We start from the raw sequence: 114,278 nt of genomic DNA on the forward strand, positions 1-114,278 counted from the left end.
GCCCTGGGCGAGGCGTGGGTGGCGGGAGCCGGGGTCGACTGGTCCGCCGTCGTCCCCACCGGACGCCGCGTGGAACTGCCGGCCTACGCCTTCCAACGTGAACGCTACTGGCCGCGCCCCGTGATGTCCGGTGACGTGTCCGCGGTGGGCCAACAGGGCCTGCACCACGCGATCCTGGGCGCGGCCGTCGTCCTGCCGAGCGGCGGTGCGGTGCTGACGGGGCGGTTGTCGCAGTCGTCGCACCCCTGGCTCCAGGACCACGCGGTGCGAGGCCAGGTACTGGTCCCCGGTACCGCGTTCGCGGAGCTGGCACTGCGCGCCGGTGACCAGATGGGCTGTGGGTTCCTGAGGGAACTGGTGCTGCGGACGCCGCTGGTGCTCTCCGCCCGGGCCGGTGTCGCGCTCCAGGTCGGCATCGGGGCGCCCGACGAATCCGGTGACCGCTCCATCGAGGTGTGCTCCCGCCCCTCCGACGACGCCGCATGGGTGTGCCACGCGACCGGACTGCTCGGCGAGTCCGGCGCGGACGCGCCCACGGAGTCGACGACGTGGCCGTCGCCCGGCTCACGTCCCGTGGACCTGGCCGGCTTCTACGACGGACTCGCGGAGGCCGGCTACGGCTACGGTCCGGCGTTCCAGGGCCTACGAGCCGTATGGCGCGACGGGGACACGGTCCTCGCCGAGGTGGAACTGCCCGAAGCGGTCGACGCCGCGGGTTTCGGCATCCATCCGGCGTTGCTGGACGCGGCCCTGCACGCCGTCGCGGTCACCGCCGACGCCGACTCCGGCACCCGACTCCCCTTCGCCTGGCACGGCGTCACACTCCACGCCACCGAGGCGACCGTACTCCGCGTCGCCCTCACCACCACCCCCGACGGCCTGAACGTACGAGCCACCGACCCCACCGGCGCACCCGTCGTCACCGTCGACGCCCTCGTACTGCGCGACATCACCCCCGACGCCCTGCGGCAGATCGGTGAACAGCGCGTGCGCGAGGCCCTGTTCGCCGTCGACTGGACCGTGCTGCCCGACCCCGACCCCGGCAACGCCCCGCCCGACCCCTCCGCATGGCTGCGCCTCGACCCCGACGGACCGGCCCCGGCACACGACACGCCGCCGCCCTCCGTCACCCTCCTCACCCTCCCCCGATCCGCGCCCGACGCGACCCTGTCGGCCGACACCGTCCACCTCACCACCCAGAACGTGCTCCGCACCGTCCAGAGCTGGCTCGCCGACGACCGGTACCTCGACACCCGTCTGGTGGTCGTCACCCGCGGGGCCGTCCCCGCCGTGCCCGGTCAGACGGTGACCGACCTCGCCGGGGCGGCGGTCTGGGGCCTGCTGCGCTCCGCCCAGTCCGAACACCCCGGCCGTATCCTCCTGCTGGACCGCGACCCCGCCGGCACCGACGGCGACATCTGGCCGAACTGGGCCGTCACCGACGACGAACCACAGGTCGCGATCCGCGACGGCCGGGCCCGCGCACCCCGCCTCGTCCGCCCGCCCGCCGACGCCGGTCTGCCCCTCCCCGCGGGACCCGCCGCCTGGCGACTGGACGTCACCGACGAGGGAACCCTCGACCACCTGGCCATGCTCCCCGCGCCCGACGCCGACGCCCCGCTGACCTCCGGCCAGGTGCGGGTGGCCGTACGCGCCGCCGGTGTCAACTTCCGCGACGTCCTGATCGCCCTCGGTATGTACCCGGACCGGGCGCAGATGGGCGCCGAGGCGGCCGGCGTCGTGACCGAGGTCGGCCCCGAGGTGCACGACCTCGCCGTGGGCGACCGGGTGTTCGGCTTCTTCACCGGCGGTATCGCCTCCCGCGCGGTCACCGACCGGCGACTGCTGGCCCCCGTGCCCAGCGGATGGACCTTCGCCCAGGCGGCCGCGGTACCGGTCGTGTTCGCCACCGCGTACTACGGGCTGGTGGACGTGGCCCGCGCCCGGCCGGGCGAGTCGGTGCTCGTGCACTCCGCCGCGGGCGGCGTCGGCATGGCAGCGGTACAACTCGGCCGCCACCTCGGCCTGGAGGTCTTCGGCACCGCCAAGCCCGGCAAGTGGGACACCCTGCGCGCCGCCGGCCTGGACGACGCGCACATCGCCTCCTCCCGGGACCTCGCGTTCGAGCAGCGTTTCCGCGCCGCGAGCGACGGCCGGGGCGTGGACGTGGTGCTGAACTCGCTCGCCGGCGAGTTCGTCGACGCGTCCCTGCGGCTCCTCGGCGACGGCGGCCGGTTCGCCGACCTGAGCCGCACCGACCTCCGCGACGCCGCACAGGTCGCGGCCGACCACCCGGGCGTGCGCTACCAGGCGTTCAACCCCGCCGAGGCCGGCGCAGACCGGATACGGGAGATCCTCGCCGAGGTCCTCGCCCTGTTCGACGCCGGCACACTGGACATGCTGCCGGTCACCGCCTGGGACGTACGGGACGCGGTGTCCGCCTTCCGGCACATCAGCCAGGCCCGGCACGTGGGCAAGAACGTGCTCACGGTCCCGAGGCCGCTCGACCCCGACGGCACGGTCCTCATCACCGGCGGCACCGGCACGCTCGGCGGTCTGCTCGCCCGGCACCTGGTCACCGCCCACGGGGCACGGAACATCCTGCTGCTCAGCCGCCGGGGCGCGGACGGCACCGACGCGACCGAACTCCTCGCCGACCTGCGTGCCGCGGGCGCCCGGGCGACGGTGGCGGCCTGCGACGCCGCCGACCGTAGCGCGCTGGCCGACGTACTGGCGGCGATACCGGACCGGCATCCGCTGACCGGAGTGATCCACGCGGCCGGCGTCCTCGACGACGGCGTCTTCGAGTCGATGACCCCCGAGCGGGTCGCGGCGGTGCTCCGCCCCAAGGTGGACGCCGCCGTCCACCTGCACGACCTCACCCTGGACACCGACCTCGCCCTGTTCGTGCTCTACTCCTCCGCCTCGGCCACTCTCGGCACCGGCGGCCAGGCCAACTACGCGGCCGCCAACAGCTTCCTCGACGGGCTCGCCGCCTACCGCCGCGCCCGCGGACTGCCCGCCCAGTCCCTCGGCTGGGGCCTCTGGCAGCAGGCCAGCACCATGACCGGCCACCTCCTCGGCGACGCCACCCCGACCGGGAGCCGGACGGGCTCCACCCTCGGCACCGAGCAGGGCCTGGCGCTGTTCGACGTCGCGGCCGCGACACACATCCCGCACCTGCTGCCCCTCCCCCTCGACCTCACCCGGAGCAGCGACGTCCCCGCCCTGCTGCGCGGCCTGATCCGCCCGGCCGGCCGACGCGCGGCCGGCCGGAACGAGGAAACCCACAACGCCCTCGCCACCCGGCTGCACGGACTCTCCGCCACCGACCGGCGCGACCTCCTCCTCGACCTCGTCCGAGGCAACGCGGCGACCGTGCTGGGCCACGCCCGGACCGACGCCGTCGGCGTCCGCCAGGCCTTCCGCGACCTCGGCTTCGACTCGCTCACCGCGGTCGAACTCCGCAACCGGCTGAACGCCGCGACCGGGCTCCGGCTCCCCGCCACCCTCGTCTTCGACCACCCGACGCCCACCGCGCTCGCCGAACACCTCGGCACCCGCCTGGGCGGCGAGCCCGCCCCCGTACCGGCGACGCCCCCGACGACCGCCGCCGCACCCGGCGAACCCATCGCGATCGTCGGCATGGCCTGCCGGCTGCCCGGCGGGGTCGCCTCGCCGGCCGATCTGTGGCCGCTGGTCAGCGAGGGCGTGGACGCGACCTCCGGCTTCCCGGCCGACCGGGGCTGGCCGCGGGACCTCGTCGGTGCCGAGGCGGCGCGCGGCGGGTTCCTGGACGAGGCCACGCACTTCGACGCCGCCCTCTTCGGGATCTCGCCGCGCGAGGCCCTCGCCATGGACCCGCAGCAACGGCTGCTGCTCGAAACCGCCTGGGAGGCGTTCGAGTCCGCCGGTATCGCGACCTCGGACGCGCACGGCTCCTCCACCGGCGTGTTCATCGGTGCCGCGCACGCGCAGTACGGCCACGGCATGCGCCTGACGGACAACGCGCTCGGGCATCTGATGACCGGCACCGCGACCAGCGTGGCGTCGGGCCGGCTGGCGTACACCTTCGGCCTCGAAGGACCGGCCGTCACCGTCGACACCGCGTGCTCCTCGTCGCTGGTGGCGCTCCACCTGGCCGTGCAGGCACTGCGCAACGGCGAGTGCGGGATGGCGCTTGCCGGCGGGGTGACCGTCCTCGCGACCCCGGGTGTGATCACCGAGTTCGACCGCCAGCGCGGTCTGGCCTCGGACGGACGCTGCAAGGCCTTCTCCGCCGGCGCGGACGGCACCGGGATGTCCGAGGGCGTCGGCCTGCTGCTGGTGGAGCGGTTGTCGGACGCGGAGCGGCTCGGCCACGAGGTCCTGGCCGTGGTGCGGGGGAGCGCGGTCAACCAGGACGGCGCGTCCAACGGTCTGACGGCACCGAACGGCCCCTCCCAGGAGCGGGTGATCCGCCAGGCGCTGGCGAACGCGCGGCTCGCGCCGTCGGACGTCGACGCCGTCGAGGCGCACGGCACCGGCACCAGGCTCGGCGACCCGATCGAGGCGCAGGCGCTGCTCGCCACGTACGGACAGGGCCGCGACGCGGACCGTCCGCTGTGGCTCGGTTCGGTGAAGTCCAACATCGGCCACACCCAGGCCGCCGCCGGCGTCGCGGGCGTCATCAAGATGGTGCTGGCGATGCGGAACGGGGTGCTGCCGCCGACTCTGCACGCGGACGAGCCCACCCCGCACGTCGACTGGTCGACTGGCGCGGTCGAACTGCTCACCGAGCCCCGCCCGTGGCCGCTGGCCGACCGGCCCCACCGGGCCGGTGTGTCGTCGTTCGGCATCAGCGGCACCAACGCCCACGTCATCCTGGAGGCCGCGGGACCCACGCCCTCCGACGCCACGCCCACGCCCATGCCGACGCCCGGCCCGGTCAGCTGGCTGGTCTCCGCGCACACCCCCGAGGGCCTGCGCGCCCAGGCGGCACGACTGGCGACCACCCTCGCCGCGTCGCCGGCCGGAGCGCACGACGTGGCCTGGTCGCTGGCCACCACCAGGACCGCGCTGGACCACCGCGCGGCGGTCGTCGGCGACGACCACGGCACGCTGGTGGCGGGGCTGACCGCGCTGGCCTCCGGCGACCCCGCCGCGCACGTGGTCTCGGGCGCGGTCGCCGAGGGGCGCACGGCGTTCCTCTTCACCGGCCAGGGAGCGCAACGGGCCGGCATGGGACGAGGGCTGTACCAGGCGTACCCGGTGTTCGCCGAGGCGTTCGACGCGGTCTGCGCGGAATTGGACCGACACCTGGAACGCCCGGTCCGCGACGTGGTCTTCGACGGGACCGACCTCGATCGGACGGTCTGGACGCAGGCCGGGCTGTTCGCGGTGGAGGTCGCGGTGTTCCGGCTGCTGGAGTCCTGGGGCGTGGTCCCCGACGTGTTGGTGGGCCACTCGGTCGGTGAGATCGCGGCCGCCCACTGCGCGGGCGTGTTCCCGCTCGCCGACGCGTGTGCGCTCGTCGCCGCACGGGGCCGGCTGATGCAGGCACTGCCCGCCGGCGGGGCGATGCTGGCGGTGCGGGCGACCGAGGCGGAGGTGGTCGAGGACGTACGGGGCCGGCTGGACGTCGCGGCGGTGAACGGACCGACGTCGGTGGTGGTCTCCGGTGACGCCGCGACCGTCGACGAGTTCGCCGCGAAGTGGTCGGGGGAGGGGCGCAGGACCAGCCGGCTCACGGTGTCGCACGCCTTCCACTCGACGCTGATGGAGCCCATGCTGGCGGACTTCGCCTCGGCCGCGGAGTCGGTGGCCTACTCCGAACCCCGTATCCCCCTGGTCGCCGCGACGGAGGGCGGGCAGCCGTCCACCCCCGAGTACTGGGTGCGCCAGGTACGCGGGACCGTCCGGTTCGCCGACGCCGTACGGGAGGCGACCGCACGCGGCGTCACCCGGTTCGTCGAGGTCGGCCCCGACGGGGTGCTCTGCGGAATGGCGCAGCAGAGCGCCGGCGACGCCGTGTTCGCGCCGGTACTGCGCCGTGACCGGGACGAGCACGAGACCGCCCTGGCCGCGCTCGGCCGGCTGTGGGCCGCCGGTGCGGAGGTCCACTGGCCGGCGGTGTTGCCGGCCGGGCGCAGGGTCGCCCTGCCGACGTACGCCTTCCAGCGGGAGCGGTACTGGCCGGAGCCGGCGGCGGCGGTCGACCCGGCCGCACCCGCCGACGCGGACGAGGCGCGGTTCTGGGAGGCCGTCGACCGCGAGGATCCGGCCGGTCTCGCCGACACCCTCGGCCTGCCCGACGCCACCACCCCCCTGGACGCCCTGGTCCCCGCACTCTCCCGGTGGCGGCGCTCCCGTCGGCAGGAGTCGGTGATCGGCTCGTGGCGCTACCGCGTCACCTGGACCCCGCTCCACCACCTCACCGGCACCACCGCCCCCCTGACCGGCACCTGGCTGGTCGCTGCCGCCCCGGCCGACGCCGAACCGGCCGCCCGCCTCGCCGAGGCACTGCGCGCCGCCGGAGCCGAGGTCGCCCCCCTGGACCGCGAGGCCGACCCACGGGGCGCCCACGCCTGTGCCACCGTCGCCGGAGTCGTCGCCCTGGCCCCGACGTCCGCCGTCGTCACCGAGTCGGTGGCGCTGCTGCGGCAGTTGCACGAGGCGGAGCTGGACGCGCCGGTGTGGATGCTCACCAGCGGGGCGGTGTCGATCGGCCGCTCCGATCCGCTGCGCGAGGTGGCCCAGGCGCAGGCCTGGGGACTGGGGCGGGTGGCGGCACTGGAACAGCCGCGCCGCTGGGGCGGTCTGATCGACCTCCCGGCCGACTTCGACGCCCGTGCCGCCCGCGTCCTGGTCTCCGTACTGGCCGGTGGCACGGGCGAGGACCAGGTCGCCGTACGGACCTCCGGCGCGTACGGCCGCCGCCTGGTCCGCGCCGCCGCCGGCGAACCGACCGGCACCCCGTACACGCCCTCCGGGACCGTCCTCATCACCGGCGGCACCGGAGCCCTCGGCAAGAGGGTGGCCCGCCGGCTGGCCGAACGAGGAGCACCGCGCCTGGTCCTGCTCGGACGTCGCGGCGCCGACACACCGGGCACCACCGAGCTGGTCGCCGAGCTGGCCGCGCACGGCTGCGGGGCGACCGTCGTCGCCTGTGACGTCACCGACCGGACGGCGCTGGCGGCCGTCCTGGACGCGATCCCCGAAGAGCACCCCCTGACCGGCATCGTGCACGCGGCCGGCGCCGCACAGGCCGTACCGCTCGCCGACACCGACGAGGCCGAGATCACCCGCGTCCTGGACGTCAAGGTGACGGGCGCGGCTCATCTCGACGAGCTGACCCGTGAGACGGACCTGGACCTGTTCGTGGTCTTCTCCTCGATCGCGGCCACCTGGGGCAGCGGCGGCCAGGGCGTCTACGCGGCCGCCAACGCCCACCTCGACGCGCTCGTCGAGCGGCGGCGGGCGCACGGACGCAGCGGCACCTCCGTGGCCTGGGGGCCGTGGGAGGGCGACGGGATGGCCACGCAGGGCGGAGCCGAGGAGTACCTGTACCGCCACGGCCTGGTCGCCATGGCACCGGACCTCGCCCTGCGCGCGCTGGAACGCGCGGTGGACCTCGACGAGAGCTGTGTGACCGTCGCCGACGTGGACTGGGAGCGGTTCGCGCCCGCCTTCACCTCCGGCCGGGACAGCGCTCTGCTCACCGGACTACCGGACGCGACAGAGGCGTTGGCACCGGCGACCGTCGCCGCCGACCGCGGCTCGACCTTCCGCGACGAGCTGGTCGCGGCACCCGAGAGCCGCCGCCACGGCATGCTGCTCGACCTGATCCGGGCCCGTGCGGCCGTCTCGCTCGGGCATGCCTCCGCGGAGGCGATCGAGCCGGACCGGTCCTTCCGCGACGCCGGTTTCGACTCGCTCACCGCCGTCGAGCTGCGCAACCTGCTCGGCGCGGACACCGGGCTGACCCTGCCCGCCACCCTGGTCTTCGACCACCCCAACCCCACCGCACTGGCCGAGCACCTCTCCGCCGGACTACTGGAGCCGACCGGCGCGGTCGCCGGCACCACCGCCGTCGGCGCCGCGGACGAACCGATCGCGATCGTCGGCATGAGCGCCCGCTATCCGGGCGGGGTGCGCGACGCCCAGCAGCTGTGGGACCTCGTCGCACACGGGGTCGACGGCACCGCCGAGTTCCCGGCCGACCGCGAGTGGCCGCGGGACGTCGTGGCCGGAGCGGCCGCACGGGGCGGATTCGTGGACGGGGCCACGGAGTTCGACGCCGGTCTGTTCGGGATCGGCCCGCGCGAGGCGCTCGCGATGGACCCCCAGCAGCGGCTGCTGCTCGAAGCCTCCTGGGAAGCGTTCGAGTCCGCCGGACTGAATCCGCGTTCACTGCGCGGCCGGCCGGTCGGCGTCTTCGCCGGCGCCTCCTCCTCCGGGTACGGGGGTCCGGGCGACGGCCTCGAAGGCGCCGGCGGGTATCTGCTGGCCGGCACCGCCAACAGCGTGATCTCCGGCCGGGTGGCGTACACCTTCGGCCTGGAGGGACCCGCGGTCACCGTCGACACCGCGTGCTCCTCGTCACTGGTGGCGCTGCACTGGGCGGCGCAGGCGCTGCGCAACGGGGAGTGCGAGCTGGCGCTGGCCGGCGGTGTGACGGTCATGGTGTCGCCCGCGGCGTTCGCCGAGTTCGACCGGCAGGACGGACTGGCCTCCGACGGGCGCTGCAAGTCGTTCGCGGGCGGCGCGGACGGCACCGGCTGGGGCGAGGGCGTGGGAGTCCTGGTACTGGAGCGCCTCTCCGACGCCCGCCGCAACGGCCACGACGTCCTCGCGGTGGTACGCGGCAGCGCGGTCAACCAGGACGGCGCGTCCAACGGCCTGACCGCACCCAACGGCCCCTCCCAGCAGCGCGTCATCCGCCAGGCGCTGGCCACCGCGGGCCTGGCTCCGGACGAGGTCGACGTCGTCGAGGCACACGGCACCGGAACCCGCCTGGGCGATCCCATCGAGGCACAGGCGCTGCTGGCGACCTACGGACAGGGCCGGGACGAGGACCGCCCGCTGTGGCTGGGCTCGGTCAAGTCCAACATCGGCCACACCCAGGCGGCCTCGGGCGTGGCGGGAGTGATCAAGATGGTCATGGCCATGCGACACGGCGTACTCCCCGCCACCCTCCACGTGGACGAGCCGACCCCGCACGTCGACTGGTCCGCCGGCGCGGTGCGGCTGCTCACCGAGGCCCGGCCCTGGACGGTCACCGACCGCCCGCGCCGGGCCGGGGTGTCGTCGTTCGGCATCAGCGGCACCAACGCGCACGTCCTGCTGGAGGGCGCACCGGCGCCCGACGACCAAGCGTCCCCACCCGCGCGTGCCCCACGCCCCCTGGGCTGGACGCTGTCCGCCAAGACCGCCGCCGGTCTGCGGGCCCAGGCCGCGCTCCTGCGCGGGCTGGTGGCCGACCCCCACGTCGACCCGTACGACGTGGCCTGGTCGCTGGCCACCACCCGGGCCGCCCTGGACCACCGGGCGGTGGTCGTCGGCACCGACCGGGACGAACTCCTCGCCGGGCTCGCCGCGCTCGCCGACGGCAGGACCGCCGCCCACACGGTGTCGGCGGAAGCGACGCGGGGGCGTACCGCGTTCCTGTTCACCGGCCAGGGCGCGCAGCGCGCGGGCATGGGACGTGGACTGTACGAGACGTTCCCGGTGTACGCGGACGCGTTCGACGCGGTCTGCGCCGAACTGGAACCGCACCTGGACCAGCCGGTGCGGGACGTGGTGTTCGACGGCACCGGCCTGGACCGGACGGTGTGGGCGCAGGCCGGACTGTTCGCCGTGGAGGTCGCGGCGTTCCGGCTGCTGGAGTCCTGGGGCGTGGTCCCGGACGTGCTGCTCGGCCACTCGGTCGGTGAGGTGGCCGCCGCGCACTGCGCCGGGGTGTTCTCGCTGCCGGACGCCTGCCGACTCGTAGCGGCACGCGGGCGGCTGATGCAGGCCTTGCCCGCCGGCGGCGCGATGCTCGCGGTGGAGGCGACCGAGGCCGAGGTCGTCGAAGCGATCGAGGGCCGGCTGGACGTCGCGGCGGTGAACGGCCCGTCGTCGGTGGTGGTGTCCGGCGCGGCCGGGACGGTCGAGGAGTTTGCCGCCCTCTGGCGCGACCAGGGACGTCGTACGCGCCGGCTGACCGTGTCGCACGCGTTCCACTCGGCGCTGATGGAACCGATGCTCGCCGAGTTCGCCGCCGTGCTGGAGAAGACGGACTTCGCCGAGCCCCGCGTCCCCGTCGTGTCCGACCTGACCGGTCGGCCCGCCGAACCCGGACTCCTGTCCAGCCCCGACTACTGGGTACGACAAGTTCGCGAGACGGTGCGGTTCGCCGACGGGGTCGAGCGGTTGCGGCTCGACGGCGTGACCCGCCTGGTGGAGCTGGGCCCGGACGGAGTGCTGTGCGGGATGGCCCGGCAGACCGACGCCGACGCCGTGTGCGTCCCGCTCCTGCGAGCCGACCGGGACGACACCGTCACCGCGCTGCTCGCCCTGGCCCGGCTGTGGACCGGCGGCGCGGACGCCGACTGGTCGACGACGGCACCCGGCGGCCGCCGGGTCGCCCTGCCCACCTACCCGTTCCAGCGCGACAGGTACTGGCCGCGCGCCGTCACCGCCGCCGCGCCACCGGCCGCCCGTACGACGGACTCCCGTTTCTGGGACGCGGTCGAGCACGAGGACATCGACGCCCTCGCCGACCTCCTGGACGACCCCCGCACCCTGGACCTGCTCGGCGCGGCGCTGCCGATGCTCTCCTCGTGGCGGCGACAGCGGCGCAAGGAGTCCGCGATCGACTCCTGGCGCTACCTCGCGACCTGGCGCCCGATCACCGACCTGTCCCCGACCCCGGTACTGACCGGACGCTGGCTGGTGGTCGTCCCGCAGTCCCAGCCGACCCCCGCGCCCGCCCAGGAGGTCTCCTCAGCGCTGGTCGGCGCCGGCGCCGAGGCCGTCCACCTCGTCCCCGCCGGCGCGGACCGGGCGGCCCTCGCCGTCCAGCTCGCCGAGGCCGGACCGGTGAGCGGGGTGGTCTCCCTCGCGGCCTGGGCGGACGACCGGACGCCTCGCACCGAGCCGTCCGCCGGCCTTCGACTGACCCTGTGCCTGCTCCAGGCGCTCGGCGACGCCGGAATCGACGCCCCCCTGTGGGCGTTGACCAGCGGCGCCGTCTCGGTCGGGCGGTCGGACGCGTCGCCCGCCGCGGTGCCGGCGCAGCTCTGGGGACTCGGCCGGGTGGCGGCACTGGAACAGCCCGACCGGTGGGGCGGCCTCCTCGACCTCCCGCCCGTGCTGGACGCCAGAGCCGGGGCACGCCTCGCCGCCGTCCTCGCCGGCGGGACCGGTGAGGACCAGGTGGCGGTACGCGCGGCCGGCGTGTACGGCCGTCGCCTGGTGCGCGCCGAGTCCGCCGGCAGCACCCCGTGGTCGCCGTCGCGGCCCGGCTCCGTGCTGGTGACCGGTGGCACCGGAGCGCTCGGCGCGGTGGTCGCCCGCTGGCTCGCCGACCGGGGCGTACCCCACGTGGTCCTCATGGGCCGACGCGGTCAGCGGGCTCCGGGAGTGGCCGAGCTGGTCGCCGAACTGGCCGACGCGGGGACCCGGGTCACGGTCGAGACCGGCGATGTCACCGACCGCGCTGCGTTGGCAGGCGCCCTGGAGCGGCTCCCGGCCACACACCCGCTGATCGGTGTGGTGCACGCCGCCGGGGTACTGGACGACGGCACGCTCGACGCGCTCACCCCGGAACGCTTCGAGACGGTACTGGCCGCCAAGGTGTCCGGACTGGTCGCCCTGGACGAGGCGACCCGGGGAGCGGAACCGGAGTTCTTCGTGGCCTTCTCCTCGCTCGCCGGAACGGTGGGCAGCGCCGGACAGGGCAACTACGCCGCCGCCAACGCCTTCGTCGACGCGTGGATGCACGGCCGCCGGGCCCGCGGGCTGCCCGGGGTCTCGGTCGCGTGGGGCCCCTGGGCGCAGGACGGTATGGCGGCCGACGACCAGGCGGTCGCCGACCGGCTGCGGCGCGGTGGCCTGTCGCCGCTGGACCCCGAACTGGCCGTCGCGGCGCTGGCGGGTGCCCTGGTCCCCGGCGACCAGGACCCGGTGATAGCCGACATCGACTGGCCGCTGTTCGCGGCCGGGCTGACCGGCGCGCGCCCCAGCGCCTTGCTGACCGAACTGCCCGAGGCGGCGTCCGCCCGTACCCCGGCCGCCGAGGCCGACCCGGCCACGGAGTTCCGGGCGGAGCTGACGGCGGCACCGGCGGCTCGGCGCGGCGCGCTGCTGCTGGCGGCGGTCCGCTCGTGGGCGGCGACGGTGCTGGGCCACGGCTCGGCGGAGGCGGTCGGTGCCGGCCAGGCGTTCCGGGACCTCGGCTTCGACTCGCTCGCCGCCGTCGAGTTCCGGAACCTGGCCGGCGTACGGACCGGGCTGCGGTTGCCCGCCTCCCTGGTCTTCGACCGGCCGACCCCGGCGGAGCTGGCGCGGTACCTCGGCGAGGAACTGTTCGGCGGCGAACCGGCGCCGACACCGGCCGTCGTCCCCGCGACCGCGACGGGAGCCGCCGCCGAGGCGGACGAGCCGTTGGCGCTGGTCGGCATGGCGTGCCGCCTGCCCGGCGGCGTCGGTTCCCCCGAGGACCTGTGGAAACTGCTCATCGGCGGGGTGGACGCCATGACGACGTTCCCCACCGACCGGGGCTGGGACCTCGCCGCGCTCCCCGGCCTCCCCGCGCTGCGCGGCGGATTCGTCGACGGCGCCGCGGAGTTCGACGCGGGCCTGTTCGGGATCAGCCCGCGCGAGGCGCTGGCGATGGACCCCCAGCAGCGGCTGCTCCTCGAGACGGTGTGGGAGACCTTCGAGTCCGCCGGAGTGGACCCGCGCGCGGTGCGCGGTCGCTCCGTCGGGATGTTCGTCGGCACCAACGGACAGGACTACCCGGTGGTGCTGGCCGCATCCGCCGACGAGGGCCTGGACGCCCACACGGCCACCGGCAACGCGGCGGCGGTGTTGTCCGGCCGGGTGTCCTACGCCTTCGGCCTGGAAGGGCCGGCGGTCACCGTCGACACGGCGTGCTCGTCGTCGCTGGTGGCGCTCCATCTGGCCGCACAGGCGCTGCGGCGCGGCGAGTGCGATCTGGCGCTCGCCGGTGGTGTGTCGGTGATGTCCACCGAGGCGGCGTTCACCGAGTTCGCCCGGCAGGGCGGCCTGGCGGACGACGGCCGCTGCAAGGCCTTCTCGGCCGACGCGGACGGCACGGGCTGGGGCGAGGGCGTCGGCGTACTGCTGGTGGAGCGGCTGGCGGACGCCCGCCGCAACGGGCACCAGGTCCTCGCGCTGGTACGGGGCAGCGCGGTCAACCAGGACGGCGCCTCCAACGGCCTGACCGCCCCCAACGGACCCTCCCAGCAGCGGGTCATCCGGCAGGCCCTGGCGGACGCGCGACTGTCGCCGTCGGAGGTCGACGCGGTCGAGGCACACGGGACCGGCACCAGGCTCGGCGACCCGATCGAGGCACAGGCGCTGCTGGCGACCTACGGCCAGGACCGGGACGCCGACCGGCCGCTGTGGCTCGGCTCGGTCAAGTCGAACCTGGGCCACACCCAGGCGGCCGCCGGTGTCGCGGGCGTGATCAAGATGGTGCTGGCGCTCCGGCACGGCACCCTGCCGCCCACCCTGCACGCCGATCAGCCCACCGAGCAGGTGGACTGGTCGGCCGGCGCGGTGGAGCTGCTGACCCGGGCCCGGCCGTGGCCCGAGGCGGACCGCCCGCGCCGGGCGGGCGTCTCCTCGTTCGGCATCAGCGGCACCAACGCCCACATCATCCTGGAGGCCGAACCCGTCCCGGCGGACGAGGCCGCCCCGAACGAGCGCCTGAGCGACGGGACGACACCGCCCTGGCTGGTGTCCGGCCGGTCCGCCACCGCGCTCGCCGCACAGGCGAGGAGGTTGCACGCGGCCCTGACCGCGCAGCCGGAGGCGGCCCCGGCGGACGTCGCCAGGTCCCTGCTGGCCCGGGCCGACCTCGAGCACCGCGCGGTGGTCATGGGCACCGGCCGCGACGACCTGCTCGCCGGCCTCGCCGCACTGGCCGACGGCGCACCGTCCGCCGACCTGATCTCGGAGACGACCGGCGAGGGCCGTACGGCGTTCCTGTTCACCGGGCAGGGTGCCCAACGGGCCGGCATGGGAAGGGAGCTGTACGAGGCCTTCCCGGCCTACGCCGACGCCTTCGACGCGGTCTGTGCCGAGCTGGACCTGAAGTACGAACGCCCCGTGCGGGACGTGGTGTTCGACGGCGACGGGCTCGACCGGACCGTATGGGCCCAAGCCGGCCTGTTCGCCGTCGAGGTGGCCGTCTTCCGGCTGCTGGAGTCCTTCGGCGTGGTCCCCGACGTCCTGCTCGGCCACTCGATCGGGGAGATCGCCGCCGCCCACTGCGCAGGCGTCCTCTCCCTGGAGGACGCCTGCGAACTGGTCGCGAAGCGCGGACAGTTGATGCAGGCACTGCCCGCCGGCGGCGCGATGCTCGCGGTCGAGGCGACCGAGGCCGAGATCCTCGACGCCGTACGGGGCCGACTGGACATCGCCGCGGTGAACGGCCCGTCGTCGCTCGTGGTCTCGGGTGCGGCCGAGGTGGTCGAGGAGTATGCCGCGAAGTGGTCGGCCGAGGGCCGCAGGACCAGTCGTCTCACGGTGTCGCACGCCTTCCACTCGGCCCTGATGGAACCGATGCTGGCCGAGTTCGCCGAGGTCGTGGAGGCGATGACGTTCGCCGAGCCCCGCATCCCCGTGATCCCCGCGATGGCCGGCGCGGAGCTGACCGCCCCCGACTACTGGGTGCGGCAGGTACGCGAGACCGTACGGTTCGCCGACGGAGTACGACAGCTGACCGAACAGGGCGTCACCCGCTTCATGGAACTCGGCCCGGACGGCGTGCTCTGCGCGATGACCCGCCGGTCCGGTGCGACCGGCGCCTTCGCCCCGGTCCTGCGGCGGGACCGAGACGAGGTGCGCACGGCGTGGGAGGCGCTCGGCCGGATCTGGGCGGTGGGCGTGGACGTCGACTGGGCGGCGGCGGTGCCCGCGCACGGCCGACGGATCGCACTGCCCACGTACGCGTTCCAGCGTGACCGGTACTGGCCGGAGCCGGCGACCTCGGCACCGGAACCGGCACCGGCCCAGGATGCGGTCGAGTCCCGGTTCTGGGCGGCGGTGGAGCGCGAGGACGTGACCGAGGTCGCGAGCGCCCTACGACTGGCCACCCGACCGGACGCGCTCGCGGAGGTGCTGCCGGCCCTGTCGTCCTGGCGACGGCAGGCACGGCAGCACGCGGCGGTGGACGGCTGGCGCTACCGGGTGGAGTGGACACCGGTCGCCCTGCCGGACGCCCCCCTGGACGGCACCTGGCTCCTGGTCACCGAGGCGGGCGACGAGGACGGCGGCGACGTCGGGGAAGCCCTCCGCGCGGCCGGCGCCCACGTCATCCCCCTGACGGTCGACGCGACCCGTCCCGACCGGCACGAGCTGGCCGCCCGGATCGGCACGGCGATGGCGGGCGACCTGCGCGGAGTCGTTCACCCGGCGGGCCACCGGGCCGGCCTGGCGGTGGCCCTCACCCTCGTCCAGGCCCTCGGCGACGCCGGGTGCGCCGCTCCGCTGTGGACCCTGACCCGTGGCGCCGTCGCGGTCGACGCGGCGGACCGGGTCACCCGGGCCGAGCACGCGGGGCTGTGGGGCTTCGGGCAGGCCGTGGCGCTGGAACACCCGCAGCGCTGGGGCGGCCTGGTCGATCTGTCCACGGACGGCGACCAGGACCTGACCCGGCTGGCCGCCGTACTGCGCGGGGACTCCCACGAGGACCAACTCGCCCTGCGCGACGGCCGGGTCCACGCCCGGCGCCTGGTCCGGGCCGACCGACCGGACCCCGCCACCACGTCCTGGACGCCGTCCCGACCGGGCACGGTCCTGGTCACCGGCGGCACCGGCGCACTCGGCGCCTCGGTCGCGCGGTGGCTCGCCGGACGCGGGGTGTCGCACCTGCTGCTCACCAGCCGTCGCGGTGCGCGGGCACCGGGAGCCGACGAACTGCTCGCCGAGCTGAGGGCCCTGGGCGCGGATGCCACGGTCGCCCCCTGCGACGTCGCCGACCGGGACGCGGTGGCGGAACTCCTCGCCGCCGTACCGGCCGACCGCCCCCTGCTCGGCGTGGTCCACGCCGCAGGCGTCGCCCGGTCCGGCCCGGTGGAGACCACCGGACTCGCGGACATCGCGGAGACCACCGACGGCAAGGTGCTCGGCGCGGCCCATCTGGACCAGCTCACCAGGGACGCCGATCTGGAGCTGTTCGTGCTCTTCTCCTCCATCGCCGCCACCTGGGGCAGCGGCGGCCAGGCGCTCTACGCGGCCGGCAACGCCTATCTGGACGCGCTCGCCCAGAGCCGCGCGGACCGGAAACTGGCCGCCGTCTCGGTGGCCTGGGGACCGTGGGCCGGCGCCGGCATGGCGGTGTCCGGAGAGGCGGAGGAGTTCCTGCGCCGCCGCGGCCTGACACCGCTCGACCCGGCCCTGGCGATCACCGCGCTGGCCCGGGCGGTCGACGGCGGCGAGACGAACGTGACCGTCGCCGATGTGGACTGGGCCCGGTTCACCCCGGCGTTCACCTCCGGCAGGCCGAGCCCGCTGCTGCGCGAACTGCCCGAGGCCGCCGACGCCGCAGCGCGGACCGGGGCACCCGCCGAGGAGGAGGCCGACACCGGGCTACGGGACCGACTCGCCACGCTGAGCACCGCTGAGCGGCTGGCCGAACTGACGGAGCTGATCAGAAGCGCGCTCGTCGTCGTACTCCGCTACGACGCGGACGAGCGGATCGACGGTGCCCGCCCCTTCCGGGACCTCGGGTTCGACTCGCTGACCGCCGTCGAGTTCCGTGACCTGCTGGCCCGCCAGTGCGGTACGCCGCTGCCGTCGACGATCGTCTTCGACCACCCGACGCCGGCCGCCCTCGCCGACCACCTGCACGACATGCTGCCCGGCGGCGATCCGGTCACCGACGTCGAGCCGCTCATCGGGGCACTGGACACCCTGGAGGCGGCGATGGCCGACTCGCCGCCGGACGGACTGTCCAGAGCACGGGTCACCGTCCGCCTGCAGGCGTTCCTCGACAAGTGGACCGCCGACCGGCCGGCCGCCGCGGACAGCGCCGCGACCGACCGCATCCAGGCCGCCGACGACGACGAGCTGATCAACCTGATCCGCGACCAGCTCGGAGACGGGGCACTCGACTGATCCGAGACAGGGCTGAGGAGCATTGGGCTCAGGAGCACCGGGCCCGGACGAGGGCCGCCGCCCGGGGCGGACGACGTGTACGTGTGCGCCTCGCTCCTCAGCCGCTTCGCGGCCGGTGCGCGGCGGACGGACGAGAACGCGGAGGTGCCGCGGGCACGGCGATGACATCCTCCGGGCCCGCGGGTCTACCCTTCCGGCAGCGATGGCCGGAGATCACCGAACGGAACGGGTAGCGCCATGACGCAGTTGCTGCGGGTCCAGAACTTCACCGTCTCGAGTGACGGATTCGGCGCGGGCGAGGGGCAGAGCCTGGAGCGACCCTTCGGCCATGCCGATCCGCTGAGCCTGATGAGCTGGGCCGGCACCACGGCCAGCTGGAAGATGCGGACGGAGCCGGGCGGCAGCCGCGGACTGGACGACTACTTCATCCGCGATCACGACCACCACGTCGGCGCCGAGATCATGGGTCGCAACAAGTTCGGCCCGCAGCGCGGCCCCTGGGAGAACGAGGAGTGGCAGGGCTGGTGGGGCGACGAGCCGCCGTTCCACACCCCGGTCTTCGTCATGACCCACTACGTCCGCCCCTCCTTCACCCTCTCGGACACCACCTTCCACTTCGTCGACGACGACCCCGCCGAGGTCCTGGCACGGGCGAAAGAGGCCGCCCAGGGCAAGGACGTCCGCCTCGGTGGCGGTGCCACGACCATCCGCGCCTTCCTGGAGGCGGGCCTGGTGGACACCCTGCACGTGGTGGTGGCTCCGACGGTCACGCTCGGCTCCGGAGCCCGCCTGTGGGAGTCCCCGCGCGAGCTGACCGACCGCTTCCACCTCGACGTGGTCCCCAGCCCCAGCGGGGTGGTGCACCACCTGTTCTGGCGGAAGTGACGGCGCGGGCTCCGGGTATCACCAGGGAAGAACGGGACCCGGGCCACGGCGGAGCCGCCCTCACGACCCACCCGCCTGCCGCTCTCGCCGGGGCGGGATCGCGCCCGGCGGCAGGCGGGGCCGGGTCACGCGACCGCCGTCCCCTCCAGCTCGACCAGCCGGCCAGGCACCGCCAGCCGCCTCACCTCGAGCATCGTGGTGGCCGGGGCCACCCGGCGGCTCCCAGCCGCGACGCCAGCACGCCGTAGTGCGGCATCAGCAGATCGACGTCGGTCGTGAAGACGCCCAGCCGGACCAGGTGCGCGAGGGACATGCCGGCCCGTCCGAGCACGGCCCTTCCACTGTCACATCGACTCCTGTCGCTCGATCGGGCATGCGTACGCCCTGCGGCGCGGTCGCCGCCGTCGTGGACGCCGCTGCTCCAGAGCCTGCCGACCATTCATGACACCGATCGTCATGTATTGGATAAGGTCCCCCCATGCGCGCCGACAGGCTGGTCTCCCTGGTGCTGCTGCTCCGTCAGCGCGGTCGGCTGACCGCGGACACGCTGGCCCGCGAGCTGGAGGTGTCCACCCGCACCGTGCTGCGTGACATCGAGGCGCTGTCCGCGGCCGGCGTCCCGGTCTACGCCGAACGCGGTCGGCACGGCGGGTTCGCGCTGTTGCCCGGCTTCCGGACCGAGCTCACCGGACTGAACCACGAAGAGGCCCTCGCCCTGCTGACCGCCGGGACCGCGCGCGGCGAGCAGGCCTTCGGTCTCGGCTCGGCGCTCGCCTCGGCGACGCGCAAGGTGGTCGACGCTCTGCCCGAGAGCCACCAGGCCGCCGTGAGCGACGCGGCCGCACGCATCCTCGTCGCACCGGAGACCGACCTCCTCTCACGCCGGACGCCCATGGAGGAGGTGCCCGGCAGCACGATGGCCGAGATCCGGCGCGCGGTCCTCACGGGCCGCAAACTGCGCCTCCACTACGCGGCCGTGGACCGGGCACCGCAGTGGCGCACGGTCGACCCGATCGGCCTGGTCACCGTGCGGGACCGGGGCTACCTGCTGGCCACGCGGTCCGGCGCGGACCGCACCTACCGGCTGTCCCGGATCCTGGCCGCCGAGGAGCTGCCCGAGCCGGCACAGCGACCGGACCGGGTCGATCTGGACCGGGTCTGGCGGGAACGCTGCGCGCGGTTCCTGTCCGGCGACCACATCGCCGTGCTGATGCGGCTGAACCCGGAGCGGAGGGAGGACCTGCTGAACACCGCCGTAGCGGTCCGCGCCGCGGACCCGGAACCGAGCCCCAGCCCGGAACCGAGCCCCAGCCCGGAACCGAGCCCGGAACCGGACGGCCGGCTGCGGCTCGAGGCGACCTTCCAGGACCTGCGGCATGCCGAGTGGGCGCTCTGGCAGCTCGGCTCGGACGCGGAGGCCCTGACCCCGGAGTCGCTGCGCACCTCCCTGCACCGCCGCGCCGCCGAGATGGCCACCCGTTACGGACCGGCATCCGGCGCTTGACGCCAGGCGCCGACCGGCGGCCGGCGCCTCAGGAGAACCGGTACCCGGTGAAGTCGGCGATGCGGACGTACCCGAGGCGCCGGTAGAGGGCGTTGCTGGTCGGGTTGTCGGGGTCGGTGAACAGGACGACGTCCGTCGCGCCCGCGGCCAGCGCGGCCCTGCTCACCGCGACCGTCACGGCCCCCGCGTAGCCGCGGCCCCTGCGGCGGGCCGGGGTGTAGACGGGGTCCACCCGGACCATGCCGCCGACGACCGAGGTCGCGGCCGCCATGGAGACCGGGGTGCCGTCCGGGTCCTCCCAGAAGGTGAAGTGCCGGTCGCCGAAGCGCGAGTCGTCCCAGGAGCCGGCGTCGATCAGGTCGATGGACCGTTGTTCCCCCACGGCGACGCAGAACTCGCGGCACCAGCCCACGACCTGCTCCCGGTCCTTCCCGCCGGCTGCGCGCCCCCGGCCCTCCGGGTGCGGCCGCGGCGGCGTGAGCGTGCCGAGGCGGTAGAGGTGCGTCCGCCAGAAGGGCACCGCGGAAGCGCCCGTGTGCCGCTGCCACGCGTCGGCGAAGGCACCGGCGGTGTCGTGGTCGGCGATGACGTCGGAAGGGCTGTGCCCGAGGGCGGCCAGGTGGGCGGCGAGGGCGTCGGCCTGCTCGCGGGAGAGGGGGGTGAGGCCCAGGCGACCGCGCGGAGTGCGATAGAAGACGGCGCGCACCGCGCAGTCCGACTCCAGCAGGCCGAAGACGGGAACTTCTCCGTCGTGGTCGGCCGCTGCGCGCGTGCGCAGTCTCTCGATGTCCGTCAGCGGGGTGTTGTGCAGTGCGGGGCGCGAGCGCAGGAAGCCGCCGGCCCGGGCGAGGAACGCGTCGACGTCCTGGGTGAGGTGCCAGTCATCCGAGATCATGCCTCATGCTCCCGGACGCCCCGCGGCCCGGGGAACACCTGCTCGGCATCCCCGGGCCGAAGGCCTCCACAGGGCAGCCACGGTGCGCGCCCCCCTCGATAAACTGCCGCCGGGCAGCGCACCGAGTTCAAGGAGACCCCGATGCCGGCACACGACCCGTCCGTCCGCGGCTCCGTCGGCGCGGCCGGGGCGGCGGGTGCGGGCGGGAGGGGCGGGGCCGGCGATACGCGTGACCCGGCCGCACCGGCGCCGGTACGCCAGGTGCTGTCCGACAGCGTGTACGAGGACATCAAGGCCCGGGTGATGGACCACGAGATCGCCCCGGGCGCGCGGGTCGGCATCGAGGCACTGGCCCGTACGCTCAACGTCTCACCGACGCCCGTGCGCGAGGCGCTGGCCCGGCTGGAGGCCGACGGCCTCGTCGTCAAGCGCTCCCTGTCCGGGTACCGGGCGACGGCCCTGCTGACCCGCCGGGGAGTGGAGGAGCTGTTCGAGATGCGGCTGCTCCTGGAACCGCGTGCCGCCGCGCTGGCCGCGCTGCACGCCGACGAAGGGCAACTGGACGCCCTGGAGGAGACGCTGGAGGCCATGCGGGCCCACCCCGGCCCCGGCGGGCCCTACGCGTCGTACCGCGATTTCGCCGCCCTCGACCAGCGCTTCCACGAGGTCGTCGCCGGGGCCGCGCGCCGGCCGCTGCTCGCGGACGCGGTGGAGCGACTCCACGCGCACCTGCACATCTTCCGCCTGAACAGCTCCCACGACGCGGGCGATCCGACCCCGGACGAGCACGAGCGGGTGGTGCGGGCGATCCTGCGCCGCCGGGCCGAACGCGCGGCCGAGGCCATGGCCGAACACCTCACCCGCAGTCTGGAGCGCCAGCTCGGTCGGCTGGAGGGATGACGGGCACGGCAGGGGCGGTTCCGGGTGTCGCCCGCCCGGCGGGCGCACCGTCCAGGCGGTACACGCGCGTCGCGGTGCCGGACCGCACCTCGGCCCGTCCGGCCGGGTCCAGCTCCGCAGCGAGGTCCCGTGCCGAGGCGACGACCTCGCCGTAACGTGCGGCGAGGGTGCACACCGGCCAGTCCGAGCCGAACATGACGCGTCGGGGGCCGAAGGCATCGAACACGGTGTCGGCGTACGGCTTGAGGTCGGCGACCGTCCACGACGCCCGGTCGGCCTCGGTCACCATGCCGGACAGCTTGCACACCGTGTTCGGCAGAGCGGCCAGTTCCCGCACCCGTCCCGCCCAGGGTTCCCGTGCCCCCGACGCGATCGGCGGCTTGCCGAGATGGTCCAGGACGAAGGTGAGACCGGGCACGGCGGCGGCCGCGCGGGTCGCCGCGGGCAACTGGTGCGGCCGCACCACCAGGTCGTAGACGAGTCCGGCGGCGGCGACGGCACGCAGGCCGCGCAGGACCTCCGGACGGGTCAGCCAGTCGGGGTCGGGCTCCCCCTGGACCTGGTGGCGGACGCCGCGCAGGAAGGCGCCCCCGGGCAGCGAGGCGAGCCGGGCCAGTTCCTCGGCGACACCGGGCGCCGTCAGATCGGTCCAGCCGACGACCGCCGCGATCAGCTCGCTGCCCGCGGCCAGGGCCAGCAACTCCGGTGTCTCCTCGGCCGCGTTCACCGTCTCCACCAGCACGGTGGCCGTCACCCCCGACGCCCGGGCCTCGGCCTCCAACTCCGCCGGCGCGAAGGACCGGCGGAGTGGCGCGAGCCCGGGGCCGTCCAGCCACGCCTGGTCGCGTACGGCGAGGTCCCAGAGGTGGTGGTGGGCGTCGACGACGTTCACACCCCGCCCCCTGTCGGCACCGGAACCCCGCCGCCCAGTAGCCCCTGGACGCGCAGACCGTCCCACAAGGCCCCTGGGACCGGCCCGCGGTACTGCGCGACGGCGTCCCGGACCTGGTCCGCGGAGCGCGCGCCGACGAGCACCGAGGCGACCGCGGGGTGCCCGAAGGGGAACCGCAGCGCGGCGCGACGCAGGGGCACGCCGTGCGCCTCGGTGGCCTCGCGCAGCCGCTCCGCCCGGCGCAGCACCTCACCGGGCGCCGGAGCGTAGTCGTACGTGGCCCCGGGGGCGGGGGCCGCCAGCAGCCCGGAGTTGAAGACGCCGCCGACGATCACACTCCGGCCCCTCGCGCCCGCGGCGGGCAGCAGCGTCTCCAGCGCACCCTGTTCGAGCAGGGTGTAGCGGCCGGCGCAGAGGACGGCGTCCACGTCCGTGTCCGTCAGGAAACGCGTCAGCATCCGGCTCTGGTTCATGCCCGCGCCGATCGCCCGGACCACGCCCTGCGACCGCAGCTCCTCCAGCGCCGGATAGGCCTCCCGGAACGCCTGCTCCTCGTGCCCGTCGGGGTCGTGGAGCAGGACCAGGTCCACGCGGTCCGTCCCGAGGCGGCTGAGACTGTCCTCCAGCGAGCGGCGTACACCGTCGCGGCTGAAGTCCCACCGCCGCCGGTGGGTGGCCGGCCCGGCGAAACCGTGCGCCAGGTCGTCGCCGCCTCCGTCGTACGGGTCGAGCACCCTGCCCACCTTGGTGGACAGGGTGTAGCTGTCCCGGTCCTTGGTGCCGAGGACCGCGCCCAGCCGGCGCTCCGACAGGCCGAGGCCGTAGTGGGGGGCGGTGTCGAAGTAGCGGACGCCCGCGTCCCAGGCGGCCTCCACGGCGGCCGCCGCCTCGTCGTCGCCCACCTCCTCGTACAGACCGGCGATCGCGGCGGCGCCGAAACCGAGTGCGGTGACGGGGACCTGGCCGCGGCCCAGGGTCCGAGCCGGCAGCGCGCCCGCCGCGGCACCCCCCGCCGTCACCGTCCCTCCGGGCGCATCCGCAGTCCCTGCATGCCGCCGTCCACGGCGAGGGATGTGCCCGTGACACCGGCCGCGGCCGGGCTCGCCAGGTACACGATCGCGGCGGCCACCTCGACGGCGGAGATCAGGCGGCCCACGGGCTGGCGGGCGTCGAGCGCGGCCCGCTCGGCGGCGGGGTCCGCCGCCCGTTCGAGGAGGCGACCCACCCACGGGGTGTCCACCGTCCCGGGGTTCACGCAGTTGACGCGGATGCCCTCGCGGACGTGGTCGGCCGCCATGGCGAGGGTGAGCGCCTGCACGGCGCCCTTGCTCGCGCTGTACAGGGCGCGCTGCGGGAGTCCGGCGGTGGCCGCGATCGAGCACGTGTTGACGACGGCCGCGTACGCGGAGGCGCGCAGGTGGGGCAGGGCGGCCCGGGTGGTCCGGACGATGCCGAGGACGTTGACGTCGAGGACCCGGTGCCACTCGGCGTCGTCGTTGTCCTCGACCGTGCCCGTGGCCCCGATGCCGGCGTTGTTGACCAGGATGTCGATGCCGCCGAGGGCGTCGGCAGCGGCGGTGACGGCGGCGCGTACGGAGGCGTCGTCGGACACGTCGGCGACGTAACCGCGCAGCGGCCCGCCGACCGGGGACGGGTCGAGGTCGAGCACGGCGACGTCGGCGCCGCGGGCGACCAGCAGGTCCGCGGTGGCCCGGCCGATGCCGGAGGCGCCGCCGGTCACCAGGGCCGTGCGGCCCGACAGTTCGCTCATGTGCGGAGGTCCTTCCCCTGACCGGCGAGGTCGGCGGCCCAGAAGGAGCCGTCGGGATAGCGGTACGTGCTGATCGTCTCCGGGCGCATCCGGGACGAGAAGCCGGGCATCGTGGGCGCCGTGTAGTGACCGTCGGAGACGACCGCGGGATCCTCGAAGTGCTCGTGCAGGTGGTCGACGTACTCGATGACCCGGTCGTCGGTCGTGCCGCTCAGGGCGACGAAGTCGAACATCGCCAGGTGGCGCACCAGTTCGCACAGGCCGACGCCGCCCGCGTGCGGGCAGACCGGGACGCCGAACGCGGCGGCGAGCAGCAGCACGGCCAGATTCTCGTTGACGCCGCCCACGCGTGCCGCGTCGATCTGCAGCACGTCGATCGCGTCGGCCTGCAGCAACTGCTTGAAGACGACGCGGTTGTGCACGTGTTCCCCGGTGGCGACCTTGACGGGTGCCACGCCCCGGCGTACGGCCGCGTGACCGAGGACGTCGTCGGGGCTGGTGGGCTCCTCGATCCAGTACGGATCGCTGTCGGCCAGCGCGTTGGTCCACTCGACGGCCTCGCCGATGTTCCACCGCTGGTTGGCGTCGACGGCGATGCGGACGTCCGGGCCGACCGCCGCGCGGGCCGCGCGCAGCCTGCGGACGTCGTCGGCGAGGTCGGCACCCACCTTGAGCTTGATCTGCGTGAAGCCGTCGGCGACGGCCTGCTTCGCCAGCCGCACGAGCTTCCGGTCGGAGTAGCCGAGCCAGCCGGGGGAGGTGGTGTACGCCGGGTACCCGCGGGAGAGCAACAGCGCTTCGCGGTCGGCGGCGCCCTCCTTGCCCGCGCGGAGCAGCGCGACGGCGTCCGCACGGCTGAGCGTGTCCTCGATGTAGCGGTAGTCCACCTGGTCGGCGAGCCATTCCGGTTCGGCGTCCGAGAGGAGCTTCCACACCGGTCGGCCGGCCCGTCTGGCCGCCAGGTCCCAGACGGCGTTGACGACGGCGCCGACGGCCATGTGCATCACGCCCTTCTCGGGGCCCAGCCAGCGCAGTTGGCTGTCACCGTTCAGGGCCCGGCTCACCACTGCGGGGTCGGCGCACACGGTGTCCACGGACAGACCGACGACGTGCTCGCGCAGCGCGGCGACGGCCGCCGTCTGCACCTCGTTGCCGCGTCCGATGGTGAACGCGAAGGCGTGTCCCTCCAGCGGGCCGCCCGGACCCGGAGCCGCGTCGGTACGCAGGACGACGTAGGCGGCTGAGTAGTCGGGGTCGGGGTTCATCGCGTCGGAGCCGTCGAATTCGCGTGAGGTGGGGAAGCGGATGTCGACGACCTCGACGTCCGTGATGCGCGGCGTGCGGTTGCTGTCCATCGCCCTCTTCACGCGTCCGGTCCGACGCCGACGGTCCCTCACCTCACCGCCGGGACGCCCCACCGGATCCCATAGGATTCAGTTGTCGTGATGCTCGGTCAGAGTCCGTCCCCACGTCAAGGCCCGTGCCAGGATCACCGCCTTCGAGCCCCGGGCGGACGCAGGATCATATAGGAACGCCGCATCCGACACGAGGCTCTGCACGGTGCCTACGAAGCCGCGTGGGCGGAGGGGACCGGGGTGCGCGCACCCTTCCCGGCAGGCGGGCGGCCAGGGCGACCGCGGTGCGGGCCGCGGGCAGGGTCATGATCCCGGCGACACTGGTCCGGCCGGCGAGGTAGGCGTCGAGACGGCGCCACGCCAGGGGCAGGCGGGTCAGGGCGGTGTGGATCACGCCGGGAGTGCGGGTGAAGAGGTCCGTCAACGCGCTGCTGGCGCGCATCCCGGCGCCGAGGACCACGTCGACACCAGGGAGCGCAGGTAGTCCCGCTTGGCGTCGCTGTCCGCGGTGGCCCAGACCTCCGCGCCGCAGATCCGCGCGAGGTTCACCGCGGCCAGATCGGTGCCGCCGCTCGCCGAGTGGATGAGCACCTTCTCGCCGGGCCGGAGCCGGGCCCGGTGCCGCAGGGCGTACCAGGCGGTCAGGCAGGCGCACGGCAGGGCGGCGGCGTCCCGCGTGCTCGTCCCGTCCGGTACCGGCAGGACGCACGCGGCGCGCACGGTCGCGTGCGACGACATGACGGCCGCCTGGGCACCGTCGACGCACATGGCGGCCACCCGGTCGCCCTCGCGCACCTCCCGGACGCCCTCTCCGACGGCGGTGACGACACCCGCACCGTCGAACGCGCTGACCTCGGGGCACTCCTCGCCGGCGGTGAAACGCTGGTACACGCCCATGGCCTGGAGCACGTTGGTGAAGTTGACGCCGGTGGCGTCGAGACGGACCTCCACCTCGCCCGGCCCGGGGCCGGCGGGGGTCTGGGCGACGAATTCGAAGGAGTCCAGGTCGCCGGGGCGCGCGAGGCGCAGTGCCACCCGGTCGTGTTCCCGGTCGGCGCTCGTCATCTCCCCCTGCCGACCGGCCGGTTGGACGGCCGTGCCGTGCCGTCCGCACTGCCGACGTCTCACGTTCCGTGACCGCCCCGTGACCGCCTCGTGCGAGGATGTGGCCCGTGACCGCTTCGTCCTCCCTGCCCGCCACCGATGGCGCGCCGCGCAGTCGCGGTCTGGGCCCCCGCACCGCTGCCGGGTTGGTGTTCGGGTCCTCGGCCGCCGTGCTCGTGGTCGAGATCGTCGCCCTGCGGCTGCTGGCTCCCTATCTCGGTCTCACCCTCGAGACCAGCACCATGGTGATCGGGATCGCCCTCACCGCGATCGCCCTCGGCTCCTGGCTCGGTGGGCGCCTCGCCGACCAGGTCGATCCACGTCGGCTCATGGGTCCCTGCCTCGGGCTCTCGGGCGTGGTCGTGGCCCTCACCCCCGCGGTGCTGCGCACCACCGCGGAATGGGCACCGGCGGCGCTGCTGCTGATCGCGTCGCTGACCATCCTCGTGCCGGGCGCCCTGCTGTCCGCGGTGACGCCGATCGTGACCAAGCTGCGCCTGACCAGCCTCGCGGAGACCGGAACGGTCGTCGGCCGGCTGTCCGGCGTCGGAACGGTCGGCGCCATCGTCGGCACCGTGCTGACCGGCTTCGTCCTCGTGTCGCGCTGGCCGGTCAGCGGCATTCTGATCGGTCTCGGAACCCTGCTGGTGCTCGGCTCGGCGCTGGTCGGGTGGCGCACCCGCGGGTGGAGCGGCACCCCCGCCCTGGCGCTCGTGGTCCTGGCCGGCGGCCTCGCCGCCGTCGTCGCGCCCGGCGGCTGCGACACGGAGACCAAGTACCACTGCGCGCGGGTCGTCGCCGATCCCGGCCGGGACGGCGGACGCACCCTTGTGCTGGACGGCGTGCGGCACTCCTACGTCGACCTCGACGATCCGACCTACCTGAAGTTCGCGTACGTGCGCGCCTTCGCCGCGGTGGTCGACGCCGCGTTCCCCGGGGAGGAGCCGCTCGTAGCCCACCACTTGGGCGGGGGTGGGCTCACCTTCCCCCGGTATCTCGCGGCCGAGCGGCCCGGAACGCGCAGCCTGGTGTCCGAGATCGACGGCGGGGTCGTGCGCGTCAACCGCGAGCTGCTCGGTGCGCAGCCGCAGGCCGGCATCGACGTGCGCACCGAGGACGGCAGGCTCGGCCTGCGGCGACTGGACACCGGCAGCCGTGACCTCGTCGTCGGGGACGCCTTCGGGGGCGTCAGTGTGCCGTGGCACCTCACCACGGTGGAGGCGATGACGGACGTCCGGCGGGTGCTCGACGAGGACGGTCTGTACGTCGCCAACCTGATCGACCACGGCGACATGGCCTTCGCCCGCGCCGAAGCGGCCACCTTGGACGCGACCTTCGACCACGTCGCCCTCGTGGGCGAACCGGCCGACATCGGCCTGGAGTCGACCGCCGCGTCCGACGGGGGCAACCTGGTGCTCCTCGCCTCCGGCCGGCCGCTCGACCCGCGCGCGGTGCGGGAGGCGCTGGACGCCCGGCGGACCGGGTGGAAGATCGTCACCGGCGGTGCCCTCAGCGCCTGGACCGGCGACGCCCGACCGCTCACCGACGACCACGCGCCTGTCGACCAGCTTCTCCAGCCCATCGGTTCGGGGGAGTGAGCGGCCGAGGGCGCCGAACCCGACAGCGCACGGGCCCCGGACCCCGTCGGCGTGCGGGGGCTCTCCCGGGCGCCACGGGTGTCCGATTGTCGCCCGTCCGCGGTAAATGCCTGGACTGCCGTCGTCGCGCGACGGGAGACTTCTGACTCCCAACCTCGGGAGTGTGATGGCGACAAAAGACACCCAAAGGCCGACGCCGGGCAGGAGCGCGGTGGTTCTCGCGCTGCGCCACTACGGCATGGAACTGCTGCGACAACGACGAACGGCCCTGCCCGCCCTGCTGCTTCCGGCCGTGGGGAACATCGGCATCCGCTACGTCGCCCCCCTGCTCGTCGCCAAACTGGCGGGCCAGGCCGCCGACGGCGGTATCACCCTCGCTTCGGCGCTGCCGTACGTCCTAGGGTTCGGTGCCGTGCTGCTGCTCGCCGAAGCCGTGTGGCGCATCGGGCAGCACTGCCTGAACCGCGTCGACGCCTGTGGCGCGGAACACCTGTACGTGCTCGGCATGGACGAACTCCTCGCCAAGGACGCGGCGTTCTTCCACGACAACTTCGCCGGCTCCCTGACGAAACGGGTGCTGAGCTTCGGCAGGCGCTTCGAGGACTTCGTCGACACCCTGACGTACCGGATCATCGGCAGCCTCGTGCCCCTGCTGTTCGGCGCCGTCGTGCTCTGGCACTACGAACCGCTGCTCGTCGTCGGCCTGCTCCTGATGATCGCACTGACGGTGGTGGCCGCCGCGCCGCTCATCCGCCGCCGGCAGGCCCTCGTCAACGAGCGCGAGGTGGCGGTCGCCCGGGTCTCCGGACACGTCGCCGACAGTCTCGTGAACATGGAGACCATCCGGGCGTTCGCGGCCGAGCGCCGGGAGGCCGACGAACACCGCAGCCGCGTCGCGGAATCGCGGCGCCTGACGCTGAAGTCGTGGGACTACGGCAACCTGCGCGTCGACACGCTGGTCGCCCCCATGTCCGTGCTGACGAACGTGCTGGGCCTCCTGGTGGCCATCGCCTTCGCCGGGTCGGGCCAGGGAGTGGAGGGGATCGTCGTCGCCTTCACCTACTACTCCAACGCGACCCAGATCATGTTCGAGTTCAACCAGATCTACCGGCGTCTGGAGAGTTCGATGACCGAGGCCGCGCAGTTCACCGAGCTGCTGCTGGCACCTCCCACCGTGCTGGACCCGGCCGACCCCGAACCCCTCTCACCGGGGGACGCCGGCATCCGCTTCGAGGCGGTGACCTTCGCGCACGCCGGAGCGAAACCGATCTTCCGGGGCCTGGACCTGGACGTTCCCGGCGGCGCACGGGTCGGGCTCGTCGGCAGGTCCGGTGGCGGCAAGACGACCCTCACCCGGCTCCTGCTGAGGATGGCGGACATCGACGCCGGCCGCATCCTGATCGGCGGCCAGGACATCAGCCGGCTCCGCCAGGCCGAGCTGCGCTCACTGATCGCCTACGTGCCGCAGGAACCGGCGATGTTCCACCGCACCCTGCGGGACAACATCGCCTTCGCCCGGCCCGGCGCCACCGACCGGGAGATCCACGCCGCCGCCGCGGCCGCGCACGTCACCGAATTCGCGGAGCAGCTCCCGGAGGGCTTCGCCACGCTGGTGGGGGAGCGCGGGGTGAAACTGTCCGGCGGCCAGCGCCAACGGGTCGCACTGGCCAGGGCACTGCTGCGGGACGCCCCGGTCCTGCTGCTCGACGAGGCGACCAGCGCGCTGGACTCGGAGAGCGAGCTCCTCGTCCAGGACGCTCTGTGGCGGCTGATGGAGGGACGTACGGCCCTCGTGGTCGCCCACCGGCTGAGCACCGTGGCCGGTATGGACCGGCTGGTCGTGCTCGACCACGGCAGCGTCGTGGAGCAGGGCACCCACGCGGAACTGCTCGCCTCGGCGGGTGCCTACGCCAAGCTGTGGCAGCACCAGTCGGGCGGCTTCCTCGGCGAGAGCGCCGACCCGGAACCGGACGAGGTCCCGCCCGTGGGCGCTGTCGTCGGCCTGCCGGCACCGCCCGGGCCGCCGCCCGGCACCGGCCGCCCCAGGGCACCCCGGGCCGGCTCCGGTCCCGGAGCGGTGTGACCGGACGGACCGCACCGGCACCGGGCAACTCCCGTCCACGCGGATGTGTTTGACGTTCACCCGGACAGGCATGAACCGGCCAGGACGGGCAACCAGATGGGAACCGGAAGAGCAAAGGAAACCAACCGCATCAGTTGGGGAGAAAAACGATGTCGTCCTACAGCCGAACGAGCGCGCACAAGACGAGCCGTACGAGCGGACTGGCCATCGCGGGACTGGTCTGCGGCATCGTCGGCCTGTTCCTGCTGCCGATCATCCTGGGCCCGCTGGCCATCATCTTCGGCGCCGTCGCGCTGCGTCAGACCGGCTCCATGATGGCGAAGTGGGCCATCGGCCTCGGAGTGGTCGACATCATCCTCATGATCGTCATGTTCACCGTGGCGGCCAACAACGGCGGTAGCTTCACCTGGAACGTGGGCTGACCCAGGCCCTTCCGGCCGCACCCACGCCCCGCACCCGCCCCGGTGCCGCCCGCCCGCCAGACCGACCTCGCCCGGCCCAGCGCCCGGCCCGGATCGGGAGACGGCGCGGGCGGGCCGGGGCGGACGCGTGTGCTGTGCGGGGGACTGTGATCCCGGGCCTCGTCCCGACCTCCGCTCCGGTACCCGCCGGCGGACTTGCGGGCGGCGGTGCGCGCGAGCACGGTGGAGAGATGGGTGGTAAGGACGGCCCCACGCTCATCTCGTCGGTCCAGCGAGCCTTCCGGCTCATGGAAGCCGTGGGTGCGCACGAGGGCGGCGTCCCGGCCAAGCAGCTGGCACGCGAGACCGGGCTGGCGCCGGCCACCACCTACCACCTCCTGCGCACGATGGTGCACGACGGCTACGTGCGCAAACTCGACGACGGCACGTTCGTCCTCGGCGAGAAACTGGGCGCGCTGCACGGAGGGAGCCGCGAGCAGGCGGCCCTCAGCAGGGTCCGTCCGACCCTCACGGAGCTGCGCGACGGACTGTCGGCCGCGGCCTACCTGACCTTCTACGAGGACGGTGAGATCCGGGTCGCGGAGATCGTGGACGGCCCGAAGGCCCCACGCGTGGACCTGTGGGTCGGCTTCGAGGACGCGGGACACGCCACGGCGCTGGGAAAGTGCGTGCTGCGCGACCTGGACGCGGAGGCCCGCGCCGACTACCTCTCCCGTCACGCGCTCAACGATCTCACCCCGCGCACCATCACCTACCGCGCGGAACTGCTCCGACGCCTCGACGCCGCCGCACAGGCGCCCGCCGTCACCGATGTCGAGGAGTACGCCCTCGGCACCGCGTGCGTGGCGGTGCCCGTCCGCCAGGGCGACACCATCGGCGCGCTCGGCATATCGGTGCGGGCCGGCCGCACCGACCGCCTCGAAGCCGCCGTGACGCGACTGGTCGCGACCGCGGAGCGCGTGTCCCGCGGACTCTCGCTCACCATCTGAAAACGGGGCCCTTGTGACCGGGCCCCCGTGACCCGTCTCCTGGAGGGAACGGATGCAGCCGGCGATGTGAGGGACAGATACGTGTGTGAGCAGGGCCTCGTAGGACCGTACGGATCGGTCGGATGCCGCGTGACGAACGGCTGGACCGTCGTCGACGCCAGTGGCGAGATCGACATCGCCTTCGCCCCCGTCGTGCGGGCCGCGGTGGTCCGGCTGCTGGCCGACGGCCATCGGCACTTCGTCCTGGACCTGTGCGGTGCCCCGTTCCTGGACTCGTCCGGGCTCGGCATGATCGTCGCGGTCACCAAGCACATCCGGGCCCGTCACGGCTCGCTGCGCATCGCCTGTGGCGACGAGCGGCTGCTGCGCGTCTTCTCCCTCGGCGGACTGCGCTCCGTCTACTCCTTCCACGACTCCGTGGACCGGGCCACCGCACAGCCCGCCGGAGCCGAGGAGCTCGCCGACTGGCCCCGCCCGCGTCACTGACCTCCGCGCCGTCCGCGCCACCGCGTCGAGCCCCCTCGGGCCGTGTGCGCGACGCGTGGGAAAAGAGGCGGGGATGACGTGCGGTGACAGGAGCCCGTGCGGGTAAGCGCTCGGAACCTGAGAGAGTAGGCGTATGGATATCGATCGCAGGAACAATGTCACGATCACCGGTAACCCCGAAGGGCGCACGGTGGTCCTGGCGCACGGGTTCGGCTGCGATCAGAACATGTGGCGGCTGACGGTGCCCGCACTGGCTCGCGACTACCGCGTGGTGCTCTTCGACTACGTGGGCTCGGGCCGCTCGGACCTGGCCGCGTTCTCCGAGGACCGCTACGGAACGCTGGACGGCTACGCCCGGGACGTGGTGGAGGTCTGCGAGGCGCTCGACCTGCGGGACGCCGTGTTCGTGGGGCACTCGGTGAGCGCGATGATCGGCGTACTGGCGGCCGCGATGGTGCCGGAGCGGATCGGGGCGCTGGTCATGGTCGCGCCGTCCCCCCGCTACGTGGACGACGAGGATTACCGGGGTGGCTTCAGCGCCGAGGACATCGACGAGCTGCTGGCGTCCCTGGAGTCGAACTATCTGGGCTGGTCGGCCGCCATGGCACCGGTGATCATGGGCAACGGGGACCGGCCCGAGCTGGGTGAGGAACTGAAGAACAGCTTCTGCGCCACCGACCCGGACATGGCTCGTGTCTTCGCCCGCACCACGTTCCTGTCGGACTCGCGGGACGACCTGAAGGCCGTGACGGTGCCGACGCTGGTGCTGGAGTGCACCCAGGACGCCATCGCTCCGCGCGAGGTCGGCGCCTTCGTCCACCAGGCGATCTCGGGCTCGGAGCTGGTCACCCTCGACGCCACCGGGCACTGCCCGCACCTGTCCGCCCCGGAGGCGACCAACGAGGCGATCGTCGAGTTCCTCGAGCGTCTCCAGTGATGTGCCGCACGGACCAGCAACCCGACCCGTACGACCCCGAGAACCCGGACGCGGCGGGTGCGGTGTTCGCGTCGTTGCTGGAGGACAGCGCCGAGGAGCTGTACGAGAGCGCGCCGTGCGGGTACCTGTCCACGCTGATGGACGGCGTCATCGCCAAGATCAACAGCACGCTGCTGGACTGGCTGGGACTGGAGCGGGAGCAGGTCGTGGGCCGGATGCGGTTCACGGACCTGCTGACCGTCGGCGGCAAGCTCTACCACGAGACGCACTTCGCGCCGCTGCTGCGTATGCAGGGGGAGATCAGCGGGGTGGCGCTGGAGCTGAAGCAGACCGGCGGCGGCCGCATACCCGTGTTCGTCTCCTCCGCCGTCAAGTACGGCAGCACCGGCGAGCCCCTGCTGATCCGCACCACCGTCTTCGACGCCCGGGACCGCCGGGCCTACGAGCAGGAGCTCCTGCGAGCCCGCAAGGCGGCGGAGGAGGCACACAAGGAGGCGGAGGCCGATCGCGCCCGGCTGCAGGACGCGCTCGCCGTGCTCCAGCAGTCGCTGCTGCCGGCCACCCTGCCGCCCGTACCCGGTGTGGAGGCGGCCGCGCACTACCGCACCGCCTCGCCCGACCGGCTCGGCGGTGACTTCTACGACCTCTTCCCCATCGACGGCAAACGCTTCGCCTTCTTCCTCGGCGACGTGTGCGGAAAGGGGCCCCAGGCGGCCGCGGTCACCTCCCTGACCCGCTACACCCTGCGCGCCGCCGCTGTGCACGACCCGGACCCCGTCTCCGCCCTGACGACGCTCAACCAGGTCCTGCACGAGCGTTACACCGGCGGTGACCCGCGCTACTGCACCGTCGTCTTCGGCGTCCTCGACCCCGATCCCGCCACCGGCCAGGTCAGCGTCCACATCGGCTCCGGAGGGCATCCCCCCGCCCTCGTCCTGCGTGCGGACGGGACGGCGGACTTCCTGCCCACCCCCGGCGGCCTCCTCGTGGGCGTCCTGCCGACCGCCACCTTCGTCACCGCCACGACCGTCCTCGGTCCCGGGGACTCCCTCGTCCTGTACACCGACGGTCTGACCGAGGCCCGCACCGGCGAGGACCGCAACAGCCTCTTCGGGGACGAGGCCCTGCTCGACTTCGCCGCCGGCCACGCCGGCGAGTCCCCGCAGGCCGTCCTGCACGCCCTGACCGGCCTGCTGGACGGTTTCGGCGACGGCCTCGACGACGACACCGCCCTCCTCACGCTGGGTGTCCCCGCCCCTGCCCCGCAGACCCGAGTCACCGAATGAGCCCCGTGAAGATCACCACCCGAGACGCCCCGGCCGGGCCCGTGCTGTCGATCTTCGGCGACCTCGACTACGCCACCGCCGGCCGGCTGCGTGAACTGCTCACCACGCTCACCCTCCGGCCGGGCCAGCTCCTCGTCCTGGATCTGGCCGGCATGGAGTTCTGCGACTCCAGCGGAATCACCGCCCTGATCGTCGCCCGCAACCACGCCCGGGCCGTCCGGGCCGACGTCGCCCTGGCCGCCGTCCCCGACCACACCCTCCGCGTGCTGCGCATGGTCGGCCTCGACCAGGTCTTCGGACTCCTTTCCGACAGCGACGCGGCCTCTCGGCACTGACCGGTCCGACACCCCGTAGCGCGGCCCGCTCCAGGCCTCTACTCTGGCGCCGTGACGACTCAGGTGATCGTTCTCAACGGTGGCTCCAGCTCGGGGAAGTCCGGGATCATCCGGTGCCTGCAGGCGGTCCTGCCGGATCCCTGGCTCGCCCTGGGAACGGACACGCTGGTCGAGGCGATGCCCGCGTCCATGCAAAGGTCGGACGGCGGGATCGAGTTCGCGGCGGACGGCTCGGTGCTCGTCGGTCCGGCCTTCCGGACCATGGAACGGGCATGGATCGAAGGCGTCGCAGCCATGGTCCGAGCCGGCGCCCGGGTCATCGTCGACGAGGTCTTCCTCGGCGGCGCGGACTCCCAGCGCCGGTGGCAGGACGCCCTGGGCGGACTGGGCGTGCTGTGGGTCGGTGTCCGGTGCGACGCCGCGGTGGCCGCGGGACGTGAGGTCGCACGAGGCGATCGGACCGTGGGCATGGCGGCCTCCCAGGCGGAAGCGGTCCACCGGGGCGTGAGCTACGACCTGGAAGTGGACACCACGCACACCGAGGCCATGGCGTGCGCGCGGACCATCGCCGCCCGGGTCGAGTGATCGACAGTCGGCGGCCCTGACGCAGGGTCCTGGGGCCCGGTGCGCACGAGGGCAGGCGCTCGGCACGAGTCCTGTGCCGAGCGCCTGCCCTCGTGCCGGTCCTGGCCGGTTCAGATGCCGCAGGTGGGCGCCGACCAGTACGGCGACGGGTCGAAGGCCACGTGGGTGTGGTCGTTGTGGCCGGGGTAGCCCGGGCCGAGGATCTCGGAGAAGCCGTGGGTCCTGGACTGCTGGGCGAGCCGGCACAGGGACGGCGAGCCGACCAGGTCGGCCGCGTCGCCGTACAGGTGACGGCTGGTGGCGGACCCGCCGACCGCGTTGTTGCACGCGCGGGAGCGGAAGCCGCTGGAGACGGTGAGGGGCACGTCGCCCAGGGCGTGCCGCATCGCCTCCAGCTTCCACATGGTCTTCAGCGCGTTCGCCTTGGCGGTGGCCGCGGAGACCGCGCCGCCGGACCAGTCGGAGTTGCACTTGTTGAGTTCGGCGTAGGTGAAGTGGACGGGTGTGCAGTCGGCGTCCTGCAGGGAGTAGATCTTGCTGAAGGTCGCGGATCCGGCGACCCCGTCCGCAGACAGGCCGTACGCGGCCTGGAACTTCTTCACCGCGGCGGCCGTCCGCGCGCCGTACTGGCCGTCGTAGGAGAGTCGTTCACCGGAGGTCACCCACCCGGCTACGCGGATCTGGAGCTGGGTCACGTCGCTGCCCGAGGACCCTTGGGAGAGGGTGCGGTTCCACGTGTAGCAGGAGTCGGCGTGCGCGGTGCCGGCGGTGGCGCCCACCCCGATCACCGCACCGGACGTGAGCATGACAAGAGAGAGAAGCAGGCGTGACACGCGTCTGATCATCCCGGCCTCCCGACCGTTGAGTCGACAACAACCGAAGCCCAGCGTGGGGCAACGAGCTACGCGCGTCAACGGCGCCGCCGGGAAAGGAGATCCCCGTCCCGGCGGCTGGCCGTGAACACCGCCGCCGACGGGTTCAGTAGTTGCGCCACTCGTCCAGGACGTACTCGAGGACCGCGGGGTCCATCAGCGTGCTCGGCCGTACGTCGGCGCGACGGCGGTCGACGGGGAACACGGTCGCCGCGCGCAGGACCGCGTCGTCCAGGTAGCGCAGCTTCGGGACGTCCGCGGCGAGCCTCAGCGGAGGGGGAGCGGTGCCGTCGGCGGCGAGCACGAAGCCCCAGTTGCCGAAGCTCGGCACGTCGACCTGGAACTCCGTCGTCGCGTACCCCGCCGCCTCGATCGTCTTCGCGATCGACCAGTACGTCTTCGGGGCGAAGAACGGCGACCCGCTCTGCACCATGACCTTGCCCTGCGGCTCCAGGACCCGGCCGAGCAGATGGTAGAACTCCACCGAGTACAGCTTCGCCAGCGACGCCGAGTCCGGGTCGGGGAAGTCGATGATCACCGAGTCGTACCGCTGCCGCGCGTCGCGCAGCCAGGTGAAGGCGTCGGCGTTGACCACCTCGACCCGCGGGTCCTCCAGTGCGTCGCCGTTCAGCTCGCGCAGGGGCTCGTAGGTCCGGGCCAACCGGGTCATGGCGGGGTCCAGTTCGACCAGGGTGACGTGCTCGACGTCGTCATAGCGCAGCACCTCGCGCAGCGCGAGCCCGTCACCCCCGCCCATGATCAGTACGTGGGAGCGGCGGCCCGACAACGCGGGGTGGACCAGCGACTCGTGGTACCGGTACTCGTCGACCGAGCTGAACTGGAGGTCGCCGTTGAGGAAGAGCCGCAGGTCGGGGTCGCCGGTGAAGGCGGTGGCGCGGGTGATCACGATGTCCTGGTACTGCGTGGTCTCGGAGTGCACGATGGGGTCGGCGTACATGTGCTGTCGCGCCGTGACCTCCAGGTCGTCCGCCAGCACGTACGCGGTGCCGAGCACGGCGAGCACCGCGGTGACGCCGGCCAGCAGGCAGGCCCGCACCGCGCGACGGGTCTCGCGCCGGAAGATGAACACCACGACGATGACGCCGGCGACGGCGTTGACCGCGCCGACCACCAGCGCGCCCTTCAGCTGGCCGAAGGTCGGGAGCAGGAGCAGGGGGAAGCACAGGCCGCCCACGAGGGCGCCGATGTAGTCGACGGCGAACATGTCGGCGACGGCGCTGCTCGCCTCCTGCCGGCGGATCCGCTGGAGCAGGGTCATCAGCAGCGGGATCTCGGCACCGATCAGCAGGCCGATCACCAGGGACACCAGGATCATCGCGGGCATGTAGAGCTGGAGCCAGGCGAAGGCCGCGTACAGCCCGAGGACGGACAGGCCGCCGATCAGGGCCAGGGCCCCCTCCAGCACGGCGAACGCGACGACGGCGTGGTCGCGGAACGGCTTCGCGGCCAGGGAGCCCAGGCCCATGGCGAAGACCATGACGGAGATGACCACGGAGGTCTGGAGCACCGAGTTGCCGATGAGGTAACTGCCCAGTGCGGTCAGGGCCAGTTCGTAGACGAGGCCGCAGGCCGCGCAGAGGAAGACGGCGAGCAGCAGGAGGAACCGAGCCCCCCGGGTCGGACGGCCGGCCGGGGGGCTCTGAGGCGTCGCGGTGTCGCGGTCGCCGAGGGCGGTGGAGCTCATGGGTGCGGTCCTAGGAGAGGGCCGCGCCGACCATGAAGGCGGTGCCCAGATACATGCCGGCCTGGACCCAGGCGGCGGGGTGCGGGCGGTCGTCGCCGTCCTCCAGGGCGACGGCGCCCATCTGACCCGGGGTGAGCATGCCGATCACGATGCCGACCAGCGTCATCACCAGGACGCCTGCCAGGCCGTAGAGGAGCGTGCTGAGCAGGCCCTGGCCCAGTCCCCTCTCCGACTCGCTCGCCCGGATGGCCTCCATGATGACCAGACCCACCGCGACGGACTGGCTGCCCAGCAGCACGGCCGCCCCGCGGTTGCGATCCCGCCACACCACGTGGAAGAGCTTGCCGGGGGTGACGAGGTCGAGGGCGACGAAGCCGACGGCCATCACGGCGAGGCCCACGACCCCGTAGAGCAGGGCCTGGCCGGCCGACTCGAATATCTCGGTCACTGGGTTGCCTTTCTGGGGGCGTTGTCAGGGTGGGGAGGCGCTGTCGCGCGCCGGTGTCACTTGCCTTCGCCGGGGCCGCCGCCGCGGTAACTCTGGCTGTTCGGGTTCGGCCAGTTGACGAGGTGCTGCTGGTGACGCCGGTAGCCGTTGCGGTAGTCCTCGATCTCGATGAGGCTGCCGCCCCGGTACGGCGAGACGGTCACCATGTCGTCGCCGTAGCGCAGGAAGCGCATGCCGCCCCCGGAGGACCGGTCGAGGGCCTTGCGGTGCTTGTGGATGGCGTCGGAGACCCGGGACGGGGAACTGTCCTTGTCGATCCACCGGGACCCGCTGACGGTGTAGGTGTCGCGGATCCAGGAGCGCGGGACGCCGTCGTCCCCGTCGCTCGAACAGGCCGAGAGCAGGAGCGCGACCAGCGTGGCCGCCACCGCTCCGCGGACGAGTCGGGCGCTGTTCATCGGGCCTCCAGCCGGGTGTGGGTCGATACGATGTGCCCGTCCTGCGGATAGGTGTGCCAGGTGCGCCACGCCAGTCCGGCAGGGGACGGCTCGGCGGACGCCTCGACGACCACCGCCGTCACCGCCTCGGGCGAACCGGGGAAGACTCCGCACAGGCTGTGCTCGGCGTCGGCGACCCGGTCGAGGATCCCCGCCACCCGCGTGCTGAACTCGACGGGGCCCAGGCGGGCGGTGGTGGCGCCGAAGCCGTAGGACCAGCCGGCCAGCTGCCGGGTGTGCCGGGCGGGCAGCCCCCGCACGGCCCGTGGCAGACAGGCCACCGTCTCCCGCACCGGCCCGGCGAAGACCTGGTGCGAGGCACCGAGCAGTCTCATGCGTACGGCCAGTCCCCCCACGAGCACCTCACGTTCGGCCAGCGCAGGCCGTTCGGTCAGGTCCAGTGAGAAGCAGAGCTGGTCCGCGGCCGTGTCCAGATAGGGAGCTTGCAGAGATACAGCGTGCACGCGGCGCGGCCCCCCGGTCCGATATTGCTATGAGCGGCGCTGAGTATGGCACATGAGGGCGAGGGGCCGGTCGGTGGGGCCCTCACGATGCGCGTCCGGCGGGCGCACCGCGCGCCCGGGGAGGGAGCAGGCCGCGCTGCCGCTCCGCCGTGCGCGCCGCCGGTGAGGCGTCCGGGCTTGCGTCCTCATTGCCGAGGGCCTGGCCACCCGCCGACTCCGTACAGGGGGTGGCCGGGCACTCGGCGGCGACGCCCGGTCCCGCGGTCCGCGCCGGCGTCGCGGGGGTCACCGTTGACCGGGTGGGTGACGCCGCGCCGGTGGCCGTCGGCCGCCCGAACCGCCCCTACTTCCCGGTCTCGCGGGAGAGCAGGTGCAGGGCGCGCAGCGTGGCCTCCAGGGCGAAGCGGTGGTCGGGGTCGGCGAGGCGGTCGCCCAGGAGGGCGTCCAGGTTCCGCAGGCGGTAGCGCACGGTCTGGGCGTGCACGCCCAGCATCTCGCCCACCTGCTCCGCCGGCGCGCGCGTCGAGACGTGCACGCGCAGGGTCTCCACGAGCCGGTCGCGGCGGCTGGCCGGCAGCTGCTCGATGGGGGCCAGTTCCGCGGCCGCGAGATGGGTGACGAGCGCCGGGTCCGACAGCAGCCACAGGGTCACCAGGTGGTCCTCGCAGCGGACCACGGGGGCGTCGGCCACCACACCCTCGTCGATCAGCTTGAGCACACGGCGGGCCCAGCGGACGGAGTCGGCCGCCTGGGCCAGCGGCACGGTCAGCCCCAGTACGGCGTGCGCGCCCGCCAGGGCGGCGTCGAGCATGGCCAGCCGCTCGGGGGTGAGGGCTCCGGGTATCAGCAGGTGCGGATGGGGGATGTCCAGGTCGAAGAGGACGTCGTCGGCCAGCCCGGCCTGCAGGTGCTCGGGGAGCGGCGGGCGCAGGGCGACCAGGGTGACGTCGGCGGGCAGCGGCCAGGCGGCCGCCTCGCAGAGCCCGGACAGGGCCTGCGGGAGCGGCGGTCCGGTGAGGATGAGGTGGAGGAGCCGTCTGCGCTGTGCCGGCACCTCGGACGAAGCCCGCGACTGTACCTCGACGTAGCCCTCGCGGGAGATCTGCTCCAGCTCCTCGACGTAGGCGAACAGAGCGTCGGCGAAGGCGAGTATCAGGGTGGGGGAGAGCCGGTACTGCTGGCCCACGGCCCTCGCCCGGCGCAGCGCGATGCGCGCGCCGAGCCGGTACGCCCCCTGGAGGGTGTCCAGTTCGCGGCCCTCGTACGCTTCCACGCGGCCGAACCTGCGCAGCAGTTCGTCGCGGAGCGCGGCGTTCTTGCCGGGATCGGCGACGCGGTCCACGAACGCGTACAGGGCCTGCTCGACGCCTTGGCGGATGGCGTCGGCGTTGGGGCCGTTGAGCAGCCGCCCGTACACCGGGTAGGCACGGGTGACCTCGGCGCCGATCTCCTTCATCAGGCCGGGTAACTCGGGCCGCATGAAGGCGGCGAACTCCTTGGGGAGCGGTTCTAGCGGTTCACCGACTTCCGGCGGCCGCGTGGTTGAAGGCATGAGTGCCGTCCCTTGCTCTCCGGTGCCCACGGTGCACCGGTCGTGTGCCCCGGTCCTTCACGAAGGAGGCACACGACCGGACTTGACGTGATGTGTGGCTGGGCTGCTGAAGCTAAATCAAGTTCGTTGGGACGTACACAGTCTGTGCACATTTAGGTGCGGTGGGACGCGGCGGGGCTCCCGGTACGGCTGGGAATCGCCGTCCCGCGGCCATTACTCGACGGCGGAGTGCCAGTTCCGCGAGAGGTGCTTGCCCGCGTCGGGGGCCACCGTGCCGGGGGCGTTCAGGCCGGCGAGGTGGGTCTGGGCGTTGTTGAGCGTCAGGCTGTTGTTCCCGGCGGCGGAGGGCAGCCCGGTCTTGGCGTTGACCGCGGCGTCGATCAGACCGAACAGGCCCAGCCCGCAGCCGCTGGCACCGGGCACGGCGAAGGAGCTGTCGTTCTGCGTGGCCCCGGTGAGGTTGATGCGGCTCATCTCGCCGTCCTCGGCGACCGTGCCGTCACCCCGGAAGAACGACATGCCGAACTCGGGGAACTGCCGGTTCTCCGGGCGCAGCACGATCGGCTTGGCCGCGGTGCCGATGTAGCACTTGCTGCCGAGGAACGGGTTCTCCAGGTGGATGCGGACCGGGATGGCGACGATCGGCTGGTCGGTCAGGATGCCGGCGGTCTGGTCGAAGTCGTAGGGGGCGCCCACGGACTCCACCGTCGCAGTGATCTTGTTGAGCGTGCTGTTGCTGAGCTGCTCGCAGATGGCCGTGATCGCGGGGATGTTGCTCGGGCACATCAGCCCCAGCAGTCCGCCGGGGACGGTCGCGGAGTCGGCGACCAGGGCACCGCCCGCGGGAGCCACCACGGTGCTGGTCCCGTCGGAGTTCTGGACGACGCCGATCTGGAGGTTGGTCCTGCCCGTGGTCACGGTGGTCTTGCCCAGCTTGATGGAGCCGCTCGGCGAGGTGGAGACCACACACTGCGGGGTGCGGGCCAGACCGTCGGCGGCCAGCATCGCCGGCGCGTCCACGGGGCAGCGGGTGAAGGGCGCCCACTCGCCGTTGGGCACGGCGGCCGCCGCCGCGGTCGCGGTGCCCATGGAGGCGAAGGCGCCGAGGGCGGTACCGAGGGCGGTGGCGGTGGTGGCGACTCTGGCGCCGAGGGAGAACCGCATGATGAGGCCTTCCGTGTCAGGGGATGGGAGGGTGCGGGCGGAGCCGCACGTGAAAGGGTGCGGACGGATCCGGGGACGGGGCGGTACGGCGCGAGGGCGGTCAGCGCTCGGCCACCGGGATCTCCAGGGGCTGCCGGTCGGGGGTGCACTCGTCCGGGTTGGGCTGCTCGGCCCAGACGTAACAGGCCTGCCCCTGGATCTGCTTGACGTAGTTGCCGGGGCCCGAGACGGAGGCCGTGAGCAGGCGGTCGAGGTTCTCGCCCCCCGCGGTGCCGCAGCCCGTGAAGGCCGGGATGGTGACCTCGCCGGTCAGCGGACCGCCGGAGAGCAGCAGGTAGCCGGTGGCGGGTTCGCCGGTGACCTGTTCACCCCGGCCGTGCAGGACCAGGTGGTCGCCGGGGAACTTCTCCGGGTCCGGTTCCGGCGAGACGAGGGACGTCCTCGTCCGGCACCCGGTCCCCACGTCCAGCGGGGTTCCGTTCACCTTCAGGGACGTCACACGCAGCACGACCGGTGCGCGGACGTAGGTGTCCGTGCTGGTGAAGAGGAAGTCGGTGGTGCCGTTCGAGTCGATGGTCATCGGACCCGTCTGCTCCAGCACCATCGTGGCGGTGGTCGGAGTGAAGTCGAAGGTCAGGAAGGTCGCCTGGAAGGGCGGGGTCTCCTTGCGCTGCTGGTAGTACAGGTCCGCGGTGGAGTGCTGCCTGATGTAGGCGCCGCTGAAGTCCGGGAAGAACTCGAACTCGGGCTCGCCCTGGGTGATGAGCGTGCAGAACGGCGGGACCAGCGCGGCGCCGTCGAGCTTGTTCACGTTCGAGTAGCCGGTGATGTAGGCGTTCAGGGACATCGGGCCGGCCGGGTGCTTGTCGTCGTACTTGCAGGGCGGTGCCTTCCGCTCGGCGGCGGCGCCGTCCGGCGCGGGCTCGGCGACCTTCGGGGCGCGTTCGCCCTGGCGCTCCGCCGGTTCGTCCGTCGGTTCTCCCGGCGTACCGGAGGCGGAGGGGGATCCGGAAGGCGATCCGCTGGGGGTGCCCGCGGGGCCTTCCTCGTCCGTGCCGACCTGGACGGTGGCCAGCCGTCCGCCGTCCGGGGCCTCGTCGGCGAGGGTGCAGTCGACGGTCACCGAGCCGGGATCGGTGGAGCCGCCGTCCGACGTGGTCAGGGCCAGGTCCAGGGCGAAGCCACCGGCGGTCATGGTCAGTTCGCCCGTCCCCTGGCCGGTCACCGAGGGCACGTCCCCCGTCGCGGTCAGCGTCAGCGGTCCGGTCGCGGTCAGTTGCGTCGGCTCCGTGCCGCCGCGCCACGTCGCCTCGGCGGTGGCCTCGCCCTGCGCCACGCCGACCGAGAGCCGGGTCGTGGCCCGTACGCCGGAAGCGCCCAGTGCCGTGAGGTCCGCCACCGCCGGCTCCGGCAGTTCGACGGTCGTGGTCACGTCCGAGGGCTCGATCGGCTCACCGGGCGCCACCCGCTCGGGGAAGGCCGCCGAGACCTCGACCGTCGCGGGCTGCTGCCCGGAGGGGAACAGGCACGTGTACGGCAACGCGGCATCAACCTCCTGCGTACCGGCCGCCCCCGCCGCCGCCGGCACGGTGGCCGCCAGGACGACGAACGCGGCGATCGCCGCGCTGCGGGCACGGCTGCGGACCGTCCGTCGGACGGCGGTACGGGGGCCTGTCATCTCTCACTCCGCTCGGGTCGTTCCACGGACCGGACGGCCGGTGGCGGCCGCGGCGTGCCGGCGGCCCGCACGTCCGGCCGGGGTCACCGGCCGGGCGGCGAGCCGCCCTCCTGCTTACGGGTTGGACCCGACGATCTTCGGGATGGTGCTGGTGCCCGTGACCTTGACCGCGTAGTTGCCCTTGAAGGTGGGCTTGGTGGCGGTGGTGACCACGGAGCCGCAACCGGAGGCCGAGGTGACGACCAGGTCGCCGCTGACACTCGCGACCGCGAGGATGCCGGTCGAGTTGGTGTAGGTGGCGGTGGCCTTGCCCTGCACGTTGAACACGCAGGCGCCGGCGGTGACCTTGGCCTTGACGTTGCCGACGTAGCCCTTGGTCACACCGGTGGCCGCGGTGTAGTCCTGGGCGACGACGGTCCAGGGCGTGGTCGCGACGGTCGTGACGTTGCCCAGGACGCTGGTGCACGGCGCCCCGCTGGTGCCGAAGTTGATGGCGTTGATGCTGGCCACGGTCGCGGGGTTGCCGGTGGCGCTCGCCATGGTGCCCGAGGCGCTGGACGTCGTACACGTCATCGGGATGTTGGCGGTCAGCACGATGTTCCCGCTGTTGGTCGCCGAGAAGTTGGCCGGCGACGGGGTGACGGTCCAGACCGTCGATGGGACGGCCGAGGCGGGGGCGACGGTCATGGCGAAGGCGGCGGCACCCGCGCCCGCCACGACGGCAATTCTTGACAGGGACTTCTTCATGACGTGGGGACTCCCTTGTGGATTGACCGGCAGAGAGGGATCTCGCCCGTACCTGTGGAGTGGGGACGGACGCGGTGCGGCCCGGAAATCATCGACCGCGAGCCACGACGTTACTTGCGGGAAACTTAGACGAACAATGGCGTCGGTCATGATTCTTTGGAGAACGGGAAATATCTGTTCCCCAAGTGAGCGGTCCGGAGCCCGGCATAGTCATCCGCTGCTAAGTAGGGCGCCCGCGCACGGTTCGCAGCCGGTCCGCTCCGGGGGAGGTGGGGGGCGGTCCACGGGCTCCGGCCGGCCTCGCCGTACTCATCGAGTGACAAGAAGAAGGCGCGTATTTGTCGCCGCGCTGACAAACGCGCGATGGGTCAACCGAATCCTTCGGGAAAGTCGGATCCTCCTCTTGCCCGCTCAGGTTACTCAGCCGTAGCGTGCCGGGCACGGCGCTGATCTCCTGGTGGGTGCCCCCCCATGCCGAGGAGGCGCGATGGATGTTTTCCGGCCTTGCCCTCCTTCAGGGGCGGACATCCGTCGGCAGGGCCGCGTGGAGCTCCTCCCTCCCGGAGCCACGCGACCCTGCCCCGCACCCGGCGGACAAAGCGCCGGACGCGACTTGTCCACGCAGTGACAAAAGGCGAGGAGGCCGGCGTCCCACCGGTTGTCAGCACACCGCGCAGCGACTCGGCGTGCGCTCCGCGGCACGCACCGCTCTCACCTGCTTTGGAGGTGATATGGGAATCGAAGTAGTGGTCGAGGGCCTCACCAAGTCCTTCGGCAGGCAGAAGATCTGGCAGGACGTGAGCCTCACCCTGCCGGCCGGAGAGGTGAGTGTCATGCTCGGTCCGTCCGGCACCGGAAAGACCGTGTTCCTCAAGTCGCTCATCGGACTGCTGAAACCGGAGCACGGCCGTGTCCTCATCGACGGCGTCGACATGGTGAACAGCCCGGAGCGCGATATCTACGAGACCCGCAAGAAATTCGGGCTCATGTTCCAGGACGGCGCCCTTTTCGGTTCCATGTCCCTCTTCGACAACATCGCCTTTCCGTTGCGCGAGCACACCCGGAAGAAAGAGGCGGAGATCCGCCGCATCGTCATGGAGCGGATCGAGGTCGTCGGTCTGCTGGGCGCCGAGGGCAAGTTGCCCGGAGAGATCAGCGGCGGCATGCGCAAGCGGGCCGGACTCGCCCGCGCGCTCGTGCTCGACCCGCAGATCATCCTGTGCGACGAACCCGACTCCGGACTCGACCCCGTCCGCACCGCCTACCTCTCCCAGCTCCTGATCGACCTGAACGCACAGATCGACGCGACGATGCTGATCGTCACCCACAACCTCGACATCGCCGCCACGGTCCCCGACAACATGGGCATGCTCTTCCGGCGCGAACTGGTCACCTTCGGCCCGCGCGAGGTGCTCCTCACCAGCGAGGAGCCGGTCGTGGCCCAGTTCCTGGCCGGCCGACGCGAGGGACCGATCGGGATGTCGGAGGAGAAGGACGCCGCCACCCTCGCCGCCGAGGCCGCCGGAGCGCGCGGCGCCGACGGCCCCCGGGAGATCACCCCCCAGCTGGAGCCGTCCCCCGGGCTCCCGCCGCGCCGCGCCGTCACCCGGCGCCGGGAGCGGGTGCTGGGCATGCTCGACAGGCTGCCGCCCGCCGCCCGCACCGCCATCGAACGCACCTACGCGACCCCCGCGGCCACCGCGACCGGCACACCCGGCGCCACCGCCCCGACGCTCCGGATGCCGGCCACCGGGAGCGGCGCATGATCACCGGCGCCCTGCGGCAGACCGGTCGGCTCTTCGCGCTCGCCGCCGAGGTGGCCCGGGCGATCTTCCGGCGGCCTTTCCAGTTCCGGGAGTTCGTGGAGCAGTTCTGGTTCATCGCCAGCGTCACGATCCTGCCCGCGGCCCTGGTCTCAATCCCCTTCGGCGCCGTGATCGCCCTCCAGGTCGGTTCGCTCACCCAGCAGCTCGGCGCCCAGTCCTTCACCGGCGGCGCCAGCGTACTGGCCGTCGTGCAGCAGGCCAGCCCCCTGATCGTGGCCCTGCTGATCGCGGGCGCGGCAGGCTCCGCCATCTGCGCCGACCTCGGCTCGCGCACCATCCGCGAGGAGCTGGACGCCATGGAGGTCATGGGCGTCTCGCCCGTGCAGCGCCTGGTGGTCCCCCGGGTCCTGGCCACCATGGGCGTCGCGGTCCTGCTCAACGGCCTGGTCTCCGTGGTCGGCATCCTCGGCGGCTACGTCTTCAACGTCTTCCTCCAGGACGGCACCCCCGGCGCCTACCTCTCCAGCTTCTCCGCCCTCGCCCAGCTTCCCGACCTGTACGTCAGCGAACTCAAGGCCCTGGTCTTCGGGTTCATCGCGGGCGTCGTCGCCGCCTACCGGGGCCTGAACCCGCGCGGCGGCCCCAAGGGCGTCGGCGACGCGGTCAACCAGTCCGTCGTCATCACCTTCCTGCTGCTGTTCTTCGTCAACATGGTGATGACGGGCGTCTACCTCCAACTCGTCCCGCCGAAGGGAGGCTGAGGTCCGTGGCCTCCCCGCTCGTCTGGCTCGACCGCTCCGGCGACCAACTCCTGTTCTACGTCCGCTCCCTGCTGTGGATCCCGCGGACCCTGCACCGCTACCTCAAGGAGGTGCAGCGGCTCCTCGCCGAGGTCGCCTTCGGCACCGGTGGCCTCGGGGTCGTCGGCGGCACCATCGGCGTGATGATCGCGATGACCCTGTTCACGGGCACCGTCGTCGGCCTCCAGGGCTACGCGGCCCTCGACCAGATCGGCACCGCTGCCTTCACCGGCTTCGTCTCCGCCTACTTCAACACCCGCGAGATCGCGCCGCTCGTCGCCGGACTCGCCCTGTCCGCGACCGTGGGCGCCGGCTTCACCGCCCAACTCGGCGCCATGCGCATCAACGAGGAGGTCGACGCCCTCGAGGGCATGGGCATCCGCTCCCTGCCCTACCTGGTCACCACCCGCATCATCGCCGGCGTCGTCGCCATCATCCCCCTGTACGCCATCGGGCTGGTCTCCTCCTACCTGGCCTCCCGGTATGTCACGGTCCTCTTCAACGGCCAGTCCCGGGGCACCTACGACCACTACTTCAACCTGTTCCTCTCACCCACGGACGTGCTGCTGTCCGTCCTGAAGGTGTTCATCTTCAGCGTGATGGTGATCGTCGCCCACTGCTACTACGGTTACCGCGCCACCGGCGGCCCGGCCGGCGTCGGCACGGCCGTCGGCCGGTCGGTGCGCAACGCCATCGTGCTGATCAGCGTCACCGACTTCTTCCTGTCGCTGGCCCTGTGGGGCGCCACCACGACCGTGAAGGTGGCGGGCTGAGATGACCGCTGTGAACACGGCACGGGGCGCGACCGCGCGCCGCCGCCTCGCGGGCGTGGTGTTCCTCGTGGTCCCCGCCCTGCTGGTGTGGCTCGCCATCGCCGTCTACCAGAAGAAGTTCACGGACTCCGACCCGGTGGTGGTGGAGGCCGCGAGCGTCGGCAACGAGATGCACCTGGGCGCCGAGGTCAAGCTGCGCGGCGTCGTCGTCGGCGAGGTCCGCGACATCGACGCCACCGACGACGGCGCCCGGCTCACCCTCGCCCTGCGACCCGGCGCCCTCGACGACATCCCGGCCGACGTACGCGCCCAGATGCTGCCCACCACCCTCTTCGGCGAGCGCTTCGTCGCCCTGGTGCCCCCCGCCGCGCCCTCCCCGCAGCCGCTGGCCGCCGGCGCCGTCATCCCGCAGGACCGCTCGGAGAGCGCCGTGGAACTCCAGCAGGTGCTGGACGACGTCCTGCCCATGCTCACCGCGGTCCAGCCGCAGAAGCTCTCGGCCACCCTCTCCGCCGTCTCCCAGGCACTCGAGGGACGCGGCGACCGGCTCGGGGAGACCCTCAGCCTCCTCGACTCCCATCTGCGGGAGTTCAATCCCCAACTGCCCACCCTCAACCGCGACCTGAAAGAGCTGGTGAAGGTCAGTCACGTGTACGCCGACTCCGCGCCCGACATCATCACGGCTCTCACCGACTTCACCACCACCAGCGGCACCCTGGCCGAGAAGGAGAGCGAGCTGGCCGGCACCCTCGGTGCCACCACCGGCACGGCCGAGGACGTCACCGCCTTCCTCCGGCAGAACCGGGACAACATCATCCGGCTCTCCGCGTCCTCCCGGCCGACCCTGGAACTCCTCGCCGAGTACTCCTCCGCCTTCCCCTGCACACTGCGCACCCTCGCCGACTTCGTACCGGCCATGGACAAGGCCCTCGGCAAGGGCACCGACCGGCCCGGCCTGCGGGTCGACGTCACCACCGTGACCTCCCGCGGCGCCTACCGGCCCGGCAGCGACACCCCCTCCTACGACGCCGGCGGCGGCCCCCGCTGCTACCCCGTGCCCTACCTGGGGGTCTCCGCGAAACCCGCGGCACAGGTGCCCGCGTCGGCGGGCCAGAACCTCGGCCCCGCCAACTCCCCGCAGGAGAACGACCTCGTGAACGAACTCCTCGCGCCCGCCACCGGCAAGGCCCCCGCGGACCTCCCCGAGTGGAGCAGCCTCCTGGCGGGCCCGGCGCTGCGCGGCACGGAGGTGACCCTGCGATGACGTCCGCCCGCTCCGCCCCCACCCGGCGCCGTCCACTGACCGGACCACTGCTGAAGTCCCTCGCCTTCCTCGTCGTCACCGCACTGGCCACGACCGTCCTCGGACTGAGCGTCTCCGGCACCGGCGTCGACGACGACAGCCTCTCCTACCGAGCGCTGTTCACCGACGCCACCGGCGTCACCGACGGCGACAGCGTGCGCATCTCGGGCGTCGAGGTCGGCGAGGTCACCGACGTCCGCGTCGTCGACCGGCGGACCGCCCAGGTCACCTTCAGCGTCCGCGACGACCGCACGCTGCCCCGCTCGACGACCGCCGCGGTGAAGTACCTCAACATGGTCGGGCAGCGCTACATCGCCCTCGGCCGGGGCAGCGGCGACCTCACTGGGACGCTGGACGCCGGCGACACGATCCCGCTGGACCGCACCGCCCCCGCGCTCGACCTGACCCTGCTGTTCAACGGGTTCAAGCCGCTCTTCGAGGGTCTGTCCCCGAAGGACGTCAACGAGCTGGCCGGCTCCATCGTCCAGGTCCTCCAGGGCGAGGGCGGCACCGTCGACAGCCTCATCCGGCACATCGGCTCCGTCAGCACGACGGTCGCCGCCAAGGACAAGGTCATCGGCGAGGTGGTGAAGAACCTCAACACTGTCCTGACCACCCTCAACGACCGCGAGGCCGACTTCGACGACCTCGTGGACACCCTCCAGAAGCTCGTCACCGGTTTCAACGGGGACCGCAAACCGCTCGGCAAGGCCGTCGCGGCCATGGGCGACCTGACCACCGTGACCGCCGACCTCCTCGAAGAGGGGCGGGCACCGCTCAAGCAGGACATCCGCGAACTGGGCCGGCTCTCCGGCAACCTCGGCGACGCCACCCCGCAGATCGAGAACTTCCTCGCCCGGACCCCCGCCAAGATGACCGCGCTCGGCCGCCTGTCCTCGTACGGCTCCTGGTTCAACCTCTACCTGTGCGAGGCGCGTGTGGGCCCCGTGACCACCTCCACCGGCGAGGACGCGCCGACCGGCATCGCGGTCACCGAAGCGAGGTGCGGCACATGAGCACCCTGACGCGCCCCGACCGCGGCGCCGGGAGCCGGGCCACACCCCGCCGCCCCCGAGCACCCCGCATGAAGCCGGTCAAGGACCGCAACCCCGTCACCGTGGCGATCGTCGGTCTGCTGCTGCTGGCGCTGCTCACCGTCTTCGCCTACAACGCCGACCGGCTCTCCCTGACCGGCGGCGGCACCACCTACACCGCCGACTTCACCGAGGCGGCCGGCCTCGACGACGGCGACGAGGTGCGCGTCGCCGGGGTCAAGGTCGGCGAGGTCACCTCCGTCGACCTCGACGGCGACCGGGTGAAGGTCACCTTCGAGGTCCAGGACGCCTGGATCGGCGACCGCACCACCGCGGCCATCGCCATCAAGACGCTGCTCGGCGACAAGTACCTGGCCCTCGACCCCCTCGGCTCCAGGCGGCAGGACCCCGGCGCCCGCATCCCACGGACCCGCACCACCTCCCCGTACGACGTCACCCAGGCGTTCCAGGACCTCAGCGGCACCGTCGACGCCATCGACACCCAGCGGCTCGCCGAGAGCTTCGAGACCATCTCCAAGACCTTCGAGAAGTCGCCGCCGCACGTCCGCAAGGCGGCCACCGGCCTGTCCGACCTGTCGAGGTCCGTGTCCAAGCGCGACCGTGAACTGTCCGAACTGCTCAAGGGCAGTGCCCGGTTCACCAAGACGCTGGAGACCAAGAAGTCGAGCTTCGAGACCCTCATCGAGGACGCGGGACCGCTCCTCGGTGAGCTGCGCGACCGCCGGGACGCCATCGACGCCCTCCTCGACGGCAGCCGCGACCTGGGCATCGAACTCGGCGGCCTGGTCGAGGACAACGACAAGCAACTGGAGCCCACCCTCAAGGCGCTCGGCCGGGTCACGACCGTCCTGGAGAAGAACGGCACGCAGCTGGACCGGACGCTCGCGCTGGTCGGCCCCTACTACCGCCTGGTCGGCAACACCCTGGGCAACGGCCACTGGTTCGACAGCTACCTCTGCGGGGTCGTGCCCCGCGACTACCTGCCCGCACAGTCCCAGCCCACGAACGGGTGCATGCCGCCGAAGCAGCAGGCGGCGGCCCCAGGGAGCGGTGAGCGATGAGCAGACGCAGAAGACTCCTGTCGGCCGCGATCGCCCTCGCCGTGGTCGCCGCCGGCCTGGCCACGGTCCGGGCCCTCGACGACGACGGCACCCGCGTCACCGCCTACTTCGACCGCGCCGTCGGCATCTACGCCGGCTCCGACCTGCGCATCCTCGGCGTCCGCGTCGGCGAGGTGGAGTCCGTGGAGCCCCAGGGCACCCGGGTGCGGGTCGAACTCGCCCTCGACGACGGCGTACAGGTCCCCGCCTCGGCCCGCGCCGTGGTCGTCGCACCCAGCGTCGTGGCCGACCGCTACGTGCAGCTCACCCCGGCCTACCGCTCCGGTCGCGCCCTCGCCGACGGCGCCGTGCTGCCCGCCTCCCGCAACCGCACCCCCGTCGAGATCGACCAGCTCTACGCGTCCCTCACCGACCTCAGCGAGGCCCTCGGGCCCGAGGGCGCCAACTCCTCCGGCGCCCTGTCCGAACTGCTGAGGACCGGCGCCGCCAACCTCGACGGCAACGGCGAGGCGATCGGCGACGGCATCGAGGAGTTCGGCAAGGCCGCCAAGACCCTCGACGGCTCCAGCGACGACCTGTTCGCCACCCTGGGCAGCCTGCAGACCTTCACCACCATGCTGAAGGACAAGGACACCGACGTGCGCACTGCCCAGGAGCGCCTGGACACGGTCGTGGGCTTCTTCGCCGACAACAAGGACGACCTGGCCGGCGCTCTGGAGGAACTCGGTACCGCCCTCGCCCAGGTGAAGACCTTCATCCAGGACAACCGGGGCGAGCTGAAGAAGAACGTCGACAAGCTCGTGCCGATCACCGAGACCCTCGTCAGGCGGCGCGCGTCCCTGGCCGAGGCCCTGGACGTCGCCCCGCTCGCCGCGGGCAACGTGGTGAACGCCTACGACACCGGCACCGGCATGCTCGACGGCCGCGCCAACCTCAACGAGATCAGCATGGGCGGCCCGCTGCTGCCCCTGCCGGTCACCGGAGGCGCGGCGAGCTCGGGGGAGGGGGCGCGATGAAGCGCGTCGTGGGACGCCGGGGCCGGGGGACCGACCCGGTGGATGCGCCGGGCGAGGACCAGGTGGAGACCGAACGGGCCGACCGCGTCGAGGTCCACGGCACGGTGAAGCGGGGAGCGCTCACGACCACCACGGCCGTCGGCGCCGGACTGGGCGGACTCCTCGCCCTCGGACTCGGCTTCGCCCTGGCCCTCGGCGCGTTCTCCGCCACGGCCCCGAGCTTCGGTGGCATCGAGGACCTGCCCCTGCCGGGCGGTGCCGACCTCGGCTCCCACCCGTACACCGTCAGCGCCGAACTCGGCGACGTCCTCAGCCTCGTGCCGCAGGCCGCGGTCAAGGTCAACGACGTCGCGGTCGGCCGGGTCACCGCCATCCGCCTCGACGGTGACGCCTGGACGGCCCGCGTCACCATGGAGATCAACGGAGACGTACGGTTGCCGGCCGACGCCACGGCCCGCCTCGAACAGTCCAGCCTGCTCGGTGAGAAGTACGTGCAGCTCAGCGCGCCCGGCACGTCGGCCGCCGCGGCCCGGCTCGCCGACGGCGCCGTCATCCCGCTGGCCCGCACCGGCCGCAACACCGAGGTCGAGGAGGTGTTCGGCGCGCTGTCCCTGCTCCTCAACGGGGGCGGCGTCAACCAGCTCAAGACCATCACCCAGGAGCTGAACAAGGCCCTCGGCGGCCGCGAGGGCGAGGTCCGCTCGATGCTCGAACGCGTCGAGAAGCTGGTGGGCAACCTCGACGACCACCGGGGAGACATCACCGACGCCCTGGACGCCGTCAACCGCCTGTCCTCCACCCTCGCCGGCCGCAAGGACGACGTGCGGACCGTCCTGACCGACCTCTCACCCGGGCTGAAGACCCTGCACGAACAGCGCGGCTCCCTGCTCACCATGCTGCGCTCCCTGGACACGCTCTCCGGGGTCGCCGTCTCCACCGTAGAAGCGAGCAAGGACGACATGGTCGCCGACCTCAAAGCCATCGCGCCCACCCTCAAGGCACTTGCCGACGCGGGCACCGACCTCCCCGACTCCCTGGAGGTGCTGCTGACGTACCCCTTCACCGACGAGGTGCTGAACGGGGTGAAGGGCGACTACCTCAACGTGTACCTGAACATGACGGCCGCCCCCGGCACCCGGATCATCCCGCCGCTCGTGCCCGGGAGCACGCCCTCCCCCTCGCCGACCTCCTCCGCCACCGCGCAGAGCGGACGGGACGGCGCGGCCGGGAAGGGCCCCCGGCGCGGGGCCGGTGAGGACGCCCGTACCGGAACCGGATCGGAGACCGGGGCCGGGGCCGGGAAGAGGCCCACCCCCTCGGCCCCGCTGCCCCTGCCCTCCGTCCCGACCCCGTCGGCGGGCGGAGGTGCCCAGGGATGATCACCCTCGCCGTCCGGCTGAAGAACCTCGCCTTCCTCGTCATCGCCGTCCTCGTCCTCGGCTTCGTGGGCATCCGGTACGCGGACCTCGGACGGTACGTCGGAGCCGCCGACTACTACACCGTGGACGTCGAACTGCCCCGCACCGGAGGACTGTTCACCCACTCCGACGTGACCTACCGGGGTGTCTCGGTGGGCCGGGTCGGGCCGATCGACCTCACCGCCGACGGCGTGGTCGCCCACCTGCGCATCAAGAAGTCCGCCCCCTCCATCCCCGCCGACACACGCGCCGTCGTGGCCGGGCTCTCCGCGGTCGGCGAGCAGTACATCGACCTGCGACCCGAGAGCGACTCGGGCCCCTACCTGGCGGACGGCACCCGCATCGAGCTGCCCGACACGGAGGTGCCCGCACCCGTCACCGACGTCCTCACCAGTGTCGACGCGCTCACCCGGTCGGTGCCGCTGGAGGACCTGCGCACGGTCGTCGACGAGTTCGGCAAGACCTTCGAGGGCCACGGCGACGACCTCCAGGCGCTGCTGGACAACGGCAGTGCCTTCGTCGAGGCCGCCGACCGGGCACTGCCCTCCACCACGCGCCTGCTCACCGACGGCGAGACCGTGCTGCGCACCCAGGCCGAAGAGGCGGAGGCGATCCGCGGCTTCGCCGACGGCGCGACGGAGCTGGCCCGCGCCCTCAAGGGCTCCGACGCGGACCTGCGGCGCCTGCTCACCGTCACCCCGGAAGCGGCGACCCAGGTCAGCGGACTCCTCAGGGACCTCGACCCCAGCCTCGGCGTCGTGCTCGCCAACCTCCTGACCACCTCGGAGGTGGCCGTCACCCGGCAGCGCGGCATCGAGGAGCTGCTCGTCAAGTACCCGGCGGCCGTCTCCGCCGGCGCCACCGCCGTCGACGGAGGAAAGATGAAGCTGGGCCTGGCCGTCACCTTCTTCAAGCCCCTGCCGTGCACCGCCGGATACGGCGGCACCCGCTACCGCAACGGCCTGGACCTGGGGACGGCCCCCGCCCTCAACACCGGCGCCTCCTGCACCGCCCCACCCGGCAGCGGCGTCAACGTGCGCGGTTCGGCCAACGCCCCCCGCGGCGGCCCGGTACCCGAACCCGCCAGGCCCGGCTCCCTGCCCTCCGGCAGCGCGAAACCGTCGGCGTCCACGGGCACGTCCGCCGCAGGGCCGCTGCCGGGCGCCCTCGCGCTGGCGGACGTGGGCGGAGCCGCGGCCCCGGACCTGGCCGGGCTGCTCGGAGCGGGCGGGGAGGACGGCCGGTGAGCCGGGCCCGGATCGCCGTCGGCGCGGCCCTGGCGCTGTCCCTGGCCTTCTGCGGCGCCGGCGCGTGGACCTACGCGCAGGCACGCGGCGACGACTCGCTCGCCTACGGTCGTGAACGCGACGAAGCGCTCGCCGACGGACGCGAGCGCCTCTCCGTCCTCCACACGCTGGACGCCTCCTCGCGGGAGCACGCCCAGGAGGGCATCCGGGCCTGGCGCACCGCCGCGACCGGCCCGCTGCGCGCCGAACTCGGGCGTACGAAGCCGGAGAAGGGTGCCTCGGCCCGGGGCACGGTCACGGAGGTGGCCCTCACGGCCCTCGACACGCGCGCCGGCACCGCCAAGCTCATCGCGACGGTGCGCGTCGAGGTCACGCCCGCCGGAGCCGCCCGGGCGAGCACGGACCGCAAACGCCTGGAAGCGGTCCTGGCCCGCACGGGGCCGGGCGAGTGGAAGGTCAAGGCACTGAGCGCGGTACCGCTCGCGCGGACGGCTGAGGAGGACGACGGCCGATGACACGGCTGCTGCACATCAGACGGGCGCGGGACTCCGCGGCCGGCGAGCCATCACCCCGCGGCGAGGCGGGCGCGGCCCCCGGGGAGGCGGGCGAGCGGTCCGACGACGACACGGTGGCCGAGCCGGACCGGGACGCCGAAGACGCCGAGGAGACCGGGGGCGGCACGGCCGCCGAGCGGGACGAGGACCCCGGGGCGTCGCCCACGGGACGCCGTAGCCCTCGGTGGGGCCGGCTCCGCAGGGCCGCACCCGCGGTGGGCGCATGCGCCCTCCTCCTCGCCGGCTGCGGCTTCTTCTACGGCGCGCACCAGCTCCGGTCCACCCCCTCGGCCGAGAACGCGGCGCTGACCGACACCGCGGCGAGCACGCGGGTGGCCGGAGACGTGGGCAACGCCCTCGCCCGCGTCTTCTCGTACACGCCGGACGGGGTCGAGGCGACCGAGCGATCCGCACGCACCGTCCTCGGCGGACGGGCGGCCCGGCAGTACGCCGACCTGATGCAACGGATCCGCGCCGACCTCGCCGAGCAGCGCGTCACCCTGAGCACCCAGCCCGTACGCACCGGAGTGATCGAACTCGACGCCGACCGGGCGCGGCTCCTGGTCTTCCTCGACCAGATCTCCCACCGCGGCAAGGACGGCACCACCTCCGCGGCGGCTCAACTCACGGTCACCGCGCGATGGGAGGAGGACCAGTGGCGGATCGTCGACATCAGGACCCACTGAGACCACAGCGGCGGAGGGGAGCACTCGTGCAGCGCGCGGCCGCATCACAGGACCGGCCCCGGGGGAGGTCCGTCACGGTCCTCGCCCTCGCCCTCACCCTGGTGGCGGGGGGCTTCGCGGCGTGGACGGGCTGGGACTGGTACGAGACGGCCCACGACGACACGACGGCCTATGCCGTGCAGCGCGACGAGGCGCTCGCGGCCGGGGAGCAGGCCGTGCAGAACCTGAACACCCTGGACCACCGCAGGCTGGACCAGGGACTGGACCTCTGGGAGTCCTCGACCACCGGAGACCTGCACGAACAACTGGTCGCCGGACGCGAGGAGTTCACCACCCAGGTGAAGGGCGCCAAGACGGTCACCACGGCACGGGTGCTGTCCGGCGCCCTGACCGAACTCGACGACCGCGCCGGCCGCGCCCGGGTCCTGGTGGCCCTTCGGGTGACGGTGAAGACGCCGGGCGACGCGAGCACCGACAAGGACAGCCGCATGCTCGGTGAACTGACCCGCACCGGTGGCGACTGGAAGCTCAGCGCCCTGGGTCAGGCCCCCGTCGGCGGTACACCGGCCGGCTGACCGGCCGGAGGAGAGGACGACCCACCATGCCGACGACCCGGCACCACCTGAACAACCTCCGCCGTCGCCAGGCCCGCGAGGCACTGCGCGCCCCGGGGGACGCGCAGCCCCAGGAGCGCGGGAACCCCCGGGCCCCGGCCGGCGCGGAATCCGTCGAGGGGCGCGGCCCCCTGCTCGACCGGCCCCGCCCGGCGCGTGCCGGCGCCTCCGTCACCACCGCCCGCAAGCCCTCGCCCGCTCGGAGCGGGGCCGCGGACTCACCGGACGCCCCGCGCGCATCGGATGCGCAGGACGCACCCGAAGCGAAGGACGCGCCGCCCCCGCGCCCGTCCGCCCCGCACCGCCACCGCACCGCGCTCCTCATCCTCTGCCTGCTGACGCTGGTCCTCGGCGGCTTCGCCGGCTGGGCGCACTCCCGGGCGGAGGCCCTCCGCGACACCGCGGCCGCCCGCAACACCGCCCTCTCCGACACCGCCCGCACCAGCGAGATCAAGGGGCAGTCGGCCAAGGCCGTCGCCGCGCTCTTCTCGTACGACCACGCCGAACCCGACGGCCTCGACAAGGCCGCGAAGGAATGGCTGACGGGCCGCGCCGTCACCCAGCACCGGGACCTGTTCGGCGACGTCCGCACCCAGGCCGACCGGCAGAAGGCGGTGATCACCACGACGGTCACCGACAGCGCGGTCGAGCGCATCGACGGCGACCGGGCCCGCGTCCTGGTCTACGCCGACCAGAGCAGCGTCAGCACCGCGGGCGGCAAGAAGGCCGAGGACGACGGCACCTACGCCGGGGCGATGTTCGCCGTCGACGTCCAGCGACGCGACGGTCGGTGGCTCGTCTCGGGCATCGACACCTTCGGCCGCTGAACCCCGTACGCGCCTCACCACCAGGGAGTGACAGACCATGCCCGAAACGCGCGACCGCCGCGTACCCGCCCGGACCCGGCAGGGTCTGCGGGCCACCGCCGCCGCCGTGACCGCGGTGGCGGCGCTGACCGCCTCTCAGGCCCCCGGGCTTCCCACGGAGGAGAGCGCCCGTCCGGCCTCCGAGGCCCGCTCCGCCGCCCCGGTCGCGGATCTCCCCCGCGCCGATCCCGCCCCGCCCGACGACGGTTCGTACCACACCGAACTGCCGCCGCTGGTCACCCCGAACGTCGCGCCGCGCGCCGGCCAGGCCGTCCGCACGCGTGCCGAGTCCGGCATACCGGGAACCGTGCTGCGCGCCTACCGCGCCGCGGAGAAGTCCGTCGGCCGGACGGACCCGGGCTGCGCGCTGCCCTGGGAACTGCTCGCCGCCATCGGCAAGGTGGAGTCCGGGCAGGCACGCGGCGGCGCGGTCGACCGGCACGGCACCACGCTCGGCCGGATCACCGGCCCGGCCCTCGACGGCCGCAACTTCGCCCTGATCCTGGACAGCGACGGCGGAGTCCACGACGGCGACACCGTGTACGACCGGGCGGTGGGGCCGATGCAGTTCCTGCCGTCGACGTGGGCGCGCTGGGGCGCGGACGGCAACGGCGACGGCCGCGACGACCCCAACAACATCTTCGACGCGGCCCTCGCCGCCGGGCACTACCTGTGCGCCGGGGACCGCGACCTGCGCCGGGCCGCCGACCTCGACCGGGCGGTCCTCAGCTACAACCACTCCCGTTCCTACCTCGAACTGGTCCGTCACTGGCTGGACTTCTACCGCGGGGGCGTGCACGCCGTCCCCGACGGCAAGGGTGTCGTCCCGCGGTCTCCCGGCGCCGGCGGCGACACTCCGGCGACGGAGCCGGTCGACAAGGGCGAGCGCGGGGGCGCCGGTGGCAAGGACGGACGCGGGGGCGCGGGCGAGGGCGGGGACGACATCATCATCGGCCCCGATCCCGGCGCTCCCGAGCCGTCCCCCTCCCGCTCCGATCCGCCCTCGTCCTCCCCGCGGCCGTCCCCGTCCGCGACGAAGCCCGCCCCCTCCCCGTCTCCCGACCCGTCCCCCACGGACTCCCCGTCACCGGACCCCTCGCCCACCCCGACCCCCACCGACTCACCCACCCCGACCCCCGACCCGTCCACCCCGCAGGACTGCCCCACGGACTCGGCGAGCCCCTCCCCGGACACCGGCGCCTCTCCCGGTCCGGACCCGGAGGCGCCCGGGCCGGAGCCGACCTGCCCGGCCTGAACGGGCCCGCACCCTCGGCGTGACGCACGCATCGCACGGCCCAACCGTGGAAGAAGGGCCGCATGACGTCACACGAGGAACAGCAGAATGTCGCCGACTTCTACGACTTCGAGAGTGCTCTGCCCGAGGAGGAGCGCAAGGTCCTGGCGAGGACGCGGGAGTTCATGCGCGACGAGGTCCGGCCCCTGGTGACCCAACACTGGGCCGACGGCACCTTCCCCAGGGAGCTGATCACCCGCTTCGGGGAGAGCGGGCTGGTCGGCCTGCCGTACGAGGGCTACGGCGAACCGGGACCGGCCGCCAGCCATCTGCTGACCGGGATGATGGCGATGGAGATGAGCCGCGTCGACGCGTCGGTGGCCACGTTCTTCGGCGTGCACAACGGACTGGCGATGTACTCCGTCCAGGCGGGCGGCGACGAGGAGCAGCGCGAGCGCTGGCTGCCCGGCATGGCCAGGATGGAGACCGTGGGGGCGTTCGCGCTGACGGAACCGCTCGACGGCTCCGACATCGCGGCCGGCATGCGCACCACCGCACGGCGTGAGGGCGACACGTGGGTGATCGACGGGGCCAAGCGCTGGATAGGCAACGCGACCTTCGCCGACCACGTCGTCGTCTGGGCCCGGGACGTCCAGGACGACCAGGTCAAGGGGTTCGTCGTCGGCCGCGGTGCGCCCGGGTTCACCGCGGAGCCCATCGCGCACAAGACGTCGCTGCGCATCGTGCAGAACGCGGACGTCACCCTGGCCGGCGTGCGGGTGCCGGAGGCCGACCGGCTGCAGCGCGTGTCGTCGTTCCGGGACGTCGCGGAGATCCTGCGGGCCACGCGCAGCGGGGTCGCGTGGCAGGCCCTGGGCGTCATGATCGGCGCTTACGAACTGGCCCTGCGCTACGCCGGCGAGCGGCAGCAGTTCGGCCGGCCGCTCGCCGGCTTCCAGCTGGTGCAGGACCTCCTGGTCAAGAGCCTGGGCAACATCACCTCCAGCTGGGGGATGCTGCTCCAGCTGGCCCGGATGCAGGACGCCGGCGTCTTCCGGGACGAGCACTCGTCGCTGGCCAAGGCACACGTCACCGCCCGCATGCGGGAGGTCGTGGCCTGGGCCCGGGAGATCTTCGGCGGCAACGGCATCGTCCTGGACCACGATGTCGCCCGCTTCTTCGCCGACGCGGAGGCCATCTACTCCTTCGAGGGCACCCGGGAGATGAACACCCTGATCGTCGGAAAGGCCATCACCGGGGAGAGCGCCTTCGTCTGACCTCCCCGAGGTGTTCAGGCGTTCAGGCGGGCCCCGGGCATTCGGCAGGACGTGCCGGGTACGCGCGTAGGGGTAACCACAAGTGTTCACGACGACCGGAAGAGATCATGACGGAGAAGCACGAGGACAAGACCCGGATCCGCTCCTGCATCGCCTGCGGCACGCCCGCCGGGGACGGCGAGCTCTGCGAGCACTGCGGCAGGGTCCTGGAACTCCCGGCCGAGACCGGGCTGACGGAGGACCGGGCAGCAGCGATCCGCCGGGACTTCGAGGGCCGCGGCAGGTAGCGAGCCGCGAGAGGGGGTACACGCCCGCCATGGCATCGAGGAACGATCACCGGGCAGCGTCGCCCCGTACGCGTCAGATCCGCCAGCTCCGCCGCATCAGGGCCTTCTACGCGGCGGGATTCGCCCTGTGGGCGGCATCGGCCGCCTGGACCGGACTGGAGTCTCCCGGGAGCCGGCAGATGTGGGTGGCCCTGCTCCTGCTGGGGGTCTTCACCGGCCTGCTGCTCACGGCCACCACCTGGGTCCGGCGCCTGGAGAGCGCCGCCCCGCGACGGCCCGCACACCATGCCGCCCCGCGTATGGCGGCGACCTCGCAGCACGGAACCCCCTGAGCGCTCTCAGGCACGGGCGGCCCAGACGGTGCGTTCGGTGCGCACCGCCAGGTCGCCGCGGCGCAGGAGACTGTGCGGACTGCCGGTGTCGAGGAGCTGGTCGAGCGCGGCGAGGTCCTCGGGGTGCAGCCCGGTGGCCGTGGCATGGCGGATGCGTCTCAGGCCCGCGAGGGCGTAGCGGCCGATGGCCTCGCTGCGGGAACCCGCCATGTCGATCGCGAGGGTGCGTCGGCCTTCGACCGTGAAGCCGGCGGCGGTCAGCAGCGGCCCCCAGTCGGCGCCGCGGTGGGGCGTGTGCTCGGCCTGGTGACGGTCGGTCAGGGCGTGGCAGCGGTCCTCCAGACCGGGTCGTCCCTCGGGGGCGTCCTCGGGCAGGAAGCGGGGGAAGCCGGCCAGCTCCACGACGGCGAACAGCCCGCCGGGCGCGAGCGCGTCACGGACGGTGCGCAGCGCCCGGTCGGGGTGGGACAGGTGGTGCAGGGAGGCCGACGCCCACACCAGGTCGGGGGAGCCGAGGTCGGGCCAGTCGGGGGCGTCGAGGTCGGCCTGCACGGTGCTCACGCGTTCGTCCAGACCGTTCTCGCGTGCCTTCGCCCTCAGGCGCTCAAGGAGCGCGGCCGAGGCGTCGACGGCGATGACGTGGGCGTCGGGGAAGCGTTCGAGGAGGGCGAAGGTGCCCGTGCCCGTGCCGCAGCCCAGATCGACGATCCGACGCGGACCGGTCCTTAGCGGCAGCCACGCGGTGAGGGAGCCGAGGTGCTCGGCGAGCACCTCGGCGTCCAGGTCGAGGATCTCGGCCAGGCCGTCCGTGTCGTGGTCGTGGTCGTGGTCGTGGTGCCCCTGCTGTGCGCTGTGGGGGAGCGGATGCGGGTGTGTTCGGTCCATGCCCGCCACCCTAGGAGCATCATGCGCACGCGGCATGACGTCTCCCGGTTTACGCAAGAAGACGGTCGTGCGCGCTGCCGTCCGCGCAAGAGGGTGCCGGGGCGCGGGTCCGCCCCCTCACCTCCCGGTGCCGCGCGGACTGCCGTCGCCGTCCTCGCGCTGGTGGCCGCGGCGCGCGTCGCGATCGAAGATGCCCAGGATGTCGCAGGGCCCGCCTTCGGAGCCGATCGCGTGCGGCATCATCGTGGGGAACTCGGCGGCCTGGTTGGCTTCGACGCGGTAGCGGCGCTGGCCCAGCATGAGGATCGCGGTGCCGGACAGGACGACGAGCCATTCGCGCCCCGGGTGTGCCCGCATGCGGGCCGGGCTCTGCGGGGGAGGCTCGGTCATGCGCTGGCGGACCACGCTCATGCCGGGATCTCCCTTCACGAGCCAGCGCATCGAGCCGCGGGCGCTGTCGATCACGGGGCTGGTGATCACGTCGTCGGCCGCGGTCTCCACGAGCTGGTCCAGCGTGGTGTCCAGGGCGCGGGCGATCGTGACCAGTTGGTCCAGTGCGAGGCGGCGCCGGCCGTTCTCGATGCGGCTCAACGAGGACTGGCTGAGCCGCGCGCGGGTGGCGAGTTCCTCGAGGGACCAGCCCTGCGCCAGGCGAAGCGCTCGGATCCGCTTGCGGACGAGGCCGTCCAGATCGTCATCTTCTTGCGTCACGGGCAACACTTTATGCGTGTACCGCATTGTCACCGGTAGCGGCACGGCTCGCACGACACCGGCCGCGCGCTCACGTCGCCCCCGTGCCGTCCTCGCTGTCAGCGGCCCGTGTCATGATGCGGACGCGTCCCAGGAGTGGGGCGCGTGCTGCTTGCCAGGGGGTTTGCGCATGGGTGCGGGTACCGAGCCGGACGGCTCGTCCAGGTCCGACGAGGAGTGGGAGCGGTTCCTCCGCGAGTCGGTGGAAGGGGTCGCCGACTCGCCCAAGGAGCCGTCGGCGCGGGCTCGCGACGTGGCGAAGCGGCTGCGTGCGGAACCCGGCCGCGAGGCGGAGGCCTGGCGCAGCCATTCGCCCGCGCGCCCCAAGCGGCGTACGGGCTGGTACGTGGGCGGGCTGCTGACCGCGCTGGTGCTGCTCGCCGTGGCGCTCGCGCCGGAACGGATGACGGACCTGGTGACCGGCGACGAGGACGCCGGCCCCCCGGCCTCGGCGAGCGGGACCGACCGCCCCACCGTGGACGAGCCCTTCCGCGGTTCCCCGGCCGCGAGTTGGGCGAGCGGAGCGGCGGGGATCAGCATGCCCGAGGCCAGGGCGGTCGGCTGGATGAGCGAGACCGAGGTCGAGCGCGCGCTCGCCCGCAGCCGGGACTTCCTCGTCCGGACCAGCCTGGACCGTGCGGTACTGCGGGGCGAGCGCCCCGCGAAGGCGATCGCACAGATCAACCCGCACCAGGAGGACGTGCAGGACCTCCTCGGGACCGCGTTCCGCAGCCCGAGCGAGGACAACGACCCCCTCCTGCTGTTCAGCCGCTTCCGGCCCTCCCACAGCCGCCTGGTCGGTGACGTCGTGAAGACCCGGGGCGGGCTCACCTACCGGGAGGGCGAGCGCGGCGCGCTCCAGGTGACCGCCGACGTCACTTTCGTCTATCCGGTCACCCGTGCCGACGGGGGCGGCGACGAGGTCGTGCGCACGATCGTGCGACGCGAACTGGTCCTCAACTGGGACGACCCCCGCAAGGTGATCACCGAGCCGGGCACGTTCTCGATCGTCTCGTACAAGTACGACATGACCAACGGTGGCTGCGGGACCCCCACGGGCTACTTCACCCCGCCCTTCGGCAAGGACCGCGCGGCGGACGTGATCGGCGCGGAGGTGGATCCGTACGACCGCAGCGCCCCGGTCGGACAGGACGCCTCCTCCGGAGACGAGTGCGCACGGGCGTCGCGGTCCTGACGGTCCTCGTTCACCGTCCGGCGAGCAAGCCGGACCCGTGCCCCCGGTCGGCCGCCCGCTGACCCGTAGGCGGGCCCCTTAAGGTCGGGGCATGACCTCAACCCTGGCCAACAGTGCTTTCGACTCGCTCCGTCTCGACGCCGTCTCCGACCAGGAGGCGCTGCGTCGTGTCTACGAGCTCCCCAGGGAGACGGCCTGGCGCAAGCAGATGGACGAACTCACCGAGCAGACCCGGAGGTTGATCGGCTGCTCCTCCCTGGTCCTGGTCGCCAGCACGGACGCCGAGGGCAACTGCGACGTCTCCCCGCGCGGCGGCCCCGCCGGGTTCGTCGCCGTCCTGGACGACCGGACGGTGGCGATACCGGACGCGACCGGCAACAAGCGTCTGGACACCCTGCACAACGTCATCGCCACCGGTCGGGCCGGGCTGCTGTTCGTCATTCCGGGGCGCACCACGACGCTCAGGGTCAACGGCCGGGCCTGCGTCTCCACCCGCCCGGAGCTGCTGTCGCAGCTGACCGCCGTGGGCAGGCCGCCGGCGAGTGCGCTGGTGCTGGGGATCGAGGAGGTCTACCCGCACTGCCCCAAGTCGCTCCTGCGCAGCGGCGCGTGGAAGCCGGAGCAGTGGCTGCCGGCGGACGCACAGCCGACCTCGGCCGAGGTGACGCTGGCCCAGCTGCGGATGCCGGAGCTGACGATCGCCGACATCGAGCGGGCGGAGGCGGACTCGCTGAAGTATCGCTACGAGTAGGGGAGTGGAGTCCCCGGCGACGGCCGCGGCAGGACGCGAACGGCGGCCCCCCGTGGCACCGCACGACGGCCAGGCTTCACTCACCAGGGTGAATCCCGGCCCGCCTTCGCTGTCCCGGCGCATGCCCGGCATGACATAAGGGGACGATCGCGGATGCGACCATTCCGTCGCCCGGACCCCAGGAGGTCACCGATGACGGATGTGGTGTTCAGGGCCGACTTCTCCAGTGACCGGCAATGGGTGGCCGGCCGCTCCTGGGCGTATCCCGACGGCGGCCCCGTCAATCCGGACGACGACAAGCTGGATCACCTGACATCCGACCCCGCCTACAGCCGCACCGGCCGCTTCCGTGCCACGCGGCGCCCGGACGGCTTGTGGGAGGCGGGACTGCTGACCACGGAGGAGAGCCCCGACGGCTTCATGGTCCGCACCGGCGACCTCCTGGAGACGACGGTCCGACTCCCCGTCGGCCTGGGCGCCTGGCCCGCGATCTGGACCTGGCGGGACGGTGGCAACGAGGTGGACGTCTTCGAGTACCACCCCGACAACCCCGACCTTCTCGAACTCACCAACCACGTACGCCGCGGGCAGGCCTACGTGCGCGACGAAGCCGTACGCCCCGGCGGCCGGATCGACATCGCCGTGCTGTTCGGCCGGAACAGCGTGGTCTGGTCGCTGAACGGGCGGCAGGTCCATTCCGACGGTCGCGGCGTCGGGAGCCGCTGGCACGCCAGTCTCATCGTGAACCTCTCCGTCTGCGCGGGCCGTTACCACCCGCCACCCGAGGACGGCGCCACCGAGTTGTTCTACGAGGTGGAGCGACTGGTGGTACGGCGACCGGTTGCCCGCGGCAAGGGGTGAACCCCGGCGCCGGAGACGGCCGGTGGCTGCCGAAGAGTCCGGGAGCCGCCAGTTCGGCCGACCGGTGACCACCGGCGATGTCGCTGCGCGCGCGTCGGCCAGGAGCTGAGCCGCTGGCAGAGACGACTTGTACCCTGCACTCATTCAACGATCGGACGATCACGGACACGGGCCGACGGGCATGCCACGGGCGTCCAGGACGGGAGCGGGGAGAATTCGATGAGTGACGCACATCCGATACGCAGCCGCCGACCGGGTCTCTCGGTCGGCGCGCGGATCACCGCGGCGGTCGTCCTCGCCGTGATCGGAGCCGTCGCCGCCTGGCTCCAGCACGAGGCTCCCGGCCGGAGTGCGGAGCCGCGTACGGAGTTCACCGCGAACAACCCGCCCGCCGGCCTGCCCACCGCGCTCACCACCGGCCAGCACCTCCGCTGGTCCCGCTGCACCTCGCCGCCGACCGCCCGCACGGGCTACGACTGCGCCACCATGAAGACCCCCCTCGACTACCGGAAACCTGAAGGCAGGACGATCGACGTCGCCCTGATCCGCCGCAAGGCCACCGGCCCGAACGCCCGGCGGATCGGCTCGCTCGTCCTCAACTTCGGCGGCCCCGGCGTGTCCGGAGTGAACGGACTGCCCGAGCACCTCAACCAGTACAAGCCCCTCCTCGACCGCTACGACCTGGTCTCCTTCGACCCGCGTGGCGTCGGCGCGACCATCCCCGTGCGCTGCGGGAAGACCGCGGACGACACGGCCTTCGCCGGGGCCGACGCCTGCGCCGAGCACTCGGGGGCGCTCCTCCCGTACCTCGGCACCTCGCACACCGCGCGCGACCTCGACCTGATGCGCTACCTCCTCGGCGACGAGCGGCTGCACTACTTCGGCGTCTCGTACGGAACGGCGCTCGGCGCGGCCTACGCCCACCTGTACCCCTCGCACGTCGGGCGGTTCGTCCTCGAAGCGCCCGTCGATCCGACCGAGGACCTCAGCGAGGAGCAGGTGTCGCAGGTCAAGGCGGTCCAGGCGGCGTTCGACCGGTTCGCCGCGCACTGCGCGGCCCGTGTCCGCCACTGCCCGACCGGCGACGGGCCCGAAGAGGCCGCACGACGCATGGCGCGCCTGGCCGACCGCCTGGAGAAGAAGCCCGCCCCCGCCGGCGACGGAAGCCACCTGGACGCCGACGACCTCGCGCACAGCGTCGGCGATCACCTCGTCCTGGGCACGGACGGCTGGCCACCGCTCGCCAAGGCCCTCACCGCGCTGATCGACCACAATGACGGCGGCCCGCTGAACGACGGCGCGGCCCACACCGGTTCCGCCGAGCGCACGGAGACCCCGCCCGACAGCAGCACCGCCGCCCAGACCGCCATCACCTGCGCGGACTCGAGCCTGCGCCCCGACTTCGAACGCCTCGACCGGGACGAGGCCCGCGTCAAGGCCGCCTCGCCCGTCTTCGGCGCGGCCTGGTCCACCGGCGTCTACCTCTGCTACGACTGGCCGTTCGACGGCGAGCGCCTCACACCCCAGGTGAACGCCGACGGCGCGGCCCCCATCCTGGTGGTCGGCGGCACCGGCGACCCGACCACCCCGTATCCCGGCGCCCGCCACATGGCCCGCGCCCTGGGCGACGGTGTCGGCGTGCTCCTGACGGCCGAGGAAGAGGGCCACGGCACATACCCGCAGAACCGCTGCGTCACGGAGGCCGTCGACACCTACCTCCGCACGGGCCGCACCCCGGCCGCGGGGACGGTGTGCCGGGGCAGCATGTCCTGAGACCCGCACGGACCCGCCGGACGGCCGCACGATGCGCTCGGGGGCTTTCCGCGACGGATCCGGTGCCGTGCGCGGCGCATGGCAAGGCCGCTCCCCGCCCACGACGAGCTTCAGCGCTTCGCTCACCGCACATGCCGCGACCGGGGTTCGTGGTGGCCCCACCGGTCCTTGCGGCCGCGGGCTCCGGACTTCTCGCGCTGCGGACCGTCCAACCCCTCCCCGTTGTAGAACCTTTGGCCGATCCTGGTGCGGTAGGCGTTGACCGCCTGGATCGGATGCCACCTCCGCGCGGAGGACGGCATCCGACCGGCTTGGCATGGGAACCAGCTACGTGCGCCGGGTCAGCAGACCGGCGTCGATGGCCTCAGCGACAAGGCCGGCGCCGCGGCTGTTCTGGTGGATGTGGTCGGTCGTGAGCACGAGACCTCGGCGCTGTGAGATCGTGTCGAGCTTGCGGCGGAGCACTGCGTGCTGGACGAGGACGCCGAGGGCCGCTGCGGGCGTCACCTCCCGGTAGGGAACCGGCGGTGGGTCCGCTTGGCGCAGTTCCTCCGTCTGGCGTTCGTGGAGCGGAAGGTAGACCACCTCGTGGGTGGCGGCGACTTCGGCGATCGTCCGGCTGTACGCCTGCGATGCCTGAGCCGCTGCCCCGTCGAGTTGTTGGCCGAGTACCGGTAGCGACAGCAGACCGATCGTCGCGTCGGTCTCCGCTCGCAGCCGTGCGACGACGGTCCCCAGGCACTGCTGGAACCATCCGGCTGACGGGCGACGGGGGAGCTGTTTGCGCTTCATGGCCTGCTCGACGGGGTAACCGACGAGGCTCGCTCGCGCGTCGTTGGTCCCGATCAACACGGTGATCACATCAGGCGGGTTCGTGACGACGGCGTCGAGGCGCTGCAAGAGGTTGTGGGCGAAGTCGCCGTTGACGCCGAAACGGGCAAGCTGCACGGCACCGGGAGGAAGACGTCGTCCGAGGAGATCCAGGTAGTCGACGCTGAACTGCGCTCGGGTGAGGCTGTCGCCGAGGCACGCGATGCGTATCGTCACGGCGCCTCCTCCCGGCCCGGCGTACCGACGCGGTCGGTCGGGCGGGTGTCGGTCCGCGGACGGTGGTCGGTGCCGAGGCTCGCGGTGATGGACAGGATGGACGTCGGCTCCTCCATGTCGACCACGTGCCATACCCCGGCCGGGTTGACGGTGGCCTCGCCCGGCCCCAGCAGAACGCGGTCGACCACCCCGTCCACGTCGCGGGTGACCGTCGCCGATCCGCTGAGGCACACGACCAGTTCGTCACCTGCGGGGTGGCTCTCCCAATGGTCGCCGAGGCCGTCGCCGTCGAAGATCATCACCATCCGGCCCTCGGCGCCGTCCGCCGCGACAGCGGCGCTGTAGGCCTGGAGCACCTCCGGGTCCCAGGCGAAGCCCTCGACGGGTTTAGCCCTCGAACCCAGTCCGAGGTGTACCGGGGTGGTCCGCAGGTCCATGGCGTTGCGTTCGTGGTCCACGAGTCTCATGTCGGCGATCGTCCACGACAGCGATCGGGCGGTCTTGAAGGAAAGGGAAGAGAAGCCGACGCGACGGGCAGACGCTTGGCGGCTACCCACCTCCGAGGAGGACCTCGCTGCGACGCCACGCCGTCGGTGATCGGTTCGTGAATTCGCGCCAGTCCCGGACGAGATGGGCCTGATCGGCGTAGCCGGAGGCGGTTGCCACCTCGGCCCACGGGAGGGGGTTCTGCACCGCCGCCAGCTCGTGCGCGTGCTCGAAGCGTAGGACTCGGGCGAAGGTCTTCGGCGACAGGCCCACCTCAGTGCGAAACCGCTCGGTGAGGTGACGACGGCTCCAGCCGAGTTCCGCGGCGACCGCACCAACCTGGACGCAACCCCGCGCCGCGACGAGCCGGTGCCATGCCTCGACCACCTCGGGACGTGCCCAGCGCACATGGTCGCCGCAGGCGCCACGGCCGACAGCTCGGAGGAGCAGAGCGTCCAGCGCGGTGAACCGCTCCCCCCATGCCGTCGCCGATCGCAGCCGATCGACCAGCTCTACGGCAAGCGCTCCGAGAAGCTCGTCGAGTGGGACCATTCGGTGAGCGAGTTCGGCGGACGGCATGCCGTAGATGGCCCGGGCCCCGAGCGGTGTCAGCGACACCTGAACACCTTGCTGGCGTCCGTCGTGGTGAATCGCGACGGACCGGCACATCAGACCACCGGCCACGCTGCCGTATCGGGTGACCGGTGACCCGTCGTCGACCCCCGCCGCCACTTCCAACGGACCTGACAGGCTGATCACCGCAGTGAGCGAGCGGCTCGGCGGGCCGCAGTGCACCCCTGTCGGGAGTCCGCGGAGGTCGAAGCCGAGATACGAGTCGACGTACTGCCGCAGGGCGGGCGCGGGACGCGCAGCGATCTCGGTGGCCGTGTGGTCCTCCATCTTCGCCAGTGTACGAGCCGCCCGACCCGCCGACATCGCCGTGGAATCGTCTGTCAGCGAGTGGCCCTCCGGACGGCCTCGGCCACGGCGACCTGAACCCCCGGCGCACGACCCGCTGCGGCTTCTTGCTCTCCTGGCGTTCTGCTCTCGCCGGTAGAATGCGGCGGTGCGTACGGTCGAGCTTCTGTTTGACGAGGCGGCGGAGCTGGCGGTCCGGGAGGCCTGGCGGCGGCTCGCGGAAGCGGGGCTGCCCAGTCAGGCGCGTCACCGTTCCCCGACCAACAGCCCGCACCTCACCCTGGCGGCCTGTCCGGAGCTGACCGCCCCGATCCGCTGGGAGCTGGCTCAGGTGGCCGCCTCCCTGCCGCTGCCGGTGCGGTTCACCGGAGTGGTCCGCTTCGAGCGGCCCACCTCGGTGCTGGCCTGGGCGCTGGACCTCGACTCCGTGCTGGAGAGTCTGCACCACCGGGTGTGGGAGGCGGTGGCCTCGGACAGTCCGCCCGGGACTCTGAGCCCGTTCCATGCCCCTGGGCGCTGGAGCCCGCACGTCACGCTCGGCCGCACCAGGCGGGCAGGTGCCTTCGCCGGCCGGCAGATCCCCGAACTGCTTCCGGCGCCGCCGCTGTCCGTCCGGCTCAGCACCCTGCGCAGCTACGACACGGTGACCGGTGCCCTGGAGGTGCTGGAGCCCCGTCCCTGAGACGTGCCCCGACGCCGGCCGAACGACGGGCCCGTCAAGCGGTCGTCGAGGACACCGCCGGCGCCCGCGCCGCCGGTACGGCCGCCCGCCCGGCGATCATCGCCGTGCCAGTTCCTCTGGAGCCGGCGGTCCCGATCCGCGGCGCGCGCCCGTGTACCGGCGGACCCACGGTTGGGGAGCTACGCGCCTGGACGCGCCGGGGTGGTGTCCGCGCCGTCAGGTGGGGGTCTTCGGCTGTTGGCGGGCGTTGTGGGTGTTGCGGAGTTCCTGGTTGATGCGCTGGGCTTCCTCGAGTTGGTCTTCGAGGATGATGATGCGGCAGGCGGCTTCGATGGCGGTGCCGGAGTCGACGAGCTCGCGGGCGCGGGCGGCGATGCGCAGTTGGTAGCGGGAGTACCGGCGGTGGCCGCCTTCGGAGCGCAGGGGGGTGATCAGGCGGTGCTCGCCGAGCGCGCGGAGGAAGGCGGGGGTGGTGCCGAGCATGTCGGCGGCCCGGCCCATGGTGTAGGCGGGGTAGTCGTCGTCATCGAGGGGGATGACGGGCTGGGGACTGCCAGAGGGCATAGGCCTCTTCTTTCTAGGGACGCGTCGAGGGGCCCGAGTGCCGTACTGGCACCCGGGCCCCGAGCTTTCAACACCATCTGCCGGCCATTATGGCCGACCTTCTGTGTCCGCAGGTCCGCCCGGAGGGGCGGGGCTGCGGGGATCGCGGATGCGTGACCGGGGACCACCTTCCATTCCGGGGTCTGCGGTACCCGGGCGGACTGCTTCCTCGCCCGGGCGATCCTGATGGCGCTCTGCTCCTTACCTCGTTGTACTGCCGGACTTACCTATATGGCTGTGCGGCCCCAGGGCCGCTCCTGCTTGCGTGGCAGTCGTCTCTGCCGCGCCCTTCGACTTCTGGGTACGCAGAAACACTAACTCTCCTCGGCGGCAATGTCTACTCTCGACGCTACAGATTTCCTCCAGGGGCTGTGGGTGCGAGTCTGCTCGTCCTGCGTTCGGGCGAGCGGCGCGCACGGTGGGATCCGGCCGGTGGGGGAGAGGGCTGGCCGCAGCCGTCGGGACGGGGGGGGGGGAACGGATCGACCCACCGCGCGGAGGCGCTGCCCGATGCGGAATACTTGATCGATGGGTACACGCGCTTTCCCGGCCGGCCGGCCGGTCACGATCCGGAGAGCCGTCGCGCGGGATGCCAAACGGTTGACGCGGCTCGTGCGCGGATCGGGTGCCTACGAGGGCCTGTACGCGTCCGCGGTCGCGGGCTACCGGGTCGGTCCCGACTACATCGAGGCCCACCGGGTCTTCGTGGCCTCCGATGCTGACGATCACGAGGACCGGGTGCTCGGGTTCTATTCGCTCGTCCTCGCTCCGCCCGAGCTCGACCTGCTGTTCGTCGCGGACGAAGCGCAGGGACGGGGTATGGGGCGGCTGCTCGTCGCGCACATGCGGTCCGAAGCCCGTGCTGCCGGAGTCGACCGGGTCAAGGTCGTGTCGCACGTTCCCGCCGAGGACTTCTACCACCGCGTCGGCGCGGTACGGACCGGCACCGTGTCCGCGAATCCGCCCGCCGTGCCGTGGGACCGTCCCGAGTTCGAGTTCCGCATCTGACTTCCGCGGTGGCCAGGTCATCACCGAGGGGCCGTCCGGGCAGCGGTCGGCCGCCGCCCCCTTCCTCCGCGCCGTCCTCACCCGCCCGAACGAAACACCGGACAGCCGTGGCGTCGCGCCGCCGCGGGCATCGAACCCAAGTGGACCTGAGCCAACCTGAGACAAGCGGACCGTCCGGGTTCTCCGAGGTTCCGCCGATGCCCTCAAGTCGCTCCGCCCAGGCGCCGAAGCGAGCCGCGTCGAGCGGTGCACCGGTTGCCGGGGTGCCCGGACCACCGGGCGCAACGCGGAGGCGCCCCGGCACTCGGCGAGCGGAGCGGCAGGCGGAGGGGTGATGTCCGTGGCCTGTCGTATCGTCCCGGCAAGAAGCGCCAGCCTCGGCCTCCTGGAGCCCCCGTGCCGCAGCCAGCTCGTCCGGTGAGCACCATCGTCGCCCCTCTGGCCTTCTCCGGAGTCGGCGACGCCCCACGCCTGGAGCGGCGCGGTGGGACGCGGCGGCTCGTGCAGCGCGGTGACACGGCGCTGGTCGTCCAGGACCTGGCGCCGTCGGCGGCGGCCGTCCGTTTACCGGCGCCCCGGCCGCGCCGGTACGGCTCCTGCGCGGTGTCGCCCGCGGGGGACCTGGCCGTCTTCGCCGGGCTCCACGCGCTCCGGGCCGTGGACCGGTCCGGGAAGGTGCGCTGGGAGGTGCGGCACCCTTGCTGGGCGGGCTGCGCGGGGCACGACGCGTTCGCCGATTACGCCGAGGAGCGTGACCATCGGTACGCCGGCAGCGGCTCGGCCGGGTTCTCCGCGGACGGATCGCTGGTGTGGGCCCACGTCCGCGGGTCCCTGGCCAACGACCGGGGCCGTGGAGCGGACGAGTGGCAGGTCATCGACCCCGAGGGCGGCACCGTACTGGCTCGCGCGGCGACGCACACGGCGGCCGTGGGCTCCGACCACGTTCCGCATCCGGACCCCCGTCAGATGGGTCTGACCATCGGGGAGGGCCAGGACGGTGCTCCGCTGCGCTGGGGGCGCTGGGACGGCCGCACCCTGGCCGTCGACACCTTCGGCGAGGCGGACCGGGTGCTGCTGGCGGTGAGTCCCACCGGGAAGCGCCTGCACACCGTGACCCACGACCAGGACGGGCCGGCACTGGCTCGTCGACGCGGCCCGCATGCGACTCACCGACCGGCTCGTCCACCCCTTCGAGGTGTCCGGCCTGCCGAGGGCCCTGGGCGACGGCACCTGGTACACCGTGTCGCCCGGCGACAACGCTCTGCACCTCTGGTCCCTGTGACCGTGCCGCGCACCCTCGCACACGTTCGGCGCCGTGCACGCCTTCTCGTGTCCGGCCGCGTACACCACTGAGTGACGTCCGATTCCGTATGTCCCGACGACCGGCGGTGAAGTGCCGCCCTCGTGACCGAAGGAGCCCCATGGCCAAGCTCATCTACTCGATGCTCACCTCGCTCGACGGGTACGCCGAGGCGGCGCAGGGAGACCTCGGCGCCGGAGCCGAGGACGAGGAGGTGCACACCTTCATCGGCGACCTCTTCCGCCCCGTCGGAACGTACCTGTACGGCCGGCGGATGTACGAGACGATGGTCTACTGGGAGACCGCCCACACCGAGCCCGACCAGCCGCCGCACATCCTGCAGTACGCCCGCGACTGGCAGGCCGCCGAGAAGATCGTGTACTCCACGACGCTCGACGCCGTGTCCAGCGCCAGAACCAGGATCGAGCGGACCTTCGACCCGGATGCGGTGCGCAGGCTCAAGGCGGAGGCGGAGCACGACCTCACCGTCGACGGCCCTCATCTCGCCTCCCAGGCGATCTCGGCCGGCCTGGTGGACGAGTACCACCTGTTCATCACCACGAGCGTGGTCGGCGGCGGCAAGCGCTTCTTCCCCGACGGAGTGCGCCTGGACCTCGAGCTGGTGCAGCAGCGCGCCTTCCCCAGCGGACTGATCTACGCGCACTACCGGACCCGCTGAGCCCGCCGGCCGGTGCCCGACCGACGACCGCACCTCCAGGTCCGGACCGCGGGCGAGCAGGCGGGACGACCGGACCGGTGCCGCATCGCCCGGACGGCGGTCAGCCGAAGTCGTCGGGGACGACGCGGAGTTTGTTCGCGATGCGGGCGAGGGCCTTCTGGTCGGTGGAGTTGAGTTCGTCGAGGACGACGCGGCGCACGGCGCGCAGGTGCGTGGGCGCCGCTCGGTGCACGATGTCGAAGCCGGCGGCGGTGAGTTCGGCGAGGGTGTAACGCCCGTCCTCCGGGTCGGGCGCCCGCACGATCCAGCCGCGCTGTTCACAGCGCTTGACGACGTTGGACAGGCGGGAGAGCGACCCGCTGGCGAGGAAGGCCAGCTCTCCCATCCGCAACGTGCGTTGCGGGGCCTCGGAGAGGTGGCTGAGCACGAGGTACTCGAACAGGGTGAGGCCGTGCTCCTGCCGCAGTGGCGATTCCAGCTTGCCGGGCAGCAGCAGCACGAGGGAGATCAACCCCGTCCACGCCGTCTTCTCCTGCTCGTCGAGCCATCGCGGCTCCTCGTCGTCCTCCTGCGGGCCCGTGCCGCCCATTGCTTCTCCCGTGTTGCTCATGAATCGTCCCGTCCCTCCGGCCGGCCGGGCCATGGGAATCACTTTACGCTTGAAGTCGTTGCGTGTTAAGTTCACTTCATGCGTGAACTCATTCGAGTGGGCGCGCACCCCTATGGATGGGAAGAGGAAGCACCATGGGCACCGTCACCTTCGGTATCACCCCGGGCTTCGGCGAGAAGCTGCACGCGGCCCTCGGCTACAGCGGGGCCGTCCGCGTCGGCGACCGGGTCGAGATCTCCGGCCAGGCCGGCGTGGACGACGACCTGGTCGTTCCCGACTCGCTGGAGGACGAGATCATCCAGGCGTTCGACAACGTGGAGCGCACGCTCGCCACGGTCGGCGCGACGTGGAAGGACGTCATCCACGTGAACTCGTACCACAAGGTCGCGCCGGGAGACGACGTCATCGGCGAGGACCACAACGCGGTCATGGCCGAGCAGTTCCGGCGTCGTCTCGGTGGCCGTGCGCCGATCTGGACCGAGACCGGCGTCACGGTCCTCGGCCTGGCCGCCATGCGCGTGGAGATCCGCGTCACCGCCATCGTCGGCAGCGGTGACTGAACGCCCACCACCGCCGACTCGCCACCCACCCCACCCGCCTGTGGAGGGCCCACCACGGGCGGGTGAATCAGGGCTCTGCTGCCCCGTGCCGCCCGCAGGAGGCGTGCCGGTGCTCCGCCGACGGCGGCCCGGCCGGCCCCGGTGCTCCTCTTCCGGAGGCACCGGGGCGGGAAGTCCGGCGGGGCGCGCGGAGTCAGTCGTCGTAGGACAGCCCGTGCCCGGCGGGGAAGAGGACCTCGCTCGGGTCGTCGGCCCGCTGGATGGGCACGGGCAGCTTGCCGCGCGGCGCGACCCGGCCGGCGATCACCCGGGCGGCCGCGCGCAGTTCGACCTCGGTCCAGCAGTAGGAGACCAGTGATGCCGGGACCTCGCCGAGGTGGGCGATGTCGTAGGGGTTGCGCACGGCGAGGTGGATGACGGGAACGCCGGTCGCGAGCAGCCGGGAGATCAGGAGGCGTTGGGTGCTGGTGGCGCCGACGTTGTCGGTGGTGACCACCACCGCGTCCCGTCCCCGTGCGGCCGCCACGGCCTCGTCGATCTTCGCCGTGTCGGGGGCCCGGCCGGTGGCGAGGTGGGTGGTGCTGTAGCCCAGTTCGTCGAAGGCCCCGGCCAGTTCGGGCACCGTGGTGCGGGTGGCGTCGGTCGGGAAGGCCGGGCTCGCGCCGACCACGAGCAGCTTGCGCTGCCTGCGGCGCAGCGGGAGCGCCTCGTCCTCGTTGACCAGCAGGGTGGTGGTGCGCTCGGCGATCCGGGCGGCGGCGAGGCGGTGCCCCCGGGCCCCGACGACCCGGTCGACCTCCTTCGCGGACACGTAGGGGCTGCCGCTGAGCAGTCCCACCTTGTCCTTCACCCGCAGGATGCGCAGGACGGACTCGTCGAGCCGGTCCTCGGTGATCTCTCCGCTGCGGACGGCGGCCAGGACGCCGTGGTAGGCGACGTCGATGTTCGGTGGGAACAGCAGCTGGTCGACGCCGGCCTTGAGGGCGAGGACGGGCACACGGTCGTCGCCGTACTTGGTGCGCACCCCCTGCATGTTGAGCGCGTCGGTGACGATGACGCCGTCGAAGCCCAGTTCGTCCCGCAGCACGCCCTGGAGGATGGCGGATGACAGGGTGGCCGGTTCGTTGCTGGGGTCGAGCGCGGGGACCTGGAGGTGCGCGGTCATGATCGAGTCGACGCCGGCGGCGATCGCGGCCTTGAAGGGCGGGGCGTCGATGCGGTCCCATTCCTCGCGGGTGTGGGTGATCACGGGCAGTCCGGTGTGGCTGTCCTCCCCGGTGTCCCCGTGGCCGGGGAAGTGCTTGGCGCAGGCGACGACGCCGGCCCGCTGGTAACCCGTCACCTGGGCCGCCACCATACGGCCGACCGCACGGGCGTCGGCGCCGAAGGAGCGGACGTTGATGATGGGGTTGGCCGGATTGACGTTGACGTCGGCGACCGGGGCGAAGTTTTGGTGGATGCCCAGGGCGGCGAGTTCGGTGCCCGAGATCAGTCCGGCGGTGCGCGCGTCGGAGAGCGAGCGGCCCGCGCCGAGCGCCATCGCCCCCGGCAGCTGCGTGGCGCCGCTGCCGATACGGACGTTGGCCCCGTGCTCCTGGTCGATGGAGATCAGGGACGGAACGGGGGTGGGCAGGGCGAGTGAGGCCCGCTGCACGCCGTTGGTCAGATCCGCGATCTGGCGGGGGTCCTGGATGTTGTTCGCCCAGCCGGAGAAGTAGATGACACCGCCGATGTGGTACTTGGCGATCAGCTCGGCCACGGTGCGGACGCCGAGTTCCCTGAGGTTGCGGTCCTGGTCGACCTGGCTGGGAGAAGTCGCCGACGTGCCGTAGAAGTACGGCACGAACAGCTGGCCGATCTTGGCCTCGACGCTCATCCTGGAGATGATCTTCTTGAGGCGGTGGTCGCGCCCGTGTGCGGCCGCGGGGGTGGCCGCAGTGCCCACGACACCCGCCGCGCTCGCGGCGACCAGGGTCGCGGAGGCGAGAACGGTTCGTCTGGACAGGCTTCGGTCCTGCATGCGGGCATGCTCCTTCCGGCCTTGCTCGTCAAGGGAGTCGAAGGAAACGCAAAGGACTTCCGAACAGCGGGAAACGTAGCCCGCAGGTCACGAGCCGGGCAAGAGGTCTAGACAAAATAGGTCTAGACAAAGCAGGCCCTCGTTCCGTGGGCGCGGGTGCCCCGACGACGCCGTGCGGGACTGCTCCGCGCCCCGGGGCTCCTCACTGGCGTGGGTACAACCTTCGGTGGCGCGCGGATGTCTCCTCGGTGAACGCAGCAAGGTCCGTGCCCTCACCGCTCTGTCCGACGGCGGGGAGATGCACACGGTCGCACGCCCCTTCTCCGTGGTGGGGGCCGCGGCGGGGACCGGTGCCTTCCGGCACTCGTACCGGTTTCCGCCACGGCGCCACGCCCGGACAGAGGGCTGCACATCGCGCCCGCGACACGGCCCGTCGGCAGTCGTGGGCAGTCCCGGAGACCAAGGAGACTTTTCCGTGCGTCACATCAGAGAACTGGCCGTCACGGCCACGGCACTCCTCACCCTCGGCGGCGGCGCGGTCGTCACGGCCCCCGCGGCCCAGGCCGCAGCCGCCGCCGTGCCCTTCCCGTCCATCGGCTGGCAGCAGCGCAACTGTGACTACGACGGCAACGGGTTCGACGACGTGCTCACCGGCGCCCCGGGCGCCACGGTGAACGGTGCCACGGGCGCCGGGTACGTCACGGTGCAGTACAGCTCGTCGAGCGGTCTCAGTACGACGAAGAAGAGCGTGCTCCACCAGGACGTCTCCGGCGTGCCCGGCGCCGCGGAGGCCGGCGACGGCTTCGGAGCGGCCGTCGCCTCGGGTGACCTGGACAACGACGGGTACGACGACGCCGTCGTCGCGGTCCCGGACGAAGATCTCACCGGTCTGCCCGACGCCGGCGGTGCCGTCGTCTTCTGGGGATCGCCGACCGGACTGCACGGCTCCGACAGCACCTGGCTGGAGAACGACGACCCGCGGGCGGGCGCCCGCTTCGGGCGGGCCGTCGAAGCCGCGCGCTACTTCGCCCCCGACCCGGCCGACCCGGATGCCGACCTACGGGACTCGATCGCCGTCCTGGAGAACGACGCCCTGCTCTTCTTCACGCACGCGCCCGGCCAGGACGCGCAGGGGCTGACGATGTCGGACCGCAGGATACGGGCGAGCGACGTCGCGCCGGGGGACACCGGATTCGAGTTCCGCAGCCTCAGCCACGGCAACTACAACGAGGACCCCTGGGCCGACCTGGCCGTCTCCGGCGTCACCACCGGGAAGCAACCGGGTGCCGGCACCGTGCGCGTACTGCACGGCGCGCCGGACGTCGGGGGCCTCGGCGACGGGGGGACGTTCCCGGGCGGTCCGGCTGTCGTCTCCGGGGACTGGGACGGCACGGGGCAGGACGACCTCGTCATCGGTGACACCGGTGCCGGCGCGCCGACGGGCGGCGGGATCACCCTCTATCTGGGCCGCGGTGACCTGTCGGGTCTCGAACCCGAGCCGGCGCAGTACTGGACCCAGGACTCCACCGGCGTGCCCGGCACCTCGGAGGCGGGCGACCAGTGGGGCGCCGAGCTGTCGGCCGGGGACACCGACGGCGACGGCCACCCGGACCTCGCCGTGGGTGCGCCGGGCGAGGACATCGGCAGCGTGCCCGACGCGGGTGCCGTGTGGGTGCTGCGGGGCGACCGGACCGGATTCAGCGACGTCGGGGTGAAGAGCTTCGACCAGCAACTCGCCGACATCCCCGGTACGGCGGAGAAGTCGGACCGCTGGGGCGGTCAGGTACGGCTGATCGACGCCAACAAGGACGGCCTCTTCGGGCTCCTGGCGGCGGCACCGGGCGAGAACACCGACGACGGCTTCGTATGGGTCGTACCCGCCTCGTCGTCGGGGCTGGTCGCCCACGGCACGTGGACCTACGACGGGGCGCGGCTCGGGGCGCCGACGGCGGACGCGCGCTTCGGCGCGGCGGTCGACGAGTAACTCCGCGAGGGAGGCCGCCCTCCCGGACGGTGGCGGCCTCCTCACTCCGGACGACGGTGTCGTGCGGGTGGTACGCCCTCGGGCCCTCCTGACCTCCGTCCCGGCGGTGCGCCGGCGGCAACCCGGGGTGCGCGGTCCCTTCTTGTGAACGGCTTGTGAGGGCGGCGACGGGCAGGTGTTCCTTCGCCGTCCCGTGGGACCCGGACGGTCCTTACGGCAGGAGGGTGTTGATGATGGCTGAGACGAGCCGTCCCGCCTCCGGCGGCCATTCCGGGCGTTCTTCCTCGAGTGGTGAGCCGGTGGGGGAGTTGGTGCAGCGTGCGTCGCAGCAGCTCACCGAGTTGGTGCGGGCGGAGATGCGGCTGGCGCAGGCGGAGATGAGGGAGAAGGGCAAGCGCTACGGCAAGGGCGGCGGCCTGTTCGGCGGGGCCGGTCTCGCCGGCTTCTTCACCCTGCAGGCGCTGATCGCCACGGCGATCGCCGCCCTCGCGGTACCGCTGCCGGTATGGGCGGCTGCCCTGATCGTTACCGCCGTTCTCGGCGCGGTCACGGGTGTGTTGGCGATGACGGGCAAGAAGGAAGTGAGCCGGGCCGCCCCGCCGGCACCCGAGCGGACCATCGACAGCGTGAAGGCCGACGTGGCCGAGATCAAGGAGAGTGCCAAGCGATGACCCAGCCGCCCCACGACGAACCCACCGCCCAGAGCCCGGAGGAACTGCGCGAGCAGGTCGAGCAGACCCGCCACCGACTGGGGGAGACGGTCGAGGCCCTGGCCGACAAGACCGACGTCAAGGCCCGCGTCCAGGAGAAGGCGGTGGCCGCGAAGGAGCAGGCGTCGGCGAAGGCCACGGAGCTGACCGGAGAGGTCAAGGCCAAGGCGGCCCAGGCCGTACAGCTGGCGCAGGAGAAGCTGCCCGAACCGGTCACGGCGAAGGCCGCGGCAGCGGCGGGGCAGGCCAAGGCCAAGGCGGGACAGGCCCGGCAGGCCTGGTACGACCAGGCTCCCGAACCCGTACGGAACAACCGCACGCCGCTCGTGGCGGCCGGAGCGGCACTCGTCGTCGCCTGCGTGCTGCTGCGCCGCAAGAAGAAGTAGCGAGAGAAGAAGTAGCGAGAAGGGAAGCCGAGCACGGGCGGCCCGGAGCCGAGGACGGCGGACACGCTCCGCCGTCCTCGGGCCGTCGTGCCCACGGCCGGCGAGGCGGCCTGCGACGCGTCGACGCGCCCTCCCCGCCGGTGCTCAAGCGTCACGGAGATCATGTGCGCCCGCGGGGACGCACAGGGCGGCTTGGCGTGCGTGACCGCATGTCGAAAGGCCGATGCCGCGTAGACGGCCAGGCGCTCTGCGCGCCGGACGATCCACACCTCGGGCCTGGGACGAACCGCCGCCGCAGCGCATCCGCGGACTCTCCCCACGTACCAGCATGTCGCTCCACCGTGCGGAGAGACTCTCGGGCGACCACGTCATCTTCCCCGGGGTCACCGACCTCGCGCTGCGGCGATACCGGGCGTTCCTGCAGCCCGTGGGCCGTCGGCCGCTCTATCCGCGGGACGCGCAGTGCCCGTGCCGAGGCTGCTCCCCCGACGACGTACGCCACGCCCGCGACGTGCTGGACGACATCATGCGGCAACGGCCCGTCCGGGCTCGCTCGGAGCTGAGCCGCCACGTGGCTCGCCTGGACTCCGTCCCCAGGACGCGTACCCTGCCGGACCCGTCCGCCCACTGCCGGCAGTGGCACCCGGAGCGGTGGTGGCGACGCCGGCTCTCCGGCGGAAGCGAGTCGGGGTGAGCGAGGGCCACCGTTTCCGTCCAGGCGGCCCCGCCCCCGGACGGCCGGCAGAGCGAGGCGGTGCCGTTCCGCGACAACCGGAGCTCGGCCGAGACGGCCTGGTACTGAGGCCCGGTGTTCCACACCTTCCGTCGGGGCCGCTAAGCCAGCAGCAGCGGCATGTCCCAGTCGGCCGGTGTGCCGCCCACCGCGTACGAGTCCAGGGCGAGCGCTACACCGGCGGCTCCGTCGAGGTAGCCGGAGACATCGGAGCCGAACGGCACCTTCGTCATCGTGAAACGCAGTCCGAAAGGCAGCGCCGGATCGAAGGCGGAGACGAGTTCGGCGGCGATGTCGTCGCGCAGTTCGGCCAGCCGGGGGTCCCGCCACGGTTCGTCGAGCCGGCCGAGCTGGTGCAGGGCACCGGCCCAACCGTGGCACAGCGCATGGTCGTCGATGCCCCAGGCCGACCGGGGAAGGACGAGCAGCCGGTCGATCGAGGCGCGGGCGAGGTCCGTGAGATCCGTACGGCCGAGCGCCCGTCCGGCCAGCTGCAGGGCACGGGAGACCCCCGGAGCCCCGTAGCACCAGGCCGGCCACTTGGCGCTTCCGTCATAGGCGGCAGGACCCCGCTGCCACTGGGCGAAGGAGAGGTAGCCGGGCCAGTACAGGCCGTACCGGTCGGCCACCGCCCAGGTCCGCAGCAGCTCCGCCGTCGCCTCCATCGCCTCCTGCTGCCCCGGCACCCGGAAACCTTCCTCCCAGGCCAGGGCCAGCAGGGCGAGCGGCCCGGCGACGCCGTGCGAGAGGCCCAGGTTGAGGTGGCCGCCGGGGAACGCCGCCTCGGAGCCGACCCGGGGCGCGTCCAGGGCCCACCACCGCGGCACGTGCGCGCCGCGGTGCTCCACGGTGCCGAGCGACAGCCGGACGAGGTAGTCGAGCACCGCCGTCAGCGGCGCCTCACAGCACTCCGCCCGGGCCAGCAGATAGCGGCCGACCCCGGTCAGACCGCGGACCACCTCATAGTGTCCGATCGTCGGCAGCGGCCGGTCCTCGACGGGCGGCAGTACGGCCCCCACGAGATCGCGCTGGTAGGTGTCGAAGCGCTGGAGCGCGGAGACGTAGCCTCCGGTGGTGCGGTGGGCGACCAGCACGGCGAACGCCAGGGCCCCCGGCCCCTTGAAGATCCCGCCCGCGGTGCCGGGACGGCTGGAGACGGCCCGGGTACCCGTCGTGAGGTACGCATGGGCGCGCGGCACCTGCCGTGCCGCGTCCCGGGCGGCTCCCGCGAACGCGAGCGCGAGCCCCGGGCTGCCGCTGCCGAGGGTGAGCTCGGCCCAGATCGGCTCGGCCACCCCGTCGTCCGCGGCGTGGGCGGGGATGCGGGTGGCCGCCATCGTGGCGGCGGGATCGGCGAGCCGGTCCAGGATCTCGGCGGAGACGGCGGCGGCACGTTCCCTGAGGTCATGGGTGGACCGGGGCTCCCGCAGGTCCTGGGTGGACCGGTCGATCGGGTGTCGCCGCGTCCCGCCGTCGGTGGTCCCGTCGGCCGTTTCCTCCCGTGCCCCGTTCACCGTGTCCTCCCGTGTCCCGCCACCGGTGCTCCCCTTCATCGGCCCCTCCCGCTCTCGAGCCGCCGGCGGCCGGCATGGGTGCGCACCGCGCCCCGCAGAACCGCGTACCCGCGAGCCTCGGCCGCCCGGTCGATGCCGAACACACGGTTGTGCCGCATGTGCAGCAGTGACAGCAGGGCCTCGTCGCGGTCCGCCTCCGGAGCGGACAGGATCTGCTGCCCGTACGCGCGCGGGTGGGGCGACTCGGACCACAATGCGCCGAAGGACGGCGTCCCGAGTGCCTCCGCAGCCGACGACACCGTGCTCCCCGGCCTGATCAGGCGGTCGGTGACGGCGCGGTGCCGCTGGTAGACCTCGTGCTCCGCGGTCTTCGTGAACATCCGGTCGACCCAGCCGCACCAGTCCCAGTCCCCTAGGGACTCCAGGAGAACCGCGTGGCCGAGCCCGGCGAGCACGGCGTCGGGGAGCGCCCGCGCGGTGCCCCGTAGCGCGCGCACCTGCACGAGCGCCGACAGGCTGTCCGTGCAGAAGAGACGCTCGGCCGCCGCTTGCAGGGCCTCACCCCCGTACCGGTCGCTCTCGGGCCGGTACGTGTCGAGGGTCAGCGTGCGCAGGGCCCCGCTCTCGACGAGGGCCCGTGACACACGGCTGATCGCGGGCAGCACCCGTCCGTACAGCGCCCCGGGATCGCCGTGGAAACGCAGCCGCAGGTGCGGCTCGGGATCCTGGTAGCGCAGGAAGAACCAGCGGTCGACCTCATCCTCGACCTCGGCGAGTACGGCAGGAAGATGGTCGGCGAGCAGGGCTTCCTGGGCCGACGGCTCCGCGTACCACTTGGCGAACAGCCAGTCCTCACCCGGAAGATGGACACGGGTGGGGGCGACCCGCGGGGCGGTCCGCGCCGGCTCGGCACTCTCCCGCACGGTAGGCGTGGAGGACCGCCGCGCCCCCGCGAGGGGGACCACGATCTCCGTGCTGTGCCCGCCGTTCCAGCCGAGCCCCGCACCGTCGGCCGTCAGATCCTCGTAGAGGACGAACTGGGGTTGCGCGGCGGTCAGTTCGGCGCGCAGCAGGCTCCGGTCCCAGCACTCGCGCAGATCGACGGGGTACATCTGGTCGTTGCGGGCGATCTGCAGCCGGTCCGGCACGGCAAGGCGCCGTCGCCACGCGTCGAGGCCCCGCTCCCACGCCTCGGCGTCCCGCGACCGGGCCGCGTCGCGCAGTCGGCGGCCCGGCAGCCAGCGCTTGGGCATCGCCACCACCCGCCCGTAGCGGATGCGCGGCAGATACGGCAGGGCGTCATGCCCTGCCCAGTCCCAGCCCGACCACACCCGCGGCCGCGCCGTCGCGATATCCATGAGGAACCGCGCCACCGGCGGAGCCTGTGTGTCCAGGGCCAGCATGTGCGGCAGCACCGGACGGACCGGACGGCCGCTCTGCGGGCACAGCAGCCGCAGTCCGTCCGAGCCGGCGGCGACGACCAGCGAGCGCCAGTCCAGACAGCGCGGGTCGTCCCGGTCGTCGGCGACGCCGACGGGGATGCGGTACGGCAGCAGCCGGGGCACCTGGACGATGTTGAGACCGCGCGGCTCGTGCGGCATCAACTCGACCTGGGCCGCGATCACCCCCTCGTCGGGGTCGGCCGTGTCGGCGGCCAGCCGCGCCAGTTCGTCGGTGAGGCCCGTCAACGCCGCGAAGCGGCCCGCGGTGGCGCCCGCCGTCCAGGCCCCGATGTGCGGGCTGCCGAGCAGGCGAAAGTCGCCGCGGTCCAGTGCGGCCGTGCTCTCGGAGAGCACCTGGAAGCAGAGTTCGAGGCTGCGCGGCGGCGTGGCGGCGGGATCGTGCCCGGCGACTTCGGCGAGGCGCCGCACGACGTCGTCGGTGAGCACCAGGTCACCGCCGGACAGGACGGCCTCCTGGAGCAGTTCGCCGATCAGGGCGCGCCGGGGACCGTCCGCCGCGTCGCCGGGGCCGCTGCGTGCGTACGCGGGCTCCGCACCGTACTCGGGGGGCAGACCCAGTCCGCGGTGCGGGTCGACCAGCTCGCCCAAGGGTACGGCGCAGGCGGTGCCGTAGCGCTCGATGAAGCGCTCGCGGTAGTCCCGCATGTACGCCAGCGTCGTCCACTCCGGAGTGATCGCCCAGATCGCGGCCGCGTACCCGCACACCTCCCGGCCGACCGCCTCCGGGACGACGAACTCGCCGGGTATGTGCAGGTCCACGTGCAGGGGCGGCCGGGCGTGCGCGTCGTCCCGCGTGCCGGGTACGTCGAGGCGGCGGACCTCGTCCAGGAGCTGCTGCCAGGAGTCGCCGCCCAGCCCCGGAGGGTCCTCCTGATGCCGTGCACACGCCGCGCGCACATCCCGCAGCGCCTGCGCGTCGCCGGGAAGCGCCGTCTCCAGGACCGCCTCGATGCCGTCGAGCAGGGCGGCGTCGATGCGGTGCGGGGTGATCGAGGTGAGCAGGAAGCCGTGTTGCAGGAGACCGGCCAGTTGACGGTCGAGCCGTTCGGCGTCCAGCGCCGGGAAGCGTTCCATGAGCGAGACCAGCAGATCGGCGTACGGCACCGGGGTCCGTGCTCCCTCGCGCACGGCGCCGACCAGTGCGTTGTCGCGCACGGACTGCTCCTGCCCGCCGGTGCGCAGGTACAGCCGTCCGTCCCGCAGGAAGCACAGGTCGTTGAGGACGACGTCCACGCGCCGGCGGACGGAGGGCTCGGCGAGCCAGGCCCGTACCCGGCGGCGCAGCCATGCCCCGTCGAGCCGGACCGCTACCTCGCCGGTACCCCGCTCCGCCTTGGCCGCGGAACCGAATCGTGCGGTACCGACACCCGCGAACAGGCCGAACGGCGTGGGGCGCGCCCCGGCACGGCGGGCGTACCGCGTCAGGGTCCGCGCGGCACTCAGGGTCCGCTTGCGGCCCAGTGCGGCGGCGCCCTCGTCACTGGTCAGACCGGCCAGGTTGTGGGCCAGCGAGCCGCTGGCGACCCGGACCGCCTGGCCGAGCAGGGGATCGGAGGCGAGCTGCCGCGCCCCCGACACCGGATCGGCGGCGTCGATCGTGGCCGCAGCCGTGCCACGCGGCCGACTCGCCATGCGGACGAGCACGGGTTCCCGTACCTCGAATACTGCGGATGCTCGGTGGACTTCGGACTCCGCCGCCACGTGTGTGCTCCTCGCCGTCGTACGGAAGAGCGGGGCGGATCCGGGACCGCCCCGCTCGGAAGAGCCCCGAGGGGGCCTCAGTCCGTCAGCAACAGACGGGGCAGCGCGTGCCGATCGCGTAGCTGCTCGGCGAGGTGAAGGTGCCCTGGCCGAACGACTCGGCCTGCTCCGGGAGGTCGGAGACGCGCAGGTCCAGGTCGAGGTCGAGCTCGGGGGCTTCGTTGGACAGGATGATCTCGGTACGCATGCTTCTCCCTTGGGTGGTGGGGTGCACGGACTCGAACGTCCGGGGCTCCGGTCGAGGCCCGGACATGCGCAACCATTGCTCACGCCACTGACAGTCGGTAGACGTAATCGAGCCATTGATCAAGGGGCGGGCCGTTGCCCGGGCGGGGTGCGGAACGGGCTCTCTCGTATGTGAAAACCGGAGGCACCGTGTGAAACACCCGGGTGCCGCGCGCTTCGGCCCAGGTCGGGGAGGGTGGTCAGCCCGTCACCGGTGCCCGTGCATCACCTGACCGGTCCATGCCGAGCCCGTGGAGGACACGAGCGTGACAGGGACGCTGCGGGGACCGCTTGCCCTGCGCTCGTGGCCGGATCCGTTCTGCCGTCGACCCGGTGCGATGGGCCGAGGGTGCCCGCGTGCGTCGAGCAGGAACACCGATTCACAGGTCACCGGTGCGTCGGCCGAACTGGTGAAAGCGCCACGCTCAAGGTCTACGAGGGTGCCCCGCACGGCCTGATGGGGGCCTTCAGGGAGCAGTTCGAGGCCGATCTGCTCGCCTTCCTGGCCGACTGACCGGCCGCTCCTCCGCTCGCCCTCCCGGCCGACCGGCCACCGCTCCGCCTGCTCGACCGACGTGCCCTTCCACGTCGCCGACGGCGGTCCGGGGGCGGGGTGTCACGGACACCCCGCCCCCGGGGCCCGTCCCACCTCCCGAAGGAGCCCTCATGCGCGCCCCCTCCGCGAAGCGGCTGCTGATCGGTCGGCGTGGCCCTCAACTCCGCCCCCTCCGAGGGCGTGACCATGCTCCCGTTCTCGCAGCTCAAGGCCGCCTTCCCGGTCCTGAGGAACCCCGCGAACCGGCACAAGGCCGTCGGCTGCACCTACGACCAGTGGCGCTACGCCTTCACCAACACCTTCCCCGAGGACCAGGCCCGCGCCCTCTACGAGCGCTACCGTGTCCCGCCTCCGGCCACGTCTTCTGGGACAGCGCCCTCACCAACGTCCACCCCGGCCACGGCGACACCCACGTGAACCAACACAACGCCGACCGAGCACCCCTGCTGTTCGTCGCAGGTGAGAACGACCACCTCATGCCGCCGAAGATCCAGCGGTCCAACGCCAAGCACCACACGGCGCCCGGCACCGTCACCGACTACGTCGAACTCCCCGGCCGGTCCCACCTCATGCCCGCCCAGCAGGGTTGGGAGGAGGTAGCCGCCCACGCCCTGGAGTGGGCCCTCGACCACACCGCCTGACGCCGGGGGAGGGGGCCCGGGGCCCTCAGCCGGACATCGCCACCGGGACGGTCCTGAAGATCGGGTCGAGTCGAGGAGAGCCTTCACTCCTCGGGACTGCGCAGGCCCACGCAGTCGAAGGCCCAGAAAATGTCGGAGTAGACGAACGAGCCCGTCATCCACGGCTCGTACGCGGACAACCGGGCGACCTGGAACGCGGCTTCGGGGATACGCAGCGACGGTGATCGGAAACCCACCGCGCCGGCGCCCTCGAAGCCGCGCGTGCCGTAGTACCCCGGTGAACCCTCCAGGAACACCAACGGCACGCCCGCACGATCGGCCGACTCAAGGGCATGCGCGACGAGCCGCGTCCCGATGCCCTGCCCCTGGAACTCCGGGACCACGCCCAGCGGTGACAGCGTCAGGACGTCCACGATCCGGCGCGGAGCGTCCAACCGGGCGGCGCTCAGCAGGACATGCCCGACCACCCGGCCGTCGACGACGGCGACGAAGGACAGGGGTGCCAAGGCAGCCTCCGCCACGCGGAGTGCGCCCACGAGCCCGGGAATCCGCTCGTCGCCACCGAAGGCGCGTGCCTGGACCTCACGCACATCGCGGTGATCGTCAGCGGTCTCTCGGCGGATCACCAACCCGGGAGCGACGGGAGCGACGGGAGCGATCCGAGGGCCCGCGGGCGCATCGTGTGACGTCATGGCCGCGAGGGTAGATCGCAGGGCCACTCGCGCGCGAGCCCATTTCGGTGGGGGTGTGCACGAAGGCGGTACTGCTCGCTCCGGCTCGTGGCCGAAGGACTCGGCCGACTTCGGGCAACCAATACGGTGGCCACGCCTCGATAGTCTGCTCACCGTGATCAAGTCATACGCGAGATCGAGTGATGCCGCAGTCGCGACAGCGGGGGCCCGGGCGGGTGCGGACGTGGTCCGCACCCTGTACGGGTGGCAACTCGACCGCATCGACAAGGGTGCGGGGGACTTCGCCACCGCCGCCGACGTGGAGGCCGAGAAGGCGATCCTCGGCGTCATCCGTGCGGCACGGCCCGGTGACGCGGTGCTCGGCGAGGAGGGCGGACAGCAGGGCGCCGCCGACGCCGGACGACAGTGGTTGGTCGACCCTCTGTGCGGCACGCTGAACTACGCCGTCGGCAACATGCTGGTGGCCGTCAACGTGGCGCTGCGCGACGGGGCTGCGGCCGTGGCCGATCCGTTCAGCGGCGAGGTGTTCTTCACCGACGGGGAGAGCGCCTGGGTGAGGCATGACGGGGCCGACGACGCGCCGCTGACGCCCACATCCGCCTCCCGACTGGTGGACGTCAACCTGGATCCGCCGTTCCCGAGCGCGCCGGGATTCCGGGCCGCTGATCTGCTGGCCCACCCCGGGTTCGTCGAAGGCTTCCGCCCGCGCGTCGTGTCCACGACGCTGGCGTTGGCCTGGGTGGCCGCCGGCAGGCGCGCCGCGTATGTCACCGATGGCGACGAGCTGTTCGGGAGCGTGCACTTCGCGGCCGGTATCGCCGTGTGCCGTGCTGCCGGCTGTGTCGTCACGGGTATCGACGGTGCCCCGATGGGTGAAGGAGTCCGTGGACTCGTGGTGGCCGCCGACGACGAGACCCATGAGCGGTTGATGTCGATGACGCGCAGCCGGAGATAGTGCTGTGACCGTTCAGGGACGAGGCGGGAAGCCGGCGATCTCCTCCGTTACGGCCTCGGGAACCATCGACGGCATGGGGCAGTGCGGTCGCGAGCCGGTCGAGAGCCGCCGGCATCGGCTGCCAGGTGTCCGCACCCCGCATGAGCAGCGTCGGGACGGTGACGGTGGACCAGCGCTCCAGTCCAGCGAGTCGGCGGCCATCGATGCGAGGTCGCCGTGCCAGCCGGGCGCTTCGTCGGCTCACTTCAGCGGCTCCTTCCCGGCTGCCTACGGCGTCGTCCCTCGTGGACGGCGTACGTTGCGCAGCGCTCAGAACCCGGTGGGCGGGCAGTTCCTCTCCACCGGCCCGCCTGCGCAGTCGACCGCGACCGGGTCCGGCCGGGGGGACACCCCGTGAGGGACGGCGGACTACGGGCTCCCTGAGTCCCGGCCGCCGATCCAGCGGTGGTAGGCGTCCGCGTCGACGTTGCTGCCGCACACGATGGTGACGACGTGTCGGCCGGCGAAGCGTTGGCGGTCCTCGAGGAGCGCCGCGATGCCGAGGGCGGCCGACGGCTCGACGACGAGTCCGGCGTGTAACAGGAGCATGCGCATGCCGGCGATGATCGACGCCTCCCGGACCAGGACGGCGTCGTCGGCGACCAGGAGGAGATCGTCGAGGACGGCCGGGATGGGTCGTCGGCCGGCGACGCCGTCGGCGATGGTGTCGGTCGTGTCCGTGGTGACGACACGTCGCCGGTGCCACGAGTGGGTCAGTGCCGGTGCTCCCCGTGGCTGGACGCAGATCACCTCGACCTCGGGTGCCAGTGCCTTCAGCACGTGGCCCACGCCGGTGGCCAGCGCCCCACCACCCAGAGCGATCAGGACGGCGTCGACCGACGGCGCGGCCTCCACCAGTTCCAGGCCGATGGTGGCCGCGCCCTCGCAGGTCTCGATGTCCAGGCTGTCCTCGACCAGGCGGATGCCCTCGGACCGTGCGAAGGTCGCCGCGCGGTCGCGGGCCGTCTCGTGGTCGCCGTCCACCAGTTCCAGTACGGCGCCCAGGGCGCGGATGCGATCGAGCTTGGCGCGGGTCGCGAAGCGGGAGGCCACGACGGTGACGTCGAGTCCCCGGCGGCGCCCTGACCAGGACAGCGCCTGGCCGAGGTTGCCCGCGCTCGCGCACACCACGGCACGCGGGCCGCTGTCGGCGAGCAGGCTCGCGACGACCTCGGTGCCGCGCCCCTTGAAGCTGCGGACCGGGTTCGCCGTTTCGAGCTTGATGCTCACCCTGCACCCGAGGTCGGGCTCCAGGGCCTCGCAGCGGTACAGCGGAGTGTCGAGGAAGACCGGGTCGATCGTCCGGCGGGCCGCCCGGATCCGGGCCGTGTCGAGACGCGTCTCCTGCACGACACGGCAGCGTAGCGGACCGGCGACCCCCCTCCTCGCGTCCGGACGTTCAGGTGCCTGTCGGGGAGGAGTACGGCTCAGGCGCCGTACACCCGGAGGTCGGCGACCTGCCCGGCCGGCCAGCCGGTGTTGGCGGTGAACACGAGCCGCACGTGACGGGCGGTGGCCCCGGCGGGCAGGGACAGCGTGGCGGTGTTTCCGCGGGACGGGTCGAAGGTGAGGGCCGTGGCACCCCGCAGAGAGCTGAAGGAGACACCGTCGGTACTGCCCTGGACGGCGACGGTCTGGGTGCGGGCGGCCCAGGCGGGGGACGGCGGGACGGTGAGGACGACACGGCCGACTCCGGTGGCGGCGCCCAGGTCGACCTGGAGCCACTGGGGGAAGGCGTGATTGGCGCTCTCCCAGTAGGTGTGCGGGTCGCCGTCCACGGCATGCGCCGAGCCGTAGGCCTGGGTGTGACTGCTCGCCGTGGTAGGCCGATGCCGTGCCAGGTCGGTGTTCGGTGAGTCACCGGCGGTGGTCGCGGTGACCCGGCCGGACGGCTCGGAGGCGAGACCGGCCGCGTCGAGTGCCTGCGCGTCGAAGGTGTAGGACGTCGAGGCGGTGAGCCCGGTCACCGTGAGGGTGGTGGCGTTCGCGCCGGCGGCGGCGACGGGGGTGGCGGTGTCGCCGGTGATCCGGCGGATGCGGTAGCCCGTCACGCCGACGTTGTCACCGGCGGCGATCCAGGCCAGGGTGACGGTCGTACCGGTCACGGCCGTGACCCGCAGGTTGCCGGGGGCGGTCGGGGGGAGGGTGTCGCCGCCCCCGACGACGGTGGTCGGGGTCGGCCGGACGGCGGTGAGGGGGATCTGGCCCTTGAGCATCCTGCCGCCGTCGCCGGTCAGGCGCAGGTAGTAGTCGGAGGAGCACGGGGTGCCGTCCTCGTCGAGGGCGAGGAGTCCGGATCCCGTCGGCACCCAGGCCTGGGACTCGGCGGTCTTGGCGATCTGGTTGCCCTCGTTGTACTCGTCGAACATCGAGATGTACACGCTCGGCACCCCCGCCCGCCCCATGTTGTAGAACTGCCGCCACATGAAGTCGCCGTGGGCGCGCTGCCGCTCCGTCACCCCGCCGGGCAGGACGCACGGCTGGTAGTCGATGCCGTGTGCCGTGCACTCGGCGAGGTCGGGGACGGTCGCGACGTTGTAGAAGTTGTCGGCGTCCGCGACGCTGCCGATGCGGCCCACCATCCACGGGGAGAGCATGTCGAAGGCGTGGTAGACCCCGGCGAAACCCGGCCGTGAGTCCCGGTCGCCCGTCCGCCACCAGGTGGGCACCCCGCCGATCACGTAACACCCCTGGGCCTTGAACCAGTTCACCACGTCCAGACACGGCTCCGGGGCGAATGGCCGCTGGTTGTCGTTGAACCCGAAGCCCCAGACGCACACCACCGGCTTCCCGTTCTGCCGGGCGTAGGCGGAGGAGGACGTGTGGGCGCGCATCTTGCCCGTCCAGTCGGCCTTGATGTCCGTCTGCATGGTCGTCCAGTCGGAGACGTCGTACATCACGTAGAACTTGACGCCGTGGGCCTCGGCCGCGTCGCGCACCTTGACCGCCATCGCGTCGCGGGTGGGGCCCTCGCCGCCGGTCGGGTTGAACCGCTGGAGGGCGGCGGTGTCGATGCCGTACTGCTTCATCCAGCGGAAGTGCACGTCGACGGTCGACTGGTCGTAGGAGGAGAACAGCGAGGCGGGCTGCCCGTTGCCGAGGGCGTTGAAGGCGGTGCGGTAGGTGGCCGGGTAGTCGCGGACGTCGGGCCAGGCGACGATGGCCTTGTTGGTGGCGGACGGTGCCTGGCTCCAGTGGTGCGACCAGTGCCACCAGCCGTTGATCGGAGCGCCGTCGCCGGCACAGGCGAACCAGCCCTGGTAGCCGACGGTCACCTTGCCGACCACGTCACCGGCCGGACTCGCCGCGGCGGGCCCGGCGACCGCCGGCCGGGTTAGCCCGACGGCCCCGGCGACCCCCGCCGCGGTCGCGGCCTGCAGCATCGCACGACGCGTGACAGCCATCTGATCTCCTCTGATCGGTCGCCGACGACGCAGCTGATCGGTCAGCCCATCGGTCATGTCAGCGATGACGGGGATGCTGCCGCCGAGCGTATTGACGTGAGCATGTAACCGCAAGGGTCAGTCATGCATCCGCAAAAAGACAAAGAAGCCACGCAATAATCATGGCTTCCGGCCTGGGGCGGGTCGGGCGCGTGGACGCGCTCGGCCCGTCACCTGGAGGTGGACGAAAAGGTCAGCGCTCTCCGGCGTGGTCCTGTGAGGCCTGGAGACCGGTGTTGTGCTCGTGGATCGGCCGCGGTGCCTCGTCCCGGTCCCGCCGGTCCAGCGCGCCGACCAGGTCGCGGTGGAGATCGTGCCGATGCGCGATGTACTCGCCCAGGGGCTGCTCGCTCGCGGGCAGCACCGTCAGCGTGTGGCTCTCGATCAGGCCGAGCAGATGGCTGCACAGCGAGCTGAGCAGTGCGTTCGGGCTGATCGCGGCGATGACGGCGTGCAGGCGCCAGTCGGCGTGGACGAAGGCCACGGGACCGGCGGCGCCCACGGTGTGCTCCATGACGGTGATGTGGCGGCGCAGTCCCGCGATGTCGGCGGGTGAGGCGTGCCAGAGGGCGTCCTCGATCAGGAGGGGGTCGAGGGCGTCGCGGATGCGGACGGTGTCGGCGACGTCGTTGGCCTGGGCGTCCAGCGCGGGAACGGAGTTGCCCAGGCGCACCATCGGGGACTGCTCGGCTGAACAGGCCGCCGCCCGGCCCGGGCCTCACGATGACCAGGCCGCGGGCCTGCAGGAGCCGCAGTGCTTCGTTGAGAATGTGGCGCGATTGTCGCCGTTGACCGTGCGGTCGGAGCCGTGTCACCTTCGGGCGTCGAAGGCTTTCCAGGGGAGGGACACACGGTGACGACAGGTAGCGGAAACAGCAGACGTCATGGCGCCAGGATCGCTGTCGCGGTCGCGGCTGTCCTGGTGGCGACGGCCGTGGCGGGACCGGCCGCGGCAGCCGCGGGCAGTGCGCCGGCCGGGGCACCGCTGAGCGCGCAGGCGACGGTGACGAGCGACCCGACGCCTGAGGAGCAGGAGCAGCTACGGGCCGTCGCGGGTGCCATCTGGACGCCCCAGCTGGCTGCTGGTTGGAACATGAACGCGGAGGTGGCCGGCGTGTTGTCCACCGCCACCGGCGAGATCCTCGAGTGCAGCGAGGCTTTCGCCCTCGTGCCGCGCCCGGCCGGCTTCGTGCCTGGACTCGGGTATCTGGTCAACTACTGGAAGAACCTGCGCGACTACTTCCTGGCCGTGAAGAGTGACCGGACCTACCGTGCGTGCGTGGTCACCGCCGCGGCCAATTACCGCTCAGCCATTGAAATGGCTTCCATGGGCATCTGACCCGCCCGGTCGGCACTCGCTGAAGGCCGGGCATCCAGCTCTCGAACACGCGCAGTAGGTTCCTCGTCACGGCCCGAGTCCGGCGGTTCGGCCGACGCACACCACACGGCACGGAAGCCGGACGCCGCGGAGCAGACTGCGGCGCTTCGCTTTCCCGACCCTGCTCGACGCTGCGATGCGTCGGGCAGGGATGGACGCGGCGGTCGTGCGGAGATCATTGAGCAGGATCAGCTCGGTGAGAGCCCGCGTGGCGGGTCAGTCGCGGGCCGGCCGGGGTTCCGGGTGGCCTCGGACCGGTTCAGCAGCCTTTTCGTGAACGAATTTTCGAGGAGGTGTGTGAACGTCGTGTCGCCGGGCACAAGGGCTATCGCACGAAGGTCCTGGCATTCGGAGCCGGCCGGGACCCCACACCTCAGGCCGCACTCGAACCGTTGTGAAGCTTGTACGCACACGCGTCAGAGTCGGAAATGACGATGGAGCTTTGAAATGATCATTCTTGGCCTTATTCTGCTGATCATCGGCCTGCTTGTCGGCATGGGACTGCTGACGACGATCGGTGGCATCCTCATTCTGGTGGGTGCCATCCTGTGGATCCTGGGTGCGACCGGTCGCGCGGTCGGTGGACGCAAGCACTTCTTCTAGAGTCGGGGCGCCTCACCGACTCGCCGCGACGAGTGACCGTCCAGAGCTCCCTCCGCGCCGGAGACTCGACTCGACACCGCGAGGAGCTTCTGGACCACTCGAGGCCGGGGACGAAGTGAGAGTTCGTCCACAGAGACAGATGGGAACGGCGTGGGCGCGGGCCCACGCCGCCCCTGTTTTGTCAGCCAGAGTGTGCCGTGCCCCGGGTCCTGCCCGTTGTCACGCGGCGCATGACCTGGCTGCGGACGGAGGTACCCGAGACTGCTCGTACCGCCCCGAGCCGCCCCCCTCGACCTCACCGTCCAGCTGGGGCTCCTGCTGCGGCCCCGAGGCCAGGCCGCCCGTGCCTCACGTTGTCCCTGGGCGCTTCGCCGACGACGCCGGCCACCCAGGCGGAGATCAGCCTGCGCCCGGTCCTGGTGTCACCGGCTGCGGGAAGGTGAACAGCTGTTGCGGCTCGCAGGCGGCCTTCACCTGCTGCGGCCCTCCTGCACGCACCCCGCCGCACCGCTGAGGACCACGTCGTCGTACGCCACGTCGATGCCCTGGGGTACGTCGTGTTCGGCACGGCGCACTGGTCGCACTACTGCGGCCGCTACAACGGGCCGGGACAGCGATGGGACAGCCCGCGCGGGGCCACGGTCACCCTCCACCCGCACCGCACGCTCCTCGCCTGACGGACCCCCGTGCCGTCGAGCGTCACCCCGCGATCGGCCGAGGAGGCCGCGACCGTCGGCCGGGACAGCCGCGACCGTCACGCGGGCCAAGAGTCCGCAGGACGGACGGCGGGGAGTCCCACCAGACGTTCATCGTGTGCAGCTACGGTCCGGCGGGCGACATCATCGGCCGGTCCCGGCGAACGTGGGAGAACCCGTCGGCGGCTGAGCGCCAACCGCTTGGAGAGCCCGCGCCGCCGCTCGGCCGGCATCCGGAGTCCGGCCGGCGTACGCGCGCCCTCGACTAGGTCAGAAGGGGCACAGAGGCAGCCGGCCGGGCGTGGGGTGTGGCGTGGGCTCCGTCGATCTGCGAAGCATGGGCATCGCCCTGCCGACTCGGCGGACGTGGAACGGCGAGCCCGGGGTACTCCATCCGCTCGGCCTTTCAATGAGGAGAGTGCCCCATGACGTTCAATCCGTTGGAGCAGCGGGGTATCCCGCTGGACCGCCAGCTGCGCAACTGGCGTGAGCTGAACGTGGACCCGATCGACCCGGACCACTGCGACCCGTACACCCGGTGCCGGATCATCACGATGAACGGCATCGAGGTGGAGGCGATCCTCTTCAGCCACCAGATCGCCCGGAACACGGTCGACCCGGAGGTCAAGCGGCAGCTGGCGCGGGTGCGCTACATCGAGGCGCAGCAGCAGAAGGTCGTGAACTGGCTGCTCCCCGGAGTCTCCTCGGTGCTGGAGACGACCATCGCCTACGAGCAGGTCGCCGTGGACCTGACGGCGTGGGTGGCACGGATGGAGCCGGACCCGTACCTGAAGCAGGCGTACCAGTTCGGGGTGCTGGAGGACTTCGACCACCTGTACCGGTACGCGAACCTGTACGAGATGATCGAGCACCGCAAGGCGGAGTCGATCGTCGACGGCCTGACCGAGGTCATGCCCGGCCGGCCCACCAGGTACCACCACCGCGATCCGGTCGACAACGTCCGCGACCCGTACGCCAAGGACCAGACGAACCCGCTGTCCAAGCTGCACGCCCTGACGATCATGTCGGCGGAGCAGCAGACCATGAACTTCTACATGAACACCGGCCCCACCTACATGGAGCCGATCGCCCGCCAGCTCTACCAGGAGATCGGGCTGATCGAGGAGGAGCACGTCACCCACTACGAGTCGCTCGTGGACCCGGGTGAGACGTGGTGGGAGCAGCTGGTCAACCACGAGTACAACGAGTGCTACCTGTACTACTCCTTCATGGAGCAGGAGAGCGACCCCAGGGTCAAGGCGATCTGGGAGCTGCACCTGAACATGGAGCTGGAGCACCTGCACGCCGCCTGCGACCTGATGCGCCGCCACGACGGCCGCGACCCCGCCTCCGTGCTGGCCCCCGAGCTGCCCAATGTGCTCACCTTCGAGCCGAACAAGGGGTACCTGCGGGAGCTGCTCGACACCCAGATGGACCTCACGACCCTGGGCGCGGGCTACGTGCGTGAGGCGCACGAGCGGTTCGAGCAGATGCAGGAGCAGATCCACGGCGGCGAGGCACCCCCCAGCGACCGGGTGATCCACGAGCACCAGGAGATGTTCGGGCGCGAGTACCGCGTCCAGAGCGAAGGCGAGCACCCCGACCCCGCGCAGCGCGAGAAGTAGGGAGGCCGTCATGTCCGAGCTGAAGACCCCGCACGCCGGGGACGACCTCTCCAAGGACGACGACGTCGTCTCCCTGCTGATGCGCCAGCACGGCGACATCCGCAACCTCTTCGACGAGGTCGAGGCCACCAAGGGCGAGGAACGCCGCGACGCCTTCCACCGTCTGGTGCGGCTGCTGGCCGTGCACGAGACCGCCGAGGAGGAGGTCGTCCACCCCTTCGCCCGCAAGGGCTTCCCCGGCGGCGAGCAGGTGGTGAAGGACCGGCTCGCCGAGGAGAAGGCGGCCAAGGAGACCTTGTCCGCGCTGGACGAGATGGACACCGACGACCCGAAGTTCATGCCCCAGCTGCTCAAGCTGCGCAAGGACGTGCAGGAGCACGCGCGGGCCGAGGAACGCTACGAGTTCACCCACATCCGCCGCAGCACCGACGCCGCCGGCCTCGCCACCATGGCCAAGGCGATCAAGGCCGCCGAGGCGATGGCGCCGACCCGGCCCCATCCAGGTGTCGAGTCCGCGGCCAAGAACATGGCACTGGGGCCGGTCGCCGCCCTCATGGACCGCACCAAGGACACCGTCCGCAAGGCCATGGGCAAGGACTGACTTCACCGGTGGGGCCGGGCGATTCCTCCCGGCCCCACCGGTGGAGCGCCTGAATCCCTGCCTGGACCGGCCAGAGCGGGCCGGCGACCGCGATGGGCCCGTAAGAGAGCCGGCATCGGGACGCGGTGCCGTTTCACTTCGGCGGTCACGGAAACCCGGAGCCGGCCAGAGGGCCGCCGGCGGGATGGAGACGGCCCGCCCGGCGAGCCACACCCACCCGCTCAGCCAGGCACCCGCGACGTAAGACATGTGCAAGCAGAGGACCGACGGTTGTGTCCGCGCCGTCATCCGCTCCCAACCCCGAGGGGCCACGTGATCATCAGGCGCATCGCCCACCGTGTCGCCGACCGGGTGGCCCGGTGGCGCTCGGCACCGGCCCTGCACCCCCACGGCGTGCTGTGCACGGGAACGCTGACCGTGACCGGCCGTCGGGACACCCCTTGGGGCGTGCCCTGGCTGGACCGCCCCGGCTCCTACACGGCGACGGTGCGCTGGTCCCGTGCGCTCGGGCTGCCCCGGCCGCTGCCGGACGCCCTGGGCCTGGCCGTACGGGTCGAGGACGCTGACAGCCTGGGCAACGCGATCGACCTGCTGTTCACCTCCAGCCGCCGCGGCCGACTCGGCCGCCACCTGCCGCTGCCGCGCCCGAACGCCCTGCAGGGCCCGTACTCCACCTTGCTGCCCTACCGGGTGGGGGAGCGCGAACGAGTGCTGGCGGCCTTCCCGGTCCCGGAGGTGCACGGCGCCTCCGGAAACACCCTGCCGACGCTGTGGCAGGAACTCGCCCGCTGCCCGGTCCGCTTCGACCTGCGCGCGGCCGCCCCCGACGAGCCGTGGACCACTTTCGCGTCGCTGTCCCTGGAAGCCGCGCACGCCGCCCCGGCCACCAGCACCGTGTCCTACGACCCGTACGCCCGCAGCCTGCCCGGCCTGCGGCCCACCGGACGACTGCGCCGTCTGCGCGACGCCGCCTATGCCGGCTCACGCCGGGGACGGGCCACCGGCCGGCACCGGCCGGAGCAACCTGGCCCAGACCCGCACAGGCGGTGACCCCGCCTCCGCCCACGTGCGGGGCGTGGGCAAATGGGGCCCTTGGCGGTGTCCGGTTGACCCCCGATGCAGGGCGCGGCGGTCAGCCCCGGCGTGACGAGGATCAGCGGCAGGCCGGTCACCTGCTGGCGCCCGGCTTCCGCAAGCGTCCCGCAGTCATGGCGCGCCCGAGCGGATGAAGGGCGAGATCGCGTGAGGCACGGCGAGCCCGGCGTGGTCTTCCCGCGGGGTGTCGGCGCCGGACAGCGCGACGGGCCACAGCCGAGCAGCCGGCCGCCGCGGCCATGCCCGCGAGGAGCACGGTGGTACGACGGGCAGCCGGGGAGGCAACGGGGGAAAGGTCCCGCAGCCGGTCGAAAACGCTCAGCGGAACACCACTCAGCGCGTTGCCCGGGGGCCGGCGTGACACCGCAGGATGGGGACGAGTGGGTGCGGTGGCCCGTACCGCTTCCCAGGCGGCACCGATGCTCCGCAGTCTGCGGTCACTGAACGCGTCTTTGAGACAGGGGAGGAGCTCGTCCTCCTCGTCACGGATGTCCTGCGAGATCAGTACGAACGCCTCCTCGATCCACCCGGCACGGCGGGGATCGCCCGGCGTCCGCTCGACGCGGGCGATCAGCTCGTTGATCGCCTGGTGCTCCTGCTCGACCTGTTCGGTCAGCTCTTCGCCGGCGGGGTGGACGCGCCGCAGGATCGGCCACAGCACGGTCTCCTCGGCGAAGGCGTGGCTGAACACCAGCTGCACGATGTCCAGCCACAAGGCGTCACGCTCCGTGCCGGCCATACCCCCGGACCGGTAGCGGTCCATCATGGCGTCGAGTTCCGCGTGATCACGGCGCTGGCGGCACAGAATGCTCCTCCGGCCCCCGAGCAATGCGGCGTCCTGCCCGGCGATGGAGACCGTCATGGCTCCTCTCCCTCCTCGGTGCCCGGTGCCTGGCCGCTCTCACAGGCGGGCTCGTCGCCGGTGACCCGTTCCAGCGGATGAGACATCTCGTGACCTGGACTGTTCATCACGGGCTCCTTCCCACACACACGCCGAGTGCCCACCCACGCGGCTGCTCACCGCCTGAGGGCTCCTCGACCGGCGGACACCGCCGCGGCCGGTGACCAAGCTGCGACATGAGCCGAGGAAGCGTGAGGCCACACGAATCCTGGAGTCCGAGGTGCTCACAAGCATGGCCACTCACAGCATGTGGGCCGTCAGACTCCGATCAAGGAGTAGGTGCCCGTACCGTCCTGCCTGCCGCTGGAGTACTGGCGTATGAACTCGCCGTCCGCGTATTGGTCGTGGCCCATCATGGAACCGGTGTACTTGTTCCGCACGCCGATCTTCGCACTGCCGGGTACGTCGCGGTAGATGTAGAAGCGCTGGAGGTCGGCCCATTGCCGTGGAAGATGATCACCAGTAGGTTCTTGTCACCGAAAGACTGATGAGGTGGGGGCGCTGGAGTGTTCACGCTGCCGGAGATCGCCGGTGATCCGTCACTTCTGACCCGCCGGCTGATGCGGATCGACGGTTCGGATGTGATCTTCCGGCCCCTGACACACGCCGACCCGGAGCTTCTCGCGAGCTTCCTGGCGGGCCTGTCGCCCGAATCGAGGAGGCTGAGTACCTTCGACGGATACGACCTCGCAACCGCTCAGGAGTTGTGTGACGCGATCGCGCGCTACGACAAGCTCAGGCTGGTGCTGGAGGAAGCACTGGCCGGACGGATCGTCGGCCTCCTCGAGTTGAGTCTCGATCTCCACCCGCACGACATCGCGCGCTTTCTCGAGGCCGATATCCAACTTTCAGCGACCGACTGCCGCTTCGGCCCTACTCTGGCCGACGACTACCAGGGGAAAGGTGTGGGGACGCAGATCTTTCCTCTCATCGCTGACGTTGCACGAGGTTTCGGCAAGAGACGGATCATTCTGCTGGGTGGTGTTCTCGCCGACAACGCACGCGCCATACGCTACTACCAGAAGAACGGCTTCCAGGCGGTCGGCTCCTTCACCGGGACAAACGGTGTGCGGTCGCTCGACATGATCCTTGACCTCGATCTGTCGGCTGGGCAGTAACAGCCGGTTCTACTCAGGAAGAACGACAGCACACCATCTCGGGGGCCAGGATCGCTGTCTCCGACCTACCGGAACGGCCCGTCATAAGTCCGTTGTGGTGCCGTCGCTGTCATCGCATGCTTCGGTGCGTGAAAACTCAAGACGACTTCACTGAGGCCGCCGTCACCTTGCCGGTCAGGGTGCGCGATCTGTTGCCCCAGGATCTTCCGGCGTGCACATGGTCGGGCTCGGGCACCCATCTGAGCCACGTGGAACGGGCCCTGGAGCGCGCTGGGGCGGGTGAGGTGGAATACCTGGCTGTCTGCACTCCTGCGGATCTGCCGGTGGCGATCGGCGGTATCGACTACCAAGTCGCCGAGGGAGCCGGAACCCTGTGGCAGCTCGCCGTACTGCCGGCGCTGCAGACTGCGGCCTGGGGACACTGCTCGTCCTAGCAGCCGAGCAACGGATCCGGGACCGCGGGCTGCGCAGGGCCGCACTCGCTGTAGAGGAGGACAACCCCCGGGCGCGCGCCTTGTATGAGCGCCTCGGCTATGTCGCATACGGCCGTGAGCCGGACGCCTGGGACGAGGAAGGACCCGACGGGTCGATCCGTCGCCACGAGACGATGTGCGTTCTCCTGCGCAAGAGCCTCTGAACCCGCCGCAGCGGCACTTCCTCAGCGGGGGCGGCGGCCGGGACGGCCCTCGGGCAGGCCGCGAGTGCACCAGTCGAAGCGCGCTGATCGCGGTGTCGTGGGCCCTACTTCCTGCCGCCGGCGGCCGTGTTCGAGCAGCCCCGACTGCGCATACCAGCAGCCCTGTTGCCTGCTTCCGGAGCGGTTGGCACGACGGTCCGGCTCATGAACGGCCCGGACAAGGCCGTTCGCCTCGTGGTGGGCCTGCTTTCCGCGCTGACTCTGCGGGGCACGGCGTCCACACGCCGGGTTCAGGGGCCCTCTCACACAGAATCCGGGCTCAGGGGCAGATGTAGACGCGGTTGCCCGGGGGGACGAGGTCGTCGGGACCCCCGTGGAACCAGTTGCTGTTGTCGTAGAGAAGCTTGTAGACGTTGATGCCGAAGCTTGCCGAGTACTGGGAGAAGGTGTCTCCGGGCCGCGAGGTGATCTGGCTGCAGGCCGCCGGCTGTGCGGTGACCTGAGGCGCCGCCCCTTCGGAGGCCTCAGCGGCGGCGCCGGTCAGAGCACCGAGCCCGATTCCTACGGCCACACCGACGGACGCGACGACTCGACGTGCACGCATGATCTTCCCCTCGCGACGGGCTGGGCAACACGGTCGCGGTCACGCTCGCACATCGCACAAGGCGAAGCAACGGTGACAACGGGCCATGGCGACCCTGCCTGTGACCGACCGGGGGTTGGCGGCTTTGGGCCTGACCGCCCGGCTCCGGGAGGGCCATAATGGCCAGTACATGACATTGGAGGCTGCTGTGGCTCGCACGCGTTCCTACCGCCTCGCGCACGTCACTGTCCACGCCGTCGTCCTCCTGGCCCTGCTCCTGGGCTGGACCACCGTCCTCGGTCCGGTGGCGGACGCCGCGCCGCGAGAGAGGCCGGCCGCGCTCGCGGTGCGCGGCGGCGACACCCTGTACAGCGCGGGCTCCCGGTGCACCGTCGGGTTCAACGCCCGTTCCGGATCCGCCGAGTACGCGCTGTTGTCGGGCCGGTGTGCGCAGACGGGCGGCACCTCCTGGTATGCCGACGCCGCCCTCACCGTCCCCGTCGGAGTCACCGCCGGAGGCAGCTTCCCCGGCAACGACTACGCGACCGTCCGGTACACCGGCACGGCGGTCGCCCGTCCGGGCGAGGTCTCCCTGGGCGCCGGGGCGGGCACCCGTGACATCACCGCCGCGGCCCAGCCCGTCGTCGGCCAGTCGGTCTGCCACGTCGGACGCACGACCGGCCTCCGCTGCGGGACCGTCCAGGCGGTCAACCTCACGGTGAACTACGGCGGAGGAAGCGTGAGCGGCCTCTTCCGGTCCAGTGCCTGCTCCGAACCAGGAGACGTGGGCGGCCCTGCCTTCTCCGGCACCACCGCGCTCGGCATCATCGTCGCCGGCAGCGGCAACTGCAGCTCGGGAGGCTTCACCTACTACCAGCCGGTGGTCGAGTGGCTGTCGGCGTACGGACTGAGCATCTACTGAGCGACGTCACCGAAGTGCGGAGCGCTGGACGAAGGTGGCCTCGTCCCCCTCCCGGGGGGCGCAGTCGACCGCCCCGCCTCTGCCGGGCCCGCCCATGGGCGGTACCACGCTGACCCTTGCAGAAGGCGGCGGTGGCGCCGCACCTGTCGCGGTCCGCCACCGCGGCCCGGCCCACGGCTCCTGCCTGGACGCGCTCAGGTGGAGGCGCGGACGACGGTGCCCACAACGAGCGTGGCCAGCATCTCCCGCAGGGCGGTCACGAAGTCCATCTGCAGCAGCACGGCACCGGCGCCCTGAGTCGTATGGTGACCCCGATCGCCGCACGCCTGCTTATGGGCTCGGCCGAGGGTGCGGCCTGGCCCTCCCTGTACGCGGCGACCAGCCCGTACGCTCGGACGGGCCAGTTCATCGGCCCCGCCGGACGGGACCAGACCTCCGGCACGCCCAAGCCCGCGAAGCTCCCCCCGGGCGCCGACGACCCCGCGGAGGGCAGGCGGCTGTGGACGGCGAGCGAACAGCTCACAGGTGCCCCCTTCGACCCCGAAGCCGAGGCCGCCCTCTAGGGTCCGTCAGCACGCCGGGTGATCTCGTCCGACCGTCCAGCAGCCTGGCGTTCGGGTCACGCGCAGCTGTGGGCACCGGGTTCTGAAAGAGCTCGGGCGCGAGGAAGGCGGCTCCGGGGGCCTTCGCGCAAGGGCCGCTCGAGGCTCCGCCCACGGCGGGGTGTCGTCCATCAGCGGCAGCAACTTCCGAGCAGGCGTCGCTTCCTCTGCCCGTACGGAGGGGGGCGACGCTCTCGATGACCGTTCGGCTCCGCCCGTCGGACGCTACCTGGCCTGGTCACGGCGAGCGGTGCCGAAACGGCGCTGATAGGCGGTCGGGGAGATGGACACCTCCCGCGCGAAGACACGGCGCATGCTCTCGTAGCTCGGGAAGCCGGCCAAGGACGCCGCCTGCGTCGCGGTGTGCCCCTGGTCGAGCAGTGACTTCGCGATGTCGAACCGGATCGACTCGACGTACCGGGCGGGCGTGGTGCCGAGCTCCTCCCGGAACAGCCTCGTGAGATGGCGGGTACTGACGCTGAGGTGCCCGGCCAGTTCGGCGAGGGAGTAGGCCCCGGAGGGTTCCGCCGTGACCAGGTCGACGACCCTGCGCAGGGCCGGCGACCGAGGCGGCGGGCCCTGCAGCGGAGCGGAGAACTGGGACTGGCCACCCGCCCGTTGCAGATAGACGACCAGGGATCGGGCCACCTCCCGGCTCACCTCGGGACCGTGGTCCTCCTCGACGAGGGCCAGCGCGAGGTCGATGCCCGCGGTGACACCCGCCGAGGTGTACGTCGTACCGTCACGCACGTAGATGGCGTCGGGTTCGACTCGGGCCTTGGGGTGCCGGGCGGCGAGTTCGCCCGCGAGCTTCCAGTGGGTGGTCGCCCGCTTGCCGTCGAGCAACCCCGACGCACCGAGGACGAAGGCACCGGAGCACACGGAGGCGACCCGGCCGGCACGGGCGGCCAGATCCTTGGCTGCCTCGGCGAGGTCGCGTGCGACAGGGGTGCGGGGATGGACGTCGCCGCCCGGCATCAGGAACGTGCCGGGGTCCGGCTCCGCGGCGGCGCTGCCGTCGACCGCGATCCGCATGCCGATCGAGGAGGCGATGCCGTCGCCCGTCGTCGAGACCAGCGAGATCCGGTAATCGGCACCGAGTGAATTCGCCTCCCCGAACACCTCGGCGGGTCCGGCGACGTCCAGCAGCTTGACGCCGTCGTAGACGAGGACCGCCACATGATGCGCGCCGGTACTCACCGGCCCATCCTGAGGTGACCGGATTCGGGTGGTTCGTAACCGGACCGGCGCAGCGCCGAGGGCCGCACGGTCGGCACCGTGGAGGCGGGACACACGGTCCACTCGTAGCACCTCGCATCGGAAAGCACGCACGTCATGACCGACATCATCGCAGGAGTGGAAGTACCCGAAACCCTCGGCTGCGGCCGAGGCCACCGACTTCCTGCGGGAGCGAACGAATCCCCTGATCTTCCACCACTCACGGCGGGTCCTTCTCTTCGGTTCCCTTCACACACATGCACTGGGTCTCCGACCCGATCCCGAATCGCTCTACATCTCGGCGACCACGCCGGCTCCGTGGTCCTCCTCGACCAGGGCGAGCGCCATGTGGATCCCCGCGGTCACGCCCGCCGATGTGCTGAGGTGCCGGTCTGCCAGTCCCTGCGGCCGGGGGCCGGGAACGACCAGCGTGTGCGCGTTCTCGGGCAGCTCCTCCAGGGAGGCGTCGACGCGGATGCGCAGTCCGCAGGACGTCACGACGTCGTGGCTGTTCGGGGAGACGACCCGTACGTCGTACCGGGGGCCGGAGCGGTTGGCCGCCGTGAGGACCTCGAGGGGCCCGGCCACGTGCAGGAGCTGCACCTGGTCGACGGCCACGATCACGACGACGCCGCCGCTGTCCGGACGCGCTACTCCGCCCACGGCGAGTCGAGGATGGTGCGCACGAAGTCTCCCCGCTGGAACCCGGGCACGTAGTGCTCGAGCACGTCGGCCTTGACGTTGCCGAAGGTGGTCTCGGGCCTCGGGCGAATGCCGTCGGTGAAGGCGGTCAGGATGCGCCGCTTGAAGTCGGGGCGGGGATGCAAGTCGACGACGTCCTGGCGGTCCCTGTCGGAGACGTCCGCGTACCCGATGCCGAGAACGTCGTACTCGACCCCCGCCGTGACCAGTGCGACCTCCGGTTCCATGAACTCGGGGATGCCGGGTGTGGTGTGGAGCGCGATCGCCGTCCACACCCGCCGCACGCTGTCCTCGGGCACGCCGTGCGACTGCAGGAAACGACGGGCCTCGTCGGCGCTGTCGACCTCGAACCGTCTCCCGCTGGAACGGAACTGCTCGTTCAGGCCGAGGTCGTGGAACATGGCTCCGATGTACAGAAGCTCCGGGTCGAAGCCGAGGTCCCGGTTGCGCCCCTGGAGGCTGCCGAAGAAGTACACGCGGCGGGAGTGGTGGTAGATGAGCTCGCTGGTGTTGTCACGGACCAGTTCCGTAGCTTCGCGCGCCAGCTTGGTGCCGGGCACGCGGATTCCGGCCGTGAGGGTCGTGTCCGCAGTCATGGCGTGTCACCTTTCGGAGTGGGGGATGCTGTGCCGGCCCTACCGGCGTCTCACCAGTGTTCGTCGCCGGGTAGCACACGCGCCATGTCCGGAGAGCCATGTGTCCCACGGATACGGACATCACCGCGGTCGATGGCTCTGGTGGGGTTCGGACAGGCCTGCTCGTCGCGGCGGGGTCGTGAGCCGATCACTACCACCGGCGATCGGAGATAGCCGATCGACAGCGTCTCAGGGGCAACGACTGCTACGTCGTCGCGACGGCGGTCCGCCAGGTGCTGCGACTCCAGTCCGCAGCCCTGCCCGCTCAGTCGACTGTCTTGATCACCCGGGCGGGCACTCCGGCGACTACGGTGTTGGCAGGAACATCACGAGTGACCACCGCGCCTGCCGCGACCACCGCACCGGTACCGATGGTGACTCCCTGCGTGACCACGGCAGCCGTCCCGATCCAGACGTCGTCCTCGATGACGATCGGGGCGAACGAGAGGTACTCGCGGCGTTCGGTCCGAGGTAGTGGATGGCCTCCGGTGATGAGACTGACCTTCGGGGCGATCATGACGCCGTTGCCGATCTGGATACCGCCCTTGTCCATGAAGGTGCATCCCTGGTTGACGAAGACGTTCTCCCCGAACGATGTGTTCAGTCCGTACTCGGTGAAGAACGGGGGATAGATCACGACCGACTCGGGCAGCGGGCCGCCGAACACAACTGCGAGTAGTTTCGTGCGTCCTTCGCTGTCGCTGAACGGAAGCCCGTTCAGTCGAGACGTCGCGTCGGTCACCTCCACGATCCGGTCTGCATGACGCCTGAACGCGGGCGTCTTGACGTACATGACTTGCTCTGTGCGAGTGGACATGTGCTGATCCCATCACCGCGCAGCGCGCTGAATCAAACAACTCCATGCCACGCATGCACAACCAGCAGTTGTGCATGCGGGCCGTAGGTTCCCGGCTGGAGAGGGAGGGACGGGTCTGCCGGCCACACAGCACATAGGTCTGGGCGTGCGTGTGTGACGATCGGGTCGTCGTCCGGGGCCCGCAGGTCTGTAGGTTCCGCAGGGGCGTGGGGGATCGCCCGGAGAGTCAAGGAGGGGCGCGGGGGATGGGCAGTGGGGAACACCGCGACTGCTGATCGGCAATGACGATGAGGCCGCGCTGGCGCGGCCCGCCGGCGGCCGGTGGGCAGGTCGGTGCTCAGGCCCCAGGAGTCGGTGCCGGCAGGCCGCCCGCAGCATCTCGGGTTCCGGCCGTGACGCGGACGGTCGGTACGCGCCTCAGCGGACCCGCTTGCTCTCCGCCGGTCCGAGGTACGTCTCCGGCAGGCCGCCCGTGTCGATCAGCAGCCGTTGTACGACCACCGTGGGATCCACCGCCCACAACTTCAGGCGGTGGGTGCCTGGACCCGCGAGCCGATGACGCGTCGCCGTGCGGTTGACGTTGTCGGAGGTGTTGCGCGCCCACTGCATGTTCATGGTCATGTCGTCGGAGCCCGTCGCGGTGACGATGTCGACCGTCCGGGGCGGTGCGTCGTCGAAGGAGACCGCGTAGCGCAGTCCGCCGCCCGTCGCCAGGGCCGGGTTGCGGGGGGACACCTCCGCCCAGACCGTGACCTCTCCGCCCGGCCCTGCGGTCAGCAGCGTCACCTCGTACTCCAGGCGGGCGGACGTGGCCCGCCCCGGGACCTGCGTCGGCGCCGTGACCGGCCACAGGGTCATACCCGACGTCGTACGGCCGATGCCGTCCAGGCGGCGCCAGGTGCCGACCGCGCGGTCGTGGTGTTCCGCGTCGACCGCCACGTAGCCGCCCGCTTCGACGAAGCCCCGCAGGCCTCGCCGGGACGGCACGCGTGCGGTGCAGCTCACGGTCACCGATGCGCCCGCGCCGGTGACCGTGAGGGTGGCCCGTGCCGCGTCCCGTGGGACGCGCGTGAAGTCGACTCGGGCCTCCAGCCGCACCTGTTGCCGTACCCGGCCCCGGGGCCGGTCCACCGTGAGCCAGGGGGCGGAGGTCTCCACCCGGTAGTCGAAGGGGACACTGCCCCGGTTGAAGATCTCCACATACTGCTGCGGGCGGGTCTGGTACGGACTGAACTCGGGCAGTTCCGCCTGTCTGCCGCCTGCCCCGCCCGGCCACCACAGGCCCGCGTCCTCCGCCCCGTCCACGCACACGCCCAAGACGGCCGCCGCGGGCACCTCGATGCGCCGCACCGCCGGGAACAGCACGTCCGGCAGGGCTACGTCGTCCTTCTCCGGCTGCTGCCAGGGGGCGTTGGGACCGTAGCGGTCCACGTCGCCGTAGCCGATGTGCGGCTGAGTCTGGAAACCCGCCCACTTCCCGTGCGCCACGCGCGAGTTGAAGTGGTCGGCCAGGGCGAGGTCCTGGGCCAGTCCGTCCTCCGCCCGCCGGGCCTGGTCGTTGGTCGCGGCCCGGCCCTGGGCGGCGTAGAGGAGGTTGGTGAACTCCGCCCTACGCAGGGCGTACAGGTTGGCGGTGGCCGCGACCTCGTAGCCGACCAGCTCGAACCATGCGTCCTGGAGCCGTGCGGGCAGGCTCCGCGCCACGCGGTCCGCCTTCTTCGCCAGGTCCTGCCACTCCTGGGTGACCCGCTCGAGCTCCCGGTGGGCGAAGTAGTAGGGCGTCTGCCGGTCGTCGTACACGACCTCGCCGTCGCGCACGGTGATACGCCGGTTGAGCAACTCCGGCTTGCGTCGGGCCTGGAGGCGGCCGTACGCCGAGAGGATCCCGGCCACCGTCTCGGCGGCACCCTCGCCGAAGTTCTGGCGGGCGTAGCGCCGCTCCCACTCCCGCAGCCGCTCCTGCGGCCAACGCTCCGGGTCCCAGGCGTAGGTGAGGAAGAACTCCGTGGGCAGCTCGTTGCCCTTGAGGTCCCCGACGTTGACCACCCACAGGCCGTGGTTGCCGTAGGCATGCGCCTGGTGGAGCTGGTCCCAGGTGTTGGTGAGGTTGGCGGTGTCGACCCACTTGTAGTTGCGGCCGACGCCTACGTAGTCGAAGTGGTAGTAGAGACCGTAGCCGCCGCCGCGGGGCGGCGCGGCGGGGTCGGGATGCTTGCGGATGTTGCCCCAGTTGTCGTCGGTGAGGACGACCGTGACGTCGTCGGGAGCGCGCAGCCCGCGGTCCCAGTAACGCTGGACCTCCTTGTAGAGGGTCCACACCTGAGGGGTTTCCTCGGCCGGCCGTCCGGTCACCGCCTCGATGATGCGGCGCTGCTCCGCGATGATCTCCCGCATCAGCTCGATGCCGTCGCCGTCGGGGAGGCTGGTGTCACCGTTGCCGCGCATGCCGAGGGTGACCACTCCCTCGAAGCCTTGGTCGACCATGCGCTGCACACCGGCCCGCCAGTACTTCCTGATCGCCTCGGCGTTGCGCACGTACGACCACTCGCCGGTGCCGCCGTAGGGGTCGTGGCCCTCGGTGACGATCGCGCCGGAGGCGTCGCGCACGGCGGGGGTGGCGTGCCGGTTCCACTCCTCGATACCGCGCATCATCGGCGCCTCGTGGGAGGTGCCCATGACGATGCCGTACTCCGCGGCGCGCCGGTGGTTGTCGGGGTCGTCCTCGGCGAAGGCCCGGCCCCAGACCGCTGGCCAGAGGTAGTTGGCCTTGAGGCGGAGCAGGAGTTCGAAGACCTTGGTGTAGAAGTCGGCGGTGAAGCCGCCCGGGTGGCCCTCGGCCTTGCCGGGGCCGAAGTACGTGGGAGCCCAGGTGCCGAGCGCCGGGTTCTCGTCGTTGATGAACACCCCCCGGTACTTCACGGCCGGGGTGCCCTGCGTGTGGCGGCCCGGGAGGATCCAGACGCGGTCGCGGCGGACCGGCGGTACGTCGTCCCACCAGTACCAGGGGGAGACACCCATGCCGTACGAGACGTCATAGGCGCCGAAGATCGTGCCGCGCGGGTCGCTGCCCGCGATGACCAGGGTCTGCTCGACCCCGGGCATCGGGTGGTCCACCACCGTCTGCAACGAGGTCTCCCAACGGCCGCGCACACCCGTGACGTCCAACTTCCCGGAGGTCACCAGGGAGTCGACGAGCCGGCTGCGACCGAGGGTGCCGACCAGCACGGCGAAGCGGGCGACCGTGGTGCCGGGACGCACCCCGGTGACGCGCGCGATGTCGGCGCGCAGGTCCGCTGCCGCCCGCACGACTCCCGGGTGGTCGTCGTCGCTCACCAGGACCGGGGCGCCGACCAGGGGGAATGCACCCGGGTGCGGGCGGTGGGCGGCGAGGGAGACGTACGCCCCCGGGTCCGTCGTCCGCAGGCCGGTCCCATCCCCGTCACCCGCCGCCGACGCGGACGGTGCCGGCAGCGCGACGGCCGACGAGACCGCGGGCAGCGCGGCCAGCCCGACCCCGAGGACAGCCCTGCGACTGACGTGCGCAGACATGACACACCCCTCTCACCTCTCATTTGAAAAGCGGCATGACAAATAGTGGGGGCCGTGACTACCGGGGAACAGGGGGCGAACAGTCCGAATAGTTTCGACCGCCCTGACGGCTCCGTGAGGTTCATGCGCTACTTGTGGCGATGACGGATCGCCGTTCGCACGGGTAGTCCCTGCCGTCGTCAGATGACGTGCCCAGCGGGGAGGCAAGGTGGCCGGCGTCAGAAAGGCCCGTGACATCAACCATTTGAGGCTCCAGTGCACGAGGAGGCGACCGGCTTCCTGACCCTGTGTCGGGTCGATGCAGCGGACGGAGAATTCGTCAAGTAACGGTCACCTTCGTACTGGTAACAAACGCCCACGGCGAGGCCTCCCGTTTTCGGCCCTCTCCAAGGGGCCAGGAGGCAAGGGGCGAGTGCGGGGTAGGCGGGTAGGTATGGATGGCACACGACTTCGATAGGGCGAGCAGAGTTCACAGGAGACCCGGGCCCGGGGAACGATGCGGATCTGGCGGTGGGCCAGGTGGGCGGCCCTGGTCCTCACGGCCAGTTGGGCGGTGAGCTGGATCGCCAATCTCGTACAGGGCGAGCAGGGCTGGGATCTGTGGTGGCCTCTGGCCAGTACCGTCATCTGGACCGCGCTGACCGTGCACGGCTTCAGGACGTACCGCCGGATCAGGACAAGGACTCTGCCGGCTCTTACCGGCCGCCCGTCTGCCTGATCATCTCAGCTGGCCGGCCCGTAGGCGCCCGGCACGGCAGGCACACTGCCGACGTGCGCACCCTCTGCTCGGTCTACCGGCCCCAGCCGCCACAGCGGCGGCGGGGAGAAGGCACTGATGAAGCTAGGCTGGAAGGTCCTCATCCCGCACCGGTCCCCGATGGGTGGACCCCTGCACGCGGCCCAGCGTGCCGCAGTCGTCGACTCGGCCCGCACCAGCGGTGGCCTGGTCCTCGAGGACGACTACGACGGGGAGTTCGCTACGACCGGGAGAGCGTCCTCGACCAGCTCACGCTCGCCGACTTCATCGCGTGCGGTCAGTACGACCGGCACGTCCGGCGCATGCGTCAGCGCTACCGGCGGCGCCGCGACCAGCTCGTTTCCGCCCTCGCCGAACGGCCCCACGCATCACGGTCACCGGTATCGCGGCTGGCCTGCACGCGGTGCTTCGGCAGCCGTCCGGCACGGAGGGCGTCCGTGGTCAAGGCCGCGGCCTGGCAGGGGATCGCGCTGGACGGCCTCTCCGAGTTCCGCCCTCCACGTGCCACCGTACCGACCGGTGACGGTCTGGTCATCGGCTGCGCCACGCCGGCGGAGCACGCCTACCGGGCGGCACTCGAAGCCTTGCTGAGGGCCCTGCCGCCCGCCGACGCCTGAGCCCTGTTCCAGGGGGAGGTTCGGGCACGACGGCAGGACGGCAGGACGGCAGGACGGCATTACGGCAGTGACCGAAGCGGGCTCGTGTCACTGCTGTGTCCGACACACCGGTTCGCTCCGACGGCGTACACCCGGTAGTCCGGCCCGACCCATCGGGTGACAGCGGCGGTGGCCGCGCGTGCCGACGGCCTCGGCACGCCGTCCGCGAGGTCGGCTTCGAAACGTGTGCACTGCACCGGTACTTGTCCGTTCGCCCCGTTGCCATCGTCGTCGCGTCCGGAAACGAGAGCCACCGCGGCTGCTTCCTTGAGCAGGCCGTAACCGCCGCCTATGACGCGTGCTGCTCACCGGCACCGAACTTCGGCGGTCCGATGCCTATCGCGCGACAGCGCGCAGGTGTACGTTCTCGGGCCGACGGGTTTTGGGAGCGCTCCCATCCGACTGTGTCCGCTTCGTACGAGGAGGAACGCATTGAAACGCATCTTGGCCCTTCTGGCGACCTGTGCGACGGCCGTCGGCCTCACCACGCTCGCCGGGCCCTCGGCGCAGGCGGCCACCGGCTGCAGGGTCGACTACACGATCACCAGTCAGTGGCAGGGCGGCTTCCAGGCCGGCGTGAAGATCACGAATCTCGGAGACCCCGTCAGCGGGTGGAACCTCCAGTTCGCCATGCCGGATGCCGGGCAGAAGGTCGTCCAGGGTTGGAACGCGACCTGGTCGCAGTCCGGCTCCACGGTCAGCGCCGCCGGTACCGGCTGGAACAGCACGCTGCCGACCGGCGCTTCGGCCGATCTGGGATTCGTGGGGTCTTTCACGGGGTCCAATCCGAAGCCCGCTTCCTTCACGCTCAACGGCGTCACCTGCACAGGGTCCGTCACCGATCCGCCGACGGACCCCCCGACCGACCCCCCTGCGGCCGGCACGCCGGTGGCCACGAACGGCCAACTGCGCGTCTGCGGCGTGAACCTGTGCAACCAGTACAACCGCCCCGTACAGCTGCGCGGTATGAGCACGCACGGCATCCAGTGGTTCGCCAAGTGCTACAACGGCGCCTCCCTGGACGCCCTCGCCGAGGACTGGAAGTCGGACCTGTTCCGCGTCGCCATGTACGTGCAGGAGCAGGGCTACGAGACCGACCCCGCAGGCTTCACCAGCCGGGTGAACGGCCTCGTCGACATGGCCGAGGCCCGCGGCATGTACGCGGTGATCGACTTCCACACGTTGACGCCGGGTGACCCGAACTACAACCTCGACCGTGCGAAGACGTTCTTCTCGTCCGTGGCCGCCCGCAACGCGGACAAGAAGAACGTGATCTACGAGATCGCCAACGAGCCCAACGGCGTGAGCTGGACGGCCATCAAGAACTACGCCGAGCAGGTCATTCCGGTCATTCGGGCCGCCGACCCGGACGCCGTCATCATCGTCGGTACCCGCGGCTGGTCCTCGCTGGGTGTCTCGGACGGGTCCAACGAGAGCGAGGTGGTCAACAACCCCGTGAACGCGACCAACATCATGTACGCGTTCCACTTCTATGCCGCGAGCCACAAGGACAACTACCGCGCGGCAGTGAGCCGAGCCGCCTCGCGACTGCCCCTGTTCGTGTCCGAGTTCGGAACGGTGAGCGCGACCGGCGGTGGTGCGATGGACCGGGCGAGCAGCATCGCGTGGCTGGACCTCCTCGACCAGCTGAAGATCAGCTACGCGAACTGGACGTACTCCGACGCCAACGAGGGCAGCGCGGCGTTCAAGCCGGGCACCTGCAACGGCAGCGACTACAGCAGCAGTGGTGTGCTGACCGAGTCCGGGGCGCTGATCAAGGGCCGCATCAGCACCGCTGACAACTTCCCGACCAGCTGATCCCCGACAGGGCTCCGGGTGCGCCCGCAGCCCTGTCGGTGTCTGGGAGCGCTCCCGGCGTCAGCGGAAACTTCGGGCTCCCGGCCGTCACCGGGCAGCCCAGCCGTCGATCGCCGGGAGTCCTTTCCGGGGGTGCGGTGGAAGTGTCGGCGCAGCGTGGTGGCGGTGCCCATCCGGCCATCCCGGTGACGGGGCAGGACGGCCCGGTGCCGCACGGCCGATGGCCCGGTCGGCCGCCTCCCAGCGAACGTGTGCTCCATCCGCCCCATGCTCCGCGGCGCGGCCCCGGTACGGAAGCGGTCCACTGCCCACTGGTTCGTTCCGGCCGACCTGACCGGTCATACTGGTCCAAAGAGGACCAAATGCCCGGGCGAGTTCGCGGAGGCGCAGCGGATGCAGCACCACGCCAGGAACGGTGCCGACCACACGGGAGACGCCGAGCAGGAGCCGGACACGTACGACGACGTGGAGCCGTACGACGAGGAGGTCGAGGAGCCGTACGCCGAGGAGGTCGAGGAGCCGCTCGACGAGGACGTGGAGGAGGCGGCGGCCGCGGTCCGGGAGGGCGGTGCGCCGTACGAGCGGAGTCCCGACGTCTTCCTGGACGTCCCCCAGCTCAAGGTCGACGAGATCGATCTCGAAGTGGAGGATCTGCGGGCCCGCGTCTCCCTCCAGGCCGAGGTACTCGACCTGCTCAAACTGAACGTGGGCGCCGACGTCGCGCTCGGCAAGGTCCATCTCGGCATCTCGGGGGTGGAGGCACAGGCCCAGCTGAGGGTTCGGTTGGACAACGTCGCACTGATCATCAACCGCGTCCTCACCACGCTCGACCGCAATCCGCAGATCCTGGAGGAGCTGGCCCGCGGTGCCGCATCCGCCGTACGGGACGTCGGAGAGGGCGCGGGATCGGCCGTTCAGGACATCGGAGAGGGCGTCGGCTCCGCGGTCGAGGACGCCGGCAGCGGCCTGGGGCAGGCCACCGGGGCTGTCGGACAAGGCGTCGGGGAGGCGATCGACGACGTCGGCGGGAGCGCGGGCGAAGCCGTCGGAGAGGCGGGCAGGGCAGCGAGCCGGGCCGTGGACGACGTCGGCGACGCGACCGGGGAGGTCGGCCGGGCCGTCGGGCGGACGGCCGAGCAGGCCGGCAGCAGTGCCGGGCGCACCGCGCAGCGCACCGACGAGGCGGTCGACCCGGGCGGCAGGAGCGTAGCCGACGCGGCGTCCGGAAGCGGGGAGAAGGTGCGCAGAACGACCTCTCGGGCGGGTGCGACCGCTGGGGCATCGGGCCGGACGGCAGCGCGGCGGACGGCCGGGCGGACCGGTGAGGGCTCCGCGAGCGGAGGCTCCGCCGTGCGGCGG

The 114,278-nt window shown here is 72.2% G+C and carries 94 protein-coding genes and 4 pseudogenes (1 of these 98 running past the window's edge); 59 read left to right on the forward strand and 39 right to left on the reverse strand.

What is annotated here, in order from left to right; all coding sequences use genetic code 11:
- The first annotated feature begins 18 nt into the window (after positions 1–18).
- Positions 19–17,334 carry a type I polyketide synthase gene (locus tag ACZ6EG_RS29040; RefSeq protein WP_469608917.1) on the forward strand — a complete coding sequence of 5,772 codons (17,316 nt, stop codon included), beginning with the start codon at positions 19–21 and terminating at the stop codon, positions 17,332–17,334.
- A gap of 237 nt (positions 17,335–17,571) precedes the next feature.
- Positions 17,572–18,219 carry a dihydrofolate reductase family protein gene (locus tag ACZ6EG_RS29045; protein WP_391971599.1) on the forward strand — a complete coding sequence of 216 codons (648 nt, stop codon included), beginning with the start codon at positions 17,572–17,574 and terminating at the stop codon, positions 18,217–18,219.
- A gap of 125 nt (positions 18,220–18,344) precedes the next feature.
- On the opposite strand, the pseudogene ACZ6EG_RS29050 reads toward ACZ6EG_RS29045, so the two are convergent.
- Positions 18,345–18,565, reverse strand: a pseudogene (locus ACZ6EG_RS29050) (RidA family protein); the annotation flags it as partial.
- A 132-nt stretch (positions 18,566–18,697) separates the two neighbouring features.
- Between ACZ6EG_RS29050 and ACZ6EG_RS29055 the strand changes: the two are divergent.
- A complete protein-coding gene (locus ACZ6EG_RS29055; RefSeq protein WP_469608922.1) occupies positions 18,698–19,723 on the forward strand; it encodes a helix-turn-helix transcriptional regulator in 1,026 nt (341 codons plus the stop codon).
- 28 nt (positions 19,724–19,751) lie between these two features.
- Here the strand turns inward: ACZ6EG_RS29055 and ACZ6EG_RS29060 are convergent, their stop codons facing one another.
- Complete coding sequence (locus ACZ6EG_RS29060; RefSeq protein WP_391971597.1) at positions 19,752–20,618, reverse strand: GNAT family N-acetyltransferase; 867 nt, start codon at positions 20,616–20,618, stop codon at positions 19,752–19,754.
- A 141-nt stretch (positions 20,619–20,759) separates the two neighbouring features.
- On the opposite strand from ACZ6EG_RS29060, the gene ACZ6EG_RS29065 reads away from it, so the two are divergent.
- The gene (locus tag ACZ6EG_RS29065) at positions 20,760–21,518 is read left to right on the forward strand and encodes a GntR family transcriptional regulator (protein ID WP_469608925.1); all 759 of its coding nucleotides are present in this window, start codon (positions 20,760–20,762) and stop codon (positions 21,516–21,518) included.
- On the opposite strand, the gene ACZ6EG_RS29070 is transcribed toward ACZ6EG_RS29065, so the two are convergent.
- From ACZ6EG_RS29070 to ACZ6EG_RS29090, 5 genes are all read right to left on the reverse strand, one after another.
- On the reverse strand, positions 21,475–22,410 hold the full coding sequence (locus tag ACZ6EG_RS29070) for an amidohydrolase family protein (RefSeq protein WP_469608928.1): 936 nt from the start codon (positions 22,408–22,410) through the stop codon (positions 21,475–21,477). The two genes, ACZ6EG_RS29065 and ACZ6EG_RS29070, sit on opposite strands and share 44 nt — an antisense overlap.
- Positions 22,407–23,399, reverse strand: coding sequence for an aldo/keto reductase (locus ACZ6EG_RS29075; RefSeq protein ID WP_391971610.1), 993 nt, complete (start codon positions 23,397–23,399; stop codon positions 22,407–22,409). The genes ACZ6EG_RS29070 and ACZ6EG_RS29075 overlap by 4 nt, the downstream gene beginning before the upstream one ends.
- A gap of 26 nt (positions 23,400–23,425) precedes the next feature.
- Positions 23,426–24,181 carry an SDR family NAD(P)-dependent oxidoreductase gene (locus ACZ6EG_RS29080; RefSeq protein WP_391971594.1) on the reverse strand — a complete coding sequence of 252 codons (756 nt, stop codon included), beginning with the start codon at positions 24,179–24,181 and terminating at the stop codon, positions 23,426–23,428.
- Entirely contained in the window at positions 24,178–25,536 is a 1,359-nt protein-coding gene (locus ACZ6EG_RS29085) for an enolase C-terminal domain-like protein (RefSeq protein WP_391971593.1), read from the reverse strand. The genes ACZ6EG_RS29080 and ACZ6EG_RS29085 overlap by 4 nt, the downstream gene beginning before the upstream one ends.
- Before the next feature lie 420 nt (positions 25,537–25,956).
- Positions 25,957–26,601, reverse strand: a complete 645-nt coding sequence (locus ACZ6EG_RS29090) for an alcohol dehydrogenase catalytic domain-containing protein (protein ID WP_469608932.1) — start codon at positions 26,599–26,601, stop codon at positions 25,957–25,959.
- 98 nt (positions 26,602–26,699) lie between these two features.
- Here ACZ6EG_RS29090 and ACZ6EG_RS29095 point away from each other — a divergent pair, with 98 nt between their 5' ends.
- The 9 genes from ACZ6EG_RS29095 (at position 26,700) to cpt (ending at position 35,361) form a co-directional block, all read left to right on the forward strand.
- Positions 26,700–28,238 carry a fused MFS/spermidine synthase gene (locus ACZ6EG_RS29095; protein ID WP_469608935.1) on the forward strand — a complete coding sequence of 513 codons (1,539 nt, stop codon included), beginning with the start codon at positions 26,700–26,702 and terminating at the stop codon, positions 28,236–28,238.
- A 166-nt stretch (positions 28,239–28,404) separates the two neighbouring features.
- Positions 28,405–30,321: an ABC transporter ATP-binding protein gene (locus ACZ6EG_RS29100; protein WP_391971590.1), complete on the forward strand. Its 1,917-nt coding sequence runs from the start codon at positions 28,405–28,407 to the stop codon at positions 30,319–30,321.
- A gap of 149 nt (positions 30,322–30,470) precedes the next feature.
- Positions 30,471–30,743 carry a DUF4190 domain-containing protein gene (locus ACZ6EG_RS29105; RefSeq protein ID WP_356610330.1) on the forward strand — a complete coding sequence of 91 codons (273 nt, stop codon included), beginning with the start codon at positions 30,471–30,473 and terminating at the stop codon, positions 30,741–30,743.
- Between the two features lie 230 nt (positions 30,744–30,973).
- On the forward strand, positions 30,974–31,732 hold the full coding sequence (locus tag ACZ6EG_RS29110; RefSeq protein WP_356610331.1) for an IclR family transcriptional regulator: 759 nt from the start codon (positions 30,974–30,976) through the stop codon (positions 31,730–31,732).
- Between the two features lie 129 nt (positions 31,733–31,861).
- On the forward strand, positions 31,862–32,218 hold the full coding sequence (locus ACZ6EG_RS29115) for an STAS domain-containing protein (RefSeq protein WP_391971589.1): 357 nt from the start codon (positions 31,862–31,864) through the stop codon (positions 32,216–32,218).
- Positions 32,219–32,351: 133 nt separating this feature from the next.
- Positions 32,352–33,155, forward strand: a complete 804-nt coding sequence (locus ACZ6EG_RS29120; RefSeq protein WP_391971588.1) for an alpha/beta fold hydrolase — start codon at positions 32,352–32,354, stop codon at positions 33,153–33,155.
- Complete coding sequence (locus ACZ6EG_RS29125) at positions 33,155–34,441, forward strand: PP2C family protein-serine/threonine phosphatase (RefSeq protein WP_391971587.1); 1,287 nt, start codon at positions 33,155–33,157, stop codon at positions 34,439–34,441. Before ACZ6EG_RS29120 ends, ACZ6EG_RS29125 begins: the two co-directional genes overlap by 1 nt.
- A complete protein-coding gene (locus ACZ6EG_RS29130) occupies positions 34,438–34,776 on the forward strand; it encodes an STAS domain-containing protein (RefSeq protein WP_391971586.1) in 339 nt (112 codons plus the stop codon). Before ACZ6EG_RS29125 ends, ACZ6EG_RS29130 begins: the two co-directional genes overlap by 4 nt.
- 51 nt (positions 34,777–34,827) lie before the next feature.
- Positions 34,828–35,361: a chloramphenicol phosphotransferase CPT gene (gene cpt, locus ACZ6EG_RS29135; protein WP_391971585.1), complete on the forward strand. Its 534-nt coding sequence runs from the start codon at positions 34,828–34,830 to the stop codon at positions 35,359–35,361.
- A gap of 110 nt (positions 35,362–35,471) precedes the next feature.
- Here cpt and ACZ6EG_RS29140 read toward each other — a convergent pair whose 3' ends face one another.
- From ACZ6EG_RS29140 to ACZ6EG_RS29180, 9 genes are all read right to left on the reverse strand, one after another.
- Complete coding sequence (locus ACZ6EG_RS29140; RefSeq protein ID WP_391971584.1) at positions 35,472–36,206, reverse strand: D-Ala-D-Ala carboxypeptidase family metallohydrolase; 735 nt, start codon at positions 36,204–36,206, stop codon at positions 35,472–35,474.
- Between the two features lie 133 nt (positions 36,207–36,339).
- A complete protein-coding gene (locus ACZ6EG_RS29145) occupies positions 36,340–37,938 on the reverse strand; it encodes a polyamine aminopropyltransferase (protein WP_391971583.1) in 1,599 nt (532 codons plus the stop codon).
- Between the two features lie 10 nt (positions 37,939–37,948).
- The gene (locus ACZ6EG_RS29150) at positions 37,949–38,386 is read right to left on the reverse strand and encodes a DUF350 domain-containing protein (protein WP_356610338.1); all 438 of its coding nucleotides are present in this window, start codon (positions 38,384–38,386) and stop codon (positions 37,949–37,951) included.
- A 56-nt stretch (positions 38,387–38,442) separates the two neighbouring features.
- Positions 38,443–38,844: a DUF4247 domain-containing protein gene (locus ACZ6EG_RS29155; RefSeq protein ID WP_383635649.1), complete on the reverse strand. Its 402-nt coding sequence runs from the start codon at positions 38,842–38,844 to the stop codon at positions 38,443–38,445.
- Complete coding sequence (locus tag ACZ6EG_RS29160) at positions 38,841–39,347, reverse strand: DUF2617 family protein (protein WP_391971582.1); 507 nt, start codon at positions 39,345–39,347, stop codon at positions 38,841–38,843. The genes ACZ6EG_RS29155 and ACZ6EG_RS29160 overlap by 4 nt, the downstream gene beginning before the upstream one ends.
- A gap of 343 nt (positions 39,348–39,690) precedes the next feature.
- A complete protein-coding gene (locus tag ACZ6EG_RS29165; protein WP_391971581.1) occupies positions 39,691–40,899 on the reverse strand; it encodes a PucR-like N-terminal domain-containing protein in 1,209 nt (402 codons plus the stop codon).
- Between the two features lie 213 nt (positions 40,900–41,112).
- Positions 41,113–42,063 carry a hypothetical protein gene (locus ACZ6EG_RS29170; RefSeq protein WP_356610342.1) on the reverse strand — a complete coding sequence of 317 codons (951 nt, stop codon included), beginning with the start codon at positions 42,061–42,063 and terminating at the stop codon, positions 41,113–41,115.
- Positions 42,064–42,163: 100 nt separating this feature from the next.
- The gene (locus ACZ6EG_RS29175) at positions 42,164–43,741 is read right to left on the reverse strand and encodes a DUF6801 domain-containing protein (RefSeq protein ID WP_469608946.1); all 1,578 of its coding nucleotides are present in this window, start codon (positions 43,739–43,741) and stop codon (positions 42,164–42,166) included.
- Between the two features lie 114 nt (positions 43,742–43,855).
- On the reverse strand, positions 43,856–44,488 hold the full coding sequence (locus ACZ6EG_RS29180; RefSeq protein ID WP_391971578.1) for a hypothetical protein: 633 nt from the start codon (positions 44,486–44,488) through the stop codon (positions 43,856–43,858).
- A gap of 731 nt (positions 44,489–45,219) precedes the next feature.
- Here ACZ6EG_RS29180 and ACZ6EG_RS29185 point away from each other — a divergent pair.
- From ACZ6EG_RS29185 to ACZ6EG_RS29265, 17 genes are all read left to right on the forward strand, one after another.
- Positions 45,220–46,254 (forward strand): ABC transporter ATP-binding protein, encoded by a 1,035-nt coding sequence (locus tag ACZ6EG_RS29185; protein ID WP_391971577.1) that lies wholly within the window; start codon positions 45,220–45,222, stop codon positions 46,252–46,254.
- The gene (locus tag ACZ6EG_RS29190; RefSeq protein WP_053141558.1) at positions 46,251–47,015 is read left to right on the forward strand and encodes an MlaE family ABC transporter permease; all 765 of its coding nucleotides are present in this window, start codon (positions 46,251–46,253) and stop codon (positions 47,013–47,015) included. The genes ACZ6EG_RS29185 and ACZ6EG_RS29190 overlap by 4 nt, the downstream gene beginning before the upstream one ends.
- Before the next feature lie 5 nt (positions 47,016–47,020).
- Positions 47,021–47,827 (forward strand): MlaE family ABC transporter permease, encoded by an 807-nt coding sequence (locus ACZ6EG_RS29195; protein ID WP_210963886.1) that lies wholly within the window; start codon positions 47,021–47,023, stop codon positions 47,825–47,827.
- A gap of 1 nt (position 47,828) precedes the next feature.
- Positions 47,829–49,091 carry an MCE family protein gene (locus ACZ6EG_RS29200; protein WP_469608952.1) on the forward strand — a complete coding sequence of 421 codons (1,263 nt, stop codon included), beginning with the start codon at positions 47,829–47,831 and terminating at the stop codon, positions 49,089–49,091.
- On the forward strand, positions 49,088–50,146 hold the full coding sequence (locus ACZ6EG_RS29205) for an MCE family protein (RefSeq protein WP_391971575.1): 1,059 nt from the start codon (positions 49,088–49,090) through the stop codon (positions 50,144–50,146). The genes ACZ6EG_RS29200 and ACZ6EG_RS29205 overlap by 4 nt, the downstream gene beginning before the upstream one ends.
- On the forward strand, positions 50,143–51,246 hold the full coding sequence (locus tag ACZ6EG_RS29210) for an MCE family protein (protein ID WP_469608955.1): 1,104 nt from the start codon (positions 50,143–50,145) through the stop codon (positions 51,244–51,246). Before ACZ6EG_RS29205 ends, ACZ6EG_RS29210 begins: the two co-directional genes overlap by 4 nt.
- Complete coding sequence (locus ACZ6EG_RS29215) at positions 51,243–52,262, forward strand: MCE family protein (protein ID WP_391971573.1); 1,020 nt, start codon at positions 51,243–51,245, stop codon at positions 52,260–52,262. Before ACZ6EG_RS29210 ends, ACZ6EG_RS29215 begins: the two co-directional genes overlap by 4 nt.
- Positions 52,263–52,366: 104 nt before the next feature.
- Entirely contained in the window at positions 52,367–53,641 is a 1,275-nt protein-coding gene (locus ACZ6EG_RS29220; RefSeq protein WP_469609159.1) for an MCE family protein, read from the forward strand.
- Entirely contained in the window at positions 53,638–54,927 is a 1,290-nt protein-coding gene (locus ACZ6EG_RS29225; protein WP_391971572.1) for an MCE family protein, read from the forward strand. Before ACZ6EG_RS29220 ends, ACZ6EG_RS29225 begins: the two co-directional genes overlap by 4 nt.
- Positions 54,924–55,442: a hypothetical protein gene (locus ACZ6EG_RS29230; RefSeq protein ID WP_391971571.1), complete on the forward strand. Its 519-nt coding sequence runs from the start codon at positions 54,924–54,926 to the stop codon at positions 55,440–55,442. Before ACZ6EG_RS29225 ends, ACZ6EG_RS29230 begins: the two co-directional genes overlap by 4 nt.
- Positions 55,439–56,167 carry a hypothetical protein gene (locus tag ACZ6EG_RS29235; RefSeq protein WP_469608960.1) on the forward strand — a complete coding sequence of 243 codons (729 nt, stop codon included), beginning with the start codon at positions 55,439–55,441 and terminating at the stop codon, positions 56,165–56,167. The genes ACZ6EG_RS29230 and ACZ6EG_RS29235 overlap by 4 nt, the downstream gene beginning before the upstream one ends.
- Before the next feature lie 26 nt (positions 56,168–56,193).
- Positions 56,194–56,742 (forward strand): nuclear transport factor 2 family protein, encoded by a 549-nt coding sequence (locus tag ACZ6EG_RS29240; protein WP_391971569.1) that lies wholly within the window; start codon positions 56,194–56,196, stop codon positions 56,740–56,742.
- Positions 56,743–56,768: 26 nt separating this feature from the next.
- On the forward strand, positions 56,769–57,608 hold the full coding sequence (locus ACZ6EG_RS29245; RefSeq protein WP_391971568.1) for a hypothetical protein: 840 nt from the start codon (positions 56,769–56,771) through the stop codon (positions 57,606–57,608).
- Between the two features lie 37 nt (positions 57,609–57,645).
- Complete coding sequence (locus ACZ6EG_RS29250; protein ID WP_469608964.1) at positions 57,646–58,902, forward strand: lytic transglycosylase domain-containing protein; 1,257 nt, start codon at positions 57,646–57,648, stop codon at positions 58,900–58,902.
- A gap of 62 nt (positions 58,903–58,964) precedes the next feature.
- A complete protein-coding gene (locus ACZ6EG_RS29255) occupies positions 58,965–60,158 on the forward strand; it encodes an acyl-CoA dehydrogenase family protein (protein WP_469608966.1) in 1,194 nt (397 codons plus the stop codon).
- A gap of 107 nt (positions 60,159–60,265) precedes the next feature.
- Complete coding sequence (locus ACZ6EG_RS29260; protein ID WP_469608969.1) at positions 60,266–60,445, forward strand: hypothetical protein; 180 nt, start codon at positions 60,266–60,268, stop codon at positions 60,443–60,445.
- A gap of 29 nt (positions 60,446–60,474) precedes the next feature.
- A complete protein-coding gene (locus tag ACZ6EG_RS29265) occupies positions 60,475–60,777 on the forward strand; it encodes a hypothetical protein (protein WP_469608972.1) in 303 nt (100 codons plus the stop codon).
- Positions 60,778–60,783: 6 nt separating this feature from the next.
- Here ACZ6EG_RS29265 and ACZ6EG_RS29270 read toward each other — a convergent pair whose 3' ends face one another.
- Together ACZ6EG_RS29270 and ACZ6EG_RS29275 are read right to left on the reverse strand one after the other, a co-directional pair.
- A complete protein-coding gene (locus ACZ6EG_RS29270; protein ID WP_469608975.1) occupies positions 60,784–61,662 on the reverse strand; it encodes a class I SAM-dependent methyltransferase in 879 nt (292 codons plus the stop codon).
- 117 nt (positions 61,663–61,779) lie between these two features.
- Positions 61,780–62,400 (reverse strand): helix-turn-helix domain-containing protein, encoded by a 621-nt coding sequence (locus tag ACZ6EG_RS29275; RefSeq protein WP_469609162.1) that lies wholly within the window; start codon positions 62,398–62,400, stop codon positions 61,780–61,782.
- 142 nt (positions 62,401–62,542) lie between these two features.
- Here ACZ6EG_RS29275 and ACZ6EG_RS29280 point away from each other — a divergent pair, with 142 nt between their 5' ends.
- The 4 genes from ACZ6EG_RS29280 to ACZ6EG_RS29295 all read left to right on the forward strand — a co-directional run bounded on the left by ACZ6EG_RS29280 (position 62,543) and on the right by ACZ6EG_RS29295 (position 66,992).
- Positions 62,543–63,607 carry a hypothetical protein gene (locus ACZ6EG_RS29280; protein ID WP_469608977.1) on the forward strand — a complete coding sequence of 355 codons (1,065 nt, stop codon included), beginning with the start codon at positions 62,543–62,545 and terminating at the stop codon, positions 63,605–63,607.
- 91 nt (positions 63,608–63,698) lie between these two features.
- On the forward strand, positions 63,699–64,358 hold the full coding sequence (locus ACZ6EG_RS29285) for an MSMEG_1061 family FMN-dependent PPOX-type flavoprotein (protein ID WP_391971560.1): 660 nt from the start codon (positions 63,699–63,701) through the stop codon (positions 64,356–64,358).
- A 192-nt stretch (positions 64,359–64,550) separates the two neighbouring features.
- Positions 64,551–65,219, forward strand: coding sequence for a beta-glucanase (locus ACZ6EG_RS29290; RefSeq protein ID WP_469608980.1), 669 nt, complete (start codon positions 64,551–64,553; stop codon positions 65,217–65,219).
- Between the two features lie 219 nt (positions 65,220–65,438).
- A complete protein-coding gene (locus ACZ6EG_RS29295; protein ID WP_391971558.1) occupies positions 65,439–66,992 on the forward strand; it encodes an alpha/beta hydrolase in 1,554 nt (517 codons plus the stop codon).
- Positions 66,993–67,319: 327 nt separating this feature from the next.
- Here the strand turns inward: ACZ6EG_RS29295 and ACZ6EG_RS29300 are convergent, their stop codons facing one another.
- From ACZ6EG_RS29300 to ACZ6EG_RS29310, 3 genes are all read right to left on the reverse strand, one after another.
- The gene (locus tag ACZ6EG_RS29300) at positions 67,320–68,039 is read right to left on the reverse strand and encodes an SGNH/GDSL hydrolase family protein (protein ID WP_391971557.1); all 720 of its coding nucleotides are present in this window, start codon (positions 68,037–68,039) and stop codon (positions 67,320–67,322) included.
- Positions 68,036–68,506, reverse strand: coding sequence for a cupin domain-containing protein (locus ACZ6EG_RS29305; protein WP_391971556.1), 471 nt, complete (start codon positions 68,504–68,506; stop codon positions 68,036–68,038). The genes ACZ6EG_RS29300 and ACZ6EG_RS29305 overlap by 4 nt, the downstream gene beginning before the upstream one ends.
- Before the next feature lie 82 nt (positions 68,507–68,588).
- Complete coding sequence (locus ACZ6EG_RS29310) at positions 68,589–69,425, reverse strand: AraC family transcriptional regulator (protein WP_391971555.1); 837 nt, start codon at positions 69,423–69,425, stop codon at positions 68,589–68,591.
- Positions 69,426–69,591: 166 nt separating this feature from the next.
- On the opposite strand from ACZ6EG_RS29310, the gene ACZ6EG_RS29315 reads away from it, so the two are divergent.
- The gene (locus ACZ6EG_RS29315) at positions 69,592–70,125 is read left to right on the forward strand and encodes a 2'-5' RNA ligase family protein (protein WP_391971554.1); all 534 of its coding nucleotides are present in this window, start codon (positions 69,592–69,594) and stop codon (positions 70,123–70,125) included.
- Positions 70,126–70,341: 216 nt separating this feature from the next.
- On the opposite strand, the gene ACZ6EG_RS29320 is transcribed toward ACZ6EG_RS29315, so the two are convergent.
- Positions 70,342–70,689: a MerR family transcriptional regulator gene (locus tag ACZ6EG_RS29320; RefSeq protein WP_391971553.1), complete on the reverse strand. Its 348-nt coding sequence runs from the start codon at positions 70,687–70,689 to the stop codon at positions 70,342–70,344.
- A 567-nt stretch (positions 70,690–71,256) separates the two neighbouring features.
- On the opposite strand from ACZ6EG_RS29320, the gene ACZ6EG_RS29325 reads away from it, so the two are divergent.
- The 3 genes from ACZ6EG_RS29325 to ACZ6EG_RS29335 all read left to right on the forward strand — a co-directional run bounded on the left by ACZ6EG_RS29325 (position 71,257) and on the right by ACZ6EG_RS29335 (position 73,715).
- Positions 71,257–71,736, forward strand: coding sequence for a GNAT family N-acetyltransferase (locus tag ACZ6EG_RS29325; protein ID WP_469608989.1), 480 nt, complete (start codon positions 71,257–71,259; stop codon positions 71,734–71,736).
- Positions 71,737–72,895: 1,159 nt separating this feature from the next.
- Positions 72,896–73,018 carry a hypothetical protein gene (locus ACZ6EG_RS29330; protein WP_469608991.1) on the forward strand — a complete coding sequence of 41 codons (123 nt, stop codon included), beginning with the start codon at positions 72,896–72,898 and terminating at the stop codon, positions 73,016–73,018.
- 139 nt (positions 73,019–73,157) lie between these two features.
- The gene (locus ACZ6EG_RS29335; protein ID WP_391971550.1) at positions 73,158–73,715 is read left to right on the forward strand and encodes a dihydrofolate reductase family protein; all 558 of its coding nucleotides are present in this window, start codon (positions 73,158–73,160) and stop codon (positions 73,713–73,715) included.
- Between the two features lie 100 nt (positions 73,716–73,815).
- Here the strand turns inward: ACZ6EG_RS29335 and ACZ6EG_RS29340 are convergent, their stop codons facing one another.
- On the reverse strand, positions 73,816–74,325 hold the full coding sequence (locus ACZ6EG_RS29340; RefSeq protein ID WP_391971549.1) for a MarR family winged helix-turn-helix transcriptional regulator: 510 nt from the start codon (positions 74,323–74,325) through the stop codon (positions 73,816–73,818).
- A gap of 134 nt (positions 74,326–74,459) precedes the next feature.
- Between ACZ6EG_RS29340 and ACZ6EG_RS29345 the strand changes: the two genes are divergently transcribed.
- Entirely contained in the window at positions 74,460–74,885 is a 426-nt protein-coding gene (locus ACZ6EG_RS29345; protein WP_469608994.1) for a Rid family hydrolase, read from the forward strand.
- A 193-nt stretch (positions 74,886–75,078) separates the two neighbouring features.
- On the opposite strand, the gene ACZ6EG_RS29350 is transcribed toward ACZ6EG_RS29345, so the two are convergent.
- The gene (locus ACZ6EG_RS29350) at positions 75,079–76,905 is read right to left on the reverse strand and encodes a glycoside hydrolase family 3 protein (protein ID WP_469608997.1); all 1,827 of its coding nucleotides are present in this window, start codon (positions 76,903–76,905) and stop codon (positions 75,079–75,081) included.
- A 475-nt stretch (positions 76,906–77,380) separates the two neighbouring features.
- On the opposite strand from ACZ6EG_RS29350, the gene ACZ6EG_RS29355 reads away from it, so the two are divergent.
- From ACZ6EG_RS29355 to ACZ6EG_RS29370, 4 genes are all read left to right on the forward strand, one after another.
- Positions 77,381–78,889 (forward strand): FG-GAP repeat protein, encoded by a 1,509-nt coding sequence (locus ACZ6EG_RS29355; protein WP_469609000.1) that lies wholly within the window; start codon positions 77,381–77,383, stop codon positions 78,887–78,889.
- A gap of 230 nt (positions 78,890–79,119) precedes the next feature.
- Positions 79,120–79,560: a phage holin family protein gene (locus ACZ6EG_RS29360; RefSeq protein ID WP_391971545.1), complete on the forward strand. Its 441-nt coding sequence runs from the start codon at positions 79,120–79,122 to the stop codon at positions 79,558–79,560.
- Positions 79,557–79,985 carry a DUF3618 domain-containing protein gene (locus ACZ6EG_RS29365; protein ID WP_391971544.1) on the forward strand — a complete coding sequence of 143 codons (429 nt, stop codon included), beginning with the start codon at positions 79,557–79,559 and terminating at the stop codon, positions 79,983–79,985. The genes ACZ6EG_RS29360 and ACZ6EG_RS29365 overlap by 4 nt, the downstream gene beginning before the upstream one ends.
- Positions 79,986–80,313: 328 nt before the next feature.
- Entirely contained in the window at positions 80,314–80,679 is a 366-nt protein-coding gene (locus tag ACZ6EG_RS29370; RefSeq protein WP_469609005.1) for a hypothetical protein, read from the forward strand.
- Positions 80,680–80,819: 140 nt separating this feature from the next.
- Here the strand turns inward: ACZ6EG_RS29370 and ACZ6EG_RS29375 are convergent, their stop codons facing one another.
- From ACZ6EG_RS29375 to lanA, 3 genes are all read right to left on the reverse strand, one after another.
- Complete coding sequence (locus ACZ6EG_RS29375) at positions 80,820–82,271, reverse strand: lanthionine synthetase C family protein (RefSeq protein WP_469609007.1); 1,452 nt, start codon at positions 82,269–82,271, stop codon at positions 80,820–80,822.
- Entirely contained in the window at positions 82,268–85,396 is a 3,129-nt protein-coding gene (locus ACZ6EG_RS29380) for a lantibiotic dehydratase (RefSeq protein WP_469609010.1), read from the reverse strand. Before ACZ6EG_RS29380 ends, ACZ6EG_RS29375 begins: the two co-directional genes overlap by 4 nt.
- An 85-nt stretch (positions 85,397–85,481) precedes the next feature.
- On the reverse strand, positions 85,482–85,643 hold the full coding sequence (gene lanA / locus ACZ6EG_RS29385; protein WP_391971540.1) for an SCO0268 family class II lanthipeptide: 162 nt from the start codon (positions 85,641–85,643) through the stop codon (positions 85,482–85,484).
- Between the two features lie 450 nt (positions 85,644–86,093).
- On the opposite strand from lanA, the pseudogene ACZ6EG_RS29390 reads away from it, so the two are divergent.
- The 3 genes and pseudogenes from ACZ6EG_RS29390 to ACZ6EG_RS29400 form a co-directional block, all read left to right on the forward strand.
- Positions 86,094–86,195: pseudogene (locus tag ACZ6EG_RS29390) on the forward strand (alpha/beta fold hydrolase); the annotation flags it as partial.
- Positions 86,196–86,387: 192 nt separating this feature from the next.
- Positions 86,388–86,654, forward strand: a complete 267-nt coding sequence (locus ACZ6EG_RS29395) for a hypothetical protein (protein WP_391971539.1) — start codon at positions 86,388–86,390, stop codon at positions 86,652–86,654.
- On the forward strand, positions 86,651–86,878 hold the full coding sequence (locus tag ACZ6EG_RS29400) for a hypothetical protein (protein WP_469609014.1): 228 nt from the start codon (positions 86,651–86,653) through the stop codon (positions 86,876–86,878). The genes ACZ6EG_RS29395 and ACZ6EG_RS29400 overlap by 4 nt, the downstream gene beginning before the upstream one ends.
- A gap of 83 nt (positions 86,879–86,961) precedes the next feature.
- Here ACZ6EG_RS29400 and ACZ6EG_RS29405 read toward each other — a convergent pair whose 3' ends face one another.
- Entirely contained in the window at positions 86,962–87,831 is an 870-nt protein-coding gene (locus tag ACZ6EG_RS29405; RefSeq protein ID WP_469609017.1) for a GNAT family N-acetyltransferase, read from the reverse strand.
- Here ACZ6EG_RS29405 and ACZ6EG_RS29410 point away from each other — a divergent pair.
- A complete protein-coding gene (locus tag ACZ6EG_RS29410) occupies positions 87,725–88,525 on the forward strand; it encodes an inositol monophosphatase family protein (protein WP_391971536.1) in 801 nt (266 codons plus the stop codon). The genes ACZ6EG_RS29405 and ACZ6EG_RS29410 overlap by 107 nt on opposite strands.
- A 408-nt stretch (positions 88,526–88,933) precedes the next feature.
- Here ACZ6EG_RS29410 and ACZ6EG_RS29415 read toward each other — a convergent pair whose 3' ends face one another.
- From ACZ6EG_RS29415 to ACZ6EG_RS29425, 3 genes are all read right to left on the reverse strand, one after another.
- A complete protein-coding gene (locus ACZ6EG_RS29415) occupies positions 88,934–89,914 on the reverse strand; it encodes a threonine ammonia-lyase (protein ID WP_469609020.1) in 981 nt (326 codons plus the stop codon).
- Between the two features lie 77 nt (positions 89,915–89,991).
- Positions 89,992–91,968 carry a glycoside hydrolase family 99 protein gene (locus ACZ6EG_RS29420; RefSeq protein WP_469609023.1) on the reverse strand — a complete coding sequence of 659 codons (1,977 nt, stop codon included), beginning with the start codon at positions 91,966–91,968 and terminating at the stop codon, positions 89,992–89,994.
- Positions 91,969–92,200: 232 nt separating this feature from the next.
- Positions 92,201–92,683: an FCD domain-containing protein gene (locus tag ACZ6EG_RS29425; protein ID WP_469609026.1), complete on the reverse strand. Its 483-nt coding sequence runs from the start codon at positions 92,681–92,683 to the stop codon at positions 92,201–92,203.
- 177 nt (positions 92,684–92,860) lie between these two features.
- On the opposite strand from ACZ6EG_RS29425, the gene ACZ6EG_RS29430 reads away from it, so the two are divergent.
- The 5 genes from ACZ6EG_RS29430 to ACZ6EG_RS29450 all read left to right on the forward strand — a co-directional run bounded on the left by ACZ6EG_RS29430 (position 92,861) and on the right by ACZ6EG_RS29450 (position 97,959).
- Positions 92,861–93,346: a hypothetical protein gene (locus ACZ6EG_RS29430; protein WP_469609028.1), complete on the forward strand. Its 486-nt coding sequence runs from the start codon at positions 92,861–92,863 to the stop codon at positions 93,344–93,346.
- Positions 93,347–93,832: 486 nt separating this feature from the next.
- The gene (locus ACZ6EG_RS29435) at positions 93,833–93,988 is read left to right on the forward strand and encodes a hypothetical protein (protein WP_010059700.1); all 156 of its coding nucleotides are present in this window, start codon (positions 93,833–93,835) and stop codon (positions 93,986–93,988) included.
- A gap of 1,120 nt (positions 93,989–95,108) precedes the next feature.
- Positions 95,109–96,308, forward strand: a complete 1,200-nt coding sequence (locus ACZ6EG_RS29440) for a hypothetical protein (RefSeq protein WP_469609031.1) — start codon at positions 95,109–95,111, stop codon at positions 96,306–96,308.
- A gap of 10 nt (positions 96,309–96,318) precedes the next feature.
- A complete protein-coding gene (locus ACZ6EG_RS29445) occupies positions 96,319–96,909 on the forward strand; it encodes a hemerythrin domain-containing protein (protein WP_391971530.1) in 591 nt (196 codons plus the stop codon).
- A 312-nt stretch (positions 96,910–97,221) separates the two neighbouring features.
- Positions 97,222–97,959, forward strand: coding sequence for a phosphodiesterase (locus ACZ6EG_RS29450; RefSeq protein WP_469609034.1), 738 nt, complete (start codon positions 97,222–97,224; stop codon positions 97,957–97,959).
- 118 nt (positions 97,960–98,077) lie between these two features.
- Here ACZ6EG_RS29450 and ACZ6EG_RS29455 read toward each other — a convergent pair whose 3' ends face one another.
- Together ACZ6EG_RS29455 and ACZ6EG_RS29460 are read right to left on the reverse strand one after the other, a co-directional pair.
- Positions 98,078–98,866, reverse strand: a complete 789-nt coding sequence (locus tag ACZ6EG_RS29455; protein WP_469609037.1) for a hemerythrin domain-containing protein — start codon at positions 98,864–98,866, stop codon at positions 98,078–98,080.
- A 296-nt stretch (positions 98,867–99,162) separates the two neighbouring features.
- On the reverse strand, positions 99,163–99,285 hold the full coding sequence (locus ACZ6EG_RS29460; protein ID WP_391971527.1) for a hypothetical protein: 123 nt from the start codon (positions 99,283–99,285) through the stop codon (positions 99,163–99,165).
- 126 nt (positions 99,286–99,411) lie between these two features.
- On the opposite strand from ACZ6EG_RS29460, the gene ACZ6EG_RS29465 reads away from it, so the two are divergent.
- Together ACZ6EG_RS29465 and ACZ6EG_RS29470 are read left to right on the forward strand one after the other, a co-directional pair.
- Positions 99,412–100,023 (forward strand): GNAT family N-acetyltransferase, encoded by a 612-nt coding sequence (locus ACZ6EG_RS29465; RefSeq protein ID WP_469609039.1) that lies wholly within the window; start codon positions 99,412–99,414, stop codon positions 100,021–100,023.
- Between the two features lie 116 nt (positions 100,024–100,139).
- Positions 100,140–100,660, forward strand: a pseudogene (locus ACZ6EG_RS29470) (GNAT family N-acetyltransferase).
- A gap of 319 nt (positions 100,661–100,979) precedes the next feature.
- On the opposite strand, the gene ACZ6EG_RS29475 reads toward ACZ6EG_RS29470, so the two are convergent.
- Entirely contained in the window at positions 100,980–101,264 is a 285-nt protein-coding gene (locus tag ACZ6EG_RS29475) for a hypothetical protein (RefSeq protein WP_391971524.1), read from the reverse strand.
- A gap of 187 nt (positions 101,265–101,451) precedes the next feature.
- Between ACZ6EG_RS29475 and ACZ6EG_RS29480 the strand changes: the two genes are divergently transcribed.
- Together ACZ6EG_RS29480 and ACZ6EG_RS29485 are read left to right on the forward strand one after the other, a co-directional pair.
- On the forward strand, positions 101,452–102,165 hold the full coding sequence (locus ACZ6EG_RS29480) for a S1 family peptidase (RefSeq protein ID WP_391971523.1): 714 nt from the start codon (positions 101,452–101,454) through the stop codon (positions 102,163–102,165).
- 302 nt (positions 102,166–102,467) lie between these two features.
- Positions 102,468–102,728 carry a hypothetical protein gene (locus ACZ6EG_RS29485; protein ID WP_469609044.1) on the forward strand — a complete coding sequence of 87 codons (261 nt, stop codon included), beginning with the start codon at positions 102,468–102,470 and terminating at the stop codon, positions 102,726–102,728.
- Between the two features lie 264 nt (positions 102,729–102,992).
- Here the strand turns inward: ACZ6EG_RS29485 and ACZ6EG_RS29490 are convergent, their stop codons facing one another.
- The 5 genes from ACZ6EG_RS29490 to ACZ6EG_RS29510 all read right to left on the reverse strand — a co-directional run bounded on the left by ACZ6EG_RS29490 (position 102,993) and on the right by ACZ6EG_RS29510 (position 109,688).
- Complete coding sequence (locus ACZ6EG_RS29490; protein WP_391971520.1) at positions 102,993–103,967, reverse strand: GlxA family transcriptional regulator; 975 nt, start codon at positions 103,965–103,967, stop codon at positions 102,993–102,995.
- A 309-nt stretch (positions 103,968–104,276) separates the two neighbouring features.
- Positions 104,277–104,648, reverse strand: coding sequence for a DJ-1/PfpI family protein (locus ACZ6EG_RS29495; RefSeq protein WP_391971519.1), 372 nt, complete (start codon positions 104,646–104,648; stop codon positions 104,277–104,279).
- Positions 104,636–105,283, reverse strand: a complete 648-nt coding sequence (locus ACZ6EG_RS29500) for an HD domain-containing protein (RefSeq protein ID WP_391971518.1) — start codon at positions 105,281–105,283, stop codon at positions 104,636–104,638. Before ACZ6EG_RS29500 ends, ACZ6EG_RS29495 begins: the two co-directional genes overlap by 13 nt.
- Before the next feature lie 304 nt (positions 105,284–105,587).
- Complete coding sequence (locus tag ACZ6EG_RS29505) at positions 105,588–106,115, reverse strand: DapH/DapD/GlmU-related protein (protein WP_391971517.1); 528 nt, start codon at positions 106,113–106,115, stop codon at positions 105,588–105,590.
- Between the two features lie 441 nt (positions 106,116–106,556).
- On the reverse strand, positions 106,557–109,688 hold the full coding sequence (locus tag ACZ6EG_RS29510; RefSeq protein WP_469609049.1) for a glycosyl hydrolase 115 family protein: 3,132 nt from the start codon (positions 109,686–109,688) through the stop codon (positions 106,557–106,559).
- An 865-nt stretch (positions 109,689–110,553) separates the two neighbouring features.
- On the opposite strand from ACZ6EG_RS29510, the pseudogene ACZ6EG_RS29515 reads away from it, so the two are divergent.
- The 3 genes and pseudogenes from ACZ6EG_RS29515 to ACZ6EG_RS29525 form a co-directional block, all read left to right on the forward strand.
- Positions 110,554–111,062: pseudogene (locus tag ACZ6EG_RS29515) on the forward strand (PLP-dependent aminotransferase family protein); the annotation flags it as partial.
- A gap of 471 nt (positions 111,063–111,533) precedes the next feature.
- Positions 111,534–112,919: a cellulase family glycosylhydrolase gene (locus ACZ6EG_RS29520; RefSeq protein WP_391971515.1), complete on the forward strand. Its 1,386-nt coding sequence runs from the start codon at positions 111,534–111,536 to the stop codon at positions 112,917–112,919.
- Positions 112,920–113,312: 393 nt separating this feature from the next.
- On the forward strand, positions 113,313–114,278 hold the 5' portion of the coding sequence (locus ACZ6EG_RS29525) for a hypothetical protein (protein WP_469609052.1). The gene runs 81 nt beyond the window's last position; 966 of the gene's 1,047 nt are visible here — the first part of the coding sequence; its start codon is at positions 113,313–113,315; its stop codon lies beyond the right edge, outside the window.

The organism is Streptomyces sp. NPDC041968 (assembly GCF_055589025.1).

Excerpts from the sequence above, each read along its gene's own strand:
- ACZ6EG_RS29130 (WP_391971586.1), top strand. The coding sequence starts at position 34,438 with ATGAGCCCCGTGAAGATCACCACCCGAGACGCCCCGGCCGGGCCCGTG.
- ACZ6EG_RS29370 (WP_469609005.1), top strand. The coding sequence starts at position 80,314 with ATGTCGCTCCACCGTGCGGAGAGACTCTCGGGCGACCACGTCATCTTC.
- ACZ6EG_RS29055 (WP_469608922.1), top strand. The coding sequence starts at position 18,698 with ATGCGCGCCGACAGGCTGGTCTCCCTGGTGCTGCTGCTCCGTCAGCGC.
- ACZ6EG_RS29485 (WP_469609044.1), top strand. The coding sequence starts at position 102,468 with ATGGTGACCCCGATCGCCGCACGCCTGCTTATGGGCTCGGCCGAGGGT.
- ACZ6EG_RS29060 (WP_391971597.1), bottom strand. The coding sequence starts at position 20,618 with ATGATCTCGGATGACTGGCACCTCACCCAGGACGTCGACGCGTTCCTC.
- ACZ6EG_RS29435 (WP_010059700.1), top strand. The coding sequence starts at position 93,833 with ATGATCATTCTTGGCCTTATTCTGCTGATCATCGGCCTGCTTGTCGGC.
- ACZ6EG_RS29445 (WP_391971530.1), top strand. The coding sequence starts at position 96,319 with ATGTCCGAGCTGAAGACCCCGCACGCCGGGGACGACCTCTCCAAGGAC.
- ACZ6EG_RS29270 (WP_469608975.1), bottom strand. The coding sequence starts at position 61,662 with ATGGACCGAACACACCCGCATCCGCTCCCCCACAGCGCACAGCAGGGG.
- ACZ6EG_RS29330 (WP_469608991.1), top strand. The coding sequence starts at position 72,896 with ATGCGACTCACCGACCGGCTCGTCCACCCCTTCGAGGTGTCCGGCCTG.
- ACZ6EG_RS29345 (WP_469608994.1), top strand. The coding sequence starts at position 74,460 with ATGGGCACCGTCACCTTCGGTATCACCCCGGGCTTCGGCGAGAAGCTG.
- ACZ6EG_RS29405 (WP_469609017.1), bottom strand. The coding sequence starts at position 87,831 with ATGCGGTCGAGTTGCCACCCGTACAGGGTGCGGACCACGTCCGCACCC.
- ACZ6EG_RS29360 (WP_391971545.1), top strand. The coding sequence starts at position 79,120 with ATGATGGCTGAGACGAGCCGTCCCGCCTCCGGCGGCCATTCCGGGCGT.
- ACZ6EG_RS29185 (WP_391971577.1), top strand. The coding sequence starts at position 45,220 with ATGGGAATCGAAGTAGTGGTCGAGGGCCTCACCAAGTCCTTCGGCAGG.
- ACZ6EG_RS29170 (WP_356610342.1), bottom strand. The coding sequence starts at position 42,063 with ATGCGGTTCTCCCTCGGCGCCAGAGTCGCCACCACCGCCACCGCCCTC.
- ACZ6EG_RS29235 (WP_469608960.1), top strand. The coding sequence starts at position 55,439 with ATGACACGGCTGCTGCACATCAGACGGGCGCGGGACTCCGCGGCCGGC.
- ACZ6EG_RS29420 (WP_469609023.1), bottom strand. The coding sequence starts at position 91,968 with ATGGCTGTCACGCGTCGTGCGATGCTGCAGGCCGCGACCGCGGCGGGG.
- ACZ6EG_RS29350 (WP_469608997.1), bottom strand. The coding sequence starts at position 76,905 with ATGCAGGACCGAAGCCTGTCCAGACGAACCGTTCTCGCCTCCGCGACC.
- ACZ6EG_RS29210 (WP_469608955.1), top strand. The coding sequence starts at position 50,143 with ATGAGCACCCTGACGCGCCCCGACCGCGGCGCCGGGAGCCGGGCCACA.
- ACZ6EG_RS29215 (WP_391971573.1), top strand. The coding sequence starts at position 51,243 with ATGAGCAGACGCAGAAGACTCCTGTCGGCCGCGATCGCCCTCGCCGTG.
- ACZ6EG_RS29335 (WP_391971550.1), top strand. The coding sequence starts at position 73,158 with ATGGCCAAGCTCATCTACTCGATGCTCACCTCGCTCGACGGGTACGCC.
- ACZ6EG_RS29275 (WP_469609162.1), bottom strand. The coding sequence starts at position 62,400 with ATGCGGTACACGCATAAAGTGTTGCCCGTGACGCAAGAAGATGACGAT.
- ACZ6EG_RS29190 (WP_053141558.1), top strand. The coding sequence starts at position 46,251 with ATGATCACCGGCGCCCTGCGGCAGACCGGTCGGCTCTTCGCGCTCGCC.
- ACZ6EG_RS29085 (WP_391971593.1), bottom strand. The coding sequence starts at position 25,536 with ATGGACAGCAACCGCACGCCGCGCATCACGGACGTCGAGGTCGTCGAC.
- ACZ6EG_RS29500 (WP_391971518.1), bottom strand. The coding sequence starts at position 105,283 with ATGACTGCGGACACGACCCTCACGGCCGGAATCCGCGTGCCCGGCACC.
- ACZ6EG_RS29265 (WP_469608972.1), top strand. The coding sequence starts at position 60,475 with ATGGCATCGAGGAACGATCACCGGGCAGCGTCGCCCCGTACGCGTCAG.
- ACZ6EG_RS29375 (WP_469609007.1), bottom strand. The coding sequence starts at position 82,271 with ATGAAGGGGAGCACCGGTGGCGGGACACGGGAGGACACGGTGAACGGG.
- ACZ6EG_RS29295 (WP_391971558.1), top strand. The coding sequence starts at position 65,439 with ATGAGTGACGCACATCCGATACGCAGCCGCCGACCGGGTCTCTCGGTC.
- ACZ6EG_RS29285 (WP_391971560.1), top strand. The coding sequence starts at position 63,699 with ATGACCTCAACCCTGGCCAACAGTGCTTTCGACTCGCTCCGTCTCGAC.
- ACZ6EG_RS29105 (WP_356610330.1), top strand. The coding sequence starts at position 30,471 with ATGTCGTCCTACAGCCGAACGAGCGCGCACAAGACGAGCCGTACGAGC.
- ACZ6EG_RS29065 (WP_469608925.1), top strand. The coding sequence starts at position 20,760 with ATGCCGGCACACGACCCGTCCGTCCGCGGCTCCGTCGGCGCGGCCGGG.
- ACZ6EG_RS29155 (WP_383635649.1), bottom strand. The coding sequence starts at position 38,844 with ATGAACAGCGCCCGACTCGTCCGCGGAGCGGTGGCGGCCACGCTGGTC.
- ACZ6EG_RS29245 (WP_391971568.1), top strand. The coding sequence starts at position 56,769 with ATGCCGACGACCCGGCACCACCTGAACAACCTCCGCCGTCGCCAGGCC.
- ACZ6EG_RS29165 (WP_391971581.1), bottom strand. The coding sequence starts at position 40,899 with ATGCCTTCAACCACGCGGCCGCCGGAAGTCGGTGAACCGCTAGAACCG.
- ACZ6EG_RS29305 (WP_391971556.1), bottom strand. The coding sequence starts at position 68,506 with ATGAGACTCGTGGACCACGAACGCAACGCCATGGACCTGCGGACCACC.
- ACZ6EG_RS29095 (WP_469608935.1), top strand. The coding sequence starts at position 26,700 with ATGTGGCCCGTGACCGCTTCGTCCTCCCTGCCCGCCACCGATGGCGCG.
- ACZ6EG_RS29090 (WP_469608932.1), bottom strand. The coding sequence starts at position 26,601 with ATGACGAGCGCCGACCGGGAACACGACCGGGTGGCACTGCGCCTCGCG.
- ACZ6EG_RS29425 (WP_469609026.1), bottom strand. The coding sequence starts at position 92,683 with ATGGTGCGCCTGGGCAACTCCGTTCCCGCGCTGGACGCCCAGGCCAAC.
- ACZ6EG_RS29505 (WP_391971517.1), bottom strand. The coding sequence starts at position 106,115 with ATGTACGTCAAGACGCCCGCGTTCAGGCGTCATGCAGACCGGATCGTG.
- ACZ6EG_RS29280 (WP_469608977.1), top strand. The coding sequence starts at position 62,543 with ATGGGTGCGGGTACCGAGCCGGACGGCTCGTCCAGGTCCGACGAGGAG.
- ACZ6EG_RS29260 (WP_469608969.1), top strand. The coding sequence starts at position 60,266 with ATGACGGAGAAGCACGAGGACAAGACCCGGATCCGCTCCTGCATCGCC.
- ACZ6EG_RS29320 (WP_391971553.1), bottom strand. The coding sequence starts at position 70,689 with ATGCCCTCTGGCAGTCCCCAGCCCGTCATCCCCCTCGATGACGACGAC.
- ACZ6EG_RS29475 (WP_391971524.1), bottom strand. The coding sequence starts at position 101,264 with ATGCGTGCACGTCGAGTCGTCGCGTCCGTCGGTGTGGCCGTAGGAATC.
- ACZ6EG_RS29125 (WP_391971587.1), top strand. The coding sequence starts at position 33,155 with ATGTGCCGCACGGACCAGCAACCCGACCCGTACGACCCCGAGAACCCG.
- ACZ6EG_RS29365 (WP_391971544.1), top strand. The coding sequence starts at position 79,557 with ATGACCCAGCCGCCCCACGACGAACCCACCGCCCAGAGCCCGGAGGAA.
- ACZ6EG_RS29440 (WP_469609031.1), top strand. The coding sequence starts at position 95,109 with ATGACGTTCAATCCGTTGGAGCAGCGGGGTATCCCGCTGGACCGCCAG.
- ACZ6EG_RS29510 (WP_469609049.1), bottom strand. The coding sequence starts at position 109,688 with ATGTCTGCGCACGTCAGTCGCAGGGCTGTCCTCGGGGTCGGGCTGGCC.
- ACZ6EG_RS29205 (WP_391971575.1), top strand. The coding sequence starts at position 49,088 with ATGACGTCCGCCCGCTCCGCCCCCACCCGGCGCCGTCCACTGACCGGA.
- ACZ6EG_RS29120 (WP_391971588.1), top strand. The coding sequence starts at position 32,352 with ATGGATATCGATCGCAGGAACAATGTCACGATCACCGGTAACCCCGAA.
- ACZ6EG_RS29145 (WP_391971583.1), bottom strand. The coding sequence starts at position 37,938 with ATGAGCTCCACCGCCCTCGGCGACCGCGACACCGCGACGCCTCAGAGC.
- ACZ6EG_RS29100 (WP_391971590.1), top strand. The coding sequence starts at position 28,405 with ATGGCGACAAAAGACACCCAAAGGCCGACGCCGGGCAGGAGCGCGGTG.
- ACZ6EG_RS29340 (WP_391971549.1), bottom strand. The coding sequence starts at position 74,325 with ATGAGCAACACGGGAGAAGCAATGGGCGGCACGGGCCCGCAGGAGGAC.
- ACZ6EG_RS29080 (WP_391971594.1), bottom strand. The coding sequence starts at position 24,181 with ATGAGCGAACTGTCGGGCCGCACGGCCCTGGTGACCGGCGGCGCCTCC.
- ACZ6EG_RS29225 (WP_391971572.1), top strand. The coding sequence starts at position 53,638 with ATGATCACCCTCGCCGTCCGGCTGAAGAACCTCGCCTTCCTCGTCATC.
- ACZ6EG_RS29045 (WP_391971599.1), top strand. The coding sequence starts at position 17,572 with ATGACGCAGTTGCTGCGGGTCCAGAACTTCACCGTCTCGAGTGACGGA.
- ACZ6EG_RS29200 (WP_469608952.1), top strand. The coding sequence starts at position 47,829 with ATGACCGCTGTGAACACGGCACGGGGCGCGACCGCGCGCCGCCGCCTC.
- ACZ6EG_RS29175 (WP_469608946.1), bottom strand. The coding sequence starts at position 43,741 with ATGACAGGCCCCCGTACCGCCGTCCGACGGACGGTCCGCAGCCGTGCC.
- ACZ6EG_RS29140 (WP_391971584.1), bottom strand. The coding sequence starts at position 36,206 with ATGATCAGACGCGTGTCACGCCTGCTTCTCTCTCTTGTCATGCTCACG.
- lanA (WP_391971540.1), bottom strand. The coding sequence starts at position 85,643 with ATGCGTACCGAGATCATCCTGTCCAACGAAGCCCCCGAGCTCGACCTC.
- ACZ6EG_RS29255 (WP_469608966.1), top strand. The coding sequence starts at position 58,965 with ATGACGTCACACGAGGAACAGCAGAATGTCGCCGACTTCTACGACTTC.
- ACZ6EG_RS29325 (WP_469608989.1), top strand. The coding sequence starts at position 71,257 with ATGGGTACACGCGCTTTCCCGGCCGGCCGGCCGGTCACGATCCGGAGA.
- ACZ6EG_RS29110 (WP_356610331.1), top strand. The coding sequence starts at position 30,974 with ATGGGTGGTAAGGACGGCCCCACGCTCATCTCGTCGGTCCAGCGAGCC.
- ACZ6EG_RS29250 (WP_469608964.1), top strand. The coding sequence starts at position 57,646 with ATGCCCGAAACGCGCGACCGCCGCGTACCCGCCCGGACCCGGCAGGGT.
- ACZ6EG_RS29455 (WP_469609037.1), bottom strand. The coding sequence starts at position 98,866 with ATGACGGTCTCCATCGCCGGGCAGGACGCCGCATTGCTCGGGGGCCGG.
- ACZ6EG_RS29180 (WP_391971578.1), bottom strand. The coding sequence starts at position 44,488 with ATGAAGAAGTCCCTGTCAAGAATTGCCGTCGTGGCGGGCGCGGGTGCC.
- ACZ6EG_RS29310 (WP_391971555.1), bottom strand. The coding sequence starts at position 69,425 with ATGGAGGACCACACGGCCACCGAGATCGCTGCGCGTCCCGCGCCCGCC.
- ACZ6EG_RS29290 (WP_469608980.1), top strand. The coding sequence starts at position 64,551 with ATGACGGATGTGGTGTTCAGGGCCGACTTCTCCAGTGACCGGCAATGG.